Below are 114,637 nucleotides of genomic sequence, written 5' to 3' on the forward strand. Positions count from 1 at the left end.
TGGTGCCATTCACCGGCAAGGCCAACGACAAGCTGTTGGCGGAAGAGTTTGACGAGAATGAACAGGCAGCGATCAACAGTTGATGCGCTGATTTCATAAGCCACCCAAAAAAAACGGGCCTGCGAATGCAGGCCCTTTTTTTTGTTGGCGATGAGGTGGTTTCAGGTCGGGCTTGAAAGGCACTCCCTCACCCCAGCCCTCTCCCTCCGGGAGAGGGGGCCGACCAAGGTGTGTGAAGAGGCTCGTCGACCTGAACGACCCAGTCGATTACAGATTCGGCACATTTCCTTCAGGTCGATGAATTTCTGAAGCATCCCGCAATCAGTTCCCTCTCCCTATGGGAGAGGGTCAGGGTGAGGGGCTTTTCAATCCTCAAAACGCTACAGACGTTTGCACATACACCGTGCGCGGCTCACCCACATACTTGCCCTTGTTGTTGTCATCGAACGAGCGCGTGAAGTATTGCGTGTTGAAGATGTTCTTCACGCCTACCGCCACATTCAGATCCGACAATTGCGGGCCGAAGTCGTAACCGGCGCGGCTGCTGAAGAGCATGTAACCCGGAATCTTGCCGGTGCTGCCGTCGGCGCTTTCTCTGGACGTGTTGGCGTTGTCGGCGAACTGGTCGCTCTGGAAGCTGCTGTCGAAGTTGAGCTTCCACGGTCCTTCGGTGTAGCCGACGCCAATCGTGCCTTTGTGTTTCGACGAGAACGGCACGCGATTGCCTTTGTTCGGCCCGTCTTCGCGGATGGTCGCGTCAACATAGGCGTAAGTGGCGTACACATCGAAACCGGCCAGCGCCGGGCTCAAGTCATCCAACGCGTAGTTGACGCTGGTCTCGATACCCTGGTGACGGGTTTCGCCGCGGGCAATCACCGAATCGTTGGTCTGGTTGCTTTCGTACTGGTTGTCGAAGTTGATCAGGAACGCACCGATCTCGGCCCGCAATGCGCCGTTGTCGTAACGGGTGCCAAGTTCCCAGGTACGGGCCTTTTCCGGCTTCACTTCGCCGCTGCTGACGCGATTGGGCATCTGGCTGTACTGCACGCTGCCGAACGAGCCTTCGGTGTTGGCGTACAGATTCCAGCTGTCGGTCAGGTGATACAGCACGTTCAGCGCTGGCAACGCGGTGTTGTAGTCACCCTTGTATTTGACGTTGGTCAGATTGTTGGTTTGCTGCGACTCGATCATTTCGTAACGCACGCCCGGGGTGATGGTCCATTTGCCGATGTCGATGCGGTCGTCGACGAAGAACGCATTGGCCTCGGTGCCACCGCGGGTATCGCGGTCGTTGCGGCTGTTGGTGGTCGGGTATTCGTTGCTGCTGATTGGCGTGCGATAGCGCAACTCGTGGCCGGCCTCGTTGATGTAGCGATAACCGACGCCGACTTCATGGCTGGTCGGGCCGAGATCGAAGCCCTGGGCAAAACGGGTTTCGAAACCGCGCACCCAATACTCGCGCGGCGACAGCGAGAGGAAGCTGCCCTGATCCAGATAGCCGCTGCGCAGGGTCTTGGTGAAGAAGGTGTTGGCGGTGAATTCGCGGCGATCTTCCTGATAGCGGTAGCCGAAGTTGAACATCGTCCGGCGGCCCCAGAACTGGTCTTTCAGACGGGTCGACTGGTACGGGTCGGCGTCGTAATCGGCAACGTTGAGACCGCCAGGCATGTCGGCTTTGCCTTCGTAATACTGGGCCATGGCATTGAAGCTGTTGGCCTCGTCGAGCTGGTATTTGCCCTTGAGGATCAGGTCGTCGATTTCCGTGTCGCTGTGCTCGCGCCAGTCGCCGCCACGGGTGCCGGAGTACAGCAAGGCGCCGCCCAGGCCATTTTCGTTGGTGCCGCCGGCCAGCAGGTTGGCGCTGGTCTTGAAGCCGTCATGGCTCGACGACGGACTGGTTTCGGTCTGGAAACCGCCCTTGACCGTCGGCTCGTCGGGAATGGCGCGGGTCACGAAGTTGACCACGCCGCCAACGTTCTGCGGGCCGTAACGCACCGCGCCGCCGCCACGTACTACGTCCACCGCATCCATGTTGCCCATGCTGATCGGCGCAAACGACAGCTGCGGCTGACCGTAAGGGGCGAACGGCACGGGAATGCCGTCCATCAGCACTGTGGAGCGCGCGGCCAGCCGTGGGTTGAGGCCGCGAATACCGAAGTTCAGCGCCATGTCGTGGCTGCCGGTGCCGTTGTTTTCCGGGGCATTGACGCCGGGGATGCGGTTGAGCACGTCCCGCGCCTGAGTCGCGCCCTGGCGTTCGAAGTCTTCGCGACGGATCACGTCGCGGGCGCCCGGATGTTCGAAGACGTTGACCTGCGCCGCATCGCCGAGCCAGTCGCCAACGACTTTCGAGGTGTCCAGCTCAAGTGCGGTGTCGGCCACAGGTTGCAGGCTGAATGCATTGTTGCCTTCGGCGCGGGCTTGCAGACCGGTGCCTTCGAGCAGTGCGTCGAGACCTTGTGCGGCGGTGTAGCTGCCTTCCAGGCCACGGCTTTGCACGCCGCTGGTGATCTGTGAACCGAAAGAAATCAGCACGCCCGCCTCACGACCAAACTGGTTGAGGGCAGTTTCCAGCGACGCCGGGGCGATGTGGTAAGCCTTGGTTTCGGTGGCCAAAACGGGCAGGGCGCTGAAGCTCAGGCTGGCGCCCAGGACGAGATTGCGCAGGCTGCGGGCCAGTGGCGTGAGGCGGGTGGGGTGCATGAACGATGATCCTGAGAAGGTTGTATCAAGGGGGCTTTCCTTCTCTGTCACGCCAGATCTGAAAAACGGCTCATTTATTTTTGATCTTGTTTCAAACCCGCGCTTCGACGCTCACCCAATAGCGGGTAAAACGCCGCACCTTCACCGGCAAACTGATTTGCAGCAGGTCCAGAATGCGTTCGCTGTCGTCCAGTGGATACGTGCCGGAGATCAGCAGGTCGGCCACGTTTGCATCGCAATGCAGCTGGCCGCGACGGTAGCGGCCGAGCTCTTCGAGGAAGTCGCCCAGGCGCATGTGCGCGGCGACCAGCATGCCATCGGCCCAGGCGCCGCTGTTGGCGTCCAGCGGTTGGGTTTCGCTGATAGACGTCGCGCTGAAACTCAACTGACGGGCGACGGGCAACCGCATCGGCGCGCGCTCGCGGCTGATCAGTTCGACCTGACCCTCGAACAGCGCCACCTGCGTGCGATCGGCAAATTGCCGCACGTTGAGTCGGGCTGCCTGGGTTTTCAACACACCTTGTGCCGTGTGTACTTCGAACGCTTGTGCAGCCGTCAGCAGAATCTCGCCTTCCCGCAAACGGATCAGCCGTTGTACGCCGTCCACGTCCGCCGCACTCGCGGTGTTGAGCTGCAACTGATTACCTGCGCCCAGCGCCACCGTACGTCGCTCACCCACCGGGCTGCGGTAATCGGCGAGTAGCGCCGGCAGCGGATTGTGCTCGCGCACGCTCCAGGTGACGGCCGAGCCCGCACCGAGAATCAGCAGCAGTTTCAGCGCCTGACGGCGGCTGCTGGATTTCGGCCCGTTCAACGCCGCATGTGCCAGCGGCGAGGACACACCGCGCAAGCGCTGATTGACCCGCTGAATGTGTTCCCACGCCCGGCGATGCTCGCTGTGCGCGTCCAGCCATTGTTGCCAGGCCTGTTGCTGGCGCGAGGTCAGCGTGCCTTGCTGCATTTCCATCAGCCAGTGCACGGCCTGCTCGGCCACTTGTGCAGAGAAATCCGGGACGCGGCTCATAGGGCGAAGTAGCAGCGCATCGCTGCCTTGTTCAGATGACGTTTGACCGTGGCCACCGAGATGTCCAGTTCAGCGGCGATCTGCGGGTAGGTCAGGCCATCGACCTGCGCCAGCAGGAAGGCGCGCTTGACCAGGCGCGGCAGGCCGTCGAGCAACTGATCCAGCTCGATCAGGGTTTGCAGAATGATCGCTTTGTCTTCTTCCGAAGGCGCGACTACTTCCGGCATCTGCGCCAGGGTTTCGAGATAGGCGCGTTCCAGGTCCTGGCGGCGGTAATGATTGAACAGTACGCGTTTGGCGAGGGTGGTGAGGAAGGCGCGCGGCTCGATGATCGGCGCTGGCTCGCGGGCGCTGAGCACACGAATGAAAGTGTCCTGGGCCAGATCCGCCGCGCTGTCCGGGCAGCCGAGTCTGCGCCGCAACCAGCCGGTGAGCCAGCTGTGGTGGTCGTGGTAGAGCGATTCGACGGGATGGACGGATGGCAACGGTACTACTCCGGGCGCATGCGACACGCGTTAGAGAACAAGAACTGTTCGCATTGTATGGGGGCGCATGGTCGCCCGGCAATCAGATGCTTTTGCGTATGAGAATATTTATCATTAATATTGCTCGCCTGTTGGTTCGGCTTGTCGGCCGGACGTTTTTTCGTTTCAGGGTCGAAACATGAAAGGCAAACTCGCCTCACTTCCCATGTCCTATCGTCTGGCCGTCACCTCACGGGTGCTGGCAGCGGTGTTTGGCGGCTATCTGGTCGCGGCGCTGGCCAGTGTCACCCTGACGCTGTGGCTGCCGTTGAGCCGCGCCGAAGCGGTGGTGACCGGCATGACCATTTCCTTTTTGGTCTATCTGGTCGCAGTGCTCTGGTGTTTCGCCTGTCGCACGGCGTGGTCGGCGTGGGTCGGTTTGCTGGTGCCGAGCGTGATTCTGGCGACAGTTTCCGGTGCTGCGCGGGGCTTGGGCTACGCATGAAAGAAGGTTTCCGCCAGGCCATGGCCTGGCTGCACACCTGGACCGGCCTGGTGTTCGGCTGGCTGCTGTTCGCGATTTTCCTGACCGGGACGCTGGCCTATTTCAAGGATGAGATCAGCCACTGGATGCAGCCGGAGATCCCCGCGCATGCGATCGACTCAGTGGCCAGCCTGAGCCTGGCGCAAGGTTATCTGCTGCAGCACGCCCCTGATGCCTCGCGTTGGCTGATCGATCTGCCGAACGCCCGTGATCCCGCGCTATCCGTGCGTTGGCAGGACGCTCCCGCCGAGCCCGGTAAACGTGGACGCTTCACGCAAAAGACCCTCGATGCGCAGACCGGTGCTGAAATACACCCGAGGGAAAGCATGGGCGGCGAGTTTTTCTACCGCTTCCACTTTCAGCTGCAAATGCCCTATCCGTGGGGGCGCTGGCTGGCGACGATTGCCGCGATGGTGATGTTCGTCGCGCTGATCAGCGGGATCATCACCCACAAGAAAATCTTCAAGGACTTCTTCACCTTCCGCCCGCGCAAGGGCCAGCGTTCATGGCTCGACGGGCATAACGCGGTCGGTGTGCTGGTGCTGCCGTTTCACCTGATGATCACCTACAGCAGCCTGGTGATTTTCATGTCGATGGTCATGCCGGCGAGCATTCTGGCGTCCTACGGCAACAACCTCGGGGCGTTTTACGAGGAGGTGTTTCCAGAGACGCCGATTCCCGAGCGTGCGGCTCAACCCGTGAGCTTGCCGCCGATCGCGCCGCTTCTGGCTCGCGCCAGTGAGCACTGGGCCGGTGGCCACGCCACACGTGTGTCGGTGATCAATCCGGGGGACGCCAATGCCTCGGTGCAGGTGTCGCGCGCCAGTTCCGACAAGATCGCCTATGAATACGGTAGCGATGTGACCTTCAACGGCGTCACCGGGCAAATGCTCGGTGCCACGCCTGACAAGCCGTTGCCGATGACCATTGCCGGAGGTTTCTACGGGTTGCACATCGGCCACTTCGCCGGGCCGACCCTGCGTTGGCTGTACTTCATCTGTGGCCTGGCCGGCACGGCGATGATCGGCACCGGGCTGGTGATCTGGCTCGGCAAGCGACAGCTCAAGCATGCCAAGAGCGGCGTGATGCCGTTCGAGTTGCGGCTGGTGGAAGTGCTGAACATCGCCAGCATGGCCGGACTGGTTGTGGCGGTGGCGGTGTTCTTCTGGGGCAACCGTCTGTTGCCGCTGAGCTTGAGCGGGCGCGCGGATTGGGAAGTGAACGGGTTCTTCATCGCCTGGGGCTTGAGCGTGCTCCACGCGCTACTGCGCCCGGGGCGCAAGGCCTGGGTCGAGCAACTGACGCTGGCAGCGGTGTTGTTCATCAGCGTGCCATTGCTCAATGCGTTGACCACCGCGCATCACCTTGGCGTCACGCTGGCGCAGGGTGACTGGGCACTGGCCGGGTTCGACCTGACCTGCTTCGGCGCGGGTCTGTTCCTGGCGTGGGCCGCCTGGAAAATGCAGCGCGCGAGCCACAGCGTGCGGGTGAAAAACTCCCCTCGCGCAGCGGCCCGGTCCAACACGCTTGAGCAGGGGAGCCACTGATGCTGCTGGCGCTTCTGCTGTGCTATGCCGGGTTCACCGCGTTGTGTCTGTCGATGCCGCGCCACCACGATGAATTGCTGGGCCACAAACCTTCGGCCCGACGCGCACGACATCTGAAACTTGTCGGATGGCTGATGCTCGGTTGTTCACTGTGGGCTGCGGTGGCTGCCAATGGCTGGGGCTTCGGCCTGGTCGATTGGTTCGCGGTGTTGATGTGCAGCGCCTTGGCGCTGGTGCTGCTGATGCCATACCGACCGAAACTGGCCTTGATGCTGGCGGCACTCTGTCTGCTGGCTACGCCGGTCGTCGCCTGGGCGCAGTGCTGAACATGCTGATCGGTCATCCCCCGGAATCGCGCGACGACGAGCCACACGGCGCGCGTGCGCATTTCCTCCAGGTGTTCCTGTCGCAGCGCTCGCAGATGGAAGCGCTGGTGAACCGGCGCGTCGGCTGCCGGGCCACGGCGGCGGATCTGGTGCAGGATCTGTTCCTGCGCTTCTGGCGTCGGCCGCTGGTGCAGGTCGAGGAGCTCAGCACCTACCTTTTGCGTTGCGCCGGCAACATTGCCATCGATCATTTGCGCAGCGAAGGCACGCGGGTGCGGGTCAACGAGGGCTGGCAACCGGACGAGCCGGACAGCCACGGCAGCGAGCCGCAAGCCGCACTTGAAGCGGGCAATGACTTGCGCCATGTCGAAGCGGCGTTGCGCGCCTTGCCCGAGCGTACCCGGCAGATCTTTTTGCTCAATCGCATCCACGGCCGCAAGTACGCGGACATCGCCAAGGCCATGGGCCTGTCCCAAAGCGCCGTGGAAAAACATATGATGCGCGCCCTCGAGGCCTGCAAGGCCAGCCTGCGCGAACCCGCGCCACGCCTGCCAGGGAAAGCACCGTGAAGCACACCGACCGCGTCACCCCGACGCCCGCTCAGGAACACGCCGCGCTCGCCTGGCTGAGCCTGTTGCATGACCGCCCAAGCACCGGCGATCAACTGACGTTCAGCCAATGGCTGCGCGCCGATCCGGCCCACGCCGAAGCCTATGCCCAGGCGCAGGTGCTCTGGGAATTGAGTGAAAGCCCGGCGCGCACCCTGGCCGATGAAGAAGCGTTTGCGTTGCAGGGCTACCTCAATGCGATGGATCGTCCGCGTCGCTCACCGCTGGTGCGCTGGTCGGGTGCGCTGGCGATGGCCGCGTGTCTGTTGCTGATGATCAGCCTCGGCACGGGATGGCAGCCGCAGCGCTGGATTGATGATCTGGGTGCCGATTACGTCTCGGCACCGGGGGAAATCCGCACAGTGATCCTGGCCGATCAATCGCAAGTCACGCTGGACGCCGACAGCGCCATTGCCGTGGATTTCAGCCATGGCGAGCGGCGGGTGCAGTTGCGTCGTGGCGCCGGGTTTTTCAGTGTGACGCACACCGGCGAGCCGTTTGTGGTTGCGGCTGAAAAAGGTCAGGCGCAGGTCCTCGGCACGCAGTTTGAAGTGCGTCTGCAACCGCATGGCGTGCAGGTCACGGTGTTGTCCGGACGCGTTGGCGTGACGGCGGATCGCAACGTTGAACAGCAGATTCTCACCGCCGGCCAACAAGTGGCTTACGGGCAGGGCCGCGCAGGAACACTACAGGCCGTGGACAGCGAGGCGCAAATGGCCTGGCGTCAGGGTTGGCTGAATTACTACAAGTCGTCGCTGGCCGAGGTGGTGCAGGATTTGCGGCGCTACTACCCGGGGCGGATAGTGTTGCTCAACGATGAATTGGGCGCGCGCAAGGTCAGCGGGAGTTTTCCGAGCAAGGATCCGCAGGTTGTGTTGAGTTCTTTGCAGGGTGTTTTGGGGTTTGAGCAGCATCAGGTTCTGGGGCATCTGATCATTTTGCGCTGACGCTACTGGTGCCATCGCGAGCAGGCTCACTCCTGCATTTGAAGTGCATTCCCCTGTAGGAGTGAGCCTGCTCGCGAAGGCGCCAGACCCGACAACACAACGTTCTGAAAATATTTTCAAAATTGTGGTGAGGTAAACCACAGCCCCATCCGTGTAGTGACTGAAACTGCGAGTCATTCGCATCCGTTGCGGTTCTACACAGGTCATTGAGCAATGAAGTCCAGGGCAAAATCGGGTTCGGTCAAACAGTGGTTGGGCGTTTCGGCATTGAGTTTTTCCGCGTTGGCGCTGTTGCCGATGAGCGTGGCGCTCGCCGCTGACACGGTCAGCAGCCCTGCGCAAAAGCAGTTCAATTTCTCCCTGAGTGCCAAACCGTTGCCGCAAGCCCTGAGCGACTTCAGCCGCGTTACCGGGCAAAGCGTGGTCTACACCGACGAAGCGCCTTACGGCATTGACGCCCCGGCCGTCAGCGGCCAGATGAGCGCCGAACAAGCGTTGCAACGCTTGCTCAGCGGCTCCGGCATGACCTTCCGCCGCACCGACAGCCACACCCTGGCGCTGGAGCCGCAACCCACCGAGGGTACGCTCAATCTCGGCGCCACCACCATCAGCTCGATGCGCGACGAGTCGATGAGCTACCAGCCGCCGGAAACCAGTTCGGTGATGCGCTCCTCGGCCTCGCTGCAGGAGATCCCGCAGACCGTCAACGTGATCCCGGCTCAGGTCATCCGCGATCAGGCTCCGCGCAATCTCGACGATGCGCTGGCCAACGTCAGCGGCATCACCCAGGGCAACACGTTGGGCAGCACTCAGGATTCGGTGATGACCCGCGGTTTCGGTGACAACCGCAACGGCTCGATCATGCGTGACGGCATGCCGATCGTGCAGGGCCGCGGCATGAACGCCACGGTCGATCGCGTCGAAGTGCTCAAGGGCCCGGCGTCATTGCTCTATGGAATCCAGGACCCGGGTGGCGTGGTCAACCTGGTCAGCAAGAAGCCGGAATTGACCCAATACAACGCCCTGACCCTGCGCGGCTCGAGCTACGGCGACGGCAAGAATGGCAGCGGCGGCACTTTCGACAGCACCGGTGCACTCGGTGAGTCCGGGCTGGCCTATCGGCTGGTGCTCGATCACGAAGACGAAGATTACTGGCGCAACTACGGCACCCACCGCGAGACGCTGATCGCGCCGTCGCTGGCCTGGTTCGGCGAGCGCACCAAGCTGTCGTTCGGCTACGAACATCGCGAGTTCCTCACGCCGTTCGACCGTGGCACGGTGATCGATCCACGCACCAACCATCCGCTGGACATCTCGCGCAACGAGCGTCTGGACGAGCCGTTCAACGACATGGAAGGCCGTTCCGACCTTTACCACTTCGAGGCCGACCACGAACTCAACGACGACTGGAAAGCCCACTTCGGCTACAGCTGGAACCGCGAAACCTACGACGCCAGCCAAGTGCGCGTGACCGCCATCGACACCAAAAAAGGCACGCTGACCCGCAGCATGGACGGCACGCAAGGGGCGATCAGCACTGACCGCTTCACCACCGCCAGCCTCGAAGGCAAGGTCAATCTGCTGGGCATGCAGCATGACCTGGTGTTCGGCGTCGACGACGAGTACCGCAAGATCTACCGCGCCGACCTGATCCGCCAGAAAAGCCTGAGCACCTTCAGCTATGTCAATCCGGTGTATGGCCGTGAAGTTGAGGGCACCACGGTCAGCCCGGCCGACAGCGCACAGACCGATCTGCTGCGCAGCGATTCGGTGTTCCTGCAGGACTCGATCCACCTCAACGACCAGTGGATCCTGGTCGCCGGTGGACGCTTCCAGGAGTACGACCAGTACGCCGGCAAAGGCGTGCCGTTCAAGGCCAACACCGACAGTAACGGGCAGAAATTCGTGCCGCGCGCCGGTCTGGTGTATCGCTACACCGACGAGCTTTCGTTCTACGGCAGCTACACCGAATCGTTCAAACCCAACTCGACCATCGCCCCGCTCAGCGGCAGCAGCACTGTGCTCGACGGCAGCATTGCGCCAGAAGAAGCCAAGTCGTGGGAGCTGGGCGCGCGGCTGGACATGCCGGGGCGCATCACCGGCAATATCGCGCTGTTCGACATCAAGAAACGCAACGTGCTGGTGGCCAACTCAGAAGGCCCGACCACGATCTACAGCGCCGCCGGCGAAGTGCGTTCCCGGGGGCTGGAACTGGACCTGACCGGCCAACTGAGCGACCGGTGGAGCATGATCGGCGCCTATGCCTACACTGACGCCGAAGTCACCGAAGACCCCGACTACAAAGGCAATCGCCTGCAAAACGTGGCGAAGAACAGCGGCTCCTTGTCAGCGGTGTATGACTTCGGCAGCGTGATCGGTGGCGATCAACTGCGGGTCGGCGCCGGGGCGCGGTACGTCGGCGAGCGAGCGGGCAACGCGGTGAATGATTTCGACCTGCCGAGCTACACCGTGGCCGACGCGTTTGCCACTTACGACACCAGGCTCGAAGGGCAGAAGGTCAAGTTCCAGCTCAATGTGAAGAACCTGTTCGATCGCACTTACTACACCTCGGCGGCGAGCCGGTTCTTTGTGTCGATGGGTGATTCGCGGCAGATTTCGTTGTCGAGCACGCTGGAGTTCTGATCCCCGACCGCGTCATCGTTCTTCGCGAGCAAGCCCGCTCCCACATTGGAAATGTGTTCGTCTGTGGGAGTAAGTTGCTCCCACATTGGACATGTGTGCACCTGTGGGAGCGAGCCTGCTCGCGAAGAGGTCATAACAGGCGATAAAAGTCTCGGCGTTAACGCAAAAACGCCTGCCGGTATTCCCCCGGTGTCCCGCCCAGCACCTGCCGAAACCGGTTGGTGAAATGACTCGCGCTGGCAAATCCGCACGCCAGCGCAATCTCCCCCAGCGGCAACGCCGTGCTGCGCAACAACTCCCGCGCCCGGCTCAAGCGTCGCGCCAGCACATACTGATGCGGCGGCAAACCGAAACTGGTGCGGAACATCCGCGCAAAGTGGTATTCCGACAGCGCGCACAGCCCGGCGAGTTGCCCGAGGCTGATCGGTTCGGCCAACTGACTGTCGATGAACTCAACCAGTTGTCGACGCTGATGGGGCGCCAGTCCGCCCTTGAGGCGCAAGCCCTGACGGGCCCCGACCTGGCTGAGCAAGGTATGGCTGATCAATTCATGCGCGAGGCTGCTGGTCAGCAGGCGCTCGGCCGGTTCATCCCAATTGAGCGTCAGTAACTGCCGAAAGCGCCGCGCCTGTTGCGGGTCTTCGAGAAAAGTCTGCTCGCGCAACTGCATTTCTCGCGGCTCGCGATCCAGCAAGGTGACGCAACCCAGGGCAAATTGCTCGGCGCTGAAATACAGATGAGCGAGGCGAATGTCGCCATTGATCACCCAGCCGGACTGGTGATCGACAGGCAGGATGCACAGCTTGTCCGGCCCACCCTTTTGCCCGGGTTGGTCACGGCGAAAGGTGCCGGTGCCACCCGCGATGTAACAGGACAGGGTGTGATGGCTCGGCGCCTGGTATTCCTGGGCGTCGTGGTGGTTGGTCCACACGGCCGCAGACAAGCCGTCACCGAACTCGGCGCTGTGCACAAGGCGTGCGTTCTGCGAGCGGTTGAGGGCTTGAAAGACTTGCAGGGTATCGATAGCGGCCATGTTCGGTTCTCTCCAACGCCTTGCATCCTACTCCGTAGCCTTCGCGCTGCCGACCTGTCGGGCAACAAAAGCGCAAGATTTTGCAAGCGAGGCCTGGAGGGGGGGCGGACACTGAAAGCCAATTGAGGAGTGTGCGCCATGAACCTTTCGCTGTATCTGCTGACCGTGCTGATCTGGGGTACCACCTGGATTGCCCTGAAATGGCAATTGGGGGTGGTGGCGATTCCTGTGTCGATCGTCTATCGCTTCGGCCTCGCCGCGCTGGTGTTGTTCGTGCTGTTGCTGCTCAGCCGCCGGCTGCAACCGATGAACCGCCGTGGCCATCTGATTTGCGTGGCACAGGGCTTGTGCCTGTTCTGCGTCAACTTCATGTGTTTCCTCACGGCCAGCCAGTGGATTCCCAGCGGTCTGGTGGCGGTGGTGTTTTCTACGGCTACGTTGTGGAACGCGCTCAACGCACGGGTGTTCTTCGGCCAGCGCATTGCGCGCAACGTGCTGATGGGCGGCGCGCTCGGTTTGTTCGGTCTGGGCATGTTGTTCTGGCCGGAACTGGCCGGCCATCACGCCAGCCCGCAGACCTTGCTCGGTCTTGGTCTGGCGCTGTGCGGCACGCTGTGTTTCTCGGCGGGCAACATGCTGTCGAGCCTGCAGCAGAAAGCCGGTCTGAAACCCCTGACCACCAACGCCTGGGGCATGGCCTATGGCGCGGCAATGTTGTCGGTGTGGTGTCTGGTCAAAGGCATTCCGTTCGACATGGACTGGTCGCCGCGTTACGTCGGCGCGCTGCTGTACCTGGTGATTCCGGGTTCTGTAATCGGCTTCACCGCGTACCTGACGCTGGTTGGGCGCATGGGGCCGGAGCGGGCAGCGTATTGCACGGTGTTGTTCCCGGTGGTGGCGCTGAACGTGTCGGCGTTTGCCGAAGGTTATCAGTGGACGGCGCCGGCGTTGCTTGGGTTGGTATTGGTGATGCTCGGCAATGTGTTGGTGTTTCGTAAGCCGCGCGCGGCGGTACTGACACACACCAAATTGGCGTGAATATTCAGTTGGAGCGTTAGTGCCTCAGCGCTCCACTTTGATTGCGATATAAATTAAAAGCGGGAATAAAAAATCAACAATATGCCGCGCCCAGTCCTTGGCGTTCCAGGTTTGCGAAGTGTCCATGTCGAACCATTCCACGCCGATGACTTGCAGGCAGATGTAATAAACAAACATTGCGATTAACAACCCGACAATCGAAAACCGCTTGGCTTCATGAAAGGCTTGTTCTGACGCGTTTATCTTGCGTAGAAGGTGGTAGGTGCCGATCAGGCAACAGGCGGTCCAGGTCACTTCCAGGGTGATGATGAACCAATAGATCCGGTGGTGCAGTATCGGTGATTCGATTGCCCGGTAACGGATGCCGGGGTTGGTCTGGGTGGTGTCCATGCTGAGAATGTGACCGACATATTCGTAGTTCGATGTGTAATCGGTGAAGTTGCTATACATCACCAGCAAGCCGAAAAAACTTATGTAAGTCATCAGAATGACTTTGCTGTAGCGAATGATTTTCTGCATGTTCAGGTTGTTCAAGGGTTTCTCCGGGGTGTTTATCGTGCTTTCGATAAGTCCGGAGAGTTTAATGTTTGGCGCTGGGCTTTTAGTTGTGACTTGAGTTGCAAGTTATGTAAACGCCTGACCCGCAATCGGGTTGAACGGGCAAGTGCCGATACAGCACTTGCCCGTTTTGTCAGCCGCGCCAGACTTGCGGATTGACCAAGTCTTGCGGGCGTTCGCCGAGCAGTGCGCTGCGCAGGTTGGCGAGGGCGCGGTTGGCCATGGCTTCGCGGGTTTCGTTTGTGGCCGAGCCGATGTGCGGCAATGTCACGGCGTTTTTCAGCTGGAACAGCGGCGATTCGGCCAGCGGTTCTTTTTCGTAGACATCCAGGCCAGCGCCGCGGATACGGTTGTTTTGCAGGGCTTCGATCAGCGCGGGTTCATCGACCACCGGACCACGGGAGATGTTGACCAGAATTGCGCCGGGCTTCATCAGGGCGAGTTCTCGGTGGCTGATCAGGTGGCGGGTCTTGTCGCTGAGCGGCACCACCAGGCAGACGAAGTCGGCTTCGGCGAGCAGTTGGTCGAGGCTGCGAAATTGCGCGCCGAGTTGTTGTTCCAGTTCGGTCTTGCGGCTGTTGCCGCTGTAGAGGATCGGCATGTTGAAGCCGAAGTGGCCGCGGCGGGCGACGGCGGCGCCGATGTTGCCCATGCCGACGATGCCGAGGGTTTTGCCGTGGACGTCACAGCCGAACAGCGGTGCGCCGACGCTGGCTTGCCACTGGCCGGCCTTGGTCCAGGCGTCGAGTTCGGCGACGCGGCGGGCGCTGCTCATGATCAGGGCGAAGGCGAGGTCGGCGGTGCTTTCGGTGAGGACGTCGGGGGTGTTGGTGAGCATGATCCCGCGTTGATTGAAGTAGTCGAGGTCGTAGTTGTCGTAGCCGACGGAGACGCTGGAGACCACTTCGAGTCGGGTAGCGGTTTCGAGTTGGGTTTTGCCGAGTTTGCGGCCGACGCCGATGAGGCCGTGGGCGTGGGGGAGGGCTTCGTTGAATTGGGCGTTGATGTCGCCGTTTTTTGGGTTGGGGACGATGACGTCGAATTCTTGCTGGAGGCGTTCGATCATGGGGGGGGTGATGCGGCTGAAGGCCAGGACTGTTTTTTTCATTGGGCTGGGGCTCGGGCTTCTGGGCTTTATTGCCAAGCAAGCTAACATTTCTTTGGGGGGGTTGGCTTGTTTTGGCGGCCTCTGGGCCGACCATGTTCTTGGGGTTTTGGGTGTATATCCGTTGTTTCGGGGGTTGCGGCTGGCGGTTTCGCTCTTACAGCGAGTCACTTTTGCAGACGCCCAAAAGTAACCAAAACGCTGGGCCCCGGCGTTCGGCCCTCGCTTAGGCTCGGGTTCCTTCGTTGCGGGGTTCATCCGGGGGCATCGTCTACGGTTTGCTTCGCTGCACCTCCTCTCGATGTGTTTGGCTGCGCCAAACGGTCGCTGCGCTCCCACCCCCGGATAAACCCCTCCACTCAGCCTGCCGAAGGGGCCTGCAGATCAAGAGCTGCAGCCGAGCTAACGCTCATCCTGTTGAGTGGGGCGGCTTTGCCGCATGCGGTGCACTCAAATCTAAACTGTAGGCCTTCGCCTGCTCGCGATGGCGGCCTGACAGCCGACCAATCTCCAACTGAACACACCCATTCCAACTGTGGGAGCTGGCCTGCCAGTGAAGGCGGCCTGACAGCCGACCAATCCCCACCTGAACACCCCCAATCCAACTGTGGGAGCGAGCCTGCTCGCGAAGGCGGCCTACGAGCCGACCAATCCCCCACTGAACACACCCACTCCAACTGTAGGAGTGAGCCTGCTCGCGAAGGCGGCCTACGAGCCGACCACCTCCCACCCGAACACACCCAATCCAATTGTGGGAGCTGGCCTGCCAGCAAAGGCGGCCTACTAGCCAACCAACCCCCAAACTGAACACACCCCATTCCACTGTGGGAGCGGGCTTGCTCGCGAAGGCGGTGTGTCATTCAACACAGGTATTTGCTGGTCCACCGCTCCCACAAGGGTTCACCTGTGTGCTGGGGATTGGCTGATTTCCACATTATCCAGCACCCGATTCACTGCCAGCTCCGCCAGCATGATGATCTGCTGGATCGCCAGAATTGTATGCCGCTGTGGCGGGTCGACATAGGCCGCAATGTCGCTGGCCATGATGCTCGCCGAGGCCAGTGATTCGCAGGCATGAACCAGCAGGCTTTCGTTATCCATTTCAGGGGCGACCTGAAACATCGTGCTGGGTTTGTGGAGTTTGAGGGTGGTGGCGGAGGGTTTGAGGTAGTGATCCAGCGCACGCTCGGCGGCGTCGTGGAGTTTTTTCGAGTCGAGGGATTCGTAGGGGGAGATACAGTCCGTTTCGGGCGGATTGGGTGAAGGCTTAATCATGGCAAAGATCCTTTTGACGAAATGGAACTGCCACTTTTCGTTTTCCAGGCGAAGTGGGTGGCAGCTGTACGCAGGCTGGAAAAACCGGCAAAGGATCAAACCCGGCAGACCCGAGGGTCTCCCACGTACAGCCGCCATAACTGAAACACCGGCGCTGAAAAAGCGCGGCATTATGTCATGTGCTTTGATCCTTCGGGTTTTCCAGACCCGGTCGCTGATGTGTCAGCGACCGAACCAGCCTATCCACCCCACTTCCGACCCACAACCGTCAAAACCTGTCGGAAAACTCCCGTCAAATCACCGCTTTTGTAGGAGTCACCGTAGGCTGCGATTTTTGATTTTTAAACAGCCTGAGCAAAAGATCACAGCCTCGCCGCACTACACAGTTCCTGCAGGGGCGCGGTCAGTGTTTAAGTTCAGTTGGCGACTCGTGCCCCCGCCAGACTCCCACTCAACTCATACGCCGCCAGTTCCGCCTGATGCGCCGCCAATATCTCTGGCAGCGAGCCACGCAAGTACTCAACCCACCACTCAGGCCAAGACTGCTTTCTCATTGGAGTAGGGCCTGAATCTGCGATGGCTTGATTGCCAGGCAAGCCGACATCCTTGTTAATAAGTGGTACGCGGACGGCATTAACCTCACTGCCTGACTTTCAGGGCAGTGAGGAGACTGAGGTGCGTTGTTTTACTTGGTCCACCCAGTGACATTGATTTTGCCAATTGCTTGATGGCGACGATCTTCATCTAAAATTCCGACGTTGAATGTGGCTTTGAATTCGCCTGTCTGTTTATCAAACTTTTCAACGGTTAAATGACCTGAATTTTTGTCAGTTTCATAGTTGGTAGAGTGAGCGTCACCGTGTGGATCAACCCAGGTGTGTTGAAACATAGGTGGGCCAGGAATGGCGGAGTTGGGAAGTTCATAGCGCCCGACCTGAATTTCAGAAGAAAGGGTAACCAAGAACCTAATATATTCATTTTCACTGAGATCATGCTGTGCGTACAAGGCTACGTTTTTGTCGGGGTCGCGTCCGAAATAGGTGACAACACCTTCGAATCTTGGGTACTTGAAATCATGAATATCAGCCTCAAAAGTGCCAACATTTGCGAGTGTTTTGTTATCTGCAAGCATGGTAGAGCTCCTTGAATTAACTCTGGGTTTGCATCGCAGAGTGTCGACTCAAGGAGATGATTTAAGTAACTGTCATAATTGACAGGTTTGTAGATCTATTCGCTATATGGAAGTATCAATTTAAAGCATGTGCCGATATTAGTTTGCTAATTGCGCTCCACTCAAACTCCCACTCAACTCATACGCCGCCAGTTCCGCCTGATGCGCCGCCAATATCTCTGGCAGCGAGCCACGCAAGTACTCAACCCAGGTCTTGATTTTTGCATCCAGGTATTGCCGTGACGGGTAGATCGCGTACAGGTTGAGTTCCTGCGAGCGGTAGTTCGGCATCATCCGTACCAGCGTGCCGTTGCGCAGGCCTTCGATGGCGGCGTAGACCGGCAGCACACCGACGCCCATGCCGCTGATGATCGCGGCTTTCATTGCGTCGGCGGAGTTCACCAGGAACGGCGAGCTGTTGATAGTCACCATTTCCTGGCCGTCCGGGCCGTTGAAGGCCCATTTTTCCAGGGGGATCACCGGGCTGACGAGGCGCAGGCAGGCGTGGTTCAGCAGGTCGCTGGGTTTTTGCGCGCAGCCGTTGGCTTTCACGTAGGCCGGCGAGGCGCAGACGATGCTGTAGGTGATGCCCAGGCGTTGCGAGACGAAACCCGAGTCCGGCAGTTCGCTGGCCAGCACGATGGACACGTCGTAGCCCTCGTCGAGCAGGTCCGGCACGCGGTTGGCCATGGTCAGGTCGAAGGTCACGTCCGGGTGGGTCTTGCGGTAGCGGGCGATGGCGTCGATCACGAAGTGCTGGCCGATGCCGGTCATGGTGTGCACTTTCAGCTGGCCGGCGGGGCGGGCGTGGGCTTCGCTGGCCTCGGCTTCGGCTTCTTCGACGTAGGCCAGGATCTGTTCGCAGCGCAGCAGGTAGCGCTTGCCGGCCTCGGTCAGGGCGATGCGCCGGGTCGTGCGATTGAGCAGGCGGGTTTGCAGGTGGGCTTCCAGGTTGGAGACCGCGCGCGAGACGTTGGCCGTGGTGGTGTCGAGTTGCACGGCGGCGGCGGTGAAACTGCCGGCTTCGGCCACACAACTGAAGGCGCGCATGTTTTGCAATGTGTCCATGGGGTGCTCTCAAGGGAGATGGCAAATTGTGACACGAAGTTTCAGGGGCTGAGACCCCCGACCAAGGGATTATCTCGTTAACGGTAACAAAGATTCACAGGAATCCCAGCTTATCGCCGTTCAGGGCGCCCCATAGAATTGCGCCGTTGTGGGAGCGGGCTTGCTCGCGAAAGCGATTTCATCTTCAACGCGGCGTCTTCTGACAGAGCGCTTTCGCGAGCAAGCCCGCTCCCACAGGGCCTCGGTTCTCCCCTTTTTCAGGAATTCGCAGCTGTGCCGCGTCGCATCAACAGAGCGCTTTTGCCGCTCAGTGTTCTGGCTTTCACCCTGGGTCTCAGCGGCTGCATCGGTACCGGAGGAATTGCCCCGCAGGGCAAGGCGCTGGAGGCCAATACGCTGGCCACCGACGACGCCATTGCCCACGCTGCCAAAGACGCCCACTGGCCCACCGCGCAATGGTGGCAAGCCTACGGGGACCCGCAACTCAATCGCTGGATCGACCTCGCCGTGCAGGGCAGCCCGACCATGGACATGGCCGCTGCGCGGGTGCGTCAGGCCAAAGCCATGGCCGGTGTCGCCGAGGCCGCCGAGTCGTTGCAGATCAATGGCGAGTCGACGCTCAAGCGCCATAACTGGCCGACCGATCAGTTCTACGGCCCCGGCGAGTTGGCCAACACCACCACCTGGGACAACAACGCCGCGCTGGGTTTCAGCTACGCCCTCGACCTTTGGGGCCGCGAAAGCAATGCCAGCGAGCGGGCGGTGGATCTGGCGCACATGAGCGCCGCCGAAGCGCGGCTGGCGCAGCTGGAATTGCAGAACAACATCGTGCGCGCCTACATCGAGCTGTCGCTGCATTACGCCCAGCGCGACATCGTCGCCGCGACGCTCAAGCAGCAACAGCAGATTCTTGATCTGGCGCAGAAACGTCTGAACGGCGGCATCGGTACACACTTCGAAGTCAGCCAGGCCGAAACGCCGTTGCCGGAAACCCATCGGCAGTTGGATGCGCTGGACGAAGAAATCGCCCTGAGCCGCAACCAGATCGCCGCACTGGCCGGCAAAGGCCCGGGTGCGGGCGCGCAGTTGCAGCGACCGACCCTGGCGCTCGGTGCGGCGCTGAAACTGCCCTCGGCTTTGCCGGCCGATCTGCTCGGCCAGCGCCCCGATGTGGTCGCCAGTCGCTGGCAAGTCGCCGCGCAGGCCCGCGGCATCGACGTCGCGCACGCCGGTTTTTATCCCAATGTCGACCTGGTCGGCAGCCTCGGCTACATGGCGACCGGCGGCGGGGCGCTGGAGTTTCTGACCGGCAAGAAGCTCAACTACAACGTCGGCCCGGCGATCTCCTTGCCGATCTTCGACGGTGGACGCTTGCGTAGCGAGTTGGGTGAAGCGTCTGCCGGGTATGACATCGCCGTGGCGCATTACAACCAGACGCTGGTCAATGCGCTGAAGAGCATCTCGGACCAGTTGATCCGCCGCGAGTCGATGGACAAGCAGCAAGCCTTTGCCGCCGAGTCCGTGGCCACCGCACAGAAGACTTACGACATCGCGATGATCGCCTATCAGCGAGGCCTCACCGATTACCTCAACGTGCTCAATGCGCAGACCTTGCTGTTCAAGCAGCAGCAGGTGCAGCAGCAGGTGCAGGCAGCGCGACTGAGTGCGCATGCCGAGTTGGTGACCGCGCTGGGTGGTGGCCTCGGGGCTGGCAATGACGTGCCCACTGTCGAGCAAACCCAAGCGCCGAAAACCCCGGCTCTCCTGCGGTGAACACACAATTCCTGTGGGAGCGGGCTTGCTCGCGAAGAGGGAGTGTCTGGCAGCGCATTGGTTGTCTGACACAGCGCATTCGCGAGCAAGCCCGCTCCCACAGTTTCTCCGGTTCGATTGAATTTTTGAGCAAGACCAAATGACTCCCTTGCCCGCACCTTTACGCTGGCTCTACTCCCTGGAATGGCGTCGGGGCTTCTTTGACTGGGCGCGCAGCGACGGCGTGACCTGGGTCTATATCTTCAAGGTATTGCTCGCCGCGTTCCTCACGCTGTGGCTGGCGATGCGCCTGGAACTGCCGCAGCCGCGCACGGCGATGATCACCGTGTTCATCGTCATGCAGCCGCAGAGCGGTCATGTATTCGCCAAGAGTTTCTATCGCTTCCTCGGCACCCTGGCCGGGTCGGCAATGATGGTCACGCTGATCGCGCTGTTCGCGCAGAACACCGAACTGTTCCTTGGCTCGCTGGCGATCTGGGTCGGCATCTGCTCGGCCGGTGCGGCGCGCTGCCGTAACTTTCGTGCCTACGGTTTTGTCCTCGCCGGCTACACAGCGGCGATGGTCGGGCTGCCGGCGCTGGCGCATCCTGACGGTGCGTTCATGGCCGCCGTGTGGCGAGTGCTGGAGATCTCGCTGGGGATTCTCTGCTCGACCGTGGTCAGTGCCGCGATCCTGCCGCAAACCGCCAGTGCGGCGATGCGCAACGCCTTGTATCAGCGTTTTGGCGTGTTTGCCTTGTTCGTCACCGATGGCCTGCGCGGGCGCAGCAAGGCCGATGCGTTCGAGGCCAGCAACGTACGCTTCATTGCCGAAGCGGTGGGCCTGGAAGGGCTGCGCAGCGTGACCGTGTTCGAAGACCCGCACATGCGTCGGCGCAATGGTCGCCTCAGTCGTTTGAACAGCGAGTTCATGGGCATCACCACGCGCTTCAACGCCTTGCATCAGTTGCTTGAACGTCTGCGTGGCAATGGCGAAGAACATGTGGTGGCTGCGATCAGGCCGGGCCTGCAGGATCTGGCCGAAGTGCTCGACGGTTTCAGTGGCCGCGCCCTGACCAGCCCGGACGCTGCACGCCTGGCGACTGCGTTGGCTACCTACAAGGAAGGTTTGCCGGCGCGGGTGCGCAGCCTGCGCGCAACCTTCCAGGAAACCGCTCCGAGTGAAGCCGAGCAGCTGGATTTTCACACCGCGTACGAGCTGCTCTATCGCTTCGTCGACGACCTGCACAGTTATGCACAGACCCACGCCTCGCTGGCCGATCACAGCCATGAGCGCGAGCGCTGGGACGAGCCGTTCACTCCGCAAACCAATTGGTGGGCCGCCGCTGCCTCGGGCATTCGTGCCTCGTTCATCCTGATCGTGCTCGGTAGTTACTGGGTCGCCACCGCGTGGCCGAGCGGCGCGACCATGACCCTGATCGCCGCTGCCACCGTGGGCCTGTCCGCCGCCACGCCGAACCCCAAACGCATGGCTTTTCAGATGGCCTGCGGGACTTTCCTCGGGGCGCTGATCGGCTTCGTCGAGATGTTCTTCATCTTCCCGTGGATCGATGGTTTTCCGCTGCTGTGCGTGATGCTTGCGCCGGTAATCGTGCTCGGTTCGTTCCTCGCTTCGCGGCCGCAATACGCCGGGGTCGGTCTGGGGCTGCTGATCTTCTTCAGCACAGGTTCAGTGCCGGACAACCTGACCATCTACAACCCCTACACCTTCATCAACGACTACATCGCCATGGTCATGGGCATGTTGGTCTGCGCGGCGGCAGGGGCGATCATTTTGCCGCCGAACAGTCGCTGGTTGTGGAAGCGTCTGGAGCAGGATCTGCGCGGCCAGGTGGTGTACGCGATCAGCGGCAAACTCAAGGGCCTGGCGTCGAGTTTCGAGAGCCGCACCCGCGACCTGCTGCATCAGGCCTACGGTCTCGCCGCCGGTCAGCCGACTGTGCAAAAGAACCTGCTGCGCTGGATGTTCGTGGTCCTTGAAGTCGGCCACGCAATCATCGAGTTGCGCAAGGAACAGGCGATTCTCCCGGTGCACCCGGCGTATGCCGAATCGCAGCCATGGCGTCAGGCGATTCGCGTGATGGGCCGCGCGCTGGTGCGGCTGTTTCTGCAGCCTAACCAGAGCAATCTGGAGCGCGCACTGGTGGCGGTCGATCACGCGATCAGTCGGGTCGCCGCGACTGACGAGCCGTTCGCGCCGCACTTCGACACCTCGGCCCTGCGACGGGTGAAGAGCTACCTGCACTTCATCCGCACCTCGTTGCTCGACCCGCAATCACCGCTCGCTGCCTACGCAATCGCCAAGCCCGAAGGACTTGCCCATGCCTCGTGAAATCGCCTTCCACGGCGTGTACATGCCGACCATGACCCTGATGTTTTTCGTCGCCGCAGCACTGGCCTGGGCGCTTGACCGGTTCCTCTCGGGGTTCGATCTGTACCGCTTCTTCTGGCACCCGGCGCTGCTGCGCCTGAGCCTGTTTACCTGTCTGTTCGGCGCCATGGCGCTGACTGTTTACCGTTGACTCTCTATCTCTGAAGAAGGCCCTGATGAAAAAGTTTTTCAGCCTGCTCGCGACCCTGCTGGTGCTGGCCCTGGCGCTGTGGATCGGCCGCACGTTGTGGGAGCACTACATGAACACGCCGTGGACCCGCGACGGCCGCGTGCGCGCCGACATCATCAACGTCGCGGCCGACGTCACCGGTGAAGTCATCGATGTGCCGGTGCGCGACAACCAGTTGGTGAAGAAGGGCGATTTGCTCATGCAGATCGACCCGGAGCATTACCGCATCGCGGTCAAACAGGCGCAGTCGCTGGTCGCTTCGCGCAAGTCGACGTGGGAGATGCGCAAGGTCAACGCGCATCGCCGCGCCGATCTGGACAACCTGGTGATCTCCAAGGAGAACCGCGACGACGCCAGCAACATCGCCGACGCCGCGCTGGCCGATTACCAACACGCGCAAGCACAACTGGAAGCCGCCGAACTCAACCTCAAACGCACCGAAGTGCGCGCGGCAGTGGACGGCTACGTGACCAACCTCAACGTGCATCGCGGCGACTACGCGCGCATCGGCGAGGCGAAAATGGCGGTGGTCGACATGAACTCGTTCTGGGTTTACGGCTTCTTCGAAGAGACCAAACTGCCGCACGTGCGTGTAGGCGATAAGGCCGACATGCAACTGATGAGTGGCGAAGTGTTGAAGGGCCACGTGGAGAGTATTTCCCGTGGCATCTACGACCGCGACAACCCGGAAAGCCGCGAGCTGATCGCCGATGTGAACCCGACGTTCAACTGGGTACGCCTGGCGCAGCGAGTGCCGGTGCGCATTCACATTGATGAAGTGCCGCAGGGTGTGCTGTTGGCGGCGGGGATTACCTGCACCGTGGTGGTGAAGCAGGACACTGTGGATAACTGACAGACCGTGTCGCTGCCATCGCGAGCAGGCTCACTCCCACATTTGATTTGTGTCGTTTACAAAACCCGTGTGGGCGCGAGCCTGCTCGCGAAGAGGGCAACGCGCTCTGTCATGAAGATAGCGAACCGTCATTCACCACAAAACGTCTCCTGCAAATGCCGCCAGAGCACCCGCCCGGCATCGCTCTTTTCAAACACCACCGTCGAGCGCCGATCCGTGTGCAACCCATTCGCGTCCGTCTGCTGCTCGCGATAACTCAACGTCGCGCCGTGCGCATGCAGCGCAATTGCGCGCAGCTCACTGAGCTCGATCCTGAAGCCTGTTCTCTTCCCGCCCACCGCTTGAAACAGTGCGCGCAAAGCGCCGATATCCAGCACCCGGCCGAGCGGCGTGACCATGGAAAAATCCGCCGAGAACCGGCTCAGCAAGCGCTCCAGTTCGGCTGAGTCCTGCTCCACGGCAAACCATTGTTCGATGGCCTCGTGCGCGTGGATCACTTCGTCAAAATATTGTTGGTAGTCCGTCATGTGGATTTTTCCTGAAGGGGAGGTGAGCTCAGCAGTGCGAGCACGTGGGTGGCGTCGAAGCGCAACACGGCGGCCATCGGCAACAACGTGAGCAGCGCTGCGGCGAGGAAGCAGTAGCGGAAACCGTCGCCGCCCAATGCCCCCAGCAATGAGCTGAGCAGTGCCGCGCCGAGGCAGAAACCGAGCTGACGATTGATGTTCCAGAGGGCGCTGGAGTGGCCCATTTTTTCCGGGGTCATGCCGACAAACGCCAGGGTCTGTGCAGTCACGCTGCACAGGCTGCCGCCCAGTCCCATCAGGGCGTAGGCGATGATCAGCGGCGCTGCAGCGGGCTGTTCGATGCGCATCAGCATGACAATCCCCAAGCATTGCAGGAGCATGCCGGTGATCAGCAACGGTTTGGGGCCAGTGCGGTTGAAACTGCGTTTGCCGAGCATGATCGCCACGCCCGAGGCGGCGGCCCAGGACAGCATCAGCGCGCCGGTTTGCGCGGCGCCGAAGCCGAGGTCGTGCAGGTACAACACGGCAATCATGTTGGTGCCGGTAAAGACCCCGGGCACAAACAGGTAGATCAGCATCGCCAGGCGCAGCGACGGGCTCTTGAGCAGTTGCAGGTCGAGGACAGCGTCGGGTTTGCGCCAGCCATCGCGCAGGTACAGCCATAGGGTCAAGGCGCCGAGCAACAGGACGCCACCGGCGAGGTGACGGGTAGCGGCGGCGCTCGCCAGGCTCACGGCAATCAGTAACAGACTCAGGGCTGAGACCGCCAGCAGCAGGCCGCGCAGGTCCAGCGTCGGGCGTTCTGCGCTGGGCTGATCCGCTTTCAACCAGAGCAGGCCCAAGGCAAACGCCAGCAGCGCCAGTGGCAGGTTCAGGTAGAAAATCCAGCGCCACGACAAGGCCTCGACGATCAGCCCGCCCGCTGCCGGCGACAGGGCCGGGACCATCAGCGCGACCATCAACACCACCCCGGTCAGGTGCGCCCGCTGTGCCGCCGGAAATTGCCGATACGCCAGGGCCTGACCGACCGGCAGCAACAAGCCGCCACCGAGCCCTTGCAGCAGGCGCCAGCCGATCAGACTTTCAATCGACCCGGCCTGTGCCACCAGGCCCGAGGCGATCCCGAACAGCAGCAGCGAACTCAGGATCAACCGACGCTCGCCCAACCGTGCGGCCAGCCACACGCTCATCGGAATGATCAGCGTCAGCCCGAGCATGTAGGCGTTGGTGATCCACGCCAGTTGCGTCACCGAGGCGTGCAACTCCCGCGCGATGTCCGGGTAGGCAATGCTGGCGGCGAACATGTTCAGCAGGTCGAGGGCGAACCCGAACAAATACACCAGCGCGACTTTCGAGCGATAGGCCATGGCAGCTTCCCTGTGATGAGACGTGCAGGTTAAGGCGCTGGAGACGTTAGGAAAACGCTGGTTTGCCTGCTAGTTTGTCAAAATAATTTTGACAAGGAGTGCCGTGACGATGGTCAGCCTGGACCGTTTTGACACGTTCAAAGCCGTGGTGGAGGCTGGGTCATTGACCGCCGCCGCTGACACCCTGGGGCAGACCCGGGCGGTGGTGAGCTTCAACCTCAAGCGGCTGGAAGAGGAATTGGGCGTCACGCTGCTCACGCGCAACACCCGGCAACTGGCCCTGACCGATGCCGGCGAGCGTTTTTATCGCCGCTGTTTGCGCACTCTCGATGAAGCGCGTCTGGCGATCGAGGAGGCCCGTTCCGAGCACTCGCAACTCAAGGGCACGTTGCGCATCACCACCACCGTGGAATTCGCATTGGCTCAGGTGGTGCCGGCGCTGGAGGTGTTTCGCCAGCAACAGCCACAACTGAACATTCACCTGTCGACGTCCTCGACCCATGCCGATCTGATCTCCGAACGCTTCGACATGGCGATCCGCCTGGGACGCATGCACGACTCCAATCTGCGGGCGGTGCAGTTGTCGACGTTCGAAGTGTTTGCGGTGGCGGCGCCAGGGTTGGTCGAGCGCTTCACGCCGGTTGTCACGCTGGCAACGCTGGAGTCGATGCCGACCCTGGGCCACGGACGAGTGCCGGAAATGACGGTCACCGACCTTACTGGCACCGAGCATGTCTACCAGCCAAAACCGGGGACCACCGCCATCGTTGCCGACAACTCGGCGACGCTGCGGGCGTTTGCGTTGACCGGGCAAGGCGTGGCGATTCTGCCGCAGTGGCTGATTCAGGATGATCTGGAGGCCGGGCGATTGGTGCGGTTATTGGCGGATTACCGCTTTGCTCAGCAGGGGGTTTACGCGTTGTACCCGGATACCCGGCATTTGCCGCTGAAGGTGCGGGCGTTCATTGATTTCATGAAAGGCTGGGGATGAGTGTTGCCTGGCCAGGCCTCTTCGCGAGCAAGCCCGCTCCCACATTTGGAATGCATTCCCCTGTTGGAGCAGGCTCCCCCCACATCTGGAATGCATTCCCCTGTTGGAGCAGGCTCAGCCCACACCTGGAATGCATTCCTCTGCTGGAGCAGGCTCAGCCCACATCTGGAAAGCATTCCCCTGTTGGAGCAGGCTCAGCCCACATCTGGAAAGCACTCCCCTGTTGGAGCAGGCTCAGCCCACATCTGGAAAGCATTCCCTGTTGGAGCAGGCTCAGCCCACATCTGGAAAGCATTCCGTGTTGGAGCAGGCTCAGCCCACATCTGGAAAGCATTCCCCTGTTGGAACAGGCTCAGCCCACATCTGGAATGCATTCCCTGTGGGAGCAGGCTCGCTCCCACTTTTGGAATGCATTCCCCTGTGGGAGCGAGCTTGCTCGCGAAAGCGTCAACTCGGTCTCAAAGCTTCCCACGCAACCCGAACCGCTTCATCAATGTCGACTCCAGCAACCCCTTTGGCAAAAAAGTAGCCAGCAACGGCAACGCCCGGCTGCCATTACCAATGCGGATCAGGCGTGGCGGCTTGTCCTGCTGCACAGCCTTGAGCAATTCAGCGGCAAACTCACTGGCGGGGGTCGGCTTGTCCTGCGACGCCTTGGCCCGCGCGCGAATCCCCTCACGCAATGGAAACCACGGCGATTGCTCATTGATCAACTGCTCGGCCTCATGCCCGGCATTCTTGGCGAAACTCGACTGAATTGCCCCTGGCTGCACTTCCATCACACGAATGCCAAACGGCGCCAGCTCCATGCGCAATGCATCGCTCAAGGCATGCACCGCGGCTTTCGAGGCGCAGTAGGCACCGGCGAACGGCGTGACCAAAACCCCTGAGACACTGCCGATATTCACCACCAAACCCTTGGCCCGGCGCAGCACCGGGAACAGGGCGCGAGTAACGCCAATGACCGAGAATACGTTGGTCTCGAACTGGCGTTGCATGGCCGGCACGCCGCCATCGAGCAACGGCCCCATCGCACCATAACCGGCATTGTTGATCAGCACATCGAGGCCGCCATGCTGCTGGTTGATCCGTTCGCCAAGCTGTTCCAGCGCCACGCTGTCATTCACGTCCAGCTGGATCGCCGTGAACCCGGCTGCGGCGAGGGCGCGGACGTCCTCGGTCTTGCGCGCACTGGCCCAGACCTCGTAACCGGCGGCTTTGAACGCATCGGCGAGGGCGCGGCCGATGCCGCTGGAACAACCGGTGATCAACGCAACGGGCATGGCGCATTCCTTGTGCAAAAAAGTGGGGGAAGGGGATCAGTCGGAGAAACTGCCCTGCAAACGCTCGGCGCGGAACTCCAGGGTTTGCGGACGATAACCGGCGCGCAGCGGTGGCAGGGGCAGGCAATCTTCCCAGTTGCCACCGGCCTGCAATTCACCGGGGCCACGATAGCGTGGGGCGGTGTATTGGTTGTCGGCCAGATTGACCGTGTCACCCGGTGCATAGGCTGCGATGCGCCAGCGCAGTTCGGTCAGCGGGACGTCGTTGCCGTTTTTCATTTTCAGTTGCAGCGGGCGATCCGCGGGGCAGTGTTCAGGCGCGTAGGCAATGCGCATCTCCAGACGCGCCAGTTGCTTGAGCTCGCGGTTGTCCAGCCACACCACCCAGACCGCCACCAGCCCCAGGCCAACAGCGGCGGCCACCGACACCGGTACAGCCTTGGCCGGATAGCGCAGCAACAGAATCAGCCAGGTGATGACCAGCAAAACGCCGATGAACATGTCGCACAACCTCGCAGGGATAGAGGGGCATCCTACCTAAGCGTAGGTGAGGTTGGCGATGGGCAGGATTTCTGTGGTGAAGGTGAAGACGCCTTCGCGAGCAAGCCCGCTCCCACAGGGATGGGGGCAGATCACAAAATCGAGCCATGCCTCGGCCCACTGTGGGAGCGGGCTTGCTCGCGAAGAGGCCAGTACCGACACCGCAGATCCCGGATAAAAAAAGCCCCCGCCCAACCCACTGCGGATAGGGGACGCAGCGGGCTGGACGGGGGCTTCTCATTGCGGGTTGATCACTGCGCGATGGTTTTCACCGACACGCCGCGTTCGATCGGAGTCGAGCGACCGTAGATGTCTTCGAAACGCTCGATATCGTCTTCACCCAGGTACGAGCCCGACTGTACTTCGATGATTTCCAGCGGGATCTTGCCCGGGTTGCGCAGACGGTGCACCGAGGCGATCGGGATGTAGGTCGACTGGTTTTCGCAGAGCAGGAACACGTTTTCATCGCAGGTCACTTCGGCGGTGCCACTGACCACGATCCAGTGCTCGGCGCGGTGGTGGTGCATCTGCAGCGACAGGCACGCGCCCGGTTTCACCGAGATGTGCTTGACCTGGAAACGCCCGCCCATGTCCACCGAGTCGTACGAACCCCATGGACGATAGACTTCGCAGTGGTTCTGGGTTTCGCTGCGGCCCTGCTCATTGAGCGTGTTGACCATCTGCTTGACGCCCTGAACCTTGTCTTTGTGGGCGATCATCATCGCGTCTTTGGTTTCGACCACGACGATGTTTTCCAGGCCGATCACCGACACCAGTTTGCCGTTGCCGTGGATCATGCAGTTCTTGCTGTCCTGGATCACCACATCGCCTTTGCTGACGTTGCCGTTGGCGTCCTTCTCGTTGACTTCCCACAGCGACGACCAGCAACCGACATCGCTCCAGCCGGCGGTCAGCGGCACCACGCAGGCGCGTTGGGTTTTTTCCATCACCGAGTAGTCGATGGAGTTGTCCGGGCAGCAGGCGAAGGTGGCTTCGTCGAAGGTGATGGTGTCGTTGTCCTGCTCGCTGCGCTCAAGGGTCAGCAGGCAGGTGTCGTAGATGTCCGGATCGTGTTTTTTCAGCTCTTCGAGGAAGCGGCTGGCGCGGAACAGGAACATGCCGCTGTTCCAGTAGTAACCACCGGACTCGACGTACTCGGTGGCGCGTTTGACGTCGGGTTTTTCGACGAAGTGCGAAACGCGACTGACGCCTTCGGGTAGCAGCGAATCGCCGGTGGATTTGATGTAGCCGTAACCGGTTTCCGGTTTGGTCGCCGGCACGCCGAACAGCACCATCTCGCCGTTTTCGGCGGCCACGGTGGCCAGGGCGAGGGCACGTTGCAGGGCTTTCTGGTCTTCCAGCACGTGGTCGGCCGGCAGCACCAGCATCAACTCGTCACGGCCTTCGTTGACCAACATCATCGCGGTCAGCGCCACCGCCGGCGCCGTGTTGCGGCCGAACGGCTCCATCAGGATGCGCTGGCATTCGAGATTGCGATTGGCCAACTGCTCGTTGACGATGAAGCGGTGATCCTTGTTGCAGACCACGATCGGCGTGTCCATGCCTTCGAACACCAGGCGTTCCAGGGTTTGCTGGAACAGCGTGTGTTCACCGGTCAGGGCGAGGAATTGCTTGGGGAATTGCTTGCGCGAAAGCGGCCAAAGACGTGAACCGCTACCACCTGACAAGATCACCGGAATCATATTGTTTACTCCATAAAATCGATTGGGTTAGAGCCACGAACCTGTGTCGTTTCACTCTTGTTGTTGTCTCGTATCCGAACTGACAACCCGGTCAAGGGTGGGAGGGGGCTTGCTCCCGAAGGCGGTGCATCAGTCGACACATCTGTTGAATGTCGGACCGCTTTCGCGAGCAGGCTCGCTCCCACAGGGGGGACTGAGTCAGTTCGGAAAATTTGTTAGCGGGTCGACACCGGGCGTTTCACCCAGACTGGCGACAGGCTGCTGCCGGAACCCGTGACGTACAGCACTGCGGCCTCACCGCGCTCCAGGGCGACCGGTTTCACGTCGCCGACTTTCTTGTCGCCTTCGTACAGCGCCAGGCTGACTTTCACCGGGTTGATTTCACGTTCGCCACGGCCCTTGGCAGCCACGTTCGGCACCACGTCGGTCTTGCCGTCGGCGGTCTTCAGGGTCAGCGGTTTGTCGCTGAGGTTCTGCACGCGCACCAGGGATTTCTGCTTGTTCTTGAACGGCGGCTCTTCAATCAGTTGCGGCGCGCCGGAAGCGTTGTTGACCAGGGTGTAGTAATGGTCACCGGCGAGTTTCACCGGCAGGGTCTGGCTGCCGACCTTGGCGCTGTAGTCGCCGCCCGGCATGAAGCTGAAGTCGCTGCTGGCCAGTGGCGCAACGTCGCTCAGGCTGGTGCTGCCGACGGTGGCGCTGACTTCGGCGTTGCTGGCGTTGTAGACCCGCACGAAGGTCGAGCCTTTCGGGGCAGTCGGGCCGTACAGCGCGGCGTCACCACCGGCAAAAGCCTGTACCGACAGCACGCTCAGACCCGCAACCAGAGCGAAGCTTTTAGCGAGACGACGAGGAGTAGTTGTGAAAGTCATTGTGTTACCTCTCTTTCAGTTTTGCGCCCGATCGGGCGTCTCGGATTTAGTGTTGATGGCTACGTTTTGTTGGCGAGCACCGGCTTGTTTGAGCTCTGCGACCCACTGCGGGTCGGCGTCGCCGATTTCGTTGTTCACAGGCAGATATCGTTCAGGAAACTCCCAGATCAGCACCTGTGGCGGGCTGTTCTTGAAGTCATCGCTTTTCAGGTAGCTGAGCATCGGCAGGATCGGGCCGTGGCCGTCTTCGGCGTAGTTCACGACGTCGCTGTGCAGCGCTTGCTTGAGCGCACCGACGAAGTTCCAGTTGGGGTTGGCGCTGTAGCTGGTGCCGATCAGTGCGACCGGTACTTCGCTGTTGGCGAACAGCGCGTCGTCACCGGCAGGCTGCTCGGCGGCGGCCACGGTGTTGCGTTTTTGCAGCGGTTCTTGCGCCGGCATCAGGTTTTCGAACAGCGGATCGAGCGGCAGGAACAGACGCAGATCGCCCTTGTGCGTGACCTTCTCCGCCGGCGTGGTGATGAAGCGTTGCGGCTCGCCGCTGAGCGGGAACTTGGCGGCGATGGTCTTGGCCAGGGTGTTGGCGGCGATCTCGGCGCCTTCAGGCGTCCAGTGCGTGTCGGTGCGCAGGAATACTTGCTGACCGTTCTGTTTGGCCTGTTGCAGCGGGCCGAGCAGGTCAGGGGCGAGGATCTTGTCGGCCGCAACGCGGTTGTGGAAGTCCTGATAGAGGTTGGCGTGGATGCTCGCCGGTTTCACTTCACCCAGGTGTTCCGGGTACAGGCGCACCTTGGCCGGAACGATCGCCATCACCAGTTTCACGCCTTTGGCCTTGAGGGTCTGGCGCACGCCTTCGACCAGCGCGTAGTTGCCTTGCAGGTTCAGCTCCTCGTTGACGATCGGGTTGAATTCCTCGTCGCTGTACAGCCACTGATCGCGCCCAAGCACCACGCCCGGACGACCTTCGTTGAACAGTTTGAAATCCAGCGCAGCCCAGAGGTTGGTGCCCAGACGCTTGATCGGAAACTGATCGTCGTAGTGGGTTTCCACGGCTTTGGTCCAGCGACCGTTGAGCACCGTCGCATCGGCGTTGGTGCTGAAGCCGAAGAAGCTGCGCACCGACCACAGACCGAGCACCAGCAGGGTCACCAGAAACAGCGCGATGTAGAAGATGCGTAATGAGCGGGTCATGTCAGATCCCTCAGAACTGGAAGTAAAGGAACGGCGAGAAGCTTTGCGCCGAGAGTTTGAGAATCGAGGCGATGAACAGCAGCAGGATCAGCCCGCGCATCACGTAGCGCGACCAGTCCGCGGCCCAGTAGGCCGGTTGCACCTGGGCTTCGACGCCGACGGTGTAGCCAGGCTCATGGATGTTCGCCGGGTTTTCGCCCGGGGCTGCCTTGATCATTCCCGGGGTCGCTGTGGCGGGGCCATCGGCCTCGACGTTGACCGCAGGTTTGGTCTTGGCTGGCGGTTGATTGGTGTACAGATCACGCAGGCCGAAGAACGCCAGCGTCACGTACGCCACCACCAGAGTCGCCACTTGCAGGCCGGTGAGGCTGGCCTGATTGAGTTCCGACAGCGACCAGTCGCCGAAGCTGAACATTGCGCCGTACATGCGGCCGGCAACGTGCAGGTTCTCGGCGCGGAAGATCACCCAGCCCATCACCACCAACAGGAAGGTCAGTGCCCAGCGGATCGGATTGAGGCTGCGCGGCGAGGTGTTGATGCCGAGCATTTTTTCGATCGCCAGCCACATGCCGTGCCAGGCGCCCCAGACGATGTAAGTGATGTTCGCGCCGTGCCACAGACCACCCAGGAGCATGGTCAGGAACAGGTTGCGATAGGTCATCAGCGTGCCTTTACGGTTACCGCCGAGAGTGATGTACAGATAGTCACGCAGCCAGGTCGACAGGCTGATATGCCAGCGACGCCAGAACTCGGTGATCGACTGGCTGATATACGGTTGCTTGAAGTTTTCCATGAAGCGGAAACCCATCATCAAGCCCAGACCGATGGCCATGTCGCTGTAACCGGAGAAGTCGAAGTACAGCTGTGCGGTGTAGGCCAGTGCGCCGAGCCAGGCATCCCCCGTGGTCGGGTTTTGCAGGGCGAAGCAGTGGTCGGCCACCACCGCGAGGGTGTCGGCAATGAAGACCTTCTTGATGAAACCCTGCATGAACCGCGTGCAGCCCTCGGAGAACTTGTCGAGGGTGTGCGTACGGTTGTTGAACTGGTCGGCGAGGTCGCGGAAACGCAGGACCGGGCCGGCAATCAGATGCGGGAAGATCGCCACGAACGCCGCGAAGTCGATCAGGTTACGCGTAGCCGGGGTGTCGCCGCGGTACACGTCGATGATGTAGCTGATCGACTCGAAGATGTAGAACGAGATGCCGATCGGCAGCAGCACGTGGGTCAGGATGAACGGCTCCAGACCGAACGAGGTCATGATCGCGTTGATGCTGTCCACGCCGAAGTTGGCGTATTTGAAGTAGCCGAGGATGCACAGATCGACCGCCACACCGAGCAGCAGCCAGCGCTGTGCCGGTTTGGTGCGGACACCGGCGGCACCGACTTTCAGGCCGATCCAGTAGTTCCACAAGGTGACGCCGGCGAACAGCGCCAGGAAGTCCACCCGCCACCACGCGTAGAACACGTAGCTGGCGATCAGCAGCAACAGGTTGCGATAGCGTTGCCCGCTCAGATAGTACAAGCCGAGAAAGATCGGCAAGAACAGAAACAGGAACACGTTGGATGAAAATACCATCCCGATCTCTCCATGTTTGAACCAACAGTCAAGGGCCAAAGCCCCCCCAAACCCCCCATGGAAACAGGGAGGGCTAACTCACACATCTCAAACCTGACACTTGACTGTGGGAGCGAGCCTGCTCGCGAAGGCGTCGTGTCAGTCGACATCCGTTTTGAATGTCAGACCGTATTCGCGAGCAGGCTCGCTCCCACAGGTTTTGCGTTCGGTCTTACGAACCCTTGTTGCCCTTTTCATGCGACGGGTCGTAGACCTTGGTCAGGTCGCCACCGAGGCGGAAGGTCTTGAACGGCTGCATGCCGTGTTTCTTCTCCAGCACATCCGCCGGGCAGGTGTAGAGGCTGCAGAACGGTTCGAGCCAGGCAAATTTCATGTCCTCTTTCAGATCGGTCATGTCCTGCTCTTTGCCGTTCTTCTTCTCGAACGCGTCCGGGTCTTTCACCCCGGCCAGTACCCGGTCACCCAGGCGCTTCAGCGCGCTGTTGTTTTCCTGACGCAGATCGACACCGTTGACCTGGGCGAAACTGGCGATCATCGCCAGCGGTGGCAGGGCGTAGTTGTGATAGGCGAGGGCACGTTGCTGGCGCTTGAGTTCGTTCGGCAAGTAGCCGTCGGCATCGACCTGATTGACCCCGACCTTGTATTCCTTGACCGCCCAATCGAACAGGTCGCGACGGTTGGTCGCGACCGACGTCGCCATCACTGACCACGCCGCCCAGTACGAGTGGTTGTTGGTTTTTTCCAGCGGCAGGTTGTCCCAGTCGCTGACCACCTGATCGGCCATCTTGCTGAACCAAGCTTCGATCTGCTGCGCCTCTTGCTGATGTGCGGCCAGCGGGTGCGAGTCGGAGAACTTCAGGCGAATGTAGGACGAGGCCATGCTGCCCAGCGCCCATTTGCGCATCGACTTGCCGGTGTGGTTGAAGTCTTTCGACATCAGTGCATCGGCCTTGGCCCACGCGGTCAGCCAGTTCAGCGTGCAGTCGAGTTGCTCCGGGCGACCGTCGCGCATGAACTGCATCACCCGTTTGGCGGTGCCGCGTTCCAGCGTGGTGATGTCTTTGGTGGTGTCGCGGAAGGCTTTTTCCGACTGCACGTTCAGCGTCGCGCGGGCCTTGTCCGAGCCTTCGTATTTGCTGCGAAATTGCAGCGGCCCGGTGTACGGCGCCGGCATCGCGTCGCAGCCTTCGCTCTTGTCGCCGGTCTTGAATTTATCCACCGGTGCGAAGTAGCCCTGTGGCGGACGCAGTGGCGCGGCGGCCTGAGTGGCCCCGGCGAACATCGCCAGGCTCAACAGGGTGGGAGCCAATAAAGATTTCAATGTCGGATTTCGCATAGCAGACCTCATTGCCCGACCTGAGCGGTTTGTTGCCCAGCGCCCGGGAATACGTTGCGTTTGCAGATTTTCGCTTCGACTTTTTGTGGCGCGGTGCCCGCTTCCGGACCCTGGACTTCGACGGCCAGCAGGTTTTGCGAGGCCCAGTCTTCGTCGGTGCGCAACTCAAAGGCGAAACGACCGTCGGTGTCGGAGGTTTCCGGTTTCTCGATTTTGATGTCCTCGTGGCGACCGTTCATGTACCAGAGGGTGGCGTGCAGGGTTTTCACCGAGGTGTCGGCGAAGCGGATGTCGACCTGGTGGCTGCTGTTCTGCAGGTTCAGGTTCTTGCTGTTGACCAGCAGTTCTTGCTTGGTGCCCGGTTTCAGCGTGGTGCTGCCGGTCATCTGGGCCTCTTTGCCTTCGCAGCCGTTGTCGAGCAGGGACATCATCTGGCGATAGATGGTTTCCTGATCGAGGCGGTACAGCGGCGAGAATTCCCAGATGAGAATCTTCGGTGGGGTCTTCTGGAATTCGTCGCTGCCCAGGTACTGCAGCATCGAACCTTCCAGACCACCGCCGGGGAAGGCGACGTTGAGAATGTCGGCGCCGATGGCTTCTTCGAGGAAGCCGGCGAAGTTGTAGTTCTTGCCGCTGTGCGAGGTGCCCACCAGAGTGATCTGCGGGTTGCCGGAGTCACCGAACAGGTCGCCGTCACCGGCTTCGCCTTTCGGCTCGGTGGTGAACTGGTCCATGTACTGGATCGCGTAACTGGTGCCGCACAGTTGCCCGGCCATGTTGTGCAGGGTGCCGGTCTTGCCCATGCGCCCGGAGCGCTTGGTCTCGAATTCACGCTTGGGAATGTCGGCGAAGGCCGGGATCTGCTTGACCTTCTCGGCGACGATTTTCGCCGTGCGCTGCGCACCGTACGGCGTCCAGTGCTGGTCGCCACGGAAGTAGAAATCGTGGGCGGGCAGGGTGTCCGGCAGCGATTCGTTGGTCAGCGGCGACAGGTCCGGCACTACGTAGCCCATCTTGGCGAAACGCCCGAGCATGGTTTTGTAGTTGCCCAGCGCTTTGTCGTAATCGAACGCGGCTTTTTCCTGCGGGTTGAGCTTGTTGCGGTTCACCAGGCCACGGGTCGGCTGATAGACGATCACCAGTTCAACACCCTTGGCCTTGAACGCATCATGCAGCTGTTGCAGGCGTTTGTAGCCGGCCGGGGTGGTGTTGAATTCGGTGCGCAAGTCTTCCTGAGTCCGGAACAACCAGTCGCCCTGCGCCTGCACCAGGGTGGTGAAGTTCTGCTGATAACGCGTGGTGTAGTTCTTTGCGTCGTGGGCGGCGGGGCACAGGTTGCAGCACGGTTCGGCGCTGAACTTCGGCGGTGTGGCACCCGCCGCTGCGTCGGCGCGAGCGCCTTGGCTGGCCGCGAGAATGCCCACGGTCAGGGCCGACAGGCTGAGTAATTTGATCAAGTGTGGGTGCATAAAATTATCCTCAGTCCCGCATTTCGGTCTGGCGTTCGACAGGGTCGATCAGCACGGCTTTCTGCTGGCGCACCAGCAGGTCGAGAATTTCATCCTGGCGCTCGCCGAGGATGCCGTTGAAGCTGATGCCGCTGGATTTGGTCGGCGCCAGCATCGATACGCGGTACAGCTCGACGCTCAACGGCGAGTCGATGGCCATCGGGCCGCTGCCGTTGGCCGCCAGTTCACCGCCGACCACGATCAGCGACACCTGGGCGTCGAACGGGTCGAGCTTGATGTCACGGTCGGTGTCGGTCAGGTCCTTGATGTGGCCGTAGACGCCGGTCAGGCCGTTGGCCATGGCAACGTTTTCGTAGAGGCGGATGTTCACGCTGTTACGAATGCGGATGCCGTGGCGCTTGTTGCTGATGACCTTGTTGCCCCACAGCAAGTTGTCGGCGGACTCGTAGAGGGTGATGCCGTCGGTGTGGTTCTTGTAGATCTCGTTGTAGGCGATGATGTTGTTGACGCTGTTACGGTCGATCACCAGGCCCGAGAGGTGGTTGTCGTAGCTCTTGTTGTTGAAGATGAAGCTGTCGTTGACCTCGCGGGAAATAATGATCCCGTGCTTCTTCTTCGTACCGTGGACAGTGTTCTCGGCAATGATCAGACCGTGGGAACGGTCGTGCGGGTCGATGCCGTAGACGATGTTGTCCTTGTAGGTGTTGCCCTTGACCACGAAGTCGCGGGTCTCGTAGCAGTAGAAGCCGTACCACATGTCCGAGAACTCGGAACCGACGATCCAGCCAGTCGGTTCGGGGCGCTTGAGGACCTTGGCCATGTTCGGTGTGTACTGGGAAATACTCACCCCGTACGACTTACTGTTGGCGTAGCCGAAGCTGGCCATCTTGCTGTTGACGATGTAGGTCTCGGTGCCACCCCAGGCCAGCAGGAACGGACGAAATTCCTTCGGCGAACGGAAGGTGGCCGGACCGTTGTCCTTCTCGCGCCAGCCGGTGACCTTGGTGTCACGCACGAACAGCTGGCCGTCGTTGACCAGGAATGAACCCGCCTCTTGCGACAGGCGCAATTCCTGGGTCTGGCCATCGATTTCGAGGATGCCTTTGCGCCCGACCACGATCGGCAACTTCGCCAGGTACACGCCCGGCGAGGTTTCGCTGAAGTACTGCTTGGGCAGTTTCTGCGCCAGATCCTTGAGGTTCAGGTAACCGTCGTCGACGAAGATCGCCTGCGGGATGCCGTGCTGACGCACCACCCATTCGGCCATCTTGTTGTCGCCGCCGATGAAGTCCTTCAGCGCGTCTTCCTGCATCATCCGGCGCACGCTGATCTTGCCCGCTTTGCTGCGCACGATTTTCGCGGCGGCGGCCTCGGCGGTGAAGCCGGACAGGTCGGGCAGTTTCGGCTTGGCCAGTTCCAGCGCCTCGGTCGGCGCGCTGCTGACGGTGTAGGTCTTGGCTTGTTGCAGCTCTTTGGCGGTGGTCACCGGTTTGCCCTGTTGAGGCACAGCCGGTTCCACCGTGGCGAAGGCGCCAGCGGAAGCCAGCAGCATGGCGCCGGCCAACAGGCTGATCGAGCCTTTCCTTGCATGGTGCATGTCGGGCACTCCCTTGGCGGTTTGCATCAGAAGCGCCAGATCACGTCGATGAACGCGCGGTGCATGTACGAGTCAACCTGCTTGCCGTAGGCATCGCCCGGTTTGAACACACCGCCACGAAAACGCACGAGGGCCGAAGGCTCGTCGATCGACTGGCTCAGCGCCGCCGGCAACAGGCCTTGCTTGAAGTACTTGGTGACGACCAGGTCCATCTCCTGACCCAAGTCCTTGTTGCCGTCTTCAAGCGGCAGCGAAGTGCTGGAGAGGATCGCGCCGGTGACGTCGTCGGTGTTGTTTTCCACGGCATTGATGCCGTTGCTGCCCACCGGCTTGTTGCCGTCCACGCGCCAGAACTTGTGGTAGATCAGGCTGGCGTCGTACTGGTCGTTGAGCATCCACGAACCGAACAGGGTAGCGGTCTGCATATTGCTCATTTCGCCACGGAACGCTTCGCCGAAACGGTGAACACGTGATCGCGTACCGGTGTAGTTGGAGCGGTTGCTCTCCAGACCATTCTGTTGGTAATCGGCGCTGGCACGGGCATACGCCGCACCGACCTGCCACTGCGGATCGAGGCGCAGACGCACGCCGAGGTCGGTGGCCCAACCGTTGACGTCCTCGCTGCGCTTGGCTTGTGCCGGGCGCGTGCCATCGGCGTTCAAGGCGTTGACCGTGTCACGGTCGCCGCTCATGCCGGTGATGCTGCCCCAGTAGTTGACGGTATTGGTGTTGCGCCAGTTATAGGCGTCGCTGTCGGCGGTCAGGCCGAGCCAGCTGATGTCGCCGTTCTGGGTTTTGTCGAGGGTGTCGCGGGGCACGCCCGGTTCGGCGTAATCGAGTTTGCCGTCATCGTGGGTGTGGTGGCCGCGAATACCGACCCACTGGCCCGGTGTCCACTGGTAAGCAGCATCGGCGTAGGCGTGCAGGCGATCCTTGTCTTTCGGTGCCAGCTCTTTCAAGTCGGTGCGGTATTCGCTGAAGCGTTCGGCGACGCCAGCGTTGGCGCGCAGCAGGGTGGTGTCGAAGGTCCAGTTCAGCGCTTCGATGTTGGTGTCGCGCCATTGGCCGTCGTCGTTGCGCAGGCGCTGGCGACCGAACTTGAGGATCTCGCCGGGGTAGGGCGTGAAGCCGCTGTAGCCGACCCAGAACTCGCGCATCGCGAGGTAGTTTTTCTTGGTCTGGCGGTCACCGCTGTCGGTGGTTTCGGCGCCGTCGGATTGCTGCAAGGTGTCGGTCTCGATGATATCGGTCGAGGTCACGGCCTGGCCCATGGCGTAGGCGCTCCACGCGCCGCTTTCGCCGTAGATCCACGGACGCAGGTCCAGGCCCACACCGTTGACGTCGCCACCGGGTGCGGTGCCGAGGTCGCGGTCGTCTTCGGACTGGCCGGTGATTTTCACTTCCAGGCCGAAGTTCTTGCTTTCGGTCATCGCGGCCAGTGTCGGGCAAGACCAGATCAGCGCGAACGTGAGGCCAATACCGGCCTTCACAAAGGGATTCAACTTCATAGGGATTCCTCGCCGTCTTCTTCTTGCAGGGCGTGCAGTTGCAGCGTGTTCTGGTTCAGGGCGCCACGGCTGGCCTGTTCCTGTTGCAGCAGGCGCTGGGCTTCGGCCAGACGCCCGGGCGGCAATTGCGCTGCGAGGGTGGTCGCCAGTTCATCGGCTTGCGGGGTGTTCTGCGCCTTGGCCAACTGGCTGAACACATAGGCGTTGAGCGGGTCGGGCTGGGTGCCCTTGCCTTGGGAAAACAGTTGGGCGATGGCGAAATCGGCGCTGTTCTGGCCGTTGCGTGCAGCGGTCAGCAGGTGGTCGAGGGCCTTCTGCGGATAAACCTTGCCGAGGTATCCACGGCGATAGATCTGGCCGAGGTAATAGTCGGCGGCGACTTCACGACCGACGGCTTTCTGGAAGTGTGCTTCGGCAACTTTCGCGTCGGCCGGCACCAGTTTGCCTTCGTAGTAGAGCTTGCCCAGCAACAGTTCTGCGCGCGGCTGGTCAGCGGCGCGGCCGTTGTCGAGGTACTTCATCATCTGGTCGACGTCGCCCAGTTCCGGGTAGTCGTAGAGCAGTTGCGCGAGGGTCACCCATGATGCCGGGTAGCCTGGTGCGATCGGTTCGAGCAGCGACTGCGCGGTCTTCTCGTCGGTCTTGCCCAAGGTCGAATCGGCCAGCACGCGAGCCACGGAATCGACACGCTGCGCGCTGACCGTGCCACGGTTGTAACCAGCCTGCATCTGCTTGATCAGCTCGGCCTGTTGCTCCGGCCGGGCACGTTTCTGATAGACCGTGGCGAGTTCGACGTAGCAGATGTCGGTGGTGTTGAGCGCGGCCTTGCAGATCTTTTCCACGTCATCCAGATGCTGGTCGTAGGTGCCTTGGGTGCGATAGAGCAGCACCTGCGCCAGACCGGCTTCCGGGTAGCCGGATTTGCGCCACTGATCGATCTGCTGCTGGGCGTTGATGTTGGGGAAGCTGTGCGGGTATTGCAGGTACAGCATCGCCAGCGGGATCAACGTATTGCCTTCGCCATTGGCGGCGGCTTTTTTCAGCAGGCTTTCGGCTTCGTGGTGCTCGGCCTCGGTCGAGCCTGGCTTGGCCACCAGCAGGCGCCCGAGACGGGCCTGGGCCCGTGGCGAAACGTCAGCGGCGGCGCGGTAGGTCGCCTCGGCCTGTTTGATCTGCTCGGGGTCGCGGCTGTCGACCTGGATGTCGGCGAGGCCAACCTGAGCTTCGCTGTAACCGAGGTCGGCCAGTGCCCGGTAGTTCTGCGCGGCGGTCGCGGTGTCACCACGCTTGAGCGCTTCGTTGGCCAGACGCTGGTCGGGCAGGCCGGCGCAACCTGCCAGAGAGACTGCCAAAGCCAGCGAGCACACCATCAAACCCATGTGGGAGCGAGCCTGCTCGCGAAGCAGTCGACTCGGTACATCAGACAAACCGTGCTGACCCTTTCGCGAGCAGGCTCGCTCCCACAGGGTCGGCGGTGTGTTCAAGATAGGAGTAGTCACAGGCATGTCCTCGACTTAAAGACCGGCAGCCATGGCTTTGTCGATCAGCCAGTTCAGGTTCGGGCCACGGTCGCTGTTCACTTCCACCGGGCGGCCGGCGAAGGTGCTGTCCAGCGGCTCGTCCGGCTGGATCTGCACGCGGATGTCGGAGGACAGGTCAGCGCTCTTCAGGCTGGTGCTGCTGATGATCTTGCCGGTGCGGGTCTGGTCTTCGCCGGCGATCTGGAAGCTCACGTGAGTGCCCGGACGTACGTCGCCGAACTGGCGATAAGAGAAGCGTGCATCGACAGTGGCCTGGGTGTTGCGCGGTACCAGCGTGAAGATCACGTCGCCCTTGCTCGCGTACTGACCGTCGGCCACCAGTTGCTGGGCCACGGTGCAATCGCAAGGGGAGGTCAGGGTGCCGGTCATTTGCTTGCCGAACAGTTCTTCCACCTTGGCCGGTTGCAACTGGTCTTCGTCCAGATGGCCCTTGAGCACGTCGAGCATGCTGGTGCTGAAGGTCGCCAGCGGTGCGCCTTTGGCCGCGACGCCGTCGGACTTGACCAGGCTCTGCACGGTGCCGTCGCGCGGCATGGTGATGTTCATCCCCGGCACGCTGACCAGACCTGCTTGCGCATGGCTGACGAAGTACATGCCGTACACCGACTTGAAGACGAAACCGAACGCCACCAGACCAATGGCAAAGACCCCGGCGCTGAAAGTCACCGCTTTCAGACGCCCGAACGGGGTCATGCCGCTGCCGCCGTCCTTGACCTTGCGCGCCTTGGTGAAGTTGTCACGCTGCAGGGTCGCCAGCACTTCACCCATGCTGACGATGTCGCCGGCAAGGTGCGAAGTGATCAGGTGACGCAGGGTCGAGATGTCCTGCGGTTCCAGGTTCTGGAACTGGCAACCGGCGCGGCCGGTCTGGCGGTCGTAGGAGCGCACTTGCAGCTCGACGTCCATGGCCAGGCCGAGGTTGTCGATCACGAATTGCAGACGCGCCTTGTACACCTCGCCGAGGGTCAGCGGCACTTGCCCGGCGTTGAACGCCAGACCACCGGCGGAGAGGTCAATGACCCGCGCTTCGACCGGCGTCCGGTCGGGGCCGAAGAAGCGCAGTTTGGCCGGAATTTTCACTCGGGCGTGCTGACGCTGGGCTTCGGATTCATGCACTACGTTGGCGTTGACGGCGGTATTCATATGGGCGATTTCCTTGTTAATTCAATGGGGGCGGGTCAGACCATCATCAGCAGCACGGCGACGAAAATGCTGCCGGCGGAGAAGGTCATGGTCCGAGACGACCAGGTGTTGAACCAACGTTGAAAGCTGGCGAGATCACGGGTCAGGGAAGTGGGTTGGCGAGTCCAGGATTGCTGGTCGAGGCGGAAGAACACGTAGATCTTCACCAGCGCACCGACGATCTGGTTGTAATAGAGGATCGCCGGGTAGGCCGGGCCGATCCGGTGACCGGAGCACGACAGCAGCAGGGTCAGAATCAGTCGGGTGATGCCGATCCACAGCAGGTAGGCGAGGATGAAAGCGCCGCCGTACTTGAAGCTGGCGATGATGGCGACGGTCAGGCCCAGCAGCGAGGTCCACATCGAGACGCGCTGATCGAACAGCACCACCGAGGTGAACGCGCCAAGGCGTTTCACACCCAGGCCCAGCGCTCGCGAGTTCTGGCGCAGGTTGTTGCCGTACCAGCGGAACATCAGTTTGCGGCTGGCCTTGATGAAGCTCTTTTCCGGCGGGTGTTCAACGGTGTTGATCGCCGCGTCCGGCACGTAAAAGGTGTCGTAACCCAGGCGCATCAGGCTGAACCAGCTCGACTTGTCGTCGCCGGTGAGAAACTTGAAACGGCCCAGGCGCCAGTGTTGCAGCGAGTCGCTTTCGACGTCGGCGATGAATTCAGGGTCGGTCACCACGGTGGCGCGGAACACCGACATGCGCCCGGTCATGGTCAGTACGCGCTTGGACAGGGCCATCGAGCACATGTTGATGTGGCGCTGGGCGAAACGCAGCTTGTGCCATTCGCTCATGATGTAGCCGCCGCGCACTTCACAGAACTCGTTGGTGGTCAGGCCGCCGACGTTGCCGAACAGCTGGAACCACGGCACGGTCTTGCGCACGGTGCCTTCGCCGAGCACGGTGTCGCCATCGATCACGGCCACAACGGCGCGGTCGTCCGGCAGGTGGCGGGAGATCGCGCGGAAACCATAGGCCAGGCCATCGCGTTTGCCGGTGCCGGGAATGCGCACGAAATCGAGCTTGACCCGCTCCGGCGGATTCATCCGCGCCCACAGCGCTTTGACCAGCAACTCATCGGACATTTCGACGATCGAGCAGACCACGGTGGTCGGCAGGTCGCAGTCGATCGCTTCGCGGATCACCGAGCTGTAGACCTGCGCGGTGGTCAGCGCGTCGATACGGAAACTGGTGACCATCAGAAACACATGCGACGGGGCCGCCGCCTTACCCAGCTTGCGCACTTTGCGGCGCAGGTGCGGATAAACGATGTAGAGAAAAATCATGCCGCGCACAAAGTGCGTTGCACCCATCGAGTAGCGCCAGATACCCACGGCGCCAATCAGGAAAATGAAGTCCTTCGACTCGGAGTCGAACGTGGACGTGGGCAGCATCAAGGCCAGGCCCATCAACAAACTGAGGTAAAACAGCCAACCGGCGGCCTGAAGTAGGCCGTGCTTTAGCCTGTGCATAATCTGCATCCGTCTCGATCTCGGGCGAGCCGTTTGGGTGGCCCGATGGGGTTAAGGCAGGCGAAGAACCGGCCGGGGGTTCAAATCCCCCGGCCGGAAGGCTGACTTACCAGCAGATACCTTCGGTGCGAGTACCGGCGTTGGTGGCTTTGGCCATGAAGCCCACCAGGTCGATGACCTGTTTGCCGTGCGGTGCTTGCTGGGCCAGCGAACGGAATTTCTCGTCGCGGTTGCCGAGGATGATCACGTCGGAGTTGTCGATCACCGAATCGAAGTCCGCGTTGAGCAGGGACGACACGTGCGGGATCTTCGACTCGATGTAGTCCTTGTTCGCGCCATGAACACGGGCGTACTCGACGTTGCTGTCGTAGATGCTCAGGTCGTAGCCCTTGCCGATCAGCATTTCGGCCAGTTCCACCAGCGGGCTTTCGCGCAGGTCATCGGTCCCGGCCTTGAAGCTCAGGCCGAGCAGGGCGACTTTGCGTTTGTCGTGGCTTTCAACGATGTCGAAGGCGTTCTGCACTTGCGATTCGTTGCTGCGCATCAGCGAGTTGAGCAGCGGCGCTTCGACGTCCAGCGAACCGGCGCGGTAGGTCAGGGCACGCACGTCTTTGGGCAGGCACGAACCGCCGAAGGCGAAGCCCGGGCGCATGTAGTACTGGGACAGGTTGAGGGTCTTGTCCTGGCAGACCACGTCCATCACTTCACGGCCATCGACGCCGACCGCTTTGGCGATGTTGCCGATCTCGTTGGCGAAGGTCACTTTGGTCGCGTGCCAGACGTTGCAGGTGTACTTGATCATCTCGGCAACGGCGATGTCCTTGCGGATGATCGGTGCGTCGAGTTCTTCGTACAGCGACTGCAGAACGTCGCCCGAGGCCTTGTCGAACTCGCCGATGACGGTCATCGGTGGCAGGTCGTAGTCCTTGATCGCGGTGGATTCACGCAGGAACTCCGGGTTGACCGCAACGCCGAAGTCGACGCCGGCCTTCTTGCCCGAGCAGTCTTCGAGAATCGGGATCACCACGTTGGCGACGGTACCCGGCAGCACGGTGCTGCGAACCACGATGGTGTGGCGGGTGGTTTTTTCACGCAGCACGAAACCGATCTCGCGGCACACCGCTTCGATGTAGTTCAGTTCCAGGTCGCCGTTCTTCTTGCTCGGTGTACCGACGCAGATCATCGACAGGTCGGTGTCACGAATCGCCTCGGCGAAGTTGGTTGTACCGCGCAGACGACCGGTCTCGATCCCTTGCGCCAGCAGCTCGCCCAGACCCGGCTCAACAATCGGGGATTTACCCGCATTGATCATGTCGATCTTGTCTTTGGCAACATCGACGCCAACCACGTCATGGCCCCGTGCAGACAGGCAACCGGCACACACTGCGCCAACGTAACCCAAACCAAATATGCTGATGCGCATCGCAATTACCTCTGTGTTTTATCAAGCCATTAGATGGCCGGAGTTAATGGTGTTCAGCGGTCATAGTGCACTCGGAAGTGCGGCATACAGGCGCCACAATGCCGTGTGCAGGCATACTAAGTTCCGAGTGTCTAAATAAGTGCACTCAAGATGTGCGCAACTAGGCCTAGTTGTTATGACTTGCCCTGTTATGCAGCCGATCTTCTTGCTGGAAGACTCATGTGCATGTGTCCAGTCCACCTGATGTCGGACGTAACGCCCGTAGATCAAGCGGTTGGGTGCTCAGGCGAGCACGTTTACAGGGGCGCAGCCTTGGCCTTGTAGAGGATGTTTATGGTGCGTATCACCTATCCATCGTTAGTTGATCAGAAGAGTGAACCATCTAGGCAAGTTGCTGTGACAACTTGGTTACATGGTTCTCCGCTCTGCGTAAGTTATCTCGTACAAACTCAGCGAGAATCGTTACCGGTGGTATGAGCTATGCATTTGGACATAGTTCCTACCCACTCATCGCGAAATCTGAAATTTTTTGAAATATTGCCAAAGATGGCACTGGTCTCAATTTGATAGCACTTTCGATTTCGCCCTTTATAAATAGGCGGCTAATCGCGTTAGATGTTTTTGTGCCACTACCGTGAAAAAATTTACGTGCCACTACTGAAAAAAATCACGGCTGTCGAGTGAAACTAAAATTAGAATTGGAGGGGACGATTTTATGGCGCCAATAAAACGGCGAAATAGTGCGAGGGATTTTTGACGTCGTGCGAGCTGCACGACTCTTTATAGAAAGAGTCGTGCAATGGGCATGCTTTATTCCGGGGCGTGGTCGCGCAAAAACACCAGATTGTCGGGTTTCGATTGCTCGGCGCTGAAGCGATAGCCCTGCACATCGAACTGTTTGAGGGCGGCCGGATCGTTGATCCGTTCCTGAATCACGAAACGGCTCATCAGGCCACGGGCCTTCTTCGCGTAGAAACTGATGATCTTGTACTGGCCGTTTTTGAAGTCCTTGAACTCGGTGTTGATGATTCGCGCATTCAGGGCGCTGCGCTTGACCGCCGAGAAGTACTCGTTGGAGGCCAGGTTCAGCAGCACGTCATCACCTTGCTCGGCGAGCGCTTCGTTGAGCCATTCGCTGATGCGCGTGCCCCAGAAGGCGTACAGGTCCTTGCCTCGGGCGTTGGCCAGTTTGGTGCCCATTTCCAGACGGTACGGTTGCATCAGGTCCAGCGGGCGCAGCAGGCCATAGAGGCCGGAGAGCATGCGCAGGTGCTTTTGCGCGTAATCGAACTGGGCTTCGCTGAACGATTGCGCGTCGAGACCGGTGTACACGTCACCCTTGAACGCGAGCAGGGCCTGCTTGGCGTTTTCCGGGGTGAAGGCGGGGGTCCAGCTGCCGAAACGCGCGGCATTGAGGCCGCCGATCTTGTCGGACACGTGCATCAGTTCGCTGATTTGCGCCGGGCTCAGTTCGCGCAGTTGCTGGATCAGCTCCTGGGAGTGGTCGAGGTATTGCGGCTGGGTGAAGCGCTGGGTCGCCGGCGGTGTTTCGTAATCGAGGGTCTTGGCGGGGGAAATCACCATCAGCATGAAGTCGTCTCCTTTAATCGTGGGGGCGATTCTAGGGGCTTGGCCGAGTTGACTCCAGCTATGAGCGTAATAGGTGATCGATGGCCTCCCACAAGGGCATTTGTGTGGCTAAGGGAAATCGGGCGGGATCAGCTATAGTGCCGCGCGGGTTTTGTTATGGAGACACCCCTTTGCGCATTGTTCTTTTATTCACTGCGTGGCTGTTGAGCTGCGGTGCCATGGCGGCACCGGGTGATGTGGCGACGCTGGATCGCAGCACCTGGCCCGAGCAGCTCAGCAACCCGACCCTGTTCGACGTCGCGTCTCGCGCCGAAATCCTCATGTTTGCCCGTGGCCTGCTCGGCACCGAAGCGCTGGACGAGGCCGCTCTGGCCCAGCGTCTGGGGCTGCGCACGGTCAATATTGACGCGATCAGCAGCCTGCGTCAGCGGTTGTGGGAACGTCTGTTGGCCGGCTACAACTTCGCCCAGCAAAGCTGTGATCAGGACGCCTCGTTCTGCTTCCTCGTCGAGGACCTGCCGACTCTGCGCGAGCAGGCTGCCAAATTCGTGGTCAGCGACGACAGTTATTACACCAAGTGGGCAGAGCCGAGCCGGCTGTTTCATTTGCAGTACCTGGACGAGCTGATGCGCAAGGCCGCGCTGTCGCCGCAGACCAGCAGCGAAGTCGATCGTTTCGGTGACTACGAGCGCAATGGCGACGAGATGCATGACCGGCTGTTTCTGCTGAGTTTCGACAGCGCCGCCAATCTGCAGCCGGACAATACCGACTGGATCGCCGACTACCTGCGCAAGTCCAGTTTGAGCGGCACCTTCTTCCTGCTGGGCAAGGACGTACAGGCGCGGCTGGCAGATCGCTCGGTGAGCAACCTGCAATCGGAGTTCTCGAAACAGTGCGTCGGCGTGCAGGGCTGGGAATTCCGCTCCCACAGCCACTGGCAGGACTGGCAGGACTCGGTGCGCCGCAGCAGCGATCTGGTGAAGAGCAAGTTGCCGGAAAATTACGTGCCGCTGTTCCGTCCTCCAGAGGGGCAGCGACGCAGCGATGCCGGCAGTTTCTTCCGTAATCAGGGCCTGCAAGTGGCACTGTGGGACATCGATGCCCAGGACGGCGCGGGCAAACTCAAGGGGGCGCCGAGCGCGCAGCGGGTATTGACCCTGATGCTGTTGTGGCGCCACGGGGTGATCAATTTCAACATGAAGCAGGATGCGGTGAAGACCGCGTTGCCGTGGTTGATCACGCAAACTGCGCAAAGCGGCATCGGTTGGGAGGACTGTCAGGACGGGTTTCGCTGATAAACGGCAAAAGCCCGTAAACATTGGGCTTGTGGCGATTTTTTTGCAGGATTCGATGCAGGCGGACTTCCGACTTTAGCGGGGTCTGGACGGTCCGCCAAGGGCTTTTCGTCACTCTGCAAAATAAACTTAAAAAAACCGTCAAAGTGCTTTTTTATGTCATGGGTTTTGGAGTATTACGAAGACAGACCGCCGAAACCTGCAACACAGGTGGCGTCTTCCAAGACCCGTTTGTTTGCAGTCACTTGAATCTCCGCAGGTGAGGTTTCGGCAGTCACTTCGAGGCGCAGCACCGCCCAGGTATTGCGTCGAATGGCTCCCACAAAGGTGACCGAGTATGGATGATCACGGACGTAGCCCTTCTTCCAACCAGCCAATCCTTTATGTACTCGATACCAACGTATTGATTCACGATCCAAATGCCCTGCTGAATTTCGAAGAACACCACGTCGCGATCCCGATGACCGTGCTTGAGGAACTGGACAAGCTCAAGAGCGGGCATCACAGCGTTGCCGCTGAATGTCGTCAGGCGATCCGTTTGATTGACAAGACCCTGGGCGATGCCTCCCCCGAGGATGTCGAACTGGGCGTGCCGATCCAGCGCGGCAAGGGTGGGCCGAAAGGCTTGCTGTCAATTCTGATGAGCAAGCAGGCCGAGTCGAACCTGATTCTGCCCGAGCACCTGAACGACAACAAAATCATCAACCAGTTGATCGACTTGCATACCCGTGATCCGAAGAAAGCGGTGGTGCTGGTTACCAAAGACATCAACATGCGCCTCAAGGCGCGCGCCTGCGGCATCGATGCCGAGGATTACAGCACCGACCAATTGGTCGATGACGTGTCCTTGCTGCCCAACGGCTACCACAACATGACCGGCTCGTTCTGGGACCGCGTGAGCAAGGTCGATACCCGTCAGGATCACGGCCGCACCTGGCATCAGGTGCAACTGATCGACAACCTGCCGGCGGTGCACATCAACGAGTTCATCATCGACGAACAGGGCTTTGTCGGCTGGATCAAGGAGATCGACGAGGCCAAGCTGCTGATTCTCGATCTGCACCAGGAACCGCTGCTGCACCAGGAAGCCTGGGGCCTCAAACCGCGGGATATCTATCAGAGCCTGGCGCTGTATGCGCTACTGGATCCGGATATTCATCTGGTCAACCTGTCGGGTGCGGCAGGTTCGGGTAAAACCATTCTGGCGCTGGCTGCGGCCATCGAGCAGACCATGGTCAGCAAGCGCTATCGCCGGATCATCGCGACCCGCAGCGTGCAGGGCCTGGACCAGGAAATCGGCTTCCTGCCCGGCACCGAAGCGGAAAAAATGGAGCCGTGGCTGGGCGCCATCACCGACAACCTTGAAGCCTTGCACATGGATGACGAAAACACCCATGGCAGCGTCGACTACATCCTCAGCAAAGTGCCGCTGCAGTTCAAATCGCTCAATTACATTCGTGGTCGCAGCTTCCAGCAGAGCCTGATCCTGATCGACGAATGCCAGAACCTCACGCCGCACCAGATGAAAACCATCATCACCCGGGCCGGCGCCGGTTCCAAAGTGGTGTGCCTGGGTAACCTGGCACAGATCGATACCCCTTACCTGTCCGCGACCAGTTCCGGGCTGACCTACCTGACCGAACGCTTCAAGGATTTCCCCAACGGTGTGCACATCACCTTGCAGGGAGTACCGCGCTCGATTCTGGCCGAATACGCCGAATCGCATTTGTAACCCTTCAACCGAAACCGGGCGGCCCGAAAGCCGCCCTTTTTTTTATGGATAAATGTATACCCCCTGTGGGAGCGAGCCTGCTCGCGAATACGGTGTGCCGGTCGCCATCGATGTAGCCTGACGCACCGCCTTCGCGAGCAGGCTCGCTCCCACTGGGGGACGGTGTGAATTCATAATCAATGATGCGGAAATTTGACCCGCAGGTTTACAATCCCTGCTCCTGATCAGGAGTAATCCCGTGCTGACTCATCTCGATTCCCAAGGTCGCGCCAACATGGTCGACGTCACCGAAAAAGCCGTGACGTTCCGTGAGGCGACCGCCCAGGCGCTGGTGCGCATGCTCCCCGAAACCCTGCAGATGATCGTCAGCGGCGGCCATCCCAAGGGCGATGTGTTTGCCGTGGCGCGGATCGCCGGCATTCAGGCGGCGAAGAAGACCAGTGATCTGATCCCGCTGTGCCATCCGCTGATGCTCACCGGCGTCAAGGTCGAACTCAGCGCTGAGGGCGACGACAGTGTGCGCATCGTTGCGCGCTGCAAGCTGTCCGGGCAGACCGGTGTGGAAATGGAAGCACTGACCGCTGCCAGCGTCGCCGCGTTGACCATCTACGACATGTGCAAGGCCGTGGATCGTGGCATGACCATCGAAAGCGTGCGTCTGCTGGAGAAGGTCGGCGGCAAGAGCGGGCATTTCCAGGCGGAGCAGCCATGAACCTGACGGTAAGGTTTTTCGCCCGTTACCGTGAAGCGCTGGGCGTGGACTCGGTGGCGGTCGAAGGTGATTTCGCCACCGTCGATGACGTGCGTGCACTGCTCGCGCAACGTGATGGTGCCCAGGTGTTGAGCGAACAGAACCTGATGTGCGCTCGCAACGAAGACCTGTGCCAGCTCGACGAGCCGGTGAGTGACGGCGACGAAGTGGCGTTTTTCCCCACCGTGACCGGAGGCTGAGCCATGGCGATTCGTGTGCAGTCCACGGCGTTCGATCCCGGTGCTGAAGTCAATGCGATGCACGCGGCCAACGTTGGCGTTGGTGCAGTGGTGAGTTTTGTCGGTTATGTGCGCGACTTTAACGACGGCCTTGATGTGGCGGGAATGTTCCTCGAACACTATCCGGGCATGACCGAAAAAGCACTCGGCAAGATCGCTGTCGAGGCCGAGCAGCGCTGGCCGTTGCTCAAGCTGGAAGTGTTACACCGCATCGGCGCGCTGGAGCCGGGTGAGCCGATCGTGTTTGTCGGTGCAGCCAGTGCCCATCGTCAGGCCGCTTTCGATGCCTGCGCCTTTGTCATGGACTACCTGAAAACCCGTGCACCGTTCTGGAAGAAGGAAAACACCAGCGACGGCCCGCGTTGGGTGGAAGGGCGTGACAGTGATCATGCCGCTGCAGATCGCTGGAAGAAGTAAAGACCGCGTCGCCCTCAAGTCAGTATCGCGAGCAGGCTCACTCCTACAGTTGGAATGCGTTCCTTTGTAGGAGTGAGCCTGCTCGCGATAGCGTCATCCGCCACACAAAAGAATCCTGCCTCTTTGCCCGATTGACGGTTTGTACGTAAAAGTCCAGTATGGATTTACAAGTACAAAAAACTGTCTCCCTCCGTTCCAGCTCTTTCTTCTGTCTTGCCAAACCAACAACAACCCGCGAGAGAACGAACATGAAGAAACTCCCCCTCATCACCGGTCTGGCCCTGAGCCTGTTGGCGTGCACCAGTGCTTTTGCCGCCGAGAAAACCTTGCGTATCGGCATTGAAGCGGCTTATCCACCGTTCGCCTCGAAAACCGACAAAGGTGAAATTGTCGGTTTCGACTACGACATCGGCAATGCCCTGTGCGCGCAGATGAAAGTCAAGTGCGTCTGGGTCGAGGGTGAGTTCGATGGCCTGATTCCTTCGCTGAAGGTGAAGAAAATCGACATGGCCCTGTCGTCGATGACCATCAACGAGGACCGCAAGAAGTCGGTGGATTTCACCCACAAATACTACTTCACCTCGTCGCGACTGGTAATGAAGGACGGTGCTACGGTGGATGATCAGTACGCCAGCCTCAAGGGCAAGAATGTCGGTGTGCAGCGCGCCACCACCACCGACCGTTATGCCACCGAGGTGTTTGAACCCAAGGGCATCAACGTCAAGCGCTACAGCAACAACGAAGAGATCTACATGGATCTGGCGGCCGGGCGGCTGGATGCGATTTTCGCCGACACCATCCCGCTGACGGACTTCCTGTCGATGCCGCGAGGCAAGGGTTATGCGTTTGTCGGGCCGGAACTGAAAGACCCGAAATACGTGGGCGAGGGCGCGGGGATTGCGGTGCGCAAGGGCAATGGCGAGCTGGTCAGCGAGTTGAACACAGCCATCGACGGGATCCGTGCGAGTGGCGAATATCAGAAGATTTCCGAGAAGTATTTCAAGTCTGATATCTACGGCGACTGAGGAGCCGCCTTCGGGAGCAAGCCCCCTCCCACAGGGGAACGCCTTCTCCAATGTGGGAGATTTGGGAGAAGTATTTCAAGTCTGATATCTACGGCGACTGAGGGTCCGTCTTCGGGAGCAAGCCCCCTCCCACAGGGGAATGCCTTCCAATGTGGGAGATTTGGGAGAAGTGTTTCAAGTCCGGCATCTACGGCGACTGAGGGTCCGCCTTCGGGAGCAAGCCCCCTCCCACAGGGGAACGCCTTTCAATGTGGGAGGGGGCTTGCTCCCGAAGGGGCCTGATCAGGCAATACAGCTTATGGATCCTAGCCCTTCAATTCCTTCAAGTGCTTGTAGACCGTCGCCCGCCCCATGTTCAGCACATTGGCCACATAGTTCGAGGCGCTCTTGCCCTTGAAGGCGCCTTCGGCGTGCAGGGCCAGCACCAGTTCACGCTTGTGATCGCGGGTCAGCAGATTCAGGCTCAACTGGCGTTCGCGCAGCCAGGCATGGAGGAAGGTGTTGATCCGTTCCTGCCAGTCATCGCGAAACAGTGAGTCCGGTTGCGGGATCAGTTTGCTCGGCGACAGGAACAGGTCCAGCGCGGCCTTGGCATTTTCGAACAGCGAAATATTCAGGTTGATGCACAGCACTGCCAGCGGCCGGCTTTCGCTGTCGCGCAGCACCGTGCTCAGGCTGCGAATCTTCTGGCCGTCCCAATTGAGCTTTTCATACGGGCCGATGTTGCGGTCGCTGACATCCTCGCTGAGCATGTCTTCGAGTGATGAATCGTCGCCAATCTCGCGTTTGGACAGGTTGTTGGCGATGTAGTCGACTTTTTGTGTACGCAGGTCGTGCAGCACCACTTCGGCGTGGGGAAAGAACAGCGTGGCGATGGCGTCGGCGACGGCACGGAAGTTATCCAGTGCCGGATCGAATTCGGGGGCGGTCATGTCTGTGGAGCTCCAGGCGGCGTCAACGCCCCCGTGAACAGGGGGCGCTGCGAGTGTGCCGCAATCCGTTGGGCGCGTCATCCGCGAGGGTGCTCAGCCCAGCCGGGCAGGGGAGAGCATGGCGCTGCTCAGACCGAACTGCTGCAGCGGCTCAGGCAGCGGCTGACCGCGCAGCAATGCCGCGCTGGCCTGCCCCATGGCCGGTGAGGTCTGAATGCCATAACCGCCCTGGGCGGCGACCCAGAACAGCCCCGGCACTTGTGGATCGAAGCCGCTGAGCAGATCGCCGTCCGCGACAAAGCTGCGCAAACCGGCCCAGGTGCGGGTCGGGCGACGGATGCTCAGGGTCGTGGCTTCTTCGATCTGGTAGATGCCCATGGCGATGTCCAGCTCTTCGGGCTGCACGTCGTGAGGCTCGACCGGGTCGGCGTTGGCCGGCGAACCGAGGAACATCCCGGCGTCGGGTTTCATGTAGAACGATTCGTCGAGGCTGACCAGCATCGGCCAGTGGTGAGGGTCGACGCCCTCGGGGCCGGCAAAGATAAAAGCTGCGCGGCGTTTGGGTTGCAGCCCGAGCAATTGCGCGCCAGCCAGAGCGCCGATCTTGTCGGCCCAGGCGCCGGCGGCGTTGATCACGACGGGTGCGCTGAAGGTCTGGCCGTTGGTCTGCACTTGCCATTGGCCATCGGCGTCGCGACTCAGGCCGAGCACTTCGCAATCGGTGTGCACTTCGCCGTTGTTGCGGCGGATGCCGCGCAGGTAACCCTGATGCAGGGCGTCGGTGTCGATGTCGCTGGCGGTCGGGTCGTAGATCGCACCGTGAACCTTTTCCCGACGCAGAATCGGCAGCCGTGCGCAGGCTTCGTCGGCGCTGAGCAATTGCATCTCCGGTACCGTGGCCTTGGCGCTGAGGTACTGGTTGTGCAGTTCGGCGGCGTCACCGGTGAAATCAACAGTCATTTCGCCGCGCGGCGTGAGCAATGGGTGCTCGCAGAAGCCGCTTGGCGGATGATCGAAAAATTCACGGCTGGCCAGCGTCAGCGCCCGCACCTGCGGTGTTCCGTACGCCGCGGAGTACAGCGCCGCCGAGCGTCCGGTGGAGTGGTAAGCCGGGTGCGACTCACGTTCCAGCACAATCACTTTGGCGTGCGGCGACAGCCAGAAACCGGTGGAAGCGCCGGCAATCCCGCCGCCGATGATGATGAAGTCTGCCTGGCTCATGAAAGTCTCCGGTGTGGACGCAATATCAAGGAGTTCGCTGATCACCCTGTGGGAGCGGGCTTGCTCGCGAAGGCGGTGTGTCATTCGTTGAATAAATTGCCTGACACGGCCTCTTCGCGAGCAAGCCCGCTCCCACAGGGGATTTGTGGTGTTACAGGTTCAGCTGATAAATAGCATTCGCCAGCGCGATGTCTTCCAGGCCCAGGCCGATTGAACGGAAAAATACGTGACGGTCGTAACCGGGGCGCGGCACTTTTTCGCTGAGCAGATCGGCCAGGTCACCGGCAATTGCTGCCTTGTCCCAGCCATGCTGTTCAGTGGCGAGCAGCATCTCACCGGCCGAGCCCGGCGTGGTCAGCCGATAGTCGCAGAACACCTGCATGGCGTTGAGGCTCTGTGGCGGTACTTCATGGGCGCGTGGGGCGTTGGTGCTGATCGAGGTGATCAGCGCTGGTTTGCCTAAGGTAGCCGGATCAATCACTGGCCCGGCGGACGAGGTGCAGAGCATGATCACGTCGGCCTCGGCGAAAGCGGCTTCGCGGCTGTCGGCGATCTTCAGATCGGGTGCGATAGCTTTCAACTGTGCCTGAGTTTCGGCGTCTTCGAGCAACGAGGGCGAATACACGCTGATGCTCTGCCAGTTGCGCAGACCTTTCACGTAATGCAGATGCGCCTGAGCGACCTTGCCGCTGCCGATGATCGCCAGTCGCGTGGCATTCAACGGCGCGAGGGCGTCGACCGCCACGGCGGTGGTCGCGGCGGTACGTGCGGTGGTCAGTTCGCCGGCATCGCACAGCAGCAACGGCTGACCGGTTTTCATCGACATCAACAGCGTCCACGCTGTCACCAACGGCCCCTGTTCTCGAACGATGTACGGTGACGTCTTGACCCCGTACACGCCATCTTCGGCCAGCACACCCAGGTAATTGATGAAGTCGCCGGCACCTTGCGGGAATTCCACCAGTTGCTGCGCCGGTTGCACGGCGAGTCCGGCGGCGAGGTCGCGAAACAGTTTGCGCAGGATTTGCGGCACGTCGATGCGTGTCAGCAGCTCGCGAGCCTGGGCTTGGTCGATCACGTTGGGCTTACTGGGCATGTCAGGCTCCGGTGTCTAAAAAATAAACTAATTAGTCTATTATGGACTTTTGGTTGTCTCTCGCAAGCACCTGATGAAACGCCGGGCGAAAAAAAAGCGCAGTCGTTGTCGGCTGCGCTTTTCTTTTAAACGTCGCTTACTGCGGACGCTTGCGCTCAACTGCACGCAACAGATGCGTCGGCGGCGTTTCGCAGCTGATCTTGCGACCGAGCTTCTCTTCGATGGACGGCAACTGGTAGGAGTCGTCCTCACCGGCGAAGCTGATCGATACGCCGTCGGCGCCTGCACGACCGGTACGACCGATGCGGTGCACGTAGTCGTCCGGTACTTCTGGCAGGGTGAAGTTGATCACGTGACTGATGCCGTCGATGTGAATACCGCGCCCGGCCACGTCGGTGGCAACCAGTACGCGGATCTTGCCTTCGCGGAAGCCTTCGAGGGTCTTGATGCGCTTGTGTTGCGGCACGTCGCCCGACAGTTGCGCGGCGTTGATGCCGTCACGCACCAGGCGTTCTTCGATGCGCCGTACTTCGTCCTTGCGGTTGGCAAACACGATCACCCGCTCCCAACCGTTGTCGTTGACCAGGTTGAACAGCAGTTTGTACTTGTCGGCAGCGGCCACGGCGTAGATGTGCTGCTCGACGTTTTCGTTGGCCACGTTGGTGACTTCGATTTCGACGATCGCTGGGTCGGTGGTCCATTGCTTGGCCAGGTTCATCACGTCTTCGGTGAAGGTCGCGGAGAACAGCAGAGTCTGGCGCTCGGACTTCGGCGGGGTTTGGCGAATGATCTGGCGTACTTGCGGGATGAAACCCATGTCGAGCATGCGGTCGGCTTCGTCCAGCACCATCACTTCGACCATGTCCAGGTGCACGTCGCCACGCTGGTTGAAGTCGAGCAGACGGCCCGGGGTAGCGACAAGAATGTCGCAATGGCGGGCTTCGAGGTGCTTGAGCTGCTTGTCGAAGTCCATGCCGCCGACGAACGTCATGACGTTCAGGCCGGTGTACTTGGTCAGGTCAGCGGCGTCCTTGGCGATCTGCACCACCAGCTCGCGGGTCGGCGCGATGATCAGCGCACGGGGTTCGCCCATGTAGCGCTCTTTTGGCGGTGGGGTCTGCAACAGTTGAGTGATGATCGAGATCAGGAACGCGGCCGTCTTGCCGGTACCGGTCTGCGCGCGGCCGATGGCGTCTTTGCCGGCGAGGGTGAAACCCAGCACCTGCGCCTGGATCGGCGTGCAGTACGGAAAGCCCAGGTCCTGGATGGCGTGCATCAGTTCCGGAGCGAGTTTGAAATCGTGGAAACGGGTTTTGCCTTCCTGGGGTTCGACGACGAAATCTTCGAGTTTCCAGGGAATGACCGGTGCCTTGGGCTTGGGTTCGCGACGCGGGCGGGCCGGTTTCGGCGCTTCGGCGCGGACAGGTTCGGCGGCGGTAGCGGGTTGCGGCTCAGGCTTGGGTGTCGCTAGCGGAGCCGGATGTTCAGCCTTGGGAGCCTCGCTGCGAGGGCCGGGGGCGTGCGACGGCGCACTGGGAACTGGCGCGAGCTGCTCAGCCTCGCTTTTACCGAACATTTTCTTGAGTGCTTTGAGCACGGTCATCTCATCAATTGGTTAAGGAATGTACGCCGGCCAGTGTAATGCAAGAAGCGGGCTCGGCGTAGTGGGATGATCAAAGGGGTCCGCTCTGCGGCCGAATCAGCGTAGACGCTCGGTCAGCCAGACGCCGATGTCGCGAATTTCTTCGGGTAACACTTCGTGCTCCATTGGGTATTCCTGCCATGTCACGGTGACACCATGCTGCTTTAAATGCTCGTAGGCACTGCGGCCCATGGAGTTTTGCACCACGCCATCGAACTGGCCGTGCAGGCACAACGCCGGAATGCGCTGCTGACTGGCGCAAAGCTCCATTTCGTCGGTAAAGGTCGGGGCATAGGTGGACAGGGCAAGTACGCCACCCAACGGACCTTGCCACTTCAGATAGGCGGTGTGCAGGACGACGGCGCCGCCCTGGGAAAACCCGGCGAGGAAAATTCGCGAAGCGTCTATTCCGGCAGCGCGCTGCACATCGATCAGTTTGACGATGCGCTCGGAGGACTCCTCCAACTGTTCACGATCAATCGCCCGCGCCGGGCTCATGGCCTTTATGTCGTACCAGCTCGGCATCGCATAACCACCATTGATGGTCACAGGCAGGGTCGGTGCCTGAGGCAATACAAAGCGCGTGCTCAGCAGGCTTTCCTGCAAGGCTTCGGCTACGGGCAGGAAGTCATAGCGATCAGCGCCGAGGCCGTGCAGCCAGATCACGCAGGCGTCTGCGGGCTTTACGGGTTCAAGAATCAGGGGCTCGGTCATGGCTGCTCCAAAAATGTGCGGGCGCTCTCAATAAGTGCGTGATTTGCGTGCGCGCCCGTTCGATCCGTTAAGAAGATGTCGCAAGGCTACAAGTTTTGCTATTGACCTGTCGCGCAATCGCTTCAGCAAGCGGTGTGGTACGGGCTTTGCTATGGCTCTCTGCGTGCAACCGATCTCGCGTGTGGCGGTAACACTATCAGTGTACGTCGTGCGAAGGGATTGCAAAGAATCCGGTGATGGATGTTCGCCAATGGCCGCTACGGGCAAAGCGAACGTGAAAGGGCTACAGCCCGTTCGGCCGACTGGTGAGAAGTGAGTTGTCCATGATGTGGATTTTCTCCTACTAGACTCATAGCGAAGGTCTTACGTCGGTTGACCCCAAAAAAAGCCAACACGGGTCAACAACGCCTCAAAAGGGTGCGACTGGACTCAAGCTCCGACACAACAAGAGCAAAACTGGAGGTTTGAATGAAGATGTTGAAATCCACTCTGGCGGTCGTGACTGCAGCAGCAGTACTCGGCGTCAGCGGGTTCGCTCAGGCGGGTGCAACCCTGGATGCCGTGCAGAAGAAAGGTTTCGTGCAGTGTGGCGTGAGCGACGGTCTGCCGGGCTTCTCGGTACCGGACGCTTCGGGCAAGATCCTCGGGATCGACGCTGACGTCTGCCGTGCTGTGGCCGCTGCTGTATTCGGCGACGCGACCAAGGTCAAGTTCAGCCAGTTGAACGCCAAGGAGCGCTTCACCGCGCTGCAGTCCGGCGAAATCGACCTGCTCTCGCGCAACACCACCATGACCAGCTCGCGTGATGCCGGCATGGGTCTGAAATTCCCGGGCTTCATCACTTACTACGACGGCGTGGGCTTCCTGGCCAACAACAAGCTGGGCGTGAAAAGTGCCAAGGAACTGGACGGTGCAACCATCTGCATCCAGGCCGGTACTACCACCGAACTGAACGTGTCCGACTACTTCCGCGCCAACGGCCTGAAGTACACCCCGATCACGTTCGACACCTCCGATGAAAGCGCCAAGTCGCTGGAATCCGGTCGTTGCGACGTGCTGACCTCCGACAAGTCGCAGCTCTACGCACAACGCAGCAAACTGGCCTCGCCAAAAGACTACGTGGTGCTGCCGGAAACCATTTCCAAGGAGCCACTGGGCCCGGTCGTGCGTAACGGCGACGACGAGTGGCTGGCGATCGTTCGCTGGGTTGGCTACGCGCTGCTGAACACTGAAGAAGCCGGCGTGACGTCGAAAAACGTACTGGAAGAAGCCAAGTCCACCAAGAACCCGGACGTTGCTCGTCTGCTGGGCGCTGACGGTGAATATGGCAAGGACCTGAAACTGCCGAAGGACTGGGTTGTGAAAATCGTTTCGCAGGTCGGTAACTACGGTGAAATCTTCGAGAAAAACCTCGGCAAGAGCACTCCGCTGGAAATCGACCGTGGCCTGAACGCGCTGTGGACCAACGGCGGCATTCAGTACGCACCACCAGTGCGCTAATGGTTCTATCACCCGGCGGGCCAACCGCCGGGTGATGTTCTGTTCCATTTTTTCCGGGGCACTTCATGCAAAATTCAATCGGCGCACCAAAGCAGAGGTTCAGCCTCAGCGATCCGCGAGTGCGTGCGTGGCTGTTTCAGATCATCACCGTCGTGGCGGTGGTCGCCATGGGCTGGTATCTGTTCGATAACACCCAGACCAACCTGCAGCACCGGGGCATCACCTCCGGCTTCAGCTTTCTGGAGCGCAGTGCCGGATTCGGCATCGCTCAGCACCTGATCTCCTACACCGAAGCGGACAGTTACTCGCGGGTGTTCGTGATCGGTTTGCTCAACACTCTGCTGGTTACTTTCATCGGCGTGATCCTGGCGACCCTGCTGGGCTTCCTCATCGGTGTGGCGCGGCTGTCGCCGAACTGGATCATCAGCAAACTGGCGACCGTGTATGTGGAAGTATTCCGCAACATTCCGCCGCTGCTGCAGATTCTGTTCTGGTACTTCGCGGTATTCCTGACCATGCCGGGACCGCGCAACAGCCACAACTTCGGCGACACTTTCTTCGTCAGCAGCCGTGGCCTGAACATGCCGGCCGCGCAAATGGCTGACGGCTTCTGGGCGTTCTTCATCAGCGTGGTGCTGGCCATCGTCGCCATCGTGTTGATGTGCCGCTGGGCCAACAAGCGTTTCGAAGACACCGGCGTACCGTTCCACAAGTTCTGGACCGGCCTGGCGATCCTGCTGGTGCTCCCAACCTTGTGCGCGCTGATCTTCGGAGCACCGTTGCATTGGGAATTGCCACAACTCAAGGGCTTCAACTTCGTCGGTGGCTGGGTACTGATCCCGGAACTGCTGGCGCTGACCCTGGCGTTGACCGTGTACACCGCAGCGTTCATCGCTGAAATCGTGCGCTCGGGGATCAAGTCGGTCAGCCACGGCCAGACCGAAGCGGCCCGTTCGCTCGGCCTGCGCAACGGCCCGACCTTGCGCAAGGTGATCATTCCACAAGCGCTGCGGGTGATTATTCCGCCACTGACCAGCCAATACCTGAACCTGGCGAAAAACTCTTCGCTGGCCGCCGGTATCGGCTACCCGGAAATGGTTTCGTTGTTCGCCGGTACCGTGCTCAACCAGACCGGCCAGGCTATCGAAGTCATTGCCATCACCATGAGCGTGTACCTGGCGATCAGTATCAGCATTTCCCTGCTGATGAACTGGTACAACAAGCGCATTGCGCTGATCGAGCGGTGAGGAAACGCGCATGACAACCCATACTTTCAAACCCGACATGCCCCCACCGAGCAGCAGCATCGGCGTGGTGGCGTGGATGCGCGCGAACATGTTCTCCAGCTGGCTCAACACCCTGCTGACGCTGTTTGCGTTCTACCTGATCTACCTGGTGGTTCCGCCGATTCTCAGCTGGGCGGTCTTCGACGCCAACTGGGTGGGCACCACTCGCGCCGACTGCACCAAGGACGGCGCCTGCTGGGTGTTCATTCAGCAGCGTTTCGGCCAGTTCATGTACGGCTACTACCCGACCGAGCTGCGCTGGCGCGTAGACCTCACCGTGTGGCTGGCAGTGCTCGGCGTGGCGCCACTGTTCATCTCGCGCTTCCCGCGTAAAGCGGTGTACGGCCTGAGCTTCCTGGTGATCTACCCGATCGTTGCGTACTTCCTGCTGCACGGCGGCGTCTTTGGTCTTACTACCGTGGCGACCAGCCAGTGGGGCGGGCTGATGCTGACGCTGGTGATCGCCACCGTGGGTATCGCCGGTGCGTTGCCGCTGGGGATCATCCTGGCGCTGGGCCGGCGCTCGAACATGCCGGCGATTCGCGTGGTCTGCGTGACGTTCATCGAGTTCTGGCGCGGCGTGCCGTTGATCACCGTGCTGTTCATGTCGTCGGTGATGCTGCCGCTGTTCCTGCCCGAAGGCATGAACTTCGACAAGCTGCTGCGCGCACTGATCGGCGTGATCCTGTTCCAGTCGGCCTATGTGGCTGAGGTGGTACGCGGCGGTCTGCAAGCGATCCCCAAAGGTCAGTACGAAGCCGCTGCCGCAATGGGCCTCGGTTACTGGCGCGCGATGGGCCTGGTGATTCTGCCGCAGGCTCTGAAGCTGGTGATTCCGGGCATCGTCAACACGTTCATTGCGCTGTTCAAGGACACTAGCCTGGTGATCATCATCGGCCTGTTTGACCTGCTCAACAGCGTCAAGCAAGCCGCTGCCGATCCGAAATGGCTGGGCATGGCCACCGAAGGCTACGTGTTCGCCGCCCTGGTGTTCTGGATTTTCTGTTTTGGTATGTCGCGCTATTCCATGCATCTGGAACGCAAGCTCGACACTGGCCACAAGCGTTAGGAGTTCTCTGTAAATGAGCGAAGCAATCAAAAAGCCTGTGGGCCCTGAAGGCATTATTCAGATGCAGGGCGTGAACAAGTGGTACGGCCAGTTCCACGTGCTGAAAGACATCAACCTCAACGTCAAACAGGGCGAGCGAATCGTGCTGTGCGGCCCGTCGGGTTCCGGCAAGTCGACCACCATTCGTTGCCTCAATCGCCTCGAAGAACACCAGCAGGGCCGCATCGTCGTCGACGGCGTGGAACTGACCAACGACCTCAAGCAGATCGAAGCGATCCGTCGCGAAGTCGGCATGGTGTTCCAGCACTTCAATCTGTTCCCGCACCTGACCATTTTGCAGAACTGCACGCTGGCGCCGATGTGGGTGCGCAAGATGCCCAAGCGCAAGGCCGAGGAAATTGCCATGCATTACCTGGAACGCGTACGCATTCCGGAGCAGGCGCATAAATTCCCGGGGCAACTGTCCGGCGGCCAGCAACAGCGTGTGGCAATCGCCCGTGCGCTGTGCATGAAACCGAAAATCATGCTGTTCGACGAACCGACCTCGGCACTCGACCCGGAGATGGTCAAAGAAGTGCTGGACACCATGATCGGCCTCGCCGAAGACGGCATGACCATGCTCTGCGTGACCCACGAAATGGGCTTCGCCCGCACCGTGGCCAACCGCGTGATCTTCATGGACAAGGGCGAGATTGTCGAGCAGGCGGCACCGAATGATTTCTTCGACAATCCGCAGAATGACCGGACGAAGCTGTTCCTGAGTCAGATTCTGCATTGATTGCCTGGAGGCTGGTTTAACAACAAAGCCCCGTCGGATGCCCGGCGGGGCTTTTTTCATGGGCGTGTCAGCGTACGGCCAGTAGTTGACGGTTTTTCTCCAAGGCAAAAGGGCGGCTGTGCTGCATACCGAAATTGATTTCTACCATGAGTTTTTCATTCTTCCTTTGAACTAAATGACGGACCAAATCGCCCGCGGATTAATTTCCAAAGTCTGAAGTCCTATGGCTGTGAGTGATGTCGGCAAATATTCCTTTGCAATGTGGGAAATAACTTCGCAGGTGAATGATTTTTCTACTCGGCGAGTAGGACCGACGTCTTCGACACTCCGAAAAAGATCGGGAGCAAAGGGTTCCTGGAGCCTCCTCCTGGCCATAAGTGGTTGCCGTCCTGCAAACAGCTGACTACCATGTCAGAAAATTCATCCTATGATTGGATGAAAGGGCGAATCCTATGTCAGACATTTCACCTTTGATTAAGCGATCCCTGGTCGATCAGGCCCTGGATCAATTACGTCAACGCATCACCGATGGCGTGTGGCAGGTTGGCGAACGTCTGCCGACCGAGCCCGAGCTGTGCGCCGAACTGGGCATCAGTCGCAACACCGTACGGGAGGCCATGCGCGTACTGGCGTTTTCCGGTTTGATCGAAATCCGTCAGGGCGATGGCAGTTACTTGCGGGCGGTGGTCGATCCGATGGACACGCTCAAGGCGTTGTCCCGTTGCTCGCTTGAACAGGCGCGCGAGACCCGGCACATCCTCGAAGTCGAGGCGATCGGCCTGGCGGCGTTGCGCCGCACGGATGAGGATCTGCTCGCTTTGCGTGAAGCGCTCGGCACCAGTGGCAGCCACTACCACGGCGATCTCGACACTTACATTTCCTGCGATCTGGTGTTCCACCGCCGTCTGGTGGATGCCGCGCACAACCCGACTCTCAGCGAGTTGTATCGCTATTTTTCCAGCATCGTCGGCGCGCAGTTGCGCCAGACGCTGAACATCGTCCCGCGCCGTCAGGAAGTGTTCGACTTGCACATCGAGCTGCTCGATGCCGTCGAACAACGCGACCCGGAGCGGGCCAAAGCCATATCGAGGCAGTTGATCAATGAACCTTGAAAGCGAGAAAAACCTGTCCATCCCCAAAAGAACAGCCGAGCTTGAAGAGCTGCTGATCGACGCCGAGGCCGATGACGAGCAAGTGCAGCAAAGCCATCCGCTGGTGCGCCGGCCGTGGCTGTTGCTGTTGGGGCTGATCCTGGTGGCACTGAACCTTCGTCCGGCGCTGTCGAGCATGGCGCCGCTGCTCAGCGAAGTGTCGAAAAGCCTTGGCCTGTCTGCCGCGCAGGCCGGTCTGCTGACCACTTTGCCAGTGCTGTGCCTTGGTTTGTTCGCACCCCTGGCGCCGATTCTGGCGCGACGTTTCGGCGCCGAGCGGGTGGTGCTCGGCATCCTGCTGACGCTGGCCGGCGGGATCATCCTGCGCAGCAACTTCGGTGAGATCGGCCTGTTCGCCGGCAGTGTGCTGGGCGGTGCAAGCATCGGCATTATCGGTGTGCTGCTGCCGGGTATCGTCAAACGCGACTTCGCCAAACACGCTGGAACCATGACCGGCGTCTATACCATGGCCCTGTGCCTGGGGGCGGCGATGGCGGCGGGTTCGACCGTGCCGTTGAGCGAACACTTCGACAATAGCTGGGCGCTGGGCCTGGGCTTCTGGGTGATTCCGGCGCTGGTGGCGGCGGTGTTCTGGCTGCCGCAAGTCGGGCAAAAGCATGGCGCGCACAACGTGGCCTATCGCGTGCGCGGGCTGCTGCGCGATCCGCTGGCCTGGCAAGTGACCTTGTACATGGGCCTGCAATCGTCGCTGGCGTACATCGTGTTTGGCTGGTTGCCGTCGATCCTGATTGGTCGCGGACTGACCCCGACCCAGGCCGGCCTGGTGCTCTCCGGCTCGGTGATCATCCAGCTCGCCAGCTCCCTCGCGGCGCCGTGGCTGGCGACCCGTGGCAAGGATCAGCGCCTGGCGATCGTGGTGGTGATGGCGCTGACCCTCGGTGGTTTGTTCGGTTGCCTGTATGCGCCAATCGAAGGCCTGTGGGGCTGGGCGATTCTGCTGGGGCTGGGGCAGGGCGGTACATTCAGTCTGGCGCTGACCCTGATCGTGCTGCGCTCGCGGGATTCGCACGTCGCAGCGAACCTGTCGAGCATGTCCCAAGGCTTCGGTTACACCCTGGCCTCGATGGGCCCGTTCGCGGTTGGCGTGGTGCATGACTGGACCGGCGGCTGGAACGCGGTGGGCTGGATCTTCGGCATCATTGGCACCGGCGCGATCATCGCCGGGCTGGGTGCCGGACGGGCGCTGTACGTGCAAGTGCAAAGCGAAAAGATCTGAGGCTGGCGATGTGATTGTCGCAAGGGAACCCTGTGGGAGCGGGCTTGCTCGCGAAGGCGGTGAATCAGTCGCCATCAACGTTGACTGACCCCGCGTATTCGCGAGCTGGTTCGCTCCCACATTGGTTTTGTGTGTTGCTGGTATTCGGTGCGCGAATGCCGATAGTGTTTCTGCGGTCTTCGGCTTATCGTGCTGGCAATCTGTCCACTCTCTGGAGTTTGCCCATGAGCGAAGCCCATGCCGCCCTGATCACCCGCTTCTACCAGGCCTTCCAGCGCCTCGACGCCGAAGCCATGGCCGCCTGCTACACCGATGACGTGGTGTTCAGCGATCCGGCCTTCGGTGAACTGCGCGGGCGCGATGCCGGCGACATGTGGCGCATGCTCACCACCCGCGCCAAGGATTTTTCCCTGACCTTCGATAATGTCCGTGCTGACGAGCGCAGCGGCGGTGCGCACTGGGTGGCGACGTATCTGTTCAGCCAGACTGGCAACGTGGTGATCAACGATATCCAGGCGCGCTTCGTCTTCCGGGACGGCAAGATCTGCGAGCATCACGACCACTTCGATCTGTGGCGCTGGTCGCGTCAGGCGCTGGGTTTCAAGGGCTTGCTGCTGGGCTGGACGCCGCTGGTACGCAACGCCGTGCGGGCGCAGGCGCTGAAGGGACTGAAGGCATTTCAGGCCAGTCGCTGATAAGATCGCGGCCTGTTTCCTGCACGCCTTGATCTCGAAGTGACCAGCCTTAGCGAAAACCCCGTCGATGTTGTCGAGCCAGTGAGCAAATCCTGGTTCGTCTATCTCGTGCGCGCGGCCAACGGCTCGTTGTATTGCGGGATCAGCGACGACCCGGTGCGCCGTTTCGCCAAGCATCAGAGTGGCAAGGGCGCGCGCTTCTTTCTGTCCAGCCCGGCCATGGCGCTGGTCTACACCGAGCGTTGCCGCGACAAGAGCGATGCCTTGCGTCAGGAACGGCTGATCAAGAAGCTGCGCAAGAGCGCCAAGGAATGCCTGGTCGCGTCTTATCATTCTGACTGATCGGTTCCCATCAGCCAGATCTGTAGGCTGCTAATCAAATGCACGCTAAGCTGCCGACTCACTTTCTGTGCGGCGGAGCCGAGCATGTCCGAGTTGATTCTGCATCATTACCCGACCTCTCCATTTGCCGAAAAGGCTCGTCTGTTGTTGGGTTTCAAAGGCTTGTCCTGGCGCTCGGTGCACATTTCGCCGGTGATGCCCAAGCCGGACCTGACGGCCCTGACCGGTGGCTATCGCAAGACTCCGGTGCTGCAGATCGGCGCTGACATCTATTGCGACACGTCGTTGATTGCGCGTCGCCTGGAGCAGGAAAAAGCCCTGCCGGCGTTTTTCCCTGAAGGTCAGGAAATGACCAGTGCCAGCTTCGCGGCGTGGGCCGATTCGGTGGTGTTTCAGAACGCGGTGAGCCTGGTGTTCCAGCCGGAATCGGTGGCGGTGCGTTTCGGCAAATTGCCGCCGGAAGCGATCAAGGCGTTCCTCGCTGACCGTGCCGGTCTGTTCAGCGGGGGCTCGGCGACCAAGCTGACGGCTGAACAGGCCAAGCACCAATGGCCAACCATCATGGCGCGCCTGGAGCAGCAGTTGCAGCGCGAGCAGGGCGACTTCCTGTTCGGCGAGCCGTCGATTGCCGACTTTGCGCTGGCGCATCCGCTGTGGTTCCTCAAGGCGACCCACGTGACGGCGCCGCTGGTGGATGCCTATCCCGCGGTGTCGGCGTGGTTGAGCCGAGTGTTGGGCTTTGGTCATGGCGCGGCGAGTGCGATGACCTCCGAGGAAGCGCTGGAAGTGGCGCGCAACTCGACGCCGGCGGCGTTGCCGAATGAGCAGTTTGTTGATCCGAACGGGTTCAAGGCGGGTCAGCAGGTATCAATTGCCGCGACGGACTACGGAGTTGATCCAGTGGTCGGTGAACTGCTGTTTACCGGTAGCGAAGAATTGATCATTCGTCGCGAAGACGAGCGTGGCGGCGTGGTGCATGTGCACTTCCCGCGTTTTGGTTTCCGTATCGAAGCCTGCTGAAAATTTAATGTGGGAGCGAGCCTGCTCCCACAGTTACTTCAGGGCAGCGAGAATTTCGTCCGGGTCGAACCCGCGAATCAACGTGCCGTTCACGTCGATCAGCGGAATCCCGCGTCCACCCAGTGCCTCGTACGCCTTGCGCGCTTGGGCATCCTTCTCGATGTCGAATTCCTTGAAGGGAATCCCCTTGCTGTCGAGAAAGCGTTTGGTCTGCTTGCAGTAGCCGCACCAGTCGGTGGCATAGAGCACGACATTGGCCTGCGCCCGCGTCTGTTCCGAGACCATCTGCGACGGATTGAACAGCCGCTCGATCTTGCCCCAGTTCTGATAGATCACCACCACCAGCAGAACCAGCGCGACCTTCTTCAGCACATTGCCGAGCATCAGTTGCGGCGCTTCAACTGGTCGGTGAGCGAGGTCGGCAGGCCCTTGATGACCAGAGTGCCGGCCTCTTCGTCGTACTCGATCTTGGAGCCCAGCAGGTGCGCTTCAAAGCTGATCGACAGGCCTTCGGCGCGGCCAGTAAAGCGGCGGAACTGGTTGAGCGTGCGTTTGTCCGCCGGAATCTCCGGCGACAGGCCGTAATCCTTGTTGCGGATGTGGTCGTAGAAAGCTTTCGGGCGCTCCTCGTCGATCAGCTCCGACAGCTCTTCCAGGCCCATCGGCTCGCCCAGCTTGGCCTGGCTGCTGGCGTAGTCGACCAGGGTCTTGGTTTTCTCGCGGGCGGAGTCTTCCGGCAGGTCTTCGCTCTCGACGAAGTCGCTGAAGGCCTTGAGCAGAGTGCGGGTCTCGCCTGGGCCATCGACGCCTTCCTGGCAGCCGATGAAATCGCGGAAGTATTCCGAGACCTTTTTGCCGTTCTTGCCCTTGATGAACGAGATGTACTGCTTGGACTGCTTGTTGTTCTGCCACTCGGACACATTGATCCGCGCTGCCAGGTGCAGTTGGCCCAAGTCCAGATGGCGCGACGGGGTCACGTCCAGCTCATCGGTCACCGCCACGCCTTCGCTGTGGTGCAGCAGGGCGATCGCCAGGTAATCGGTCATGCCTTGCTGATAGTGGGCGAACAGCACGTGGCCGCCGACCGACAGGTTCGATTCTTCCATCAGCTTCTGCAGATGTTCGACCGCGACTTTGCTGAACGCGGTGAAGTCCTTGCCGCCCTCCATGTACTCCTTCAGCCAGCCGCTGAACGGGAACGCGCCGGATTCCGGGTGGAACAGACCCCAGGCTTTGCCCTGTTTGGCGTTATAGCTCTCGTTGAGGTCGGCGAGCATGTTCTCGATGGCCGCGGACTCAGCAAGTTCTGTGTCACGGGCGTGCAGAACTGCGGGCGTGCCGTCGGGTTTTTTGTCGATCAGGTGGACGATGCAATGACGGATCGGCATGGGCTTCTCGGCTGTTGGAAGGGAGGAGGGCAGGCTCCCCCGAAAAAGCGCCCAGTGTACCGCAACCACTGGTTTTGGCGCGGGGTGAAGGGCAAATCCGGGGCGGGTTGCGGGGCTTATGCAGTTTTTTACCGATTTAGAGCAATAAAGCTGACCAAATGGGTAGCTAGAGGCGGATATTTCCCCGTCTCTGTGCTAGTTTTGCCCGGTCTTACGCGAAGTCACTGCGTTAAGCGTGCATTCAGCATTTGTCAGGTCGAACCAAACCCTGATTTCGGTATCTATAACCCCGACTCGTCGTGGTTATCGCCGAGGGTGCCAGATCCAGAAGATCGGGCTCGATGGCTGACACTGCACTCTGCAATCCATATGAATTTGATAGGGAAGGAACACTACATGGCTCTTACTAAAGACCAACTGATCGCCGACATCGCTGAAGCTATCGACGCGCCGAAAACCACCGCGCGTAACGCTCTGGACCAACTGGGCCAAATCGTTGCCGATCAGCTGGAAAACGGCGGCGAAATCACCTTGCCAGGTATCGGCAAGCTGAAAGTGACCGAGCGTCCTGCCCGCACTGGCCGTAACCCTTCGACTGGCGCTGCCATCGAAATCCCTGCCAAGAAAGTGATCAAGCTGGTTGTGGCCAAAGGCCTGACCGACGCTGTGAACAAGTAAGACGCAGCGATAAAAAAACCGTGCACCGGAGCGATCCGGGCACGGTTTTTTTGTGCCTGCGATTTGGCTATTACTGCAACACCGCAAAACCAATGTGCGAGCGGGCTTGCTCGTGAAAGCGGTGATTCAGTCAACTTCAATAGCGACTGTCACACCGCCTTCGCGAGCAAGCCCACACAAGTGATTCCTTGTTAGCGGACCCAGCGCTCGCGCCGCCAGATCTGCTGCTCGGACTTGGTCTGGAAGGTCCAGGCGACGAAACGGCTCTGTTTCTGCCCCTGAGACATCTCTACCACCTGGCTTTCCAGCACGCCGGCCTTCTTCAGCGCGGTTTCGATGGCTGGCAGGTTCGAGGCTTTCGACACCAGCGTGCTGAACCACAGCACCTTGTGCTGGAAGTTCGCGCTCTCGGCGATCAGTTGCGTCACGAAACGTGCTTCGCCACCTTCACACCACAGCTCGGCCGACTGGCCGCCGAAATTCAGTACTGGCAACTTGCGCTTCGGGTCGGCCTTGCCCAGTGCGCGCCATTTGCGTTCGCTGCCCTTGGTCGCTTCATCCATCGAGGCGTGGAATGGCGGGTTGCACATGGTCAGGTCAAAGCGCTCGCCCGGCTCCAGCAAGCCGATCAGGATGTGCTTGCGGTTTTCCTGCTGGCGCAGCTGGATAACCTTGTTCAGATCGTTGGACTGAACGATGGCTCTGGCGGCAGCCACGGCCGTCGGATCGATCTCCGAGCCGAGGAAATGCCAGCGGTATTCGCTGTTGCCGATCAGTGGATAAACGCAGTTGGCGCCCATGCCGATGTCCAGCACGTTGACGATCGCGCCGCGCGGCACTTTGCCGTCGTTCATGCTCGCCAGCAGGTCAGCGAGGAAGTGCACGTAATCGGCGCGGCCCGGCACCGGTGGGCAAAGGTAGTCCGCCGGGATGTCCCAATGCTGGATGCCGTAGAACGACTTGAGCAACGCCCGGTTGAACACACGCACCGCATCGGGACTTGCGAAGTCGATGCTTTCCTTGCCGTACGGGTTGATGATCACGAACTTCGCCAGTTCCGGCGTGGTTTTGATCAGCGCCGGGAAGTCATAACGACCCTGATGGCGATTGCGCGGGTGCAGGCTGGCCTCTTTACGCGGTTCCACGGGCTTGGCCGGGGTGGCGGAGTCAGGCTTCTTGCGCGCGGGGCGAGGTGTACGGGGGGCGTTCATGGGCGTGGTCGATTCGGGTATGGCTGAAAGTGGCGGCTATTGTCCCACATCTAAGGGCGACTCCGTTCAAACTGTGGGAGCGGGCTTGCTCGCGAAGGCGGTTCCACATCCAGCGGATTTGTCGGCGGACACACCGCTTTCGCGAGCAAGCCCGCTCCCACAGGGGATTTTTGGTGATTCTTGAATAAAAAAGGGAGGCCATGGTGGCCTCCCTTTTTCATTGCGGCTTGCCCTTACAGGCTGGAAATCCGCGCGTGCTGCTCGGCCAGCTTGCCCAAGGCCTGTTCGGCCTCGGCCAGTTTGGCGCGTTCCTTCTCGATGACTTCGGCCGGGGCCTTGTCAACGAAACCGGCGTTCGACAGCTTGCCGCCCACCCGCTGGACTTCGCCCTGCAGACGCAGGATTTCCTTGTCCAGACGCGCCAGCTCGGCGCCCTTGTCGATCAGGCCGGCCATTGGCACCAGCACTTCCATCTCGCCGACCAGTGCGGTGGCGGACAGCGGTGCTTCATCGCCAGCGGCCAGAACGGTGATCGATTCCAGACGCGCCAGCTTCTTCAGCAGCGCTTCGTTCTCGGTCAGGCGGCGCTGGTCTTCAGCGCTGACGTTCTTCAGGTAGATCGGCAGCGGCTTGCCCGGGCCGATGTTCATCTCGCCACGAATGTTGCGCGTGCCGAGCATCAGGCCCTTGAGCCATTCGATGTCGTCTTCGGCCGCCGAATCGATGCGCTCTTCGTTGGCCACCGGCCAAGGTTGCAGCATGATCGTCTTGCCCTGAATGCCGGCCAGCGGCGCGATGCGCTGCCAGATTTCTTCAGTGATGAACGGCATGAACGGGTGCGCCAGACGCAGCGCCACTTCCAGTACGCGCACCAGCGTGCGACGGGTGCCGCGCTGACGTTCGACCGGTGCGTTTTCGTCCCACAGCACAGGCTTGGACAGTTCCAGGTACCAGTCGCAGTACTGGTTCCAGATGAACTCGTACAGCGCTTGCGCGGCGAGGTCGAAGCGGAACTGATCCAGTTGACGGGTCACTTCAGCTTCGGTGCGCTGCAGTTGCGAGATGATCCAGCGATCCGCCAGCGACAGTTCGTAGGCTTCGCCGTTCTGGCCGCAGTCTTCGCCCTTGTCCAGAACATAGCGCGCAGCGTTCCAGATCTTGTTGCAGAAGTTGCGATAGCCTTCGACGCGGCCCATGTCGAACTTGATGTCGCGACCGGTGGAGGCCAGCGAGCAGAAAGTGAAGCGCAGGGCGTCGGTGCCGTAGCTGGCGATGCCGTCGGCGAACTCGTCGCGGGTCTGCTTCTCGATCTTCTTCGCCAGTTTCGGCTGCATCATGCCGGAGGTGCGTTTGCGCACCAGTTCTTCCAGCTCGATGCCGTCGATGATGTCCAGCGGGTCAAGGACGTTGCCCTTGGACTTGGACATCTTCTGACCTTGACCATCACGCACCAGACCGTGCACGTAAACGGTCTTGAACGGAACCTGCGGCGTGCCGTCCTCGTTCTTGATCAGGTGCATCGTCAGCATGATCATCCGGGCAACCCAGAAGAAAATGATGTCGAAACCGGTGACCAGCACGTCGGTGGAGTGGAATTTCTTCAGGAACTCGGTCTTTTCCGGCCAGCCCAGGGTGGAGAAGGTCCACAGGCCCGAACTGAACCAGGTGTCGAGAACGTCGTTGTCCTGTTGCAGCGCAACGTCCGGGCCGAGGTTGTGCTTGGCACGCACTTCGGCTTCGTCGCGACCGACGTAGACCTTGCCCGACTCGTCGTACCAGGCCGGAATCCGGTGGCCCCACCACAGCTGACGGCTGATGCACCAGTCCTGGATGTCGCGCATCCACGAGAAGTACATGTTTTCGTACTGCTTCGGCACGAACTGGATGCGACCGTCTTCAACGGCAGCAATCGCAGGTTCGGCCAATGGCTTGGTGGAAACGTACCACTGGTCGGTCAGCCACGGCTCGATGACGGTGCCGGAGCGGTCGCCTTTCGGCACTTTCAGGTTGTGATCGTCGACGCTGACCAGCAGGCCGGCGGCGTCGAACGCAGCCACGATCTGCTTGCGCGCTTCGAAACGCTCGAGACCGGCGTACTCGGCCGGAATCTTGCCGTCGATGCTGTCGTTCAGCGTGCCGTCGAGGTTGAACACCTGGGCCGCTGGCAGCACGTTGGCGTTCTTGTCGAAGATGTTCAGCAGCGGCAGGTTGTGGCGCTTGCCGACTTCGTAGTCGTTGAAATCGTGGGCCGGGGTGATTTTCACGCAACCGGTGCCGAATTCAGGATCACAGTAATCGTCGGCAATGATCGGGATGCGGCGGCCAACCAGTGGCAGCTCGACGAATTTGCCGATCAGGGCTTTGTAGCGCTCATCGTTCGGGTTAACCGCGACGGCGGAGTCGCCGAGCATGGTTTCCGGACGGGTGGTCGCGACGATCAGGAAATCGTTGCCTTCAGCGGTTTTCGCGCCGTCGGCCAGCGGGTATTTCAAGTTCCACAGGAAACCTTTCTCGTCGTGGTTTTCCACTTCGAGGTCGGAAATCGCCGTGTGCAGCTTGGTGTCCCAGTTGACCAGACGCTTGCCGCGGTAGATCAGGCCGTCTTCGTGCAGGCGCACAAAGGCCTCTTTAACTGCTTCCGAGAGGCCGTCGTCCATGGTGAAGCGCTCGCGGCTCCAGTCCACAGACGAGCCGAGACGGCGGATCTGACGGCTGATGTTGCCGCCGGACTGATCCTTCCACTCCCAGACTTTCTCGAGGAATTTCTCGCGGCCCAGGTCATGACGGTTCTGGCCGGTGGCTTCCAGTTGACGCTCCACCAGCATCTGCGTGGCGATACCGGCGTGGTCGGTGCCCGGCTGCCACAGGGTGTTGCGACCCTGCATGCGACGGAAACGGATCAGGGCGTCCATGATCGCGTTGTTGAAACCGTGGCCCATGTGCAGGCTGCCGGTGACGTTCGGCGGCGGGATCATGATGGTGTAGGAGTCGCCCGCGCCTTGCGGGGCGAAGTAGTTCTCGGACTCCCAGGTGTTGTACCAGGAAGTTTCAATGGCGTGCGGCTGGTAGGTCTTATCCATGCGCGGCGGGACCCTATTGGCATTTATTCAGGAAAAGCCGGGAAGTATAGCGGGGCATGGGGCGCAGGGCGAGCGGGGCGGGCCGGGTGGAGATCTAAAAGTGGGAGCGACCGTGCGACGGCTCCCACTGTCGATTATTCGTACTGGCTGAGAAGCCGTTCCATCCGCGCCTCGAGGCGACGTTTGATTTCGGTTTCGATGTGCGGGGCGAAGTCGTCGATCACATCTTGCATGATCAGTTGCGCAGCGGCGCGCAGTTCGCTGTCCAGGTGCAGCAGCGCGTCGGGGCCTTTGTCCACAGGCGCGGCGGGTGCGGTGGCGGGCTTCACGACAGGTGCGGGAGGCGGTTCGACGGCGGGAGGCTCAGTGGTGACCGAGTCGAACAGCATCGGAATCTGTTCCTGTTCGCCCTCATCGACCGTATCGGTCAGCAGGGGCGGTTGCAGGTTGTCATCGCCGAGCAACTGACGGATCGACTCGAGATCGTCCAGCAGGTGCGCAGGCTTTTGCAGCGGTTTTGGAGTGTCCATCGGCGTACTCAGAGTCGCTGTAAACGGTGATCTTGCAGAGGATAGCCCTGTTCGCGGTAGAAACGGAAACTCTCCCGTGCCGCCGCGCGAATCGTCGGATCTTCCACCACCACTTCCGCCACCCGGGCGAATTTGCTGGCGAAGGCCGGGACTTTCAGGTCGAGGTTGATCAGCAGGTCCTGATGCGCGCCACAGTCAGCGCCCACTCCCAGCACGATCAAGCCGTCCGGTTCGCTGTCGGCAGGGCCGTGAGGAACGAAGGTTTCGCCCTTGAACGCCCACAGCCGGGCATCGAGGTCGTCACGCTGGGCAACATCGCTGCAATGCAGGTAGATGCGGTGCCCCATGCGCCAGGCTTTGTCGGCAAGCTTGCAGGCAAAGTCCAGGCGAGCCGAAGGATCGGCGCTGGGCAGGATATAGAAGTCGACTTTGGTCATTGCAGTTCCTGAGCCTTGAACGGCGTCACCGCAAAGTGACGCCGCCCAGGTTCATCGGTTTCAGGCTTTGGCGCGGTCCAGCAGGTATTGGGTCAGCAGTGGAACCGGACGGCCGGTGGCGCCCTTGTCCTTGCCGCCGCTGGTCCAGGCAGTGCCTGCGATGTCCAGATGCGCCCAGTTGAGGTTCTTGGTGAAGCGCGACAGGAAGCACGCAGCGGTGATGGTGCCGGCTTTCGGGCCGCCAATGTTGGCGATGTCGGCGAACGGGCTGTCCAGCTGTTCCTGATATTCATCGAACAGCGGCAGTTGCCAGGCGCGGTCGTCGGCAGCCTTGCCGGCGCTGAGCAGTTGATTGATCAACTCGTCGTTGTTGCCCAGCAGGCCGGAAGTGTGCGCGCCCAGTGCCACGACGCAGGCGCCGGTCAGGGTGGCGATGTCGATCACCGCTTGCGGCTTGAAGCGCTCGGAGTAGGTCAGCGCGTCGCACAGCACCAGACGACCTTCAGCGTCGGTGTTGAGGATTTCCACGGTCTGGCCGCTCATGGTGGTCACGATGTCGCCCGGACGCGAAGCGTTGCCGCTTGGCATGTTTTCCGCACAGGCGAGGATGCACACCAGATTGATCGGCAGTTTCAGTTCGAGCACGGCACGCAGCGTACCGAACACGGACGCAGCGCCGCCCATGTCGTACTTCATCTCGTCCATGCCGGCGCCCGGCTTCAGGCTGATGCCACCGGTGTCAAAGGTGATGCCTTTACCGACCAGCGCGTAAGGCTTCTCGGACTTCTTGCCGCCGTTGTATTGCATGACGATCAGGCGCGGTGGCTGGGCGCTGCCCTGGCCGACGGCGTAGAACGAGCCCATGCCCAGTGCCTTGATCTTCTTCTCGTCGAGGACTTCGACTTTCAGATCCTTGAACTCTTTGCCCAGGTTCTTCGCTTGCTCGCCCAGGAACGTCGGGTGGCAGATGTTCGGCGGCAGGTTGCCCAGGTCGCGGGTGAAGGCCATGCCGTTGGCGATGGCGGTCGCGTGGTTCACGGCGCGCTGCACTTCGGCCTGAGCGGCTTTGATGGTCAGCAAGGTGATTTTCTTCAGCGCACGCGGTTCGGCTTTCTGGCTCTTGAACTGGTCGAAGCTGTATTCGCCATCCACCAGCGTTTCGGCCAGCAGACGGGTCTTGCCGTAGCTGTCGCGGTTTTTGACAATGACTTCATCCAGTGCCAGTACGGCGTCGGTGCCGCCCAGACCCTTCAGGGTGTTGAGGATGCCGGCCACGATCTTGCGGAACGGACGGTCGCCCAGTTCTTCATCCTTGCCCACGCCGACCAGCAGCACGCGCTCGGCCTTGAGGTTCGGCAGGCTGTGCAGCAACAGACTCTGACCGACCTTGCCGGCCAGGTCGCCACGCTTGAGCACGGCGCTGATCGCGCCACCGCTCAGTTCATCGACCTGCTTGGCGGCGACGCCGAGTTTGCGGCCTTCGCCGACGGCAACCACCAGGGTGGCGGTTTTCAACGTTTCTGGGCTAACGCTTTTTACAACCAGTTCCATGTCCGGATCCCTGAATGAATGGTCAACACACAGGCGTTCGACGGTGGCCGCAGTCGCCTGCTTATAGATAGAAGAGGCGCAGGCCAGTGCCTGCGACAAAGGCGGCAGTTTGAACCTCGCTCACCGCGCCTGACAACCCTCGGTTGTATGATCTTCAACGGAATGCACGCTTGGGTGAGTGTGCGCAGTGACAGGCGCCCTCAATCACAGGATAATGCCGCATCTTTTTTCGACGGCTCTGCATTGCGGGCCGGTCGAGACGTTTGCTTGTTTGGCCGCCTTAGCCTGACAACCCTGGAGTGTCTGGTTTGATCGTCTTCCGTTATCTGTCCCGTGAAGTGATGTTGACCCTGAGCGCCGTCAGCGCCGTGCTGCTGGTCATCATCATGAGCGGTCGCTTCATCAAATACCTTGCCCAGGCCGCTGCGGGCCAACTCGATCCGGGATCTCTGTTCCTGATCATGGGTTACCGTCTGCCGGGGTTCATGCAACTGATCCTGCCGCTGGGCCTGTTTCTCGGGATCCTGCTGGCTTATGGCCGGTTGTACCTCGAAAGCGAAATGACCGTGCTCTCGGCCACCGGCATGAGTCAGCAGCGTCTGCTGCGCATGACCCTGTTTCCGGCGACGCTGGTGGCGCTGGTAGTGGCGTGGTTGAGCCTGAGCCTGGCCCCGCAAGGTGCCAATCAGTTCCAGCTGCTGCTGAACAAGCAGGATGCCCTGACCGAATTCGATACCCTCGAGCCGGGCCGTTTCCAGGCGCTGCGCGACGGCACCCGGGTGACCTACACCGAGACCCTGACCGACGACCGCGTCAACCTCAGCGGCGTATTCATCTCGCAGAAGAACCTGGGCGCCAATCAGAAGGACCGCGGGATTTCCGTGCTGGTGGCCGAGAAGGGCCGTCAGGAAATCCACCCGGACGGCAACCGCTACCTGATCCTGCACAATGGCTATCGTTATGACGGCAGCCCGGGGCAGGCCGATTATCGCGCGATCAAATACGAGACCTATGGCGTATTGCTGCCCAAGCCCGATGCCAGCGACGAAGTCACCGACCGTGACGCGATGCCGACCTCGACCTTGCTGAGCAACGACGACGAGCGGTCCAAGGCTGAACTGCAATGGCGTCTTTCGCTGCCATTGCTGGTATTTATCGTGACCCTGATGGCGGTGCCGCTGTCGCGGGTCAATCCGCGTCAGGGCCGTTTCCTGAAGCTGCTGCCGGCGATTCTTCTTTATATGGCTTACCTGACCATCCTGATTGCCGCCCGCGGCGCCCTCGAAAAAGGCAAGATCCCACCGGCCCTTGGCCTGTGGTGGGTGCACGGGATCTTCCTGGTCATCGGTCTGGGCCTGCTGTATTGGGAGCCGTTGCGCCTGAAGCTGGCCAGTCGTCGCAGCGCTGCGCTGGAGGTGGCCCGTGGTTAAACTCGACCGCTACATCGGCAGCAGCGTATTCATGGCGATCATCGCCGTGCTGGCGATCATCCTGGGTCTGGCGACCCTGTTTGCCTTCATCGACGAGATGAGCGACGTCAGCGATACCTATACGCTGACCGACGTTTTGAGCTTCGTTATCCTTACCGCACCACGCCGCCTCTATGAAATGCTGCCGATGGCCGCACTGATCGGCTGCCTGATCGGTCTTGGCAGCCTGGCCAGCAGCAGCGAGCTGACGGTCATGCGTGCCGCTGGCGTGTCCATCGGGCGTATCGTCTGGGCGGTCATGAAACCGATGCTGGTGCTGATGCTGGCCGGCGTGTTGATCGGCGAGTACGTGGCGCCGGCTACCGAAAGCATGGCTCAGGCCAATCGCTCGCTGGCGCAAGGCAGCGGCGACGCGCAGAGCGCCAAACATGGCATGTGGCACCGTCAGGGTGAGGAGTTCATCCATATCAACGCCGTGCAACCCAACGGCCTGTTGTATGGCGTGACCCGCTATCACTTCGACAAGGAACGTCACCTGCTGAGCTCCAGCTTCGCCAAGCGCGCGGAGTTCGATGGCAGCCGCTGGCAACTCACCGACGTGACCACCACGGTCTTCCATGAGCGCAGCACCGAAGTGCTGAACGCCCCGAGCGAGCAGTGGGACGTGTCGCTGAGCCCGCAACTGCTCAACACGGTAGTGATGGCTCCGGAGTCGCTGTCGATTTCCGGTCTGTGGGGCTACATCCACTATCTGGCGGACCAGGGCCTGAGCAACGGCCGTTACTGGCTGGCATTTTGGGTCAAGGTGTTGCAGCCGCTGGTCACCGCCGCGCTGGTACTGATGGCGATCTCCTTCATCTTCGGCCCGTTGCGCTCGGTAACCCTCGGTCAGCGGGTGTTCACCGGCGTGCTGGTGGGCTTCACCTTCCGCATCGTCCAGGATTTGCTCGGCCCATCGAGCCTGGTGTTCGGTTTCTCGCCGCTGTTCGCGGTGCTGGTGCCGGCCACGGTCTGTGCGCTGGCGGGTGTCTGGCTATTGCGACGGGCTGGTTGATGGCCGTGTCGTTGCCAATGCTTTAACCGCGAAAACGCCTCGGTCGACAGATCGGGGCGTTTTCGTATGCAATCCGGGTGACAGGCGAACGTGACGCTTGCGCCGTGTATCAGGTACAATTCCCGGCTATTTTTCGGCGGGCCAAGCCTGCAGCCTTTTTGAGTGTTGATCCGTGAGTGATTTGAGTCATATCCGCAATTTCTCCATCATCGCCCACATTGACCATGGCAAGTCGACGCTGGCTGACCGTTTCATCCAGATGTGCGGTGGCCTGGCCGAGCGTGAAATGGAAGCCCAGGTACTGGATTCCATGGATCTGGAGCGCGAACGCGGGATCACCATCAAGGCCCACAGCGTTACCCTCTATTACAAAGCCAAAGATGGCGTCACCTACCAGCTGAACTTCATTGACACCCCGGGCCACGTCGACTTCACCTACGAAGTCAGCCGTTCCCTGGCCGCGTGTGAAGGTGCGTTGCTGGTGGTCGATGCCGGTCAGGGTGTTGAAGCCCAGTCCGTGGCCAACTGCTACACCGCCATCGAGCAGGGCCTTGAGGTCATGCCGGTACTGAACAAGATCGACCTGCCACAGGCCGAGCCGGACCGCGTCAAGGACGAGATCGAGAAGATCATCGGCATCGACGCCACCGACGCCGTCACCTGCAGCGCCAAGACCGGCCTGGGTGTCGACGAAGTGCTCGAGCGTCTGGTCGCAACCATTCCTGCGCCGACCGGCAACATCGAAGATCCGCTGCAAGCGTTGATCATCGACTCCTGGTTCGACAACTACCTGGGCGTTGTCTCCCTGGTGCGCGTGCGTCATGGCCGCGTGAAGAAGGGCGACAAGATCCTGGTCAAGTCCACCGGCAAGGTGCACCTGGTCGACAGCGTCGGCGTGTTCAATCCGAAACACACCGCCACCGTCGACCTCAAGGCCGGCGAAGTGGGCTTCATCATCGCCAGCATCAAGGACATTCACGGTGCGCCGGTCGGTGACACCCTGACCCTGAGCTCCACGCCGGATGTTCCGGTGCTGCCGGGCTTCAAACGCATTCAGCCACAGGTTTACGCCGGTCTGTTCCCGGTCAGCTCCGACGACTTCGAGGACTTCCGCGAAGCGCTGCAGAAACTGACCTTGAACGACTCGTCGCTGCAGTACACCCCGGAAAGCTCCGACGCACTGGGCTTCGGCTTCCGTTGCGGGTTCCTCGGCATGCTGCACATGGAGATCATCCAGGAGCGCCTGGAGCGCGAATACGACCTGGACCTGATCACCACTGCGCCAACGGTAATTTTCGAGCTGGTGCTGAAAACCGGTGAAACGATTTACGTCGACAACCCCTCCAAGCTTCCGGATGTGTCGGCCATCGAAGACATGCGCGAGCCAATCGTGCGCGCCAACATCCTGGTTCCGCAGGAACACCTGGGCAACGTCATCACCCTGTGCATCGAGAAACGCGGTGTGCAGGTCGACATGCTGTTCCTCGGTAATCAGGTGCAGGTCACTTACGATTTGCCGATGAACGAAGTGGTCCTGGACTTCTTCGACCGTCTCAAATCCACCAGCCGCGGCTATGCTTCGCTGGATTACCATTTCGATCGTTACCAATCGGCTAATCTGGTGAAACTGGACGTGCTGATCAACGGTGACAAAGTCGACGCCCTGGCGTTGATCGTGCACCGTGACAATTCGCACTTCAAAGGTCGCCAGTTGACCGAGAAGATGAAAGAACTGATTCCTCGTCAGATGTTCGACGTGGCCATCCAGGCTGCCATTGGCGGTCAGATTGTTGCCCGGACAACCGTCAAGGCGCTCAGAAAGAACGTATTGGCCAAATGCTACGGCGGTGACGTAAGCCGTAAGAAAAAGCTGCTTGAAAAGCAAAAGGCCGGTAAGAAACGCATGAAGCAGGTCGGCAACGTGGAAATTCCACAAGAAGCCTTCCTTGCCGTGCTCAGGTTGGAATAGTCAGGTCCTATGTCACTAAATTTCCCGCTGTTGCTGGTCATCGCCGTGTTCGTCTGCGGCCTGTTGGCGTTGCTCGATCTGCTGTTCCTGGCGCCGCGTCGGCGTGCTGCCATTGCCTCTTATCAAGGCAGTGTCAGCCAGCCCGAGCCCGTGGTGGTCGAGAAACTGAACAAAGAGCCGTTGCTGGTCGAATACGGCAAGTCGTTCTTTCCGGTGTTGTTCATCGTGCTGGTGCTGCGTTCGTTCCTGGTGGAACCGTTCCAGATCCCGTCCGGCTCGATGAAACCGACCCTGGACGTCGGCGACTTCATTCTGGTGAACAAGTTTTCTTACGGGATCCGCCTGCCGGTGATCGACAAGAAAATCATCGAAGTCGGTGATCCACAGCGTGGCGATGTGATGGTGTTCCGCTACCCGAGCGACCCGAACGTCAACTACATCAAGCGTGTAGTCGGCCTGCCGGGCGACACGGTACGTTACACCGCCGACAAGCGCCTGTTGGTCAATGGCGAGTCGATTGCCGAGCAACTGGTCGGCTCCGAGCCGGGCACGCTGGGCAGTGCCGAGCTCTACAAGGAAAAACTCGGCGCGGCCGAGCACCTGATCCGCAAGGAAATGAGCCGCTACCGTGCGACCCCGGACCATACCTGGACTGTCCCGGCCGGCCATTACTTCATGATGGGCGACAACCGCGACAACTCCAACGACAGTCGCTACTGGGATGATCCGAACATTCCCAAGGATCTGCTGGGCATGGTTCCCGACCAGAATATCGTCGGCAAAGCCTTCGCTGTCTGGATGAGCTGGCCGGAACCGAAACTCAGCCACCTGCCGAATTTCTCGCGGGTTGGCCTGATCAAGTAATCAATCACGGCGCTGTTGACCACAGCGCCGAATGCATTTCTGGAGTCGACACAAATCGGCGCCAGGGCATGAAGCCACGATATTCAGGACGTAATTTTTGAACACAGCGTTAATTGTCCCAGGCCTGCGCCGTACCCCGGCGATGGCGGTGGAATCCAGCCACGAACTCAGCGTGGGTAAACCGTGAGCGTTTCTCTAAGCCGTCTCGAGCGCCAGCTCGGTTACACCTTCAAGGATCAGGAGCTGATGCTGCTGGCCCTCACGCACCGCAGCTTTGCCGGGCGTAACAACGAACGCCTGGAATTCCTCGGCGATGCCATCCTCAACTTCGTTGCCGGCGAGGCGCTGTTCGATCGCTTCCCGCTGGCCCGCGAAGGCCAGTTGTCGCGTTTGCGCGCGCGCCTGGTCAAGGGTGAGACACTGGCCGTGCTGGCCCGTGGTTTCGACCTGGGTGATTACCTGCGTCTGGGCTCGGGCGAACTGAAAAGTGGCGGCTTCCGACGCGAGTCGATTCTGGCCGATGCCCTCGAGGCGTTGATCGGTGCGATCTACCTCGACGCCGGCATGGATGTCGCCCGCGAGCGTGTACTGGCCTGGCTGGCCGGTGAGTTCGAAGGCTTGACGCTGGTCGACACCAACAAGGATCCCAAGACCCGTCTGCAGGAACACCTGCAATCGCGCGGTTGTGAACTGCCACGCTACGAAGTGGTGGATATCCAGGGTGAGCCGCACTGCCGTACCTTCTTCGTCGAGTGCGAAGTGGTCTTATTGAATGAAAAAAGCCGAGGTCAGGGTGTGAGCCGTCGTATTGCCGAACAGGTAGCGGCCGCCGCAGCACTGATTGCCCTGGGCGTGGAGAATGGCAATGACTGATACAAACGCAACTCGCTGTGGCTACGTTGCCATCGTCGGCCGTCCCAACGTGGGCAAGTCCACGCTGCTGAACCACATTTTGGGGCAGAAGCTGGCGATCACCTCGCGCAAGCCGCAGACCACCCGTCACAACATGCTCGGGATCAAGACCGAAGGTGACGTGCAGGCGATCTACGTCGACACCCCCGGCATGCACAAGGGTGGCGAAAAGGCCCTCAACCGTTACATGAACAAGACCGCTTCGGCGGCGTTGAAAGACGTCGACGTGGTGATCTTCGTGGTCGACCGCACCAAGTGGACCGAAGAAGACCAGATGGTCCTGGAGCGCGTGCAGTACGTGACCGGCCCGTTGATCGTCGCGCTGAACAAGACCGACCGCATCGAAGACAAGGCCGAGCTGATGCCGCACCTGTCGTGGTTGCAGGAACAGCTGCCGAACGCGCAGATCATCCCGATTTCGGCGCAGCACGGGCATAACCTCGATGCGCTGGAAAAGGTCATCGCCGATCATCTGCCGGAGAACGATCACTTCTTCCCGGAAGACCAGATCACCGACCGCAGCAGCCGTTTCCTCGCCGCTGAGCTGGTGCGCGAGAAAATCATGCGCCAGATGGGCGCCGAGTTGCCGTACCAGATCACCGTCGAAATCGAAGAGTTCAAGCAGCAGGGCAAGACCCTGCACATTCACGCGCTGATCCTCGTCGAGCGTGACGGTCAGAAGAAGATCATCATTGGCGACAAGGGCGAGCGCATCAAACGCATCGGCACCGAAGCGCGCAAGGACATGGAGTTGCTGTTCGACTCCAAGATCATGCTCAACCTGTGGGTCAAGGTGAAGGGCGGCTGGTCCGACGACGAGCGTGCATTGCGTTCGCTGGGTTACGGCGACCTGTAACACCGGTTTTCTGTTACACCAGAGAACACCCTGTGGGAGCGGGCTTGCTCGCGAATGCGCAGTGTCAGTCGACATATACTTTGACTGATTCAGCGCTTTCGCGAGCGACCCCGCTCCCACAGTAGTTTTGGGTTGTGAGTAAACCTGCGTGTCTTCATCGAGAACTTCATGTCGCAAACCCCACCTCTCGCCCAACCCGCCTACGTCCTGCATTCGCGCGCCTACCGCGAAACCAGCGCGCTGGTGGACTTCCTGACGCCGCAAGGGCGGCTGCGGGCAGTGTTGCGCAGTGCGCGGGGCAAGGCCGGGACGTTGGCGCGGCCCTTCGTGTCGCTGGAAGTCGAGTTTCGTGGCAAGGGTGAGTTGAAGAATGTCGGGCGCATGGAGAGTTCTGGGACTTCAGCGTGGCTTAACGGCGAAGCGCTGTTCAGCGGTCTCTATCTGAATGAGCTACTGATCCGCTTGCTGCCCGCCGAAGACCCGCACCCCGGTGTATTCGATCACTATGCCGCGACCTTGCTGGCATTGGCCGAAGGCCGTCCGTTGGAGCCACTGCTGCGCTCCTTCGAATGGCGACTGCTGGACGATCTCGGTTACGGCTTTTCCCTGAACACTGATATTCACGGTGAGCCCGTCGCGCCGGATGGCCTCTATCGCCTGCAAGTGGACGCGGGACTGGAGCGGGTTTTCCTGTTGCAACCCGGTCTGTTCAATGGCGTTGAATTACTGGCCATGGCCGAAGCCGACTGGACCGCCCCCGGCGCACTGTCCGCGGCCAAGCGGTTGATGCGTCAGGCACTGGCCGTTCACCTCGGCGGTCGGCCCCTCGTCAGTCGCGAGCTGTTTCGTAAACCCTAGCCCCGTGTATGCTGTGCGCCGAATCTTTTTCTTCAGGAGCGCGCATCCGTGACCACCAGCAATCGCATTCTTCTTGGCGTGAACATCGACCACGTCGCCACCCTGCGTCAGGCCCGTGGCACGCGCTACCCGGATCCGGTCAAGGCGGCGCTGGACGCAGAAGAGGCGGGTGCCGACGGCATCACCGTGCACCTGCGTGAAGACCGCCGGCACATTCAGGAACGCGACGTGCTGTTGCTCAAGGACGTGCTGCAGACCCGCATGAACTTCGAAATGGGCGTCACCGAAGAGATGATGGCGTTCGCCGAACGCATCCGTCCGGCGCACATCTGCCTGGTGCCGGAAACCCGTCAGGAGCTGACCACCGAAGGTGGTCTGGATGTAGCGGGGCAGGAAGAGCGCATCAAGGCAGCGGTCGAGCGTCTGTCGAAGATCGGCAGTGAAGTGTCGCTGTTCATCGATGCGGATGAACGTCAGATCGCCGCGTCCAAGCGCGTGGGCGCACCGGCCATCGAGCTGCACACCGGGCGTTATGCCGATGCGCAAACGCCGACCGAAGTCGCTGAAGAGCTGAAGCGTGTGGCGGACGGCGTGGCGTTTGGTCTGGCGCAGGGCCTGATCGTCAATGCCGGCCATGGCCTGCACTACCACAACGTCGAAGCCGTGGCGGCGATCAAGGGCATCAACGAACTGAACATCGGCCACGCGCTGGTGGCGCATGCGTTGTTCGTCGGGTTCAAATCCGCAGTGTCCGAGATGAAAGCGCTGATCCTGGCCGCCGCCAAGCACTAAGCAACCACACAACCCGCTGTAGGAGTGAGCCTGCTCGCGATAGCGGTGTATCAGACAACATCTAATTGACTGACACACCGCTATCGCGAGCAGGCTCACTCCTACAATTGATTTGGGGTGTTGGTTAGAGCGGGGCAGGTTCCGCAGCAGGCTTGGTCTTGTCGATCCCCGGCACATGCAGATTGCCCTCGGCCACCTGATCGCCTTCAAGCTGCGGCTGGGTCACCCAGGTCAGGATGTCGTAGTAGCGACGGATGTTCGCCACGAAGTGCACCGGCTCGCCGCCACGGGCGTAGCCGTAGCGGGTTTTGCTGTACCACTGCTTCTGCGACAGGCGTGGCAGCATCTTCTTCACATCCAGCCACTTATCCGGGTTCAGGCCTTCGCGGGATGCGAGTTTGCGTGCGTCATCAAGGTGACCGCTGCCGACGTTGTAAGCCGCCAGCGCGAACCAGGTGCGATCCGGCTCCTGAATCGAATCATCGAGCTGATCCTTCATGTAGGCCAGATACTTGGCGCCGCCCATGATGCTTTGCTTGGGATCGAGACGGTTCGATACGCCCATCGCCTGGGCAGTGTTCTGCGTCAGCATCATCAGGCCGCGCACGCCGGTTTTCGAGGTGACCGCCGGTTGCCACAGCGATTCCTGATAGCCGATCGCCGCCAGCAGGCGCCAGTCGACTTTCTCTTTCTTGGCGTACGTCTTGAAGTGCTGTTCGTATTTCGGCAGGCGCTGCTGCAAGTGCTGGGCGAAGGTGGTGGCGCCCATGTAGCCGAGGACATCGACGTGGCCGTAGTAGCGGTCTTTCAGACGTTGCAGGGTGCCGTTTTTCTGCACTTTGTCGAGGTAGGCGTTGATCTCGTTGAGCAGGCTGTTGTCTTCGCCCGGGGCCACGGCCCAGCTCTGGCTGCGTGCATCGCCGAGGTCGAAGGCCACGCGAATGTTGGTGAAGTACACCTGGTTCATCGCCACTTCATTGGAATCGACAAGGGTCAGATCGATCTGGCCTTCATCGACCATGCGCAACAGGTCGACCACTTCCACCGCGTCGGATTCTTCGTATTCGATGCCGGGGAATTTCTTTTTCAGCTCTGCCAACTGTTCGGCGTGGGTGCTGCCCTTGAGCACCATGATCTTCTTGCCGACCAGATCGCCGGGATCGGTTGGTCGTGACTGACCGTTGCGATAGATGATCTGCGGCGTGACTTCGAGGTAAGAGTGGGAGAACCGCACCTGTTTCTTGCGATCTTCGCTGCTGACCAGGCCGGCTGCGGCCAATACCGGGCCGTTCGGTTTGCCGATCTGGTTGAACAGGTCGTCGAGGTTGTCGGCGGTCTCGATTTTCAGCTCGACCCCCAAATCGTCGGCGAAACGCTTCACCAGCTCGTATTCGAAGCCGGTTTCACCGCTGCGATCCTGAAAGTAGGTGGCGGGGCTGTTACGGGTAATCACCCGCAGCACACCATCCTCCTTTACGCGCTCGAGTGTGTTGGGTTTATCAACACAGCCACCGAGCACCAGGAAGAGTCCGGTTGCGATCAGCCATTTGGCGTACCGCGGACGCAAAGCCGTTGGGAAAAACATCTGCGCAGTATACGCAAACGGCCACGGGCGCCATATCTCGACAGTGAAGGGCTTGTCTGCTAGCGATCACAAAACCGGCCGAAACCCCGCAGGAATGGGGCTCGAGGGCATTTTGTGACAGAAAAAATAAGCGCTGCCCGCAGACCCTCGAAATTTGACTTCAAAGGCAGAAACACAGATTGATATCCGAGTGCAACCGTGCGTAGCGTTTCGGGTGATGTTGAGGGCGGTTTAGGCTAGAATGCACGGCCTCAAAGCACACCCCTTCCCGAGGCTGTCCCGAAGATGTTGATCCTGCGCGGCGCTCCTGCCCTTTCTGCCTTTCGCCACAGCAAACTCCTTGAGCAACTGAGCCAGAAGGTTCCAGCTGTCAGTGGCCTGTATGCTGAATTCGCTCACTTCGCCGAAGTCACCGGCGTCCTGACCGGCGACGAACAGCAGGTGCTTGCGCGCCTTCTGAAGTACGGTCCAAGCGTTCCGGTACAAGAGCCGACCGGCCGTCTGTTTCTGGTGTTGCCGCGTTTCGGCACCATCTCGCCATGGTCGAGCAAGGCCAGCGACATCGCCCGCAACTGCGGCCTGAGCAAAATCCAGCGCCTTGAGCGCGGTATCGCGTTCTACGTGGCCGGCCAGTTCAGCGACGCTCAAGCTCAGCAAATCGCCGACGTGCTGCATGACCGCATGACCCAGATCGTGCTGGGCAACCTGGAACAGGCCGCCGGTCTGTTCAGCCACGCCGAGCCGAAACCGCTGACCGCGATCGACATCCTCGGTGGCGGCCGCGCCGCGCTGGAAAAGGCCAACACCGAGCTGGGCCTGGCCCTGGCCGAAGACGAGATCGATTACCTGGTCAACGCCTTCACCGGTCTCAAGCGCAACCCGCACGACATCGAACTGATGATGTTTGCCCAGGCCAACTCCGAGCACTGCCGCCACAAGATCTTCAACGCCAGTTGGGACATCGACGGCCAGAGCCAGGAAAAAAGCCTGTTCGGCATGATCAAGAACACCTACGTGATGCACAGCGAAGGCGTTCTGTCGGCTTATAAGGACAACGCCTCGGTGATCGTCGGCAACGTGGCCGGCCGCTTCTTCCCGAATCCCGAGACCCGCCAGTACGGCGCGGTGCAGGAGCCGGTGCACATCCTGATGAAGGTTGAAACCCACAACCACCCGACGGCGATCGCTCCGTTCCCGGGCGCATCCACCGGTTCCGGCGGCGAGATCCGTGACGAAGGTGCAACCGGTCGTGGCGCCAAACCAAAGGCCGGCCTGACCGGTTTCACCGTGTCCAACCTGCAGATCCCGGGCTTCGAACAGCCGTGGGAAGTGCCGTACGGCAAGCCTGAGCGCATCGTTACCGCACTGGACATCATGATCGAAGGCCCGCTGGGCGGTGCCGCGTTCAACAACGAATTCGGCCGTCCGGCCCTGACTGGCTACTTCCGTACCTTCGAACAATCGATCACCACTCCGCACGGTGACGAAGTTCGCGGTTACCACAAGCCGATCATGCTTGCTGGCGGCATGGGCAACATCCGCGAAGAACACGTCAAGAAAGGCGAGATCGTCGTTGGCTCCAAGCTGATTGTGCTCGGCGGCCCGGCGATGCTCATCGGTCTGGGCGGCGGCGCCGCTTCCTCGATGGCCACCGGCACCAGCTCGGCGGATCTCGACTTCGCTTCCGTGCAGCGTGAAAACCCTGAAATGGAGCGTCGCTGCCAGGAAGTCATCGACCGTTGCTGGCAACTGGGCGACAAAAACCCGATCAGCTTCATCCACGACGTGGGTGCGGGCGGTCTGTCCAACGCCTTCCCGGAACTGGTCAACGACGGCGAGCGTGGTGGCCGTTTCGAACTGCGCAACATTCCAAACGACGAGCCGGGCATGGCCCCGCACGAAATCTGGTCCAACGAATCCCAGGAACGTTACGTTCTGGCCGTCGGCCCGGCTGACTTCGAGCGCTTCCAGGCGATCTGCGAACGTGAGCGTTGCCCGTTTGCCGTAGTGGGCGAGGCGACCGCCGAACCGCAACTGACCGTGACCGACAGCCACTTCGGCAACAACCCGGTGGACATGCCACTGGAAGTGTTGCTGGGCAAGGCTCCGCGCATGCACCGTTCGGTGGTTCGCGAAGCCGAGCTGGGCGATGACTTCGATCCGTCGAACCTCGACATCACCGAATCCATCGAGCGCGTTCTGCACCACCCGGCTGTTGCGAGCAAGAGCTTCCTGATCACCATCGGCGACCGCACCATCACCGGCCTCGTGGCCCGTGACCAAATGGTCGGCCCATGGCAGGTTCCGGTGGCCGACGTTGCCGTCACCGCCACCAGTTTCGACGTCTACACCGGCGAAGCGATGGCGATGGGCGAGCGTACTCCGCTGGCACTGCTGGACGCCCCGGCTTCGGGCCGCATGGCCATCGGTGAAACCCTGACCAACATCGCTGCGTCGCGCATCAACAAGATCTCCGACATCAAACTGTCGGCGAACTGGATGTCGGCTGCCGGTCACCCGGGCGAAGACGCGCGTCTGTACGACACCGTGAAAGCGGTCGGCATGGAATTGTGCCCTGAGCTGGGTATCACCATTCCGGTGGGCAAGGACTCGATGTCCATGGCCACCCGCTGGAACGACAACGGCGAAGAAAAAACCGTAACCTCGCCGATGTCGCTGATCGTGACCGGTTTCGCGCCAGTGGCTGACATCCGTCAGACCCTGACCCCGGAACTGCGCATGGACAAGGGCACCACCGACCTGATCCTGATCGACCTCGGTCGCGGTCAGAACCGTATGGGCGCTTCGATCCTGGCACAGGTTCACGGCAAACTCGGCAAACACGCGCCGGACGTCGATGACGCCGAAGACCTGAAAGCCTTCTTCGCAGTGATCCAGGGCCTCAACGCCGACGGTCACCTGCTGGCTTACCACGACCGTTCCGACGGTGGTTTGCTGACTTCCGTGGTGGAAATGGCCTTCGCCGGCCACTGCGGCCTGAGCCTGAACCTGGACAGCGTTGCCGAGTCCTCGGCAGAAATCGCCGCCATTCTGTTCAACGAAGAACTGGGTGCCGTGATCCAGGTTCGTCAGGACGCCACGCCAGACATCCTCGCGCAATTCAGCGCGGCCGGTCTGGGCGACTGCGTGTCGGTGATCGGTCAACCAATGAACAACGGCCAGATCAATATCACCTTCAACGGTGACACCGTGTTCGAAGGTCAGCGCCGTCTGCTGCAGCGTACCTGGGCTGAAACCAGCTACCAGATCCAGCGTCTGCGTGACAACGCCGACTGCGCCGAGCAAGAGTTCGACGTGCTGCTGGAAGAAGACAATCCGGGCCTGAGCGTCAAGCTGAGCTACGACGTCAACCAGGACATCGCCGCGCCTTACATCAAGAAAGGCATCCGCCCACAGGTTGCCGTGCTGCGCGAGCAGGGCGTAAACGGTCAGGTGGAAATGGCGGCCGCGTTCGACCGCGCCGGTTTCAATGCGATCGACGTGCACATGAGCGACATTCTGGCCGGCCGCGTCGACCTGAACGAGTTCAAAGGTCTGGTAGCGTGCGGTGGTTTCTCCTACGGCGACGTACTCGGCGCCGGTGAAGGCTGGGCCAAGTCGGCACTGTTCAACAGCCGTGCCCGCGATGCGTTCCAGGGCTTCTTCGAACGTAACGACAGCTTCACCCTCGGCGTGTGCAACGGTTGCCAGATGATGTCCAACCTGCACGAGCTGATCCCGGGCAGCGAGTTCTGGCCGCACTTCGTGCGTAACCGCTCCGAGCAGTTCGAAGCGCGCGTGGCGATGGTGCAGATCCAGGAGTCGAACTCGATCTTCCTGCAAGGCATGGCCGGTTCGCGTATGCCGATCGCCATTGCTCACGGTGAAGGTCACGCCGAGTTCTCCAGCGAAGAGGCACTGCTGGAAGCCGATCTGTCGGGTTGCGTGGCGATGCGTTTCGTCGACAACCACGGCAAGGTCACCGAAGCCTACCCGGCCAACCCGAACGGTTCGCCGCGCGGGATCACCGGTCTCACCAGCCGCGACGGTCGCGTGACGATCATGATGCCGCACCCGGAGCGCGTGTTCCGCGCCGTGCAGAACTCGTGGCGTTCGGAAGACTGGAACGAGGACGCTCCTTGGATGCGCATGTTCCGTAATGCTCGCGTCTGGGTGAACTAAGGCCTGTGTACAAGCTCGGGTTTTTTGTTCCTGACAGTCATGTCGAAGTGGTCAAAGGGGCTGTGTTCGCTGCCGGTGGTGGGCGGATCGGTGACTATGACCACTGCGCGTGGCAGGTGCTCGGTCTGGGCCAGTTTCGACCGTTGGACGGCAGTCAGCCGTTCATTGGCGAGGCGGGGCAGGTTGAGCGGGTTGAGGAATGGAAGGTTGAGCTTGTGGTGGCGGATGAGCTGATCGTGGCTGTTGTGGCGGCGTTGAAGCTCAGTCATCCGTACGAGACGCCGGCTTATGAAGTGTGGCGGCTGGAAGATTTCTGATCTTTCTTGCTGCTGAAACAGGAAACCCGCCGATGAGTGATTGTCTGCGGGTTTTTTGTTGCCCCCGATTTTTCGGGCGATGGGGTTCCAATGTGGGCGCGGGCTTGCTCGCGAAGGCGTTGGCTCAGGCAATGATGTTCTGGCTGATCGAGTACATATCCATTCCTGCGGTCACGGCTGCTTAGGGTTCCGTCCTTACGACGGGTCACTTTTGACAAACGCCTCAAAAGTAACCAAAAAGGCTTGCCCCAACGTTCGGCCCACTCGCTAAGGCTCGGGGTTCCTTCGCTCCGGGATCCATCCGGGCGCATCGTCTCCGGTTTGCTTCGCTGCACCTCCTCTCGATGTGTTCGACTTCGTCGAACGGTCGCTGCGCTCCCACCCCCGGATAAATCCCTCCACTCAGCCTGCCGACGGGGCCTGTGGATCACGATCAAGAGCTTTCGGCGAGCTGACACTCGACCATTTGAGTGGGGCGGCTTTGCCGCGGTGGAGGTTTGCAATTGGAAACGGTGGGTGCTGGCCTTGCTGCCGACCTGTTTCTTGCAGATGCACTCAGTCCAACTGTAGGAGTGAGCCTGCTCGCGATAGCGACCTCACAGCCAACCAAAAATCGCAGATGTACCCAATCCCTGTGGGAGCCTGGCTTGCCAGCGATAGCGCCCTGACAGCCGCCCTTTTTCTAGCTGAATGCACACAAACCCCACTGTGGGAGCTAGCCTGCTGGCGATGGGGCCAATCCAGTCAACATAGAGATTTGGTATGTTTAAATCTGTGTCGAAATCGCAGAACCTTCCCACGATGTTTTCAGGTTGTCCGTCGGGCGCCCGCTCTCTACGCTCTATTGCGTGCAGAGTTTTTATGTCCGATAAAGTTGTTCCAGATCCACCCCACGAAACCACCACTCCACTCGAAGAAGCCCTCCGCGCCGAAGAGATGGTCCGAAACCGCGAAGCCATCAAACGCGCCCTCGATTTCTACCTCTGTCCCGAACCCGCAAAATCTCGCCGACCCAGCACGATGTTCCTCGTCCATCCCGGTGTCGACACCGAAAGCCTGCTTGCCCACGCCTGTGAGTCCTTGGCCTCAGCAAGCGCCGCCAGCAACTTTGCTAACGAGTTAACCGGTGCGCAACGCAGCACTGCACTAGGCATCCAGCAAATCGTCATGCTTGCCGAACTGGCAGTAAACCGAGCACTGGATCGGGTCGACCCACAAACCTGACGACCGCGTCATCGTTCATCGCCAGCAGGCTGGCTCCCTCATTTGAAATGCATTCCCTGTGGGAGCGGGCTTGCTCGCGAAAGCGTTTTCGCAGTTGTCGGAATACATCCTGTACCTCATCAAATAGCAGTTTTTTCCTACCGTTTTTTCAGGTTGTCCCTCGGAAGTAGCCTCTCTACCTTAGGTTGTCTCTGGCAACAGCGGGCCTGGCAATAGACCGAAAACGGGATGTAGCTCCGTTCACTGAAACCTTCGATATGACTCTGAGGTTCAAAATGGAATTGCGTCCCGTCGTCACACCTCGTATCAACACGAATACTGCGTTGGGACGGGCGCTGGTATCGATGTTCAAGTCAGTCGAGGCGGAACTGATTCAGGAGAACTCAGCACCGGGAGCGGTGAAGATCATTGTGTTTGGAGGATACGCAGTTCACCTCTATACCCATCACCGCATATCGTTGGATGTCGATGCGGAAATCTATGAGGCATGCATTCCGGCAGGATTCGACTTGCGCACACTACTGGCGGAGGTCCCGGAGCCCTTTGTCGATGAGCTTTCTGCTCGAAAGATGGAGTTGAACTACGACCTGCAATACAACACTAGCTTTGGCCCGATTCACGAGGATTATTGGTCTCGAAGTATTCCCATGTCAGAGTTTTCGCTGGAGTCTCCTCTACACATCCATATTGCTGCACCCGTCGACATAGCCATTACAAAGTTGGGCAGGGCTACAGATCACGATATTGCAGACATCAATGCGCTTCTAAGGTGTGGGTTCATACTGACCGGCGAACTACGGCGTCTGGCATTGCAGGCAATTGATGTATATGTTGGCAATAAAGCGCAATCGACCTCTGTTCTGACCAACATATTGCAGGACTACCTGGAGAAAGCAGATGCCGAAGGTGAATGACGCTCACGTCCTCTCATCCGCGTTAGACACTCTCGTCAGAAGCCCTCTGAATCAGGCCGACGACGTAGCACTGGTGAGTGCTGCGAAAGAAGTCTGGTACTCGGATTCGAATGTTGAAAGCGAGGTCAAGGCGTTCCTGAAGCATCATCGTGATGATATTGAACGCCGTCGTGCCGCTTACCTGCTGGAGCGATTTACGCGTTTCTCGTGTGTCTCGGATACCCGCGTGCTGGAAACGCTTCATGCGTTGGAGCTTTTCGCGCACTCGACGCCGAAGCAGGATGTCGCGCCTCTAACCAAGGTTTCATTACGCAATCGCAAAGACGAATTGGCCGTCTCCTGGGGATTAGCAGAAAGCCTTGGATTGAAGGTTCAAACGCTGATGCCGTTTCAGACGCGCCATTATCAAGCGGAACAGCATTCATCCTGAGCTGAATTTGTCGGCGATAAAACCCGGCCTAAGCCGGGTTTTTTGTGTCGATTAAACCTTCGCACTCACCTCGCTGCGATTGATCAACGCCTCAAGCGCTCCGCTCAAGCTTGCAGCCTTGTCACCCACCAACAGATGCCAGATTCCACCTTCCAACTGGCTGACACCCTGGCAGCCCAGCTCTTTCAACTGAGCCTCGGACAACGCCTTGCCATCCGCTAGTTGCAAGCGAATCCGGCTCATCGCAATGCAGTCCAGTTGCAGCACGTTGTCGCCACCGCCCAGCGCATTCAACCATTGCTGGGCCTCGGAACCGGCGACCACAATCGCTTTTGGTTCATCGATAACCACCGCTGACGCAGCTACCAGCGCACGCCCCAACGCCGGCATCGCCAGGCGAATCTCATCAGCAATACTGTCGGCCATCGGTCCGACAACTACCTGCAAACTGCCACCCTTGCCCGGACGGACCACCGCCATCGCACCCAGTGCTTTCAGATCAGCATCGGAGGCCTTGTTGCGATCGACCATTTCCAGGCGCAGACGGGTGGTGCACGCACCCACCGTCACCAGATTCTCTGCGCCACCGAGTGCCTTGATGTAGGCCGCAGCGCGCTCGTTCTCGGTGAGAACAGCCTTGTCGGCCGCCGCAACATCTTCACGCCCCGGCGTTTTCAGATTGAAGCGACGAATGCAGAAATCAAACACCGCGTAATACACCACGGCATACGCCAGCCCCACGGGAATCACCAGCCAGCCATTGGTCGAGCGTCCCCAACCCAACACCATGTCGATAAAACCGCCAGAGAACGTGAAGCCCAGGTGAATGTTCAACGCATTGGTAATCGCCATCGACAACCCGGTCAGCAACGCATGCAGCAGATACAACAGCGGCGCCAAAAACATGAAGGCGAATTCGATGGGTTCGGTTACCCCGGTCAAAAACGAGGTCAGGGCCATCGACAGGAAAATCCCGCCCATCACTTTGCGCCGCTCCGGCAGGGCGTTGCGGTACATCGCCAGGCAGGCTGCCGGCAGGCCGAAAATCATCATCGGGAACATGCCGGTCATGAACTGGCCGCCCTTCGGATCACCGGCGAAGTAGCGTGAAAGATCGCCAGTCACCAGCGCACCTGTGGTCGGATCGGTGAAGTTGCCGAACACGAACCACGCCATGTTGTTGAGGATGTGGTGCAGGCCAGTGACGATCAGCAAGCGGTTGAACACGCCGAAGACGAAGGCGCCGAAGCTGCCGCTTTCCATCATCAGGCTGCCGAAGCTGTTGATGCCATGCTGGATCGGCGGCCAGATGTAGCCGAACACCACGCCCAGACCGACCGCCGCAAAACCGGTGACGATCGGCACAAACCGACGCCCGCCGAAGAACGCCAGATACTCCGGCAGCTTGATGTCCTTGAACCGGTTGTACAGCGCACCAGCCATCAGGCCGCTGACGATCCCGGCGAGCATGCCCATGTTGATGCTCGCGTCGAGCACCTTGAGCGTGGAGATCATCACCAGATAACCGATTACTCCGGCGAGGCCGGCGGTGCCGTTGTTGTCCTTGGCGAACCCGACGGCGATGCCGATGGCGAAAATCATCGCCAGGTTGGCGAAGATCACTTGCCCGGCATCGTGGATGATCGCGATGTTCAGCAGGTCGGTGTCACCCAGACGCAGCAGCAGGCCGGCAATCGGCAGGATCGCGATCGGCAGCATCAGCGCGCGGCCGAGGCGTTGGAGACCTTCGATGAAGAGTTGGTACATGGCGTTCGTCCTTTTTGTTTTTGTTAGCGCAGAGGCCAATGTTGATGACAGGCGTGACGAACCGCAGCGGCGCTGTTCAGTTTGAGCAGGTCGTGGCTGAGGCGTTGGCATTCGGCCTCGTGCAACTGACGTACGCGGTCCTTGATTTCCCCGATCTGCACCGGGCTGACCGACAGTTCGGTGACGCCCAGGCCGATCAGCACTGGTGTTGCCAGTGGATCGGAGGCGAGGGCGCCGCAGACACCGACCCAACGCTTGTGCACCGCTGCGCCTGCGCAGGTCATGGCGATCAGGCGCAGCAGCGCCGGGTGCAGGGCATCGACCCGGGCGGCCAAGCCTGCGTGGTCGCGATCCATGGCCAGGGTGTATTGCGACAGATCGTTGGTGCCGATCGAGAGGAAGTCGGCGTGTTCGGCCAGTTGCTCGGCTTGCAGCGCGGCGGCGGGGACTTCGACCATCACGCCGATTTCCGGGCGCTGGCTGATGCCCAACTGCAGACACAGCGCATCGACGCGCTGACGGATGTGCAGCAGTTCATCGACCTCGGTGACCATCGGCAACAGGATTCGGCAACGGCGCAGAGGGCTGACTTGCAGCAGCGCACGCAGTTGCTGGTCGAGAATTTCCGGACGCGCCTGAGCCAGTCGAATGCCGCGCAAGCCGAGCACCGGGTTGGCTTCGGCAGGCAGCGGCAGGTAGTCGAGTTGCTTGTCGCCGCCGACGTCGATGGTGCGGATGATCACCGATTGGTCGCCCATCGCATCCAGCACGGCTTGGTAGGCGACGCGCTGTTCTTCAACGTCTGGCGCCGTTTGGCGGTCAACGAAAAGGAATTCGGTGCGCAGCAGGCCGACGCCGTCGGCGCCGTTGGCGAATGCGTCGGCCGCTTCAGCGCTTGAGGCGACGTTGGCGACCACTTCGATCGCCACGCCATTGCGCGTTTCGGCGGGCAGGTGGGCCTTGGCTTGTTGTGCGTCGCGGCGTTGCTGGCGCTCGATTTGCGCTTGCTGAACTTCGGCCAGGCGTTCGGCGCTCGGGGTCAGTTCAAGGCGACCGCCGTCAGCATCCAGCACCACTGATTGCCCTTGCGGCTGATCGAGCAAAGCCGACCCCAGCGCAACCATGCACGGCAGACCCTTGCCCCGCGCCAGAATCGCCACGTGCGAGGTCGCGCCGCCCTCGGCCATGCACAACCCGGCGACACCTTGCGCGCTGAGTTGCAGCAGATCCGACGGCGTCAACTCATGCGCGGCAACGATGGCGCCGGCCGGCACCTCGTAATGCCAGGCTTCGCCAAGCAGCGCACGCAGCACGCGTTGCTTGAGGTCGCGCAGATCATTGGCGCGTTCGGCCAACAGTGCGCTGCCGGTGTGTTGCAGCACGTCACACTGGACATCGATCGACTGGCTCCAGGCGTGAGTCGCCGCCGCGCCTTGGTCGATGGCGTGCTGTGCGGCGTCGAGCAAGGCCGGGTCTTCGAGCAGTGCCAGATGCGCCGCGAAGATCGCTTCTTCGTCGGCGTTCTTGTGCTTTTTCGCTTGGGTCAGGGTGGCTTGGATTTCGCTACGAACCTGACTCAACGCCGACTCAAGAACCTGTTGTTGCACCCGCGGATCATGATTGCCGGTATCCGCCGGCAGACTGATCGCATTCAGGCGAAACAGCGGCCCACCGACCAGTCCCGGTGCGGCGCACACACCTTGCAGGACGCCAGCCTCGGCGGGGCGTTTGCGTGGTGCAGCGCTGACCGGTGCGACGGTGTGGTGATCCTCGGGCAGCGCGGTGGCCAATGCGCCGAGCAACGCTTGCAGCGCGGCTTCGGCATCCGGCCCCTGGCAACTGACCTGCACTTCATCCTGCTCACCGACGGCCAACCCCATCAGCCCGATCAGGCTGTTGCACGGCGCCGATTTGCCAGCGAAGTGCAGCTGCGATTGGCTCTTGAAGCCTTGCGCGGTCTGGCGAATCAGCGCAGCAGGGCGCGCATGCAGGCCGCCACGATGAGCTACCAGCACATGCCCGTGAACCTCAGGCCCGCCAAGCATTTCAGGATTGGCCGCCGCACTGTTGCGGGCAACGATGTGCAGCAGGGGGTCACCGACCTTTACCGCCTTAAGCGTGATCGGGCGCACCTGAAAATCCTGACTGTTGGTCAGGATCAACAGGCTGACCAGGCTTTTGCATTGCTGGCCGACCTTGTCCAGGTCGTAGCGCAACAAAGGCTGACCCTTGCTGACGCGGCCACCTTCCTTGACCAGCATCGAGAAGCCTTCGCCGTTCAGTTCAACGGTGTCCAGGCCCAGGTGCAGGAGGATTTCCGCGCCGTTGTCGGCACGCACCGTGAGCGCGTGGCCGGTGCGGGCGACGTGAATGATCACCCCGGCGCACGGCGAATACAGAGTGTCGTTGATCGGGTCGATGGCAATACCGTCACCCATCGCGCCGCTGGCGAACACCGCGTCCGGGACTTTGGCGAGCGTGAGCACCGGGCCGCTGAGCGGGGCGCTGAGGGTCAGCTCTTTATTGTTGTTGTGCATGGCTCGGTCTCATCAGGTGTGCAGTCATTCGGACTTAGTGCGTGCGGGTCACTTTGCTCAGGTGGCGCGGTTGATCCGGGTCCATGCCTCGGGCCACGGCCAGGCCGGCGGCCATCACGTAGAAACTCTGGATCGCCAGGATCGGGTCGAGGGCCGGGTGTTCGGCGCGGCTCAGGGTCAGGTCGCGTTCGAGAATGTCGTCCGGCGCGGCGAGCAATACACGGGCGCCGCGTTGACGCATCTCCGCCGCGAGGCTGATCAGACCGGCCTGCTCGGCACCGCGTGGCGCGAACACCAGCAGTGGGTAGTGCTCGTCGATCAGGGCCATCGGGCCGTGACGGACTTCGGCACTGCTGAAAGCTTCAGCCTGAATCGCCGAGGTTTCCTTGAATTTCAGCGCTGCTTCTTGGGCGATGGCAAAGCCTGCGCCACGGCCTATGACCATCAGCCGTTCGCAATCGCGCAACGCGTCGATGGCGGCGCTCCAGTCCTGTTGCGCGGCTTCGCGCAGGCCTTCGGGCAGGGCGTTGTGTGCCTCGAGTAATTCGCGGTCTTCTTTCCAGTGCGCGATCAGGCGGGCGCTGGCGCTGAGGGTGGCAATGAAGCTCTTGGTCGCGGCGACGCTGCTTTCGGTGCCAGCGAGCAGCGGCAGGCTGAATTCACAGGCTGCTTCCAAAGGCGAATCGGCGGCATTGACCATCGACACGCTCAGCGCGCCGCGTTTGCGCAACAGACGCAGGCTGTTGACCAGATCCGGGCTCTGTCCCGATTGCGAAAACGCAAACGCGACCTGGCCGCTGACCTTCAACGGTGCCTGCTGCATGGTCACCACCGACATCGGCAACGACGCCACCGGCACACCCAATTGCTGCATGGTCAGGTAGGCGAAGTAGCTCGCCGCGTGGTCGGAGCTGCCACGGGCGACAGTCATCGCAACTTGCGGCGGCTGACGGCGCAGGCGCCCGGCGATCTCGATCATTTGCGGGTCGAGCTGTTGCAGTTGGGCTTGCACGGCCTCGAACGAGGACAGCGCCTCCTCAAGCATTTTTGAAGTCAATGTCTTCTCCTTCGACCATGACAGCGGTCAGTGTGAGTGAGCGATCCAGCCGCACGCAGTCGGCCCAGGCGCCAGGTGCCAGGCGCCCGCGTTCGGTGATGCCGAGGTAGTCGGCGGGAAATTGCGACAGACGCTGCGAGGCTTCGGCGATCGGCAAACCGATCTTCACCAGGTTGCGCAGGGCCTGATCCATGGTCAGGGTGCTGCCGGCCAGGGTGCCGTCGGGCAGGCGTACGCCGCCCAGGCATTTGGTCACGGTGTGGCTGCCCAGCTTGTATTCACCGTCGGGCATGCCGGCGGCGGCAGTCGAATCGGTGACGCAGTACAGGCACGGGATCGAGCGCAAGGCCACACGAATGGCGCCGGGATGCACGTGCAGCAAATCAGGGATCAGCTCGGCGAATGTGGCGTGGGCCAGTGCCGCGCCAACGATCCCGGGTTCGCGGTGATGCAGCGGGCTCATGGCGTTGTAGAGGTGAGTGAAACTGGTCGCGCCGGCATCGAGTGCAGCGACACCTTCTTCGTAACTGCCAAGGGTGTGGCCGATCTGCATGCGCACACCACGGCTGCTCAACTCGCGGATCAAAGCGTCGTGACCGGCGATTTCCGGGGCGATGGTGATCACCCGAATCGGCGCCAGCGCCAGATACTCTTCGACTTCGGCCATCAACGCGGTGTGCGCGAAGTTCGGTTGCGCGCCGAGTTTGCCGGGATTGATGTACGGGCCTTCGAGGTGTACGCCAAGCACGCGGGCGGCGCCTTTCGGACGCTGTTCGCAGAATTCTCCGACCTCCTTCAGGACGCTGGAGATCTCGGCGCTCGGTGCGGTCATGGTGGTGGCCAGCAGCGAGGTGGTGCCGAAGCGCACGTGGGTCTTGGTGATGGTCTCGAAGGCGCTGGCGCCTTCCATGATGTCTTTGCCACCACCGCCGTGGACGTGCAGGTCGATGAAGCCCGGCAGCAGATACGGCAGGTCATTGTCGGCCGGATCGCAGGGCACGCCTTCGATCGACACGACTTTGCCGTGTTCGTGGATCAGCCGGCCGCGAACCCAGCCGCTGGCGGTGAGGATGTTGTCTTCGGACATTTCGGTTCTCGCTGTTTGACGGCGCGCCTGATCAGCCGCGCGGCTCTTTATCGGCGAAGCTCTGCAACAAAGTCGTAGTAGTCGTTGCGGCAATAGGTGTCGGTGACTTCGATCGGCGTGTTGTCTTCCAGATAACCGACCCGGGTCATCAGCAGCATGGCGGTACCGGGGGCGATGCCGACCAGCGCGGCAAACTCGTCCGAGGCGTTGATCGCCTGAATGTGCTGCAGGGCGCGGACGATCGGTTTGCCGATGCCGTCGAGGTATTCATAGAGCGAGTCGCCGACCAGTTGCGGCTTGGGCATGATCGCGGCGGGCAGGGTGCTCATCTCGATGGCCATCACGGTGTCGTCGGCCTTGCGCAGGCGTTTCATGCGCGCGACCTTGTCGTTCGGCGACAGGCCCAGACGGATCAATTCTTCGTGGGTCGGCAGGGTGACTTCACGCTCCAGCCACTGCGAGCTGGGCACAAACCCCTTGAGGCGGAGCATTTCGCTGAAGCCTGAGAGGCGCGACAACGGTTGTTCCAGACGTGGCGTGATGAACGTGCCGGAACCTTGCAGGCGACGGATCAGGCCTTGATCGAGCAGCACTTCCAGCGCCTTGCGGGCGGTGACCCGGGAGATGCCCAGTAACTCGCTGAGGTTGCGCTCGGACGGCATTGCCTGCTCGGCCTTCCACTGCCCGGCGTGAATGGCCGATTCCAGATTGCGCGCCAGCTGCAGGTACAGCGGCGTCGGCTGGGAGTCATCTGGGCGTAGGGCCTGGAGGTCGTTCATGTAGGTCATTTCCGGCGCGAGTATAGGATTGTTGTGGCTCGCTTGTGGGGCGGAAATTAATACCACTTGAATACCATGTCAACGCATGGAAATGGTCTGCAGCCCAATGAAATGGCGGGTTCTGAGTGTGATGTATTGAAGTGGTATTAGTGGTGAGCGGTAAAACACAAAAGATCGCAGCCTGCGGCAGCACCTACCGTTCAGAGTGGTATCACCCCTGTAGGTGCTGTCGCAGGCTGCGATCTTTTGATTTATTTTTTTGCAGGTGACCAGTGGTGGGTCGTTACGGGCGAATCTCGATCATCGTGCCGTCCGGCACCAGGCCCCAGACCTCGCGCATGTCCATGTTGCGCATGGCGATGCAGCCGTCGGTCCAGTCCAGGGTGTGGAACAGGTCTTCAGGCGTTTCCTCCGAATCCGGAGTGCCGTGGATCATGATCATCCCGCCAGGCTCGACGCCTTCACGCCGGGCGCGCGCCGAGTCGCTGATGTTGGGGTAGGAGATGTGCATCGCCAGGTTGAATTTTTCACTGACCTTGCGCCAGTCGATCCAATAAAAACCTTCCGGGGTGCGTTTGTCGCCTTCAATCAGTTTTGGACCCTTTTTCGCGCCCTTGCCCAAGGAAATACGGTAGGTCTTGATCGGCTTGCCGTCGGCGATCAGTTGCAGTTGATGCGCCGATTTGAGCACCAGGATTTTTTCGATCAGCGGCGTATTCGAGGGCGTCACGGTGGTCACGAAGGACGCTTGTGAGAGCGTGGCGAACGACAGGCAAAGCAGGGCAAGCAACCAGCGCATTGAAACGATTCCCCAGGGAGTGACGCAGATATTTTATTTATGGAAGCTTTCAGGTGATGGCAGGCTGAGCCAGCGGCGGTATCGATTCGGAGCGAACCGGGTAGGTTTCGGCGCGACGGTCAGCGAAGAAGCATTCTAAGGTACGCCCCACCGTGCGGAAAGCCAGCTCGTCCCAAGGAATGTCGGCTTCGTCGAATAGTTGCACTTCGAGGCTTTCGGGGCCGGCGGCAAAGTCCAGGTCGGCCAGTTCTGCGCGAAAGAACACATGCACCTGGCTGATGTGTGGCACATCGATCAGCGTATAGATGCTCAGGTTGCGCACCCGGGCGCAGGCTTCTTCGGCGGTTTCGCGAATCGCGGCCTGTTCGATGGTCTCGCCGTTTTCCATGAAACCGGCGGGCAGCGTCCAGTAACCCAGGCGTGGCTCGATGGCGCGGCGGCAGAGCAGCACTTGGCGGCCCCAGGTCGCGACGCAACCGGCGACGATATTGGGGTTTTGATAGTGAATGGTCTGACAGCTGCCACAGACAAATCGCAGCCGCGAATCGCCTTCGGGAATGCGCTGGGTCACCGGGTTGCCGCACTGGCTGCAAAATTTCATGCTGGGGTTCCTGAATGCTGCGCCTATCTTGGCGTGCAGCGGTGCCGGTCGGCAAGTTGTCGTTTCGCGACATGGCCCGGCGAGGGGCTTGGGCGGCTGCAATGATTGGTGCATGATGCAGGGTAAGGCACAGATCGAGAACACTCATGCTGGACGAGCTACTGCATAGGGTAAGCAACCACACACCGCGCACGCTGGAGACCGATAAACGTTTCCCCGAGGCCGCTGTTCTGGTGCCGATCACCCGCAGTGACGAGCCCGAGCTGGTGCTGACCCTGCGCGCCAGCGGCCTTTCGACCCATGGCGGCGAGGTGGCCTTTCCTGGCGGACGTCGTGATCCGGAAGACCCTGACCTGATTTTCACTGCCCTGCGCGAAGCTGAGGAAGAAATCGGTCTGCCGCCGGGGCTGGTCGAGGTCATCGGCCCGCTCAGCCCGCTGATTTCGTTGCATGGCATCAAGGTCACGCCTTATGTCGGGGTGATCCCGGACTTTGTCGAGTACCAGGCCAACGATGCCGAGATCGCTGCAGTCTTCAACGTGCCGCTGGAATTCTTCCGTAAAGACCCGCGTGAACACACGCATCGAATCGATTATCAGGGCCGCAGCTGGTACGTGCCGAGTTATCGTTACGGTGAGTTCAAGATCTGGGGGCTGACGGCGATCATGATCGTCGAGTTGATCAATCTGCTCTATGACGAACAGATCAGCCTGCACCACCCCCCCAAAAACTATATCAATACCTGAAGCCATCGCTCGAATGGCCCGTCATTGTGAGCCCTGAGGAAAACAAGATGAAATACCGCCTGGGCGACGCCCGCGTCGACACCCACCCACAGAGCTGGGTCGCGCCCAATGCCGTGCTGGTGGGCAAGGTCAGACTGGAAGAGGGTGCCAACGTCTGGTTCAACGCCGTGCTGCGTGGTGATAACGAACTGATCCTGATCGGCAAGAACAGCAACGTCCAGGACGGCACGGTGATGCACACCGACATGGGCTACCCGCTGACCATCGGCACCGGTGTGACCATCGGTCATAACGCCATGCTGCATGGCTGCACCGTCGGCGATTACAGCCTGATCGGCATCAACGCGGTGATTCTCAACGGTGCAAAGATCGGCAAGAACTGCATCATCGGCGCCAATTCGCTGATCGGCGAAGGCAAGGAAATCCCTGACGGTTCGCTTGTAATGGGCTCCCCGGGCAAGGTCGTGCGCGAGCTGACCGAGCCGCAGAAGAAGATGCTTGAGGCCAGCGCCGCGCACTATGTGCATAACTCGCAGCGTTACGCGCGTGATCTGGTAGAGCAGGAAGAATGAACACGCCGCAAAGACCTGTCGCCTCGCCGTGTGTGAATATCTGCGCACTGGACGAGGACGATATTTGCACAGGTTGCCAGCGCACGGTCGAGGAGATCACGCGCTGGGGCCGGATGACCAATGACGAGCGCCGGGTGGTGCTGGGGTTGTGTCATGAGCGGGCGAAGGCGAGTGGGTTGGTGTGGATGATTCCCGGGAAATCTGGCGTTTGACAAACCGCCTTCGCGAGCAAGCCCGCTCCCACATTTGATCTGTGCCAGCCCCGCCATTCGGATTCACTGAAGATCCAGTGTGGGAGCGAGCTTGCTCGCGAAGAGGCCGGCACAGTCGCGACTTCATATTGGTCAAAAACAATCCCTGAAGAATTCTGTGCGGCAAATTGACAGGTCGCCCTCCATGACTTTCCATCGCCTACATCACCAGCGTCGTGCTCCCACATTTGATCTGTGCCAGCCCTGCCATTCGGATTCACTGAAGATCCAGTGTGGGAGCGAGCCTGCTCGCGAAGAGGCCTGCACAGTCGCGACTTCATATTGGTCAAAAACAATCCCTGAAGAATTCTGTGCGGCAAATTGACAGGTCGCCCTCCATGACTTTCCATCGCCTACATCACCAGCGTCGTGCTCCCACATTTGATCTGTGCCAGCCCTGCCATTCGGATTCACTGAAGATCCAGTGTGAGAGCGGGCTTGCTCGCGAAGAGGCCGGCACAGTCGCGACTTCATATTGGTCAAAAACAATCCCTGAAGAATTCTGTGCGGCAAATTGACAGGTCGCCCTCCATGACTTTCCATCGCCTACATCAGTAGCGTCGTGCTCCCACATTTGATCTGTGCCAGCCCTGCCATTCGGATTCACTGAAGATCCAGTGTGGGAGCGAGCCTGCTCGCGAAGAGGCCGGCACAGTCGCGACTTCTTATTGGCCCAACTCCCAGCCTGAAGTAACCTGTGCGCCAATCCGACAGGTCGCTTCCATGATTTTCCTCATCGCCTACATCAGCAGCGTCGTGCTGATCAACTTCGCATTCTCCACCGCGCCGCACCTGGACATCATCTGGTCCGCATGGGGCGGGCTGGTGTTCGTGCTGCGCGACATGGTGCAAACCCGCTTCGGTCATGGTGCGATTGTGGCGATGCTGGCGGCGCTGGTGTTGTCGTACGTCACGTCCGATCCGTCCATCGCCTTTGCCAGCGCCACGGCGTTCGCTGTCTCCGAGATCATCGATTGGCTTGTCTTCAGCATCACCAAACGGCCGTTGCGTGATCGCTTGTGGATCAGCTCGGCGCTGAGCATTCCCCTCGATACCTTCATCTTCTTCGGCATGATCGACCTGATGACGCCACCGGTGATCATCACCGCACTGGCCTCGAAGTTCGCCGGTGTCACCGCCGTTTGGCTGATCATGGCCTGGCGCGAGCGCAAACAGGCTGTCGCCAGCTGAAGCCAAACCCTCGGGTTCATGTAAAATGCCGCGCTTTCTCCCCATGGAAAGCGCGTCTGACGCTGCTTTCCTCGATGATCCGCTTCTTTGAGGACCTGAGATGACCCGTATCGGAACTCCATTGTCGCCAACCGCGACCCGCGTATTGCTGTGTGGCTGTGGTGAGTTGGGCAAGGAAGTGGTGATCGAGCTGCAACGCTTGGGCGTTGAAGTGATTGCCGTCGACCGTTACGCCAACGCGCCGGCCATGCAGGTTGCCCATCGCAGCCACGTGATCAACATGCTCGACGGCGCCGCGCTGCGTGCGGTCATCGAAGCCGAGAAGCCGCACTTCATCGTGCCGGAAATCGAAGCCATCGCCACCGCCACGCTGGTCGAGCTGGAAGCCGAAGGCTTCACCGTGATCCCGACCGCACGCGCTGCGCAACTGACCATGAACCGCGAAGGCATCCGTCGTCTGGCGGCTGAAGAGCTGGACCTGCCGACTTCGCCGTACCACTTTGCCGACACCTTCGAGGACTACAGCAAAGCCGTTCAGGACCTGGGCTTCCCATGTGTGGTCAAGCCAGTGATGAGCTCGTCGGGCAAGGGTCAGAGCCTGCTGCGCAGCGCCGATGACGTGCAGAAAGCCTGGGATTATGCGCAAGAAGGTGGCCGCGCCGGCAAAGGCCGGGTGATCATCGAAGGTTTCATCGATTTCGACTACGAAATCACCCTTCTGACCGTGCGCCACATCGGTGGCACCACGTTCTGCGCACCAGTCGGTCACCGTCAGGAGAAGGGCGACTATCAGGAATCCTGGCAGCCACAGGCCATGAGTCCGATTGCTCTGGCTGAATCCGAGCGCGTGGCCAAAGCCGTGACCGAGGCGCTGGGTGGTCGTGGTCTGTTCGGTGTCGAGTTGTTCATCAAGGGTGATCAGGTGTGGTTCAGTGAAGTCTCGCCACGCCCGCACGACACCGGTCTGGTGACCCTGATTTCCCAGGACCTGTCGCAGTTCGCGCTGCACGCCCGCGCCATTCTCGGCCTGCCGGTGCCGCTGATCCGTCAGTTCGGCCCGTCGGCCTCGGCAGTGATTCTGGTGGAAGGGCAGTCGACCCAGACAGCCTTTGCCAACCTCGGCGCTGCGCTGAGCGAGCCGGATACCGCGCTGCGTCTGTTTGGCAAGCCGCAAGTGAATGGTCAGCGCCGGATGGGCGTGGCGTTGGCGCGGGATGAGTCGATCGAGGCTGCGCGTGCCAAGGCGACCCGGGCTGCCCAGGCTGTCGTCGTCGAGCTGTAAATCGAGGCACGACATTCGCGAGCAAGCCCGCTCCCACAACAGGTTTTGTGTACGCCACAGATCCAATGTGGGAGCGGGCTTGCTCGCGAAGCTTTTGATCTTCCGTCAGGCAATCTGATTCAGATCGTTATTGCGCGTTTCCTTCAGGCACAACACCGCAATCAAACTCAGCACTGCAGCCCCCGAAACATACCCGCCGACATAACTCAGACCGCCCATCGCCACCAGCTTCTGCGCAAAGAACGGTGCTGCCGAGGCGCCGACGATGCCGCCCAGGTTGTAGGCGGCCGACGCACCGGTATAGCGCACGTGTGTCGGAAACAGTTCTGGCAGCAGCGCGCCCATTGGCGCAAATGTCACGCCCATCAAGAACAGCTCGATGCACAGGAACAGCGCCACGCCCCAGGTCGAACCCTGCGTCAGTAATGGCTCCATCAGGAATCCGGACAGAATCGCCAGCACGCCACCGATGATCAGCACCGGTTTACGCCCGTAGCGGTCACTGGCCCAGGCGGACAACGGTGTCGCTGCAGCCATGAACAGCACGGCAAAACACAGCAAGCCAAGGAACGTCTCACGGCTGTAGCCAAGAGTGGACACGCCGTAGCTCAGGGAAAACACTGTCGAGATGTAAAACAGCGCATAGCACACCACCATCGCCGCCGCGCCGAGCAAGGTTGGCACCCAGTATTGGCTGAACAATTCGACCAGCGGCACTTTCACCCGCTCCTGACGGGCAATGGCGTTGGCGAAGACTGGGGTTTCGTGGAGCTTGAGGCGCACGTACAGGCCAACCATCACCAATACCGCACTGAGCAGGAACGGAATCCGCCAGCCCCAGCTGCGGAACTGTTCGTCGTTGAGGGTCATGGCCAGGGTCAGGAACAGGCCGTTGGCCGCGAGAAAACCGATCGACGGGCCAAGTTGCGGAAACATGCCGAACCACGCTCGCTTGCCCTTGGGGGCGTTTTCCGTGGCCAGCAGCGCTGCGCCGCCCCATTCGCCGCCGAGTCCCAAACCCTGACCGAAGCGCAGCACGCACAGCAGAATTGGCGCCCAGGCGCCGATGCTGGCGTAACCCGGCAGCACGCCAATCAGCGTGGTGCAGACCCCCATCAGCAACAGCGAGGCGACCAGCGTCGATTTGCGCCCGATGCGGTCGCCGAAGTGGCCAAACAATGCCGAGCCCAGCGGGCGTGCGAGGAAGGCGATGCCGAAGGTGAGAAACGCCGAGAGCATCTGCGCGGTGCCAGAGGTCTGCGGAAAGAACACCGGCCCGATCACCAGCGCGGCGGCGGTGGCATAGACGTAGAAGTCGTAGAACTCGATGGCGGTGCCGATGAAACTTGCCGTCGCCACGCGCGTGGCGGAGTTGGTTGGCTGGGCGGGTGCGATAGCGCTGCAAGCGGTACTGGTCGTCATGCGGTGATCCCTGACAGTTATGGCTCCGTTGGAGCGAATTATTATGGTCGAGCACCCAGGGATGTGGGATGAGACGCGTCGCTGTTTCGAGTAGGAACAGTCGTCGGGGTGATGCGGATATAGCCGAAGTCGCAGGAGTGCAGGGTAAGCACAGGGCTCGGCGGCGCTTGGGTAAGCGTTTGGATTATAGGAAGCGGGCTAACGATTGAACAAGAGGGATAAAACAGCCAGCGCAATTTGAAGGCGAATGAATCTGTGGCGAGAGAGGTTGCTCCCGCTGGGTTGCGCAGCCGTCCCTCTTTTGACGTGCTGCCGCTATTTTGCGGTCGCTGTGCGCCCTCGCGACAAAGGTTTAAACCTTGGCAGGCACCAGGCTCGTATGCCAGATCAACACCTTGCTCACCCGGTTCTCCTCGGTTTCGAGAATCTCCAGTCGGTAGCGCCCGATCTTCAGGCACACCGCGCTTTCCGGAATGCTCTCCAGCGCTTCGGTCACCAGGCCGTTGAGGGTTTTCGGGCCGTCGCTGGGCAAATGCCAACCCAGGCATTTGTTCAGTTCGCGGATCGACGCAGTGCCGTCGATCACCATGCGCCCGTCGGCCTGTGGATGGATGTGCGGGTTGTCGAGGCTGTGCTCGCTTTCGAATTCGCCGACGATTTCTTCGAGAATGTCTTCCAGAGTAACGATGCCCAGCACCTCGCCGTACTCGTCCACCACCATGCCCAGACGACGCTGCTGTTTGTGGAAATTGAGCAGTTGCAGTTGCAGTGGCGTGCTTTCCGGCACGAAGTACGGCTCGTAGCTGGCGGTCAGCAGCGCCTCGCGGGTCAGGTTGCCGTCGTTGAGCAGGTGGCGGATTTGCCGAGTGTTGAGCACCGCTTCGACCTGATTGATATCACTGTGGAACACCGGCAGGCGCGTGCGCTTGTTGTGGCGCAGTTGTTCGATGATCTCTTCGATCGAGTCGTCGAGGTTGATGCCGTCGACATCGCTGCGCGGCACCAGAATGTCATTGACCGTGATGTTGTCCAGCGCGTGGATCCCGGAAACCGGGTGCGCGCGGGACGGGTGTTCCGGGTCGTCGTGGCGGTCGGCAGGCTCTTCGTCTTCGCTCTGCTGCACCACTTGGGCCTTGCGGGCGAAGGGGCGCATCAGCAGACCGCTGATGCTGCTCAGCAGCCACGCCAGCGGGTAAAGGATTTTCAGCGGTATGGCCAGCAAGGTATTGCCGAACGAAAGCACGGCGTCCGGATAGCGCTGGGCCACGGTGCGCGGAAAATAATCGGCAAACACCAGCAACACGGCTGCGGCGCCGAGGCAGGCTGCCCAAGGGCCGTTCTCTTCGCAAAGGAAGATCGCCAGTAGCGTGGCGATGACTACCGCGAGGGCGCGGCACAGGGTGTTGCACAGAATCAGGCTGTCGAGCGGGAAGCTCAGCTTCGCCAGCGGTTTATCGCTGGCGCGCGAGGCGGCGCGTTGCGCGAGCAGGTGCTGCTGCGCGATTTCGACGGCGGTAAACAGTCCTGACCATAAAATCAGCAGGACAAAAACCGCGAGCATCGGCCCTATGGGCAAACCGTCCATTTATGCCGCCCGTCAGATGTGCAGGATGTATTCACGAACCAGTTTGCTGCCGAAGTACGCCAACATCAGCAGGCAGAAACCGGCGAGGGTCCAGCGAATCGCCTTGTGACCACGCCAGCCGAGGCGATTACGGCCCCACAACAGCACGCTGAACACGACCCAGGCCAGGCATGCCAGCAGGGTCTTGTGCACCAGATGCTGGGCGAACAGGTTTTCGACGAACAGCCAGCCGGAGATCAGCGACAGCGACAGCAGCGTCCAGCCGGCCCAGAGGAAACCGAACAGCAGGCTTTCCATGGTTTGCAGCGGCGGGAAGTTCTTGATCAGGCCTGACGGGTGCTTGTGCTTGAGCTGGTGATCCTGCACCAGCAACAGCAAGGCCTGGAACACCGCGATGGTGAACATGCCGTAGGCCAGGATCGACAGCAGGATATGGGCGAGGATGCCCGGCTCTTCGTCGATGATCTGCACCGTGCCGGCGGGCGCGAACTGCGCCAGCAGCACCGTGGCCGCACCCAGTGGGAACAGCAGCACCAGCAGGTTTTCCACCGGGATCCGTGAGCAGGCCAGCAACGTCAAGGCGATGACGGCGGCGGCAATCAGGCTGGCGGCGCTGAAGAAGTCCAGGCCCAGGCCGATCGGCGTCAGCAGGTGGGTGAGCAGGCTGGCGCTGTGGGCCAGCACGGCAAGAATGCCGAGCGTAACCAGCAGGCGCTTGTTCGCCTTGGCGCCGGAGGCCAGGCGGGTGCCCTGATAAAGGGTCGCAGCGGCATAAAGAAGCGCGGCGGCGAGAGTGGTTAGCAAACTGGGTGACAAGGGGAGCATAAATCCTGTTAGGCAAGCCCGAAAGGCGCTGAGTTTGGCATAGAACCGTCATACCACGAAAGTGCGAGGTGTCCGCCCGACGCAGTCTTCGCTATAATCCGCGACCTGCCCACGCCGCAGGCTCGCCGAGCACAAGTTGATTCCGGTCTGGGCCGCCATTATCCCGGTCTACACAGGGCCTGAAAGGATCGCGCAATGTTTGAAAACTTAACCGACCGTCTCTCGCAGACGCTGCGCCATGTCACCGGCAAGGCGAAGCTGACTGAAGACAATATCAAAGACACCCTGCGCGAAGTGCGCATGGCGTTGCTCGAAGCTGACGTCGCCCTGCCGGTGGTCAAGGACTTCGTCAATTCGGTCAAGGAGCGCGCTGTCGGCACCGAGGTGTCGCGCAGCCTGACGCCGGGCCAAGCGTTCGTGAAGATCGTCCAGGCCGAACTCGAAAGCCTGATGGGCGCGGCCAACGAAGATTTGAACCTGAGCGCTGTGCCGCCGGCAGTCATTCTGATGGCCGGTCTGCAGGGTGCCGGTAAAACCACCACTGCCGGCAAGCTGGCGCGCTTCCTTAAAGAGCGCAAGAAGAAGTCGGTCATGGTTGTGTCGGCGGACGTTTACCGTCCTGCGGCTATTAAACAGCTGGAAACCCTGGCCAACGACATCGGCGTGACGTTCTTCCCGTCCGACCTGAGCCAGAAGCCGGTCGACATCGCCACCGCAGCTATTAAAGAAGCCAGGCTGAAATTCATCGACGTGGTCATCGTCGATACCGCCGGTCGTCTGCACATCGACGAAGAAATGATGGGCGAGATCAAGGCGCTGCATGCCGCGATCAATCCTGTTGAAACCCTGTTCGTGGTCGATGCCATGACCGGTCAGGACGCCGCCAACACGGCCAAGGCCTTTGGCGATGCGCTGCCACTGACCGGTGTGATCCTGACCAAGGTCGACGGCGACGCCCGTGGCGGTGCCGCGTTGTCGGTACGTGCAATCACCGGCAAGCCGATCAAGTTCATCGGTATGGGCGAGAAGAGCGAAGCGCTCGATCCGTTCCATCCTGAGCGTATCGCTTCGCGAATCCTCGGCATGGGCGACGTGCTCAGCCTGATCGAACAGGCCGAAGCGACCCTCGACAAGGACAAGGCCGACAAACTGGCCAAGAAGCTGAAGAAGGGCAAGGGCTTCGATCTCGAAGACTTCCGCGATCAGCTGCAACAAATGAAGAACATGGGCGGCCTCGGCGGCCTCATGGACAAACTGCCGAGCATCGGCGGCGTCAACCTGTCGCAAATGGGCAACGCCCAGAACGCTGCAGAGAAGCAGTTCAAACAGATGGAAGCCATCATCAACTCCATGACTCCGGCCGAGCGCCGCGACCCTGAGCTGATCAGCGGTTCGCGCAAGCGCCGGATCGCCATGGGTTCCGGCACCCAGGTGCAGGACATCGGCCGCTTGATCAAGCAACACAAGCAGATGCAGAAGATGATGAAGAAATTCTCCGCCAAGGGCGGTATGGCGAAAATGATGCGCGGCATGGGCGGTATGTTGCCCGGCGGCGGCATGCCCAAGATGTAAAGAATTTGCGCCGGTCGTCGCACCGGCGCAGACCCCGCAAGGACGCGGGATCAACAGCAAACCCGCACTCGGCGGGAGCTGACTGGCCGTTTTCATCGACGGCTCTATATGCAAATCCGCACGGCATGCCATAGGCGCCGGAAAAAGTCATTTGCAAAAGTCCGGATATTCCTTAGAATATGCGGCCTTTCGGGCACCCATGCCCGCTGTGCATTTAGATTTGCAGCACCGACTACAGGAACGATGTTCACATGCTAACAATCCGTCTTGCCCTTGGCGGCTCCAAAAAGCGCCCGTTTTACCACCTGACCGTAACCGACTCGCGTAACCCGCGTGACGGCTCCCACAAAGAACAGGTTGGTTTCTTCAACCCTGTTGCCCGTGGTCAGGAAATCCGTCTGTCCGTGAACCAAGAGCGCGTAGCCTACTGGCTGAGCGTTGGTGCACAGCCTTCTGAGCGTGTTGCTCAGTTGCTGAAGGAATCTGCCAAGGCTGCAGCCTGAGCAGTATGAGCGCGACGCCAGAAAAAGCTGATGACCTGATCGTTGTCGGCAAGATTTTTTCGGTTCACGGCGTTCGCGGCGAGGTGAAGGTCTTTTCCTTTACCGATCCGATTGAAAACCTGTTGGACTACCGCAACTGGACGCTTCGGCGCGAAGGCGTGGTGAAACAGGTCGAGCTGGTCAGCGGCCGATCCACTCAAAAGGATCTGGTTGCCAAGCTCAAAGGCCTCGACGATCGCGATGAAGCCCGTCTTCTGAGCGGTTATGAGATTTGCATCTCGCGAAGCCTTTTGCCCAACCTGACAGGCGACGAGTACTACTGGTACCAGTTGCAGGGTCTGAGCGTCATCAACCAGGACGAGCAATTGTTCGGCAAGGTTGATCACCTGTTGGAGACCGGCGCGAACGATGTATTGGTGGTCAAGCCCTGCGCGGGCAGCCTGGATGATCGCGAGCGGTTGTTGCCCTACACAGAGCAATGCGTGCTGGCAATCGACCTGGATGCAGGCGTGATGCGGGTGGAATGGGACGCGGACTTCTAAGCAATGGCCAGCCTGCGCGTAGACGTCATAACGTTGTTCCCCGAGATGTTCTCGGCCATCAGTGAATACGGTATTACCAGTCGAGCGGTCAAACAGGGGCTATTACAGCTGACCTGTTGGAACCCGCGGGATTACACGACGGATCGGCATCACACTGTGGACGATCGCCCGTTTGGCGGTGGTCCGGGCATGGTGATGAAGATCAAGCCCCTGGAAGATGCTCTGGTTCAGGCCAAGGCAGCAGCCGGGGAGGCGGCGAAGGTGATTTACCTGTCCCCCCAAGGCCGTCAACTGACTCAGTCGGCGGTACGCGAGTTGGCACAATCGGATGCATTGATCCTGATTGCCGGCCGCTATGAAGGCATTGACGAGCGTTTTATTGAGGCTCATGTCGATGAAGAGTGGTCGATTGGTGACTATGTACTGTCTGGCGGCGAGCTGCCGGCCATGGTCATGATCGATGCGGTTACACGACTGCTGCCTGGAGCTTTAGGGCATGCGGACTCCGCCGAGGAAGATTCCTTTACGGATGGTCTGCTGGATTGCCCGCATTACACCCGACCTGAGGTGTATGCGGATCAGCGTGTACCCGACGTGTTGCTGAGTGGCAACCACGCGCATATCCGGCGATGGCGTTTACAGCAGTCCCTTATCAGGACCTATGAACGACGCGCCGATCTTCTGGAAAGCCGCTCGCTTTCTGGAGAAGAGAAGAAGCTGCTCGAGGAATACATCCGCGAGCGGGACGATAGTTAACAACGTATCGATGGTAAATCAGTTGATTTACCTTAGGAGCACAGCATGACCAACAAAATCATCCTTGCACTCGAAGCAGAGCAGATGACCAAAGAAATCCCTACCTTTGCCCCGGGCGACACCATTGTCGTTCAGGTGAAAGTGAAGGAAGGCGATCGTTCCCGTCTGCAAGCGTTCGAAGGCGTTGTAATCGCCAAGCGTAACCGCGGCGTGAACAGTGCGTTCACCGTTCGTAAAATCTCCAACGGTGTTGGCGTAGAACGTACTTTCCAGACCTACTCCCCGCAGATCGACAGCATGGCTGTTAAACGTCGCGGTGACGTACGTAAAGCCAAGCTGTACTACCTGCGCGACCTGTCGGGTAAAGCAGCTCGCATCAAGGAAAAACTGGCTTAAGTCCAGCTTCCGATGCAGAAAAAAGCAGCCTACGGGCTGCTTTTTTGTTGCCCGCAATAAACTGCCCCCATCCTGTAGGAGCTGCCGAAGGCTGTGATCTTTTGATCTTGTTTTCGATGTGCAGTCTACTTTTTACGAGTCAGCTCACATGTCTATCCGTGACCAGGAAATCGAACGCCGCACCGAGCTCTCGGTGACCCGCGTGACCAAAGCGGTCTTTCCGCCGACCACCAACCACCACAACACCCTGTTCGGCGGCACCGCGCTGGCGTGGATGGATGAAGTGTCGTTCATTACCGCCACCCGCTTCTGCCGCTTGCCGCTGGTGACGGTGTCCACCGACCGCATCGACTTCAATCACGCGATCCCGGCCGGCTCCATCGTCGAGCTGGTAGGGCGGGTGATCAAGGTCGGCAATACCAGCCTCAAGGTCGAGGTGGAAGTGTTTGTCGAAAGCATGAGTTGCGATGGGCGCGAGAAGGCGATCCACGGGCAGTTCAGTTTTGTGGCGATTGATGATGACAAGCGGCCGGTGCCGGTGTTGCCGGGTTTTGCGGCCTGATCCAAAACCGAGCCGCGGCCTTCGCGAGCAGGCTCGCTCCCACAGGGTTCATGTCGATCACAAAAAAGAACCTGTGGGAGTGGGCTTGCTCGCGAAAGCGTCAGCTCAGGCGCCGCTGCTCTCAGGCTGAATCAACGCCAGCAACGTCCACCCCGGCCCAGGTTTCAAAGCAGTCTCCGGCGTCACCACATGCACCCAGCCACTGTCATCACGCATGAACAGTAACGTCGCGCGATTGCCATGCAGCGCACGGTAGTCATCCCAGCCGAAGCCGTCGGTTAGTGTTGTGCTGTACAACTCGGCACCCTGGCCCATCTGGCTCGCCAGCTTCGCGTAGGTAAATGCTTCGCTGCCCAACTGATTGCCGCGATGCTCAAGGCTGGCGCGGTGCTTGTCACTGCGTCGGCTTTCATGGCCGCTGGCCAGGCCAAACAAGCGTTGATGGCCGAAGTCATGACGAAAGCGCATGGCCGCCAAGGTATTGAGTTCGCCCGACGGCGACAGCGCCAGCAAATGCCCCAGCCCGACCAGATCCAGATGCGCATCGGCATGTTGCGAGGCCGGGTTGCCAAAATACGTCGGCAAGCCTTCCATGCGCGCCGCTCGAATATTTTCCCAGCTCGAATCGGTCAGCAGCACCCGGCTGCCCAGTTGCTGCAGTGACTTGCCCAGCGCTCGCGCCGGAGCGTTCGCGCCGACGATCAGGAAACCGCTTGGCGCCGGCTCGGCAACCTTCAGCAGCCGTGCCAGTGGTCGTGCCGTGGCGCTCTGCAGAACCACGGTGCCGATGATCACCGCAAACGTCAGCGGCACCAGCAGCAGGGCGCCTTCATGCCCGGCCTCATGCAGGCGAATCGCGAAAATCGCCGACACCGCCGCCGCCACGATTCCGCGTGGCGCGATCCAGCACAGCAAAGCACGCTCACGCCAACTGAGGCTGGAGCCGGCGGTGCTGAGCAGCACATTCAGCGGTCGCGCGATCAATT

General features: G+C 60.5%; 103 protein-coding genes and 1 pseudogene (2 of these 104 only partly in view). 53 read left to right on the forward strand and 51 right to left on the reverse strand.

Annotated features, from left to right (window positions below; all coding sequences use genetic code 11):
* A protein-coding gene (locus AC1UK9_RS05110; RefSeq protein ID WP_025109399.1) for an HPF/RaiA family ribosome-associated protein crosses the window boundary here: on the forward strand, nt 1-83 show its 3' end. The gene continues 325 nt to the left of window position 1, outside the view; the window shows 83 of its 408 coding nt (coding positions 326-408); the start codon falls outside the window, past its left edge; it ends in the stop codon at nt 81-83.
* A 289-nt stretch (nt 84-372) separates the two neighbouring features.
* On the opposite strand, the gene fecA is transcribed toward AC1UK9_RS05110, so the two are convergent.
* From fecA to AC1UK9_RS05125, 3 genes are all read right to left on the reverse strand, one after another.
* Nucleotides 373-2,703: a TonB-dependent Fe(3+) dicitrate receptor FecA gene (gene fecA, locus AC1UK9_RS05115; RefSeq protein ID WP_482579632.1), complete on the reverse strand. Its 2,331-nt coding sequence runs from the start codon at nt 2,701-2,703 to the stop codon at nt 373-375.
* A gap of 91 nt (nt 2,704-2,794) precedes the next feature.
* Entirely contained in the window at nt 2,795-3,727 is a 933-nt protein-coding gene (locus AC1UK9_RS05120; RefSeq protein WP_482579633.1) for a DUF4880 domain-containing protein, read from the reverse strand.
* A complete protein-coding gene (locus tag AC1UK9_RS05125) occupies nt 3,724-4,212 on the reverse strand; it encodes a sigma-70 family RNA polymerase sigma factor (protein WP_482579634.1) in 489 nt (162 codons plus the stop codon). Before AC1UK9_RS05125 ends, AC1UK9_RS05120 begins: the two co-directional genes overlap by 4 nt.
* Before the next feature lie 178 nt (nt 4,213-4,390).
* Between AC1UK9_RS05125 and AC1UK9_RS05130 the strand changes: the two genes are divergently transcribed.
* The 6 genes from AC1UK9_RS05130 (at nt 4,391) to AC1UK9_RS05155 (ending at nt 10,806) form a co-directional block, all read left to right on the forward strand.
* Complete coding sequence (locus AC1UK9_RS05130; protein WP_025109395.1) at nt 4,391-4,696, forward strand: DUF3649 domain-containing protein; 306 nt, start codon at nt 4,391-4,393, stop codon at nt 4,694-4,696.
* On the forward strand, nt 4,693-6,282 hold the full coding sequence (locus AC1UK9_RS05135; protein WP_482579635.1) for a PepSY-associated TM helix domain-containing protein: 1,590 nt from the start codon (nt 4,693-4,695) through the stop codon (nt 6,280-6,282). The genes AC1UK9_RS05130 and AC1UK9_RS05135 overlap by 4 nt, the downstream gene beginning before the upstream one ends.
* Nucleotides 6,282-6,608 carry a DUF3325 domain-containing protein gene (locus AC1UK9_RS05140; protein WP_473014520.1) on the forward strand — a complete coding sequence of 109 codons (327 nt, stop codon included), beginning with the start codon at nt 6,282-6,284 and terminating at the stop codon, nt 6,606-6,608. Before AC1UK9_RS05135 ends, AC1UK9_RS05140 begins: the two co-directional genes overlap by 1 nt.
* 2 nt (nt 6,609-6,610) lie before the next feature.
* Nucleotides 6,611-7,177, forward strand: coding sequence for an RNA polymerase sigma factor (locus AC1UK9_RS05145; protein ID WP_029977467.1), 567 nt, complete (start codon nt 6,611-6,613; stop codon nt 7,175-7,177).
* Nucleotides 7,174-8,163: a FecR family protein gene (locus AC1UK9_RS05150; RefSeq protein WP_482579636.1), complete on the forward strand. Its 990-nt coding sequence runs from the start codon at nt 7,174-7,176 to the stop codon at nt 8,161-8,163. The genes AC1UK9_RS05145 and AC1UK9_RS05150 overlap by 4 nt, the downstream gene beginning before the upstream one ends.
* 213 nt (nt 8,164-8,376) lie before the next feature.
* On the forward strand, nt 8,377-10,806 hold the full coding sequence (locus AC1UK9_RS05155; RefSeq protein ID WP_482579637.1) for a TonB-dependent siderophore receptor: 2,430 nt from the start codon (nt 8,377-8,379) through the stop codon (nt 10,804-10,806).
* 157 nt (nt 10,807-10,963) lie between these two features.
* Here the strand turns inward: AC1UK9_RS05155 and AC1UK9_RS05160 are convergent, their stop codons facing one another.
* On the reverse strand, nt 10,964-11,839 hold the full coding sequence (locus AC1UK9_RS05160) for a helix-turn-helix domain-containing protein (protein WP_482579638.1): 876 nt from the start codon (nt 11,837-11,839) through the stop codon (nt 10,964-10,966).
* A 138-nt stretch (nt 11,840-11,977) separates the two neighbouring features.
* Between AC1UK9_RS05160 and AC1UK9_RS05165 the strand changes: the two genes are divergently transcribed.
* Entirely contained in the window at nt 11,978-12,877 is a 900-nt protein-coding gene (locus tag AC1UK9_RS05165) for a DMT family transporter (RefSeq protein WP_482579639.1), read from the forward strand.
* Nucleotides 12,878-12,901: 24 nt separating this feature from the next.
* Here AC1UK9_RS05165 and AC1UK9_RS05170 read toward each other — a convergent pair whose 3' ends face one another.
* The 6 genes and pseudogenes from AC1UK9_RS05170 to AC1UK9_RS05195 all read right to left on the reverse strand — a co-directional run bounded on the left by AC1UK9_RS05170 (nt 12,902) and on the right by AC1UK9_RS05195 (nt 18,054).
* Nucleotides 12,902-13,411 (reverse strand): DUF2165 family protein, encoded by a 510-nt coding sequence (locus AC1UK9_RS05170; protein ID WP_482579640.1) that lies wholly within the window; start codon nt 13,409-13,411, stop codon nt 12,902-12,904.
* Between the two features lie 157 nt (nt 13,412-13,568).
* On the reverse strand, nt 13,569-14,543 hold the full coding sequence (locus AC1UK9_RS05175) for a 2-hydroxyacid dehydrogenase (protein ID WP_473014525.1): 975 nt from the start codon (nt 14,541-14,543) through the stop codon (nt 13,569-13,571).
* Nucleotides 14,544-15,440: 897 nt separating this feature from the next.
* Nucleotides 15,441-15,815, reverse strand: a complete 375-nt coding sequence (locus tag AC1UK9_RS05180; RefSeq protein WP_482580453.1) for a DUF6124 family protein — start codon at nt 15,813-15,815, stop codon at nt 15,441-15,443.
* A gap of 416 nt (nt 15,816-16,231) precedes the next feature.
* Nucleotides 16,232-16,342 (reverse strand): annotated as a pseudogene (locus AC1UK9_RS05185) (LysR family transcriptional regulator); the annotation flags it as partial.
* A 158-nt stretch (nt 16,343-16,500) separates the two neighbouring features.
* Nucleotides 16,501-16,947 carry a hypothetical protein gene (locus tag AC1UK9_RS05190; protein ID WP_482579641.1) on the reverse strand — a complete coding sequence of 149 codons (447 nt, stop codon included), beginning with the start codon at nt 16,945-16,947 and terminating at the stop codon, nt 16,501-16,503.
* Nucleotides 16,948-17,085: 138 nt separating this feature from the next.
* Complete coding sequence (locus AC1UK9_RS05195; RefSeq protein WP_482579642.1) at nt 17,086-18,054, reverse strand: LysR family transcriptional regulator; 969 nt, start codon at nt 18,052-18,054, stop codon at nt 17,086-17,088.
* 273 nt (nt 18,055-18,327) lie between these two features.
* Between AC1UK9_RS05195 and AC1UK9_RS05200 the strand changes: the two genes are divergently transcribed.
* The 4 genes from AC1UK9_RS05200 (at nt 18,328) to AC1UK9_RS05215 (ending at nt 23,241) form a co-directional block, all read left to right on the forward strand.
* On the forward strand, nt 18,328-19,827 hold the full coding sequence (locus tag AC1UK9_RS05200; RefSeq protein ID WP_482579643.1) for an efflux transporter outer membrane subunit: 1,500 nt from the start codon (nt 18,328-18,330) through the stop codon (nt 19,825-19,827).
* A 139-nt stretch (nt 19,828-19,966) separates the two neighbouring features.
* Entirely contained in the window at nt 19,967-22,159 is a 2,193-nt protein-coding gene (locus AC1UK9_RS05205; RefSeq protein WP_482579644.1) for an FUSC family protein, read from the forward strand.
* Nucleotides 22,149-22,349 (forward strand): DUF1656 domain-containing protein, encoded by a 201-nt coding sequence (locus tag AC1UK9_RS05210; RefSeq protein ID WP_003221811.1) that lies wholly within the window; start codon nt 22,149-22,151, stop codon nt 22,347-22,349. The genes AC1UK9_RS05205 and AC1UK9_RS05210 overlap by 11 nt, the downstream gene beginning before the upstream one ends.
* Before the next feature lie 25 nt (nt 22,350-22,374).
* The gene (locus AC1UK9_RS05215) at nt 22,375-23,241 is read left to right on the forward strand and encodes an efflux RND transporter periplasmic adaptor subunit (protein WP_482579645.1); all 867 of its coding nucleotides are present in this window, start codon (nt 22,375-22,377) and stop codon (nt 23,239-23,241) included.
* 128 nt (nt 23,242-23,369) lie between these two features.
* Here the strand turns inward: AC1UK9_RS05215 and AC1UK9_RS05220 are convergent, their stop codons facing one another.
* Complete coding sequence (locus AC1UK9_RS05220; RefSeq protein WP_482579646.1) at nt 23,370-23,768, reverse strand: DUF4440 domain-containing protein; 399 nt, start codon at nt 23,766-23,768, stop codon at nt 23,370-23,372.
* Nucleotides 23,765-25,135 carry an MFS transporter gene (locus AC1UK9_RS05225; protein ID WP_482579647.1) on the reverse strand — a complete coding sequence of 457 codons (1,371 nt, stop codon included), beginning with the start codon at nt 25,133-25,135 and terminating at the stop codon, nt 23,765-23,767. Before AC1UK9_RS05225 ends, AC1UK9_RS05220 begins: the two co-directional genes overlap by 4 nt.
* 109 nt (nt 25,136-25,244) lie before the next feature.
* Here AC1UK9_RS05225 and AC1UK9_RS05230 point away from each other — a divergent pair, with 109 nt between their 5' ends.
* Nucleotides 25,245-26,126 carry a LysR family transcriptional regulator gene (locus AC1UK9_RS05230; RefSeq protein WP_482579648.1) on the forward strand — a complete coding sequence of 294 codons (882 nt, stop codon included), beginning with the start codon at nt 25,245-25,247 and terminating at the stop codon, nt 26,124-26,126.
* 458 nt (nt 26,127-26,584) lie between these two features.
* On the opposite strand, the gene AC1UK9_RS05235 is transcribed toward AC1UK9_RS05230, so the two are convergent.
* The 15 genes from AC1UK9_RS05235 to yaaA form a co-directional block, all read right to left on the reverse strand.
* Nucleotides 26,585-27,409: an SDR family oxidoreductase gene (locus AC1UK9_RS05235; protein WP_025112125.1), complete on the reverse strand. Its 825-nt coding sequence runs from the start codon at nt 27,407-27,409 to the stop codon at nt 26,585-26,587.
* 36 nt (nt 27,410-27,445) lie between these two features.
* Nucleotides 27,446-27,910, reverse strand: coding sequence for a hypothetical protein (locus AC1UK9_RS05240; RefSeq protein ID WP_025112126.1), 465 nt, complete (start codon nt 27,908-27,910; stop codon nt 27,446-27,448).
* Between the two features lie 290 nt (nt 27,911-28,200).
* On the reverse strand, nt 28,201-29,652 hold the full coding sequence (locus tag AC1UK9_RS05245) for a mannose-1-phosphate guanylyltransferase/mannose-6-phosphate isomerase (protein WP_025112127.1): 1,452 nt from the start codon (nt 29,650-29,652) through the stop codon (nt 28,201-28,203).
* A 215-nt stretch (nt 29,653-29,867) separates the two neighbouring features.
* Entirely contained in the window at nt 29,868-30,524 is a 657-nt protein-coding gene (locus tag AC1UK9_RS05250; RefSeq protein ID WP_025112128.1) for an alginate O-acetyltransferase AlgF, read from the reverse strand.
* A 15-nt stretch (nt 30,525-30,539) separates the two neighbouring features.
* Nucleotides 30,540-31,715: an alginate O-acetyltransferase gene (locus AC1UK9_RS05255; RefSeq protein WP_473014531.1), complete on the reverse strand. Its 1,176-nt coding sequence runs from the start codon at nt 31,713-31,715 to the stop codon at nt 30,540-30,542.
* A gap of 10 nt (nt 31,716-31,725) precedes the next feature.
* On the reverse strand, nt 31,726-33,291 hold the full coding sequence (locus AC1UK9_RS05260) for an MBOAT family O-acyltransferase (RefSeq protein WP_482579649.1): 1,566 nt from the start codon (nt 33,289-33,291) through the stop codon (nt 31,726-31,728).
* 211 nt (nt 33,292-33,502) lie between these two features.
* Nucleotides 33,503-34,627 carry a mannuronate-specific alginate lyase gene (locus AC1UK9_RS05265; RefSeq protein WP_025112131.1) on the reverse strand — a complete coding sequence of 375 codons (1,125 nt, stop codon included), beginning with the start codon at nt 34,625-34,627 and terminating at the stop codon, nt 33,503-33,505.
* A gap of 8 nt (nt 34,628-34,635) precedes the next feature.
* On the reverse strand, nt 34,636-36,096 hold the full coding sequence (locus tag AC1UK9_RS05270) for an alginate O-acetyltransferase (protein WP_025112132.1): 1,461 nt from the start codon (nt 36,094-36,096) through the stop codon (nt 34,636-34,638).
* Between the two features lie 10 nt (nt 36,097-36,106).
* Nucleotides 36,107-37,693 (reverse strand): mannuronan 5-epimerase AlgG, encoded by a 1,587-nt coding sequence (gene algG / locus AC1UK9_RS05275; RefSeq protein ID WP_025112133.1) that lies wholly within the window; start codon nt 37,691-37,693, stop codon nt 36,107-36,109.
* Nucleotides 37,694-37,719: 26 nt separating this feature from the next.
* A complete protein-coding gene (locus AC1UK9_RS05280; protein WP_482579650.1) occupies nt 37,720-39,201 on the reverse strand; it encodes an alginate export family protein in 1,482 nt (493 codons plus the stop codon).
* Nucleotides 39,198-40,700 (reverse strand): alginate biosynthesis TPR repeat lipoprotein AlgK, encoded by a 1,503-nt coding sequence (algK, locus tag AC1UK9_RS05285; protein WP_482579651.1) that lies wholly within the window; start codon nt 40,698-40,700, stop codon nt 39,198-39,200. The genes AC1UK9_RS05280 and algK overlap by 4 nt, the downstream gene beginning before the upstream one ends.
* A 15-nt stretch (nt 40,701-40,715) precedes the next feature.
* A complete protein-coding gene (locus tag AC1UK9_RS05290) occupies nt 40,716-41,885 on the reverse strand; it encodes an alginate biosynthesis protein Alg44 (RefSeq protein WP_025112136.1) in 1,170 nt (389 codons plus the stop codon).
* Nucleotides 41,886-41,920: 35 nt separating this feature from the next.
* Complete coding sequence (gene alg8 / locus AC1UK9_RS05295) at nt 41,921-43,402, reverse strand: mannuronan synthase (RefSeq protein WP_482579652.1); 1,482 nt, start codon at nt 43,400-43,402, stop codon at nt 41,921-41,923.
* Nucleotides 43,403-43,508: 106 nt separating this feature from the next.
* Nucleotides 43,509-44,825, reverse strand: coding sequence for a nucleotide sugar dehydrogenase (locus AC1UK9_RS05300; protein WP_025112138.1), 1,317 nt, complete (start codon nt 44,823-44,825; stop codon nt 43,509-43,511).
* An 810-nt stretch (nt 44,826-45,635) separates the two neighbouring features.
* Nucleotides 45,636-46,415, reverse strand: a complete 780-nt coding sequence (yaaA, locus tag AC1UK9_RS05305; protein WP_473014537.1) for a peroxide stress protein YaaA — start codon at nt 46,413-46,415, stop codon at nt 45,636-45,638.
* Between the two features lie 218 nt (nt 46,416-46,633).
* On the opposite strand from yaaA, the gene AC1UK9_RS05310 reads away from it, so the two are divergent.
* The 6 genes from AC1UK9_RS05310 to AC1UK9_RS05335 all read left to right on the forward strand — a co-directional run bounded on the left by AC1UK9_RS05310 (nt 46,634) and on the right by AC1UK9_RS05335 (nt 51,874).
* Nucleotides 46,634-47,710 (forward strand): polysaccharide deacetylase family protein, encoded by a 1,077-nt coding sequence (locus tag AC1UK9_RS05310; protein WP_371262584.1) that lies wholly within the window; start codon nt 46,634-46,636, stop codon nt 47,708-47,710.
* Nucleotides 47,711-48,047: 337 nt separating this feature from the next.
* Entirely contained in the window at nt 48,048-49,442 is a 1,395-nt protein-coding gene (locus tag AC1UK9_RS05315; protein WP_025112141.1) for a PhoH family protein, read from the forward strand.
* A 238-nt stretch (nt 49,443-49,680) separates the two neighbouring features.
* Entirely contained in the window at nt 49,681-50,154 is a 474-nt protein-coding gene (gene moaC / locus AC1UK9_RS05320) for a cyclic pyranopterin monophosphate synthase MoaC (RefSeq protein ID WP_007972660.1), read from the forward strand.
* Entirely contained in the window at nt 50,151-50,393 is a 243-nt protein-coding gene (gene moaD, locus AC1UK9_RS05325) for a molybdopterin converting factor subunit 1 (protein ID WP_482579653.1), read from the forward strand. The genes moaC and moaD overlap by 4 nt, the downstream gene beginning before the upstream one ends.
* A 3-nt stretch (nt 50,394-50,396) precedes the next feature.
* Nucleotides 50,397-50,849, forward strand: a complete 453-nt coding sequence (moaE, locus tag AC1UK9_RS05330; protein WP_007965204.1) for a molybdopterin synthase catalytic subunit MoaE — start codon at nt 50,397-50,399, stop codon at nt 50,847-50,849.
* A gap of 248 nt (nt 50,850-51,097) precedes the next feature.
* On the forward strand, nt 51,098-51,874 hold the full coding sequence (locus AC1UK9_RS05335; RefSeq protein WP_025112144.1) for an ABC transporter substrate-binding protein: 777 nt from the start codon (nt 51,098-51,100) through the stop codon (nt 51,872-51,874).
* Between the two features lie 305 nt (nt 51,875-52,179).
* Here the strand turns inward: AC1UK9_RS05335 and AC1UK9_RS05340 are convergent, their stop codons facing one another.
* From AC1UK9_RS05340 to AC1UK9_RS05360, 5 genes are all read right to left on the reverse strand, one after another.
* Entirely contained in the window at nt 52,180-52,806 is a 627-nt protein-coding gene (locus AC1UK9_RS05340; RefSeq protein WP_025112145.1) for a helix-turn-helix transcriptional regulator, read from the reverse strand.
* A 93-nt stretch (nt 52,807-52,899) separates the two neighbouring features.
* Nucleotides 52,900-54,027, reverse strand: coding sequence for an NAD(P)/FAD-dependent oxidoreductase (locus AC1UK9_RS05345; protein ID WP_473014540.1), 1,128 nt, complete (start codon nt 54,025-54,027; stop codon nt 52,900-52,902).
* 151 nt (nt 54,028-54,178) lie between these two features.
* Complete coding sequence (locus AC1UK9_RS05350; RefSeq protein ID WP_482579654.1) at nt 54,179-55,123, reverse strand: ornithine cyclodeaminase family protein; 945 nt, start codon at nt 55,121-55,123, stop codon at nt 54,179-54,181.
* Nucleotides 55,124-55,259: 136 nt separating this feature from the next.
* A complete protein-coding gene (gene rhlB / locus AC1UK9_RS05355) occupies nt 55,260-56,726 on the reverse strand; it encodes an ATP-dependent RNA helicase RhlB (RefSeq protein WP_025112148.1) in 1,467 nt (488 codons plus the stop codon).
* A gap of 96 nt (nt 56,727-56,822) precedes the next feature.
* Nucleotides 56,823-57,479: an alpha/beta hydrolase gene (locus AC1UK9_RS05360; RefSeq protein WP_025112149.1), complete on the reverse strand. Its 657-nt coding sequence runs from the start codon at nt 57,477-57,479 to the stop codon at nt 56,823-56,825.
* Between the two features lie 468 nt (nt 57,480-57,947).
* Here AC1UK9_RS05360 and AC1UK9_RS05365 point away from each other — a divergent pair, with 468 nt between their 5' ends.
* From AC1UK9_RS05365 to AC1UK9_RS05405, 9 genes are all read left to right on the forward strand, one after another.
* Nucleotides 57,948-58,979, forward strand: a complete 1,032-nt coding sequence (locus AC1UK9_RS05365; protein WP_025112150.1) for an amino acid ABC transporter substrate-binding protein — start codon at nt 57,948-57,950, stop codon at nt 58,977-58,979.
* 65 nt (nt 58,980-59,044) lie between these two features.
* Nucleotides 59,045-60,226 carry an amino acid ABC transporter permease gene (locus tag AC1UK9_RS05370; RefSeq protein WP_482579655.1) on the forward strand — a complete coding sequence of 394 codons (1,182 nt, stop codon included), beginning with the start codon at nt 59,045-59,047 and terminating at the stop codon, nt 60,224-60,226.
* Between the two features lie 10 nt (nt 60,227-60,236).
* The gene (locus AC1UK9_RS05375) at nt 60,237-61,334 is read left to right on the forward strand and encodes an amino acid ABC transporter permease (RefSeq protein WP_473014543.1); all 1,098 of its coding nucleotides are present in this window, start codon (nt 60,237-60,239) and stop codon (nt 61,332-61,334) included.
* 13 nt (nt 61,335-61,347) lie between these two features.
* On the forward strand, nt 61,348-62,112 hold the full coding sequence (locus tag AC1UK9_RS05380) for an amino acid ABC transporter ATP-binding protein (RefSeq protein ID WP_003221897.1): 765 nt from the start codon (nt 61,348-61,350) through the stop codon (nt 62,110-62,112).
* A gap of 452 nt (nt 62,113-62,564) precedes the next feature.
* The gene (locus AC1UK9_RS05385; RefSeq protein WP_473014544.1) at nt 62,565-63,224 is read left to right on the forward strand and encodes a FadR/GntR family transcriptional regulator; all 660 of its coding nucleotides are present in this window, start codon (nt 62,565-62,567) and stop codon (nt 63,222-63,224) included.
* Complete coding sequence (locus AC1UK9_RS05390) at nt 63,214-64,500, forward strand: CynX/NimT family MFS transporter (RefSeq protein WP_025112154.1); 1,287 nt, start codon at nt 63,214-63,216, stop codon at nt 64,498-64,500. Before AC1UK9_RS05385 ends, AC1UK9_RS05390 begins: the two co-directional genes overlap by 11 nt.
* 224 nt (nt 64,501-64,724) lie before the next feature.
* Nucleotides 64,725-65,195 (forward strand): nuclear transport factor 2 family protein, encoded by a 471-nt coding sequence (locus tag AC1UK9_RS05395; protein ID WP_473014546.1) that lies wholly within the window; start codon nt 64,725-64,727, stop codon nt 65,193-65,195.
* A gap of 39 nt (nt 65,196-65,234) precedes the next feature.
* Complete coding sequence (locus tag AC1UK9_RS05400) at nt 65,235-65,537, forward strand: GIY-YIG nuclease family protein (RefSeq protein WP_025112156.1); 303 nt, start codon at nt 65,235-65,237, stop codon at nt 65,535-65,537.
* 84 nt (nt 65,538-65,621) lie between these two features.
* Nucleotides 65,622-66,557, forward strand: coding sequence for a glutathione S-transferase family protein (locus AC1UK9_RS05405; protein ID WP_482579656.1), 936 nt, complete (start codon nt 65,622-65,624; stop codon nt 66,555-66,557).
* Nucleotides 66,558-66,590: 33 nt separating this feature from the next.
* On the opposite strand, the gene AC1UK9_RS05410 is transcribed toward AC1UK9_RS05405, so the two are convergent.
* Both AC1UK9_RS05410 and yejK read right to left on the reverse strand, forming a co-directional pair.
* The gene (locus tag AC1UK9_RS05410; RefSeq protein WP_482579657.1) at nt 66,591-66,941 is read right to left on the reverse strand and encodes a glutaredoxin family protein; all 351 of its coding nucleotides are present in this window, start codon (nt 66,939-66,941) and stop codon (nt 66,591-66,593) included.
* Complete coding sequence (yejK, locus tag AC1UK9_RS05415; protein WP_016984999.1) at nt 66,941-67,945, reverse strand: nucleoid-associated protein YejK; 1,005 nt, start codon at nt 67,943-67,945, stop codon at nt 66,941-66,943. Before yejK ends, AC1UK9_RS05410 begins: the two co-directional genes overlap by 1 nt.
* A 396-nt stretch (nt 67,946-68,341) precedes the next feature.
* Between yejK and AC1UK9_RS05420 the strand changes: the two genes are divergently transcribed.
* Complete coding sequence (locus AC1UK9_RS05420; protein WP_003221909.1) at nt 68,342-68,623, forward strand: HU family DNA-binding protein; 282 nt, start codon at nt 68,342-68,344, stop codon at nt 68,621-68,623.
* Nucleotides 68,624-68,814: 191 nt separating this feature from the next.
* Here the strand turns inward: AC1UK9_RS05420 and rlmF are convergent, their stop codons facing one another.
* The 5 genes from rlmF to AC1UK9_RS05445 all read right to left on the reverse strand — a co-directional run bounded on the left by rlmF (nt 68,815) and on the right by AC1UK9_RS05445 (nt 75,432).
* Nucleotides 68,815-69,834, reverse strand: a complete 1,020-nt coding sequence (gene rlmF / locus AC1UK9_RS05425; RefSeq protein ID WP_473014550.1) for a 23S rRNA (adenine(1618)-N(6))-methyltransferase RlmF — start codon at nt 69,832-69,834, stop codon at nt 68,815-68,817.
* A 233-nt stretch (nt 69,835-70,067) separates the two neighbouring features.
* Nucleotides 70,068-72,914, reverse strand: coding sequence for a valine--tRNA ligase (locus tag AC1UK9_RS05430; RefSeq protein ID WP_482579658.1), 2,847 nt, complete (start codon nt 72,912-72,914; stop codon nt 70,068-70,070).
* 134 nt (nt 72,915-73,048) lie between these two features.
* Nucleotides 73,049-73,444, reverse strand: a complete 396-nt coding sequence (locus tag AC1UK9_RS05435) for a DNA polymerase III subunit chi (protein ID WP_473014551.1) — start codon at nt 73,442-73,444, stop codon at nt 73,049-73,051.
* A gap of 8 nt (nt 73,445-73,452) precedes the next feature.
* Nucleotides 73,453-73,881: a DNA polymerase III subunit chi gene (locus tag AC1UK9_RS05440; protein WP_025112162.1), complete on the reverse strand. Its 429-nt coding sequence runs from the start codon at nt 73,879-73,881 to the stop codon at nt 73,453-73,455.
* Nucleotides 73,882-73,941: 60 nt separating this feature from the next.
* Nucleotides 73,942-75,432 (reverse strand): leucyl aminopeptidase, encoded by a 1,491-nt coding sequence (locus AC1UK9_RS05445; protein WP_473014552.1) that lies wholly within the window; start codon nt 75,430-75,432, stop codon nt 73,942-73,944.
* A gap of 308 nt (nt 75,433-75,740) precedes the next feature.
* On the opposite strand from AC1UK9_RS05445, the gene lptF reads away from it, so the two are divergent.
* The 8 genes from lptF to pdxJ all read left to right on the forward strand — a co-directional run bounded on the left by lptF (nt 75,741) and on the right by pdxJ (nt 84,167).
* Complete coding sequence (gene lptF / locus AC1UK9_RS05450) at nt 75,741-76,862, forward strand: LPS export ABC transporter permease LptF (RefSeq protein ID WP_025112164.1); 1,122 nt, start codon at nt 75,741-75,743, stop codon at nt 76,860-76,862.
* A complete protein-coding gene (lptG, locus tag AC1UK9_RS05455; protein WP_025112165.1) occupies nt 76,855-77,916 on the forward strand; it encodes an LPS export ABC transporter permease LptG in 1,062 nt (353 codons plus the stop codon). Before lptF ends, lptG begins: the two co-directional genes overlap by 8 nt.
* 172 nt (nt 77,917-78,088) lie before the next feature.
* Nucleotides 78,089-79,885, forward strand: a complete 1,797-nt coding sequence (gene lepA / locus AC1UK9_RS05460; protein ID WP_025112166.1) for a translation elongation factor 4 — start codon at nt 78,089-78,091, stop codon at nt 79,883-79,885.
* Between the two features lie 9 nt (nt 79,886-79,894).
* Nucleotides 79,895-80,749 (forward strand): signal peptidase I, encoded by an 855-nt coding sequence (gene lepB / locus AC1UK9_RS05465; RefSeq protein WP_025112167.1) that lies wholly within the window; start codon nt 79,895-79,897, stop codon nt 80,747-80,749.
* Nucleotides 80,750-80,932: 183 nt separating this feature from the next.
* Nucleotides 80,933-81,622, forward strand: a complete 690-nt coding sequence (gene rnc / locus AC1UK9_RS05470) for a ribonuclease III (RefSeq protein WP_024011703.1) — start codon at nt 80,933-80,935, stop codon at nt 81,620-81,622.
* On the forward strand, nt 81,615-82,517 hold the full coding sequence (era, locus tag AC1UK9_RS05475; protein WP_003221935.1) for a GTPase Era: 903 nt from the start codon (nt 81,615-81,617) through the stop codon (nt 82,515-82,517). The genes rnc and era overlap by 8 nt, the downstream gene beginning before the upstream one ends.
* Nucleotides 82,518-82,685: 168 nt before the next feature.
* Nucleotides 82,686-83,375 carry a DNA repair protein RecO gene (recO, locus tag AC1UK9_RS05480; protein ID WP_025112168.1) on the forward strand — a complete coding sequence of 230 codons (690 nt, stop codon included), beginning with the start codon at nt 82,686-82,688 and terminating at the stop codon, nt 83,373-83,375.
* Between the two features lie 48 nt (nt 83,376-83,423).
* Nucleotides 83,424-84,167: a pyridoxine 5'-phosphate synthase gene (gene pdxJ / locus AC1UK9_RS05485; protein WP_482579659.1), complete on the forward strand. Its 744-nt coding sequence runs from the start codon at nt 83,424-83,426 to the stop codon at nt 84,165-84,167.
* A gap of 124 nt (nt 84,168-84,291) precedes the next feature.
* Here the strand turns inward: pdxJ and mltF are convergent, their stop codons facing one another.
* Nucleotides 84,292-85,752 (reverse strand): membrane-bound lytic murein transglycosylase MltF, encoded by a 1,461-nt coding sequence (gene mltF, locus AC1UK9_RS05490; protein ID WP_482579660.1) that lies wholly within the window; start codon nt 85,750-85,752, stop codon nt 84,292-84,294.
* Between the two features lie 285 nt (nt 85,753-86,037).
* Between mltF and purL the strand changes: the two genes are divergently transcribed.
* The 5 genes from purL (at nt 86,038) to AC1UK9_RS05515 (ending at nt 92,819) form a co-directional block, all read left to right on the forward strand.
* Nucleotides 86,038-89,934, forward strand: coding sequence for a phosphoribosylformylglycinamidine synthase (purL, locus tag AC1UK9_RS05495; RefSeq protein WP_482579661.1), 3,897 nt, complete (start codon nt 86,038-86,040; stop codon nt 89,932-89,934).
* A 5-nt stretch (nt 89,935-89,939) separates the two neighbouring features.
* Nucleotides 89,940-90,251 carry a YqfO family protein gene (locus AC1UK9_RS05500; protein WP_025112172.1) on the forward strand — a complete coding sequence of 104 codons (312 nt, stop codon included), beginning with the start codon at nt 89,940-89,942 and terminating at the stop codon, nt 90,249-90,251.
* 861 nt (nt 90,252-91,112) lie between these two features.
* Entirely contained in the window at nt 91,113-91,475 is a 363-nt protein-coding gene (locus AC1UK9_RS05505; RefSeq protein WP_473014556.1) for a DUF6124 family protein, read from the forward strand.
* A gap of 275 nt (nt 91,476-91,750) precedes the next feature.
* Entirely contained in the window at nt 91,751-92,389 is a 639-nt protein-coding gene (locus AC1UK9_RS05510) for a DUF6036 family nucleotidyltransferase (protein ID WP_482579662.1), read from the forward strand.
* A complete protein-coding gene (locus tag AC1UK9_RS05515) occupies nt 92,373-92,819 on the forward strand; it encodes a hypothetical protein (RefSeq protein WP_482579663.1) in 447 nt (148 codons plus the stop codon). Before AC1UK9_RS05510 ends, AC1UK9_RS05515 begins: the two co-directional genes overlap by 17 nt.
* A 51-nt stretch (nt 92,820-92,870) precedes the next feature.
* Here AC1UK9_RS05515 and nagE read toward each other — a convergent pair whose 3' ends face one another.
* From nagE to AC1UK9_RS05550, 7 genes are all read right to left on the reverse strand, one after another.
* Nucleotides 92,871-94,586 (reverse strand): N-acetylglucosamine-specific PTS transporter subunit IIBC, encoded by a 1,716-nt coding sequence (nagE, locus tag AC1UK9_RS05520; protein WP_482579664.1) that lies wholly within the window; start codon nt 94,584-94,586, stop codon nt 92,871-92,873.
* A 23-nt stretch (nt 94,587-94,609) separates the two neighbouring features.
* Complete coding sequence (gene ptsP / locus AC1UK9_RS05525) at nt 94,610-97,123, reverse strand: phosphoenolpyruvate--protein phosphotransferase (RefSeq protein WP_482579665.1); 2,514 nt, start codon at nt 97,121-97,123, stop codon at nt 94,610-94,612.
* Nucleotides 97,124-97,157: 34 nt separating this feature from the next.
* Nucleotides 97,158-98,180 carry an SIS domain-containing protein gene (locus AC1UK9_RS05530; protein WP_025112176.1) on the reverse strand — a complete coding sequence of 341 codons (1,023 nt, stop codon included), beginning with the start codon at nt 98,178-98,180 and terminating at the stop codon, nt 97,158-97,160.
* Entirely contained in the window at nt 98,161-99,267 is a 1,107-nt protein-coding gene (gene nagA / locus AC1UK9_RS05535; protein WP_025112177.1) for an N-acetylglucosamine-6-phosphate deacetylase, read from the reverse strand. The genes AC1UK9_RS05530 and nagA overlap by 20 nt, the downstream gene beginning before the upstream one ends.
* A gap of 47 nt (nt 99,268-99,314) precedes the next feature.
* Nucleotides 99,315-100,046, reverse strand: a complete 732-nt coding sequence (locus AC1UK9_RS05540; protein WP_025112178.1) for a GntR family transcriptional regulator — start codon at nt 100,044-100,046, stop codon at nt 99,315-99,317.
* A gap of 283 nt (nt 100,047-100,329) precedes the next feature.
* Complete coding sequence (locus tag AC1UK9_RS05545) at nt 100,330-100,845, reverse strand: L,D-transpeptidase family protein (protein ID WP_025112179.1); 516 nt, start codon at nt 100,843-100,845, stop codon at nt 100,330-100,332.
* 49 nt (nt 100,846-100,894) lie between these two features.
* Nucleotides 100,895-101,446 carry an NUDIX hydrolase gene (locus tag AC1UK9_RS05550; RefSeq protein WP_482579666.1) on the reverse strand — a complete coding sequence of 184 codons (552 nt, stop codon included), beginning with the start codon at nt 101,444-101,446 and terminating at the stop codon, nt 100,895-100,897.
* A 146-nt stretch (nt 101,447-101,592) separates the two neighbouring features.
* Between AC1UK9_RS05550 and AC1UK9_RS05555 the strand changes: the two genes are divergently transcribed.
* The 5 genes from AC1UK9_RS05555 (at nt 101,593) to purT (ending at nt 105,488) form a co-directional block, all read left to right on the forward strand.
* Nucleotides 101,593-102,192 (forward strand): CoA pyrophosphatase, encoded by a 600-nt coding sequence (locus AC1UK9_RS05555; protein ID WP_482579667.1) that lies wholly within the window; start codon nt 101,593-101,595, stop codon nt 102,190-102,192.
* A gap of 47 nt (nt 102,193-102,239) precedes the next feature.
* Nucleotides 102,240-102,764 carry a gamma carbonic anhydrase family protein gene (locus tag AC1UK9_RS05560; protein WP_025112181.1) on the forward strand — a complete coding sequence of 175 codons (525 nt, stop codon included), beginning with the start codon at nt 102,240-102,242 and terminating at the stop codon, nt 102,762-102,764.
* Complete coding sequence (locus tag AC1UK9_RS05565) at nt 102,761-102,976, forward strand: DUF1289 domain-containing protein (RefSeq protein ID WP_482579668.1); 216 nt, start codon at nt 102,761-102,763, stop codon at nt 102,974-102,976. The genes AC1UK9_RS05560 and AC1UK9_RS05565 overlap by 4 nt, the downstream gene beginning before the upstream one ends.
* 762 nt (nt 102,977-103,738) lie before the next feature.
* Complete coding sequence (locus AC1UK9_RS05570) at nt 103,739-104,206, forward strand: preQ0 transporter (protein WP_482579669.1); 468 nt, start codon at nt 103,739-103,741, stop codon at nt 104,204-104,206.
* Between the two features lie 100 nt (nt 104,207-104,306).
* On the forward strand, nt 104,307-105,488 hold the full coding sequence (purT, locus tag AC1UK9_RS05575) for a formate-dependent phosphoribosylglycinamide formyltransferase (protein ID WP_482579670.1): 1,182 nt from the start codon (nt 104,307-104,309) through the stop codon (nt 105,486-105,488).
* Nucleotides 105,489-105,593: 105 nt separating this feature from the next.
* Here purT and AC1UK9_RS05580 read toward each other — a convergent pair whose 3' ends face one another.
* From AC1UK9_RS05580 to AC1UK9_RS05590, 3 genes are all read right to left on the reverse strand, one after another.
* Complete coding sequence (locus AC1UK9_RS05580) at nt 105,594-106,910, reverse strand: MFS transporter (RefSeq protein WP_025112185.1); 1,317 nt, start codon at nt 106,908-106,910, stop codon at nt 105,594-105,596.
* Nucleotides 106,911-107,262: 352 nt separating this feature from the next.
* The gene (locus tag AC1UK9_RS05585; protein WP_473014564.1) at nt 107,263-108,495 is read right to left on the reverse strand and encodes an HlyC/CorC family transporter; all 1,233 of its coding nucleotides are present in this window, start codon (nt 108,493-108,495) and stop codon (nt 107,263-107,265) included.
* A gap of 12 nt (nt 108,496-108,507) precedes the next feature.
* A complete protein-coding gene (locus tag AC1UK9_RS05590; RefSeq protein ID WP_025112187.1) occupies nt 108,508-109,320 on the reverse strand; it encodes a cytochrome C assembly family protein in 813 nt (270 codons plus the stop codon).
* A gap of 195 nt (nt 109,321-109,515) precedes the next feature.
* Here AC1UK9_RS05590 and ffh point away from each other — a divergent pair, with 195 nt between their 5' ends.
* From ffh to AC1UK9_RS05620, 6 genes are all read left to right on the forward strand, one after another.
* A complete protein-coding gene (gene ffh / locus AC1UK9_RS05595; RefSeq protein ID WP_025112188.1) occupies nt 109,516-110,892 on the forward strand; it encodes a signal recognition particle protein in 1,377 nt (458 codons plus the stop codon).
* 251 nt (nt 110,893-111,143) lie between these two features.
* Entirely contained in the window at nt 111,144-111,395 is a 252-nt protein-coding gene (gene rpsP / locus AC1UK9_RS05600; RefSeq protein WP_003185073.1) for a 30S ribosomal protein S16, read from the forward strand.
* A gap of 5 nt (nt 111,396-111,400) precedes the next feature.
* Nucleotides 111,401-111,937, forward strand: coding sequence for a ribosome maturation factor RimM (gene rimM, locus AC1UK9_RS05605; protein WP_003221979.1), 537 nt, complete (start codon nt 111,401-111,403; stop codon nt 111,935-111,937).
* A gap of 3 nt (nt 111,938-111,940) precedes the next feature.
* Complete coding sequence (gene trmD / locus AC1UK9_RS05610; RefSeq protein WP_025112189.1) at nt 111,941-112,693, forward strand: tRNA (guanosine(37)-N1)-methyltransferase TrmD; 753 nt, start codon at nt 111,941-111,943, stop codon at nt 112,691-112,693.
* Nucleotides 112,694-112,738: 45 nt separating this feature from the next.
* Nucleotides 112,739-113,089 carry a 50S ribosomal protein L19 gene (gene rplS / locus AC1UK9_RS05615; protein ID WP_003175895.1) on the forward strand — a complete coding sequence of 117 codons (351 nt, stop codon included), beginning with the start codon at nt 112,739-112,741 and terminating at the stop codon, nt 113,087-113,089.
* A gap of 148 nt (nt 113,090-113,237) precedes the next feature.
* Nucleotides 113,238-113,651 (forward strand): acyl-CoA thioesterase, encoded by a 414-nt coding sequence (locus AC1UK9_RS05620; RefSeq protein WP_025112190.1) that lies wholly within the window; start codon nt 113,238-113,240, stop codon nt 113,649-113,651.
* Nucleotides 113,652-113,756: 105 nt separating this feature from the next.
* On the opposite strand, the gene AC1UK9_RS05625 is transcribed toward AC1UK9_RS05620, so the two are convergent.
* Nucleotides 113,757-114,637: the 3' end of a cation:proton antiporter gene (locus AC1UK9_RS05625; RefSeq protein ID WP_473014566.1), read on the reverse strand. The gene runs 928 nt beyond the window's last position; 881 of the gene's 1,809 nt are visible here — the last part of the coding sequence; the start codon falls outside the window, past its right edge; the stop codon is at nt 113,757-113,759.

The sequence above is a fragment of the Pseudomonas sp. AK-TSAG1-1 genome (assembly GCF_056821665.1).

Excerpts from the sequence above, each read along its gene's own strand:
- fecA (WP_482579632.1), bottom strand. The coding sequence starts at position 2,703 with ATGCACCCCACCCGCCTCACGCCACTGGCCCGCAGCCTGCGCAATCTC.
- AC1UK9_RS05120 (WP_482579633.1), bottom strand. The coding sequence starts at position 3,727 with ATGAGCCGCGTCCCGGATTTCTCTGCACAAGTGGCCGAGCAGGCCGTG.
- AC1UK9_RS05130 (WP_025109395.1), top strand. The coding sequence starts at position 4,391 with ATGAAAGGCAAACTCGCCTCACTTCCCATGTCCTATCGTCTGGCCGTC.
- AC1UK9_RS05135 (WP_482579635.1), top strand. The coding sequence starts at position 4,693 with ATGAAAGAAGGTTTCCGCCAGGCCATGGCCTGGCTGCACACCTGGACC.
- AC1UK9_RS05140 (WP_473014520.1), top strand. The coding sequence starts at position 6,282 with ATGCTGCTGGCGCTTCTGCTGTGCTATGCCGGGTTCACCGCGTTGTGT.
- AC1UK9_RS05145 (WP_029977467.1), top strand. The coding sequence starts at position 6,611 with ATGCTGATCGGTCATCCCCCGGAATCGCGCGACGACGAGCCACACGGC.
- AC1UK9_RS05155 (WP_482579637.1), top strand. The coding sequence starts at position 8,377 with ATGAAGTCCAGGGCAAAATCGGGTTCGGTCAAACAGTGGTTGGGCGTT.
- AC1UK9_RS05160 (WP_482579638.1), bottom strand. The coding sequence starts at position 11,839 with ATGGCCGCTATCGATACCCTGCAAGTCTTTCAAGCCCTCAACCGCTCG.
- AC1UK9_RS05165 (WP_482579639.1), top strand. The coding sequence starts at position 11,978 with ATGAACCTTTCGCTGTATCTGCTGACCGTGCTGATCTGGGGTACCACC.
- AC1UK9_RS05175 (WP_473014525.1), bottom strand. The coding sequence starts at position 14,543 with ATGAAAAAAACAGTCCTGGCCTTCAGCCGCATCACCCCCCCCATGATC.
- AC1UK9_RS05180 (WP_482580453.1), bottom strand. The coding sequence starts at position 15,815 with ATGATTAAGCCTTCACCCAATCCGCCCGAAACGGACTGTATCTCCCCC.
- AC1UK9_RS05190 (WP_482579641.1), bottom strand. The coding sequence starts at position 16,947 with ATGCTTGCAGATAACAAAACACTCGCAAATGTTGGCACTTTTGAGGCT.
- AC1UK9_RS05195 (WP_482579642.1), bottom strand. The coding sequence starts at position 18,054 with ATGGACACATTGCAAAACATGCGCGCCTTCAGTTGTGTGGCCGAAGCC.
- AC1UK9_RS05205 (WP_482579644.1), top strand. The coding sequence starts at position 19,967 with ATGACTCCCTTGCCCGCACCTTTACGCTGGCTCTACTCCCTGGAATGG.
- AC1UK9_RS05210 (WP_003221811.1), top strand. The coding sequence starts at position 22,149 with ATGCCTCGTGAAATCGCCTTCCACGGCGTGTACATGCCGACCATGACC.
- AC1UK9_RS05215 (WP_482579645.1), top strand. The coding sequence starts at position 22,375 with ATGAAAAAGTTTTTCAGCCTGCTCGCGACCCTGCTGGTGCTGGCCCTG.
- AC1UK9_RS05220 (WP_482579646.1), bottom strand. The coding sequence starts at position 23,768 with ATGACGGACTACCAACAATATTTTGACGAAGTGATCCACGCGCACGAG.
- AC1UK9_RS05225 (WP_482579647.1), bottom strand. The coding sequence starts at position 25,135 with ATGGCCTATCGCTCGAAAGTCGCGCTGGTGTATTTGTTCGGGTTCGCC.
- AC1UK9_RS05230 (WP_482579648.1), top strand. The coding sequence starts at position 25,245 with ATGGTCAGCCTGGACCGTTTTGACACGTTCAAAGCCGTGGTGGAGGCT.
- AC1UK9_RS05235 (WP_025112125.1), bottom strand. The coding sequence starts at position 27,409 with ATGCCCGTTGCGTTGATCACCGGTTGTTCCAGCGGCATCGGCCGCGCC.
- AC1UK9_RS05240 (WP_025112126.1), bottom strand. The coding sequence starts at position 27,910 with ATGTTCATCGGCGTTTTGCTGGTCATCACCTGGCTGATTCTGTTGCTG.
- AC1UK9_RS05245 (WP_025112127.1), bottom strand. The coding sequence starts at position 29,652 with ATGATTCCGGTGATCTTGTCAGGTGGTAGCGGTTCACGTCTTTGGCCG.
- AC1UK9_RS05250 (WP_025112128.1), bottom strand. The coding sequence starts at position 30,524 with ATGACTTTCACAACTACTCCTCGTCGTCTCGCTAAAAGCTTCGCTCTG.
- AC1UK9_RS05255 (WP_473014531.1), bottom strand. The coding sequence starts at position 31,715 with ATGACCCGCTCATTACGCATCTTCTACATCGCGCTGTTTCTGGTGACC.
- AC1UK9_RS05260 (WP_482579649.1), bottom strand. The coding sequence starts at position 33,291 with ATGGTATTTTCATCCAACGTGTTCCTGTTTCTGTTCTTGCCGATCTTT.
- AC1UK9_RS05265 (WP_025112131.1), bottom strand. The coding sequence starts at position 34,627 with ATGCGAAATCCGACATTGAAATCTTTATTGGCTCCCACCCTGTTGAGC.
- AC1UK9_RS05270 (WP_025112132.1), bottom strand. The coding sequence starts at position 36,096 with ATGCACCCACACTTGATCAAATTACTCAGCCTGTCGGCCCTGACCGTG.
- algG (WP_025112133.1), bottom strand. The coding sequence starts at position 37,693 with ATGCACCATGCAAGGAAAGGCTCGATCAGCCTGTTGGCCGGCGCCATG.
- AC1UK9_RS05280 (WP_482579650.1), bottom strand. The coding sequence starts at position 39,201 with ATGAAGTTGAATCCCTTTGTGAAGGCCGGTATTGGCCTCACGTTCGCG.
- AC1UK9_RS05290 (WP_025112136.1), bottom strand. The coding sequence starts at position 41,885 with ATGAATACCGCCGTCAACGCCAACGTAGTGCATGAATCCGAAGCCCAG.
- alg8 (WP_482579652.1), bottom strand. The coding sequence starts at position 43,402 with ATGCACAGGCTAAAGCACGGCCTACTTCAGGCCGCCGGTTGGCTGTTT.
- AC1UK9_RS05300 (WP_025112138.1), bottom strand. The coding sequence starts at position 44,825 with ATGCGCATCAGCATATTTGGTTTGGGTTACGTTGGCGCAGTGTGTGCC.
- yaaA (WP_473014537.1), bottom strand. The coding sequence starts at position 46,415 with ATGCTGATGGTGATTTCCCCCGCCAAGACCCTCGATTACGAAACACCG.
- AC1UK9_RS05310 (WP_371262584.1), top strand. The coding sequence starts at position 46,634 with ATGGCGGCACCGGGTGATGTGGCGACGCTGGATCGCAGCACCTGGCCC.
- AC1UK9_RS05315 (WP_025112141.1), top strand. The coding sequence starts at position 48,048 with ATGGATGATCACGGACGTAGCCCTTCTTCCAACCAGCCAATCCTTTAT.
- moaD (WP_482579653.1), top strand. The coding sequence starts at position 50,151 with ATGAACCTGACGGTAAGGTTTTTCGCCCGTTACCGTGAAGCGCTGGGC.
- moaE (WP_007965204.1), top strand. The coding sequence starts at position 50,397 with ATGGCGATTCGTGTGCAGTCCACGGCGTTCGATCCCGGTGCTGAAGTC.
- AC1UK9_RS05335 (WP_025112144.1), top strand. The coding sequence starts at position 51,098 with ATGAAGAAACTCCCCCTCATCACCGGTCTGGCCCTGAGCCTGTTGGCG.
- AC1UK9_RS05340 (WP_025112145.1), bottom strand. The coding sequence starts at position 52,806 with ATGACCGCCCCCGAATTCGATCCGGCACTGGATAACTTCCGTGCCGTC.
- AC1UK9_RS05345 (WP_473014540.1), bottom strand. The coding sequence starts at position 54,027 with ATGAGCCAGGCAGACTTCATCATCATCGGCGGCGGGATTGCCGGCGCT.
- AC1UK9_RS05350 (WP_482579654.1), bottom strand. The coding sequence starts at position 55,123 with ATGCCCAGTAAGCCCAACGTGATCGACCAAGCCCAGGCTCGCGAGCTG.
- rhlB (WP_025112148.1), bottom strand. The coding sequence starts at position 56,726 with ATGACCGTGCTCAAAGCACTCAAGAAAATGTTCGGTAAAAGCGAGGCT.
- AC1UK9_RS05360 (WP_025112149.1), bottom strand. The coding sequence starts at position 57,479 with ATGACCGAGCCCCTGATTCTTGAACCCGTAAAGCCCGCAGACGCCTGC.
- AC1UK9_RS05365 (WP_025112150.1), top strand. The coding sequence starts at position 57,948 with ATGAAGATGTTGAAATCCACTCTGGCGGTCGTGACTGCAGCAGCAGTA.
- AC1UK9_RS05370 (WP_482579655.1), top strand. The coding sequence starts at position 59,045 with ATGCAAAATTCAATCGGCGCACCAAAGCAGAGGTTCAGCCTCAGCGAT.
- AC1UK9_RS05375 (WP_473014543.1), top strand. The coding sequence starts at position 60,237 with ATGACAACCCATACTTTCAAACCCGACATGCCCCCACCGAGCAGCAGC.
- AC1UK9_RS05380 (WP_003221897.1), top strand. The coding sequence starts at position 61,348 with ATGAGCGAAGCAATCAAAAAGCCTGTGGGCCCTGAAGGCATTATTCAG.
- AC1UK9_RS05385 (WP_473014544.1), top strand. The coding sequence starts at position 62,565 with ATGTCAGACATTTCACCTTTGATTAAGCGATCCCTGGTCGATCAGGCC.
- AC1UK9_RS05390 (WP_025112154.1), top strand. The coding sequence starts at position 63,214 with ATGAACCTTGAAAGCGAGAAAAACCTGTCCATCCCCAAAAGAACAGCC.
- AC1UK9_RS05395 (WP_473014546.1), top strand. The coding sequence starts at position 64,725 with ATGAGCGAAGCCCATGCCGCCCTGATCACCCGCTTCTACCAGGCCTTC.
- AC1UK9_RS05405 (WP_482579656.1), top strand. The coding sequence starts at position 65,622 with ATGTCCGAGTTGATTCTGCATCATTACCCGACCTCTCCATTTGCCGAA.
- AC1UK9_RS05410 (WP_482579657.1), bottom strand. The coding sequence starts at position 66,941 with ATGCTCGGCAATGTGCTGAAGAAGGTCGCGCTGGTTCTGCTGGTGGTG.
- yejK (WP_016984999.1), bottom strand. The coding sequence starts at position 67,945 with ATGCCGATCCGTCATTGCATCGTCCACCTGATCGACAAAAAACCCGAC.
- AC1UK9_RS05420 (WP_003221909.1), top strand. The coding sequence starts at position 68,342 with ATGGCTCTTACTAAAGACCAACTGATCGCCGACATCGCTGAAGCTATC.
- rlmF (WP_473014550.1), bottom strand. The coding sequence starts at position 69,834 with ATGAACGCCCCCCGTACACCTCGCCCCGCGCGCAAGAAGCCTGACTCC.
- AC1UK9_RS05430 (WP_482579658.1), bottom strand. The coding sequence starts at position 72,914 with ATGGATAAGACCTACCAGCCGCACGCCATTGAAACTTCCTGGTACAAC.
- AC1UK9_RS05435 (WP_473014551.1), bottom strand. The coding sequence starts at position 73,444 with ATGGACACTCCAAAACCGCTGCAAAAGCCTGCGCACCTGCTGGACGAT.
- AC1UK9_RS05440 (WP_025112162.1), bottom strand. The coding sequence starts at position 73,881 with ATGACCAAAGTCGACTTCTATATCCTGCCCAGCGCCGATCCTTCGGCT.
- AC1UK9_RS05445 (WP_473014552.1), bottom strand. The coding sequence starts at position 75,432 with ATGGAACTGGTTGTAAAAAGCGTTAGCCCAGAAACGTTGAAAACCGCC.
- lepB (WP_025112167.1), top strand. The coding sequence starts at position 79,895 with ATGTCACTAAATTTCCCGCTGTTGCTGGTCATCGCCGTGTTCGTCTGC.
- era (WP_003221935.1), top strand. The coding sequence starts at position 81,615 with ATGACTGATACAAACGCAACTCGCTGTGGCTACGTTGCCATCGTCGGC.
- recO (WP_025112168.1), top strand. The coding sequence starts at position 82,686 with ATGTCGCAAACCCCACCTCTCGCCCAACCCGCCTACGTCCTGCATTCG.
- mltF (WP_482579660.1), bottom strand. The coding sequence starts at position 85,752 with ATGTTTTTCCCAACGGCTTTGCGTCCGCGGTACGCCAAATGGCTGATC.
- purL (WP_482579661.1), top strand. The coding sequence starts at position 86,038 with ATGTTGATCCTGCGCGGCGCTCCTGCCCTTTCTGCCTTTCGCCACAGC.
- AC1UK9_RS05505 (WP_473014556.1), top strand. The coding sequence starts at position 91,113 with ATGTCCGATAAAGTTGTTCCAGATCCACCCCACGAAACCACCACTCCA.
- AC1UK9_RS05510 (WP_482579662.1), top strand. The coding sequence starts at position 91,751 with ATGGAATTGCGTCCCGTCGTCACACCTCGTATCAACACGAATACTGCG.
- AC1UK9_RS05515 (WP_482579663.1), top strand. The coding sequence starts at position 92,373 with ATGCCGAAGGTGAATGACGCTCACGTCCTCTCATCCGCGTTAGACACT.
- nagE (WP_482579664.1), bottom strand. The coding sequence starts at position 94,586 with ATGTACCAACTCTTCATCGAAGGTCTCCAACGCCTCGGCCGCGCGCTG.
- ptsP (WP_482579665.1), bottom strand. The coding sequence starts at position 97,123 with ATGCACAACAACAATAAAGAGCTGACCCTCAGCGCCCCGCTCAGCGGC.
- nagA (WP_025112177.1), bottom strand. The coding sequence starts at position 99,267 with ATGTCCGAAGACAACATCCTCACCGCCAGCGGCTGGGTTCGCGGCCGG.
- AC1UK9_RS05540 (WP_025112178.1), bottom strand. The coding sequence starts at position 100,046 with ATGAACGACCTCCAGGCCCTACGCCCAGATGACTCCCAGCCGACGCCG.
- AC1UK9_RS05545 (WP_025112179.1), bottom strand. The coding sequence starts at position 100,845 with ATGCGCTGGTTGCTTGCCCTGCTTTGCCTGTCGTTCGCCACGCTCTCA.
- AC1UK9_RS05550 (WP_482579666.1), bottom strand. The coding sequence starts at position 101,446 with ATGAAATTTTGCAGCCAGTGCGGCAACCCGGTGACCCAGCGCATTCCC.
- AC1UK9_RS05555 (WP_482579667.1), top strand. The coding sequence starts at position 101,593 with ATGCTGGACGAGCTACTGCATAGGGTAAGCAACCACACACCGCGCACG.
- AC1UK9_RS05560 (WP_025112181.1), top strand. The coding sequence starts at position 102,240 with ATGAAATACCGCCTGGGCGACGCCCGCGTCGACACCCACCCACAGAGC.
- AC1UK9_RS05565 (WP_482579668.1), top strand. The coding sequence starts at position 102,761 with ATGAACACGCCGCAAAGACCTGTCGCCTCGCCGTGTGTGAATATCTGC.
- AC1UK9_RS05570 (WP_482579669.1), top strand. The coding sequence starts at position 103,739 with ATGATTTTCCTCATCGCCTACATCAGCAGCGTCGTGCTGATCAACTTC.
- purT (WP_482579670.1), top strand. The coding sequence starts at position 104,307 with ATGACCCGTATCGGAACTCCATTGTCGCCAACCGCGACCCGCGTATTG.
- AC1UK9_RS05580 (WP_025112185.1), bottom strand. The coding sequence starts at position 106,910 with ATGACGACCAGTACCGCTTGCAGCGCTATCGCACCCGCCCAGCCAACC.
- AC1UK9_RS05585 (WP_473014564.1), bottom strand. The coding sequence starts at position 108,495 with ATGGACGGTTTGCCCATAGGGCCGATGCTCGCGGTTTTTGTCCTGCTG.
- AC1UK9_RS05590 (WP_025112187.1), bottom strand. The coding sequence starts at position 109,320 with ATGCTCCCCTTGTCACCCAGTTTGCTAACCACTCTCGCCGCCGCGCTT.
- ffh (WP_025112188.1), top strand. The coding sequence starts at position 109,516 with ATGTTTGAAAACTTAACCGACCGTCTCTCGCAGACGCTGCGCCATGTC.
- rpsP (WP_003185073.1), top strand. The coding sequence starts at position 111,144 with ATGCTAACAATCCGTCTTGCCCTTGGCGGCTCCAAAAAGCGCCCGTTT.
- rimM (WP_003221979.1), top strand. The coding sequence starts at position 111,401 with ATGAGCGCGACGCCAGAAAAAGCTGATGACCTGATCGTTGTCGGCAAG.
- trmD (WP_025112189.1), top strand. The coding sequence starts at position 111,941 with ATGGCCAGCCTGCGCGTAGACGTCATAACGTTGTTCCCCGAGATGTTC.
- rplS (WP_003175895.1), top strand. The coding sequence starts at position 112,739 with ATGACCAACAAAATCATCCTTGCACTCGAAGCAGAGCAGATGACCAAA.
- AC1UK9_RS05620 (WP_025112190.1), top strand. The coding sequence starts at position 113,238 with ATGTCTATCCGTGACCAGGAAATCGAACGCCGCACCGAGCTCTCGGTG.